Consider the following 115343-nt stretch of genomic DNA (forward strand, 5'->3'; position numbering starts at 1 on the left):
AGTGTGGGGATTCCCCATGTGAGAGTAGCACATCGCCAGACTCCTAATCTAGACACAAGCCCCAGCCCATGCTGGGGCTTTGTTGTTTTTGTAAAATGAAAAATTCACAATCGCACCACGAACAAACGCCAATTAAATCCTCTATATACCCACCCTATTCAATGAAGATTTTACCGGTAAGGTAAATTCTTAGATTCTTTCCAAGTACTTCGAATATTGATAAGCTTCTCTTTTTTACTCATAAAAAGTAAAAGTGTCAGAAATTAAATCAATTATAGCTAGGCTTTCAGGACAAGCTGCATTTGAGAAGGGGCAAGCCTTATTTAATAAGGGTGCTGTTACTGAGTATTTCTTTCAAAATAATGAAATAAGGGCAAAAGTACAAGGTGGCTATCTTTATGATGTTGCCCTAAGTGTTATAGGAAATAGTTTCGACGGTGGCTGTACTTGCCCAGCATCTGAGGGTTTTGATGTCTGTAAGCATTGTGTGGCGGTATTGCTACATTATGAGCAACAAACAACTGAATTTGCCAAGGCATCGGACAAAGCACCGTTAGAAAGAATTAAGGCGTACATCACTCAATTGCCAACTGACCAGGTTCGTGAAAACTTATTCTCTTTTATCTGTAGCAATCAAGATACCATTGAACAGTGGACCATGCTTGCAGATATCGCCTTTGACCAATTCGATAAAAAAGCATTTAAAAAAGAAATTACTAAGACCTTACCCATAAAAGATATCTGGAAACATGATCAAGTTCGCGATTACTTTACAAAAGCGAGAACGCGGCTAACCATGCAGCTCGAAATCATTAACAGCTTAGATCCCAGTGCAGCCATTGAGTTACTCATTTATTACATCGAGCGTTATGACAAGGTCAATAGTCGTATTGACGATACGGCAGGATTTAGGCTGAGCGTTTATTACCTCTTGGAAAAGGCTTTACTTAAAGCTTTTGCGACGGTGACTTGGTCAGACGATCAAAAGGTACTATTTTTGTTGTCACTAACTGAAACAGAGTATTTAAGCGTTGATTTTGGCGACGTCGGTAAGCGATTTATACAGTTGAACGACGATAAACTAAAAGCAGCCTATTACAATTCTCTAGCAGACCTAGTTGATCAAGATCTAAGGAAAAAGTTGCTAGGTGCAAGAGAATTTAATAAATCAAAATTTGAAAGCAGGCTAAACTCACTCGTCACTTATTACCTTGATACGAAAAAATTAACTAAGGCATTGGAACTGAAAAGTTCGATTGCTTCTTCTGTAGATGATTTTAAGCAAATTATCACAGAGTGTTTCGAAATAAAAAACTATGAATTGGCCAAAGCCTGTATATCAAGTGCACACAAGTATGCTAAACACACCCATGAAAAGGGATTGCTGGACAAATTTACACTTCAACTTGCTGTGGCCGAAGGAGACCAAGAAAAAGCCATTAAAGTTGCATGGGCATTATATAAAAGCAGCTACAACATAGATGATTTTATTGCATTAAGGTCTTTATATACAAAGGCGTCTATGCCTATCAGCGATTTGGTTACTCGAGCTGAACAAATGCTACTAAAGCAAACTAATGATAGTAAGCCGAGTAGAGCATCAAAAGATATTGAGTCTTTGGTGGCACTTTATATTGAGACAAAACAGCTTGAAAAGGCCTTTGATATCGCTCAGAACGTCGAGTTACGAGAAAACCTACTGCATACTATTTGTTTGCAATGTATAAGCTCTGAACTACCGGAGCAAGCCTTAGTATTGTATAAAAAACTTATCCATCATCATGCAGCGAAAGGGCGTAACCACGGTTACCAGCGCTGTATTGATTTGATGTTAGAGTTGGAAGAAAAGCGAGATATGCTCCCACGAGGCGCAGAAGAGGTACAAAGAATATATCAAGAGTTGATGAGCTTATACGGTAGCAAGTTGAACTTTATACAGCTATTACAATTGAATTTCGGTGAACTTTAACTCTGATCTGCTAGCTTCATGTCTGCATGAGGTAACATAAATTGGGGCTTTGCTCCTTAGGTTAATCTAGAAAACCCCGTAACACACTGAAAAGAAACGCATATTTTGAATTGGCATGAGAAATGTAAATAGGAAATCACAAAACTAATTCAGGTTTTGTACTAACTGCTAAAGGAGATAGTTATGTCTATACTTACCAAAAAAATGATAATGGGTACTTTGCTGACTTTTTCATGCGTCATGTGCTTTGCTTCAAGTGACTTATTTGAATCTCTTGATATAGACGATAGTGGAACCATATCAGTGACTGAAGCAAGCGTGCACAGCGTGTTAAATGAAATGTTCACCACGCTGGATGAAAACGCTGACGGTGAACTGAGTTTTGAAGAATTCTCAAAAGCCGGTCTCGAACAATAAAGCGTTTAGGGTTTATGTTGGTGGTTCTTTGATTTTTGCAAATTCCACCAACATATTAATGGCCACAGCCCAAAAGATCTGCTTTAAAATTATCTTAAATTTTATCTACTAAGTAAACACTTACATATACTTGATCGACATAATTCGGCTCCGAAAAAAGAACGACTTACATTCGAATTATGTTAGTTCCTTGGAGCAAAAAAGGGTTTATTTTCAGGAAGTCAGCAGCAATTTTTCTGTCGAATAATTTAAAGCGCAGCGATGTAGTTTTAATCTTCTTGATACAAAAATATCACGCATAAAATTTGATTAAGCCATAGTACCAAGTTATCTTTTTGGTCACGACAAACGTGCGTGACTAAACGTGAAGATTATGTGATTTACTCTCTTTATGCATTAAAGCGTTGATCAGAAATATATTGACTAGATTTCTCTTGCGCGCACCAGTCGTTGCGAGTCATACTAAATAGCGCTACATTAAATGCGCTGTTTTAGCATAATGAAATACTCGCTTTATAACAGTAAATTCGCAAGCAGTTATTTTTGGTTTTTTGTAAGCAATCTAATTTAGTATTCGATATATGTTACTGAATATCATAATATAAATAGCGCATTCACAAAAAATCACAGTACGTAATCCGATAGTAAATGGCCTATCGGTAAAGGCAAAATATTCTATGGAAACAAGTGCCGAGTTAGCAAAAAATAAAATAGCATCCTTTGGTCAATTTCGTTTAAATTGCAATTCTGGTATCTTGTCTGACGACGCTAAAAACTATCATTTAGAACCCAAAATATTTCAGTTCCTCTTACTGCTCATTGCTCATCAAGGCGAGCTTGTTACGAAAGCAAATATCGTTGATTCATTGTGGAATAGCAAAAATACCTCGGATGAAGCAATACGTGCCTTAGTTAAAAAAACGCGTGAGTCGCTAAAGGATGACGCGAAAGCGCCTAGCTTTATCAAAACAATTCCTACCAAAGGGTATCTGTTTATACCGCCTGTTAAATTTTCCGATGTCCGTCCTGCGAAGGATCAAAATAAAGCAAAAAGTTATGTATTTATAGCTTCGTTATGCGTAACCGTGATATGTTTGGTCGTCGTATTTTTTTCTACAAGCTCTAAGCAAGAGAGCCTACCCCCACCAATATCCTCCATTGATAAGCATGTAATTCAATCAAATATTAGTAAAAATGTGAATGCTTACTTTCGACATAGCAACCAATATATATTGTTAGAAACAATTTTTGACGATAATGGTCAACACATAAAAATAAGCGCCAACCCCAGCGATATTAGTCATTTTTTATCGTTTCCTAAAGGTAAAATATCGCGCTTTGGAATTTCAGCAGATAAGCAAGCGTTTTACGCATTGTTTGTTCATGACGAGAAGCAATTTATCAATTATTGGCGGCTCGATAGTGAGTTGGCGCTTATAGATAACCAAAAGTTTGAAGTTGCTATTGATATAAATAACTTTGTCGCTTTTCACTATGACGAAAATGTAATTATCTCTTCAGGCTTTGTAGAGAAAGAAAATGCTTTTGTACTAACCTTTTACGGTTTAATCAATGCAAACGAAAGTACAATAAGATTTGAGTCACCTATTGATGTTGGCAATGATAGTATTCTGGAGATATCTCCTGATCATAAGTATCTATCACTTATTGTCCCTCAAATTGGGCATAGTGAGATGTTTATTTACAATATAACTAGTGGTCAAATTTCTGCTAGCAAAACTCTGCCCGTGACAGTTGTGCAGGCACTGTGGAAAGACGATGCTAGCCAGTTGGTGTTTCGTGGTGAACAAGGCGCATTGTTATCGTATCAGCTAGCTAGCGACACGCTAACAACTTGGAATGAACGTTTAATTGATTCAGCCGAATTATTCGGAATTTGTGGGGACAATTGTTTTGTGAGCCGCAGTCAGTATATTAAAACGGGGCTGGCTAAATATACTTGGATTGAAGCGTCGATGTTGGCTGATGGTACGGTTATTGAATTTGATGGTAATCTTCGGTATCCAGTAAATGCTAAAAACGATTTGTTTTTCATTCACCATAGCAGTAAAGAAAGTAGCTTAGTGAGTCATTCTTTGTCCACCAATCAATCCGAGACATTGTATACCCTTCAGGGGCCAAACGACATGTCGCAATTAACCGTCAATCAGAGTGGAAGTGCACTGGCTGGCATTTTGAATGGTCGAGTATTTGTGTTTGATATTGAAGCTTCTACACTAAGAATACTCAATGTCCCGATGGTAGGAATGCGGTTTCCTAAATTTCTGCTAAACCAAGATGATGTCTTATATTTTACTGCCTCTGACCCGCTAAATGGTGATGCTGTATTTTCTTATGACTTATCACGCGATACATATGAACGTATAGACGTCGGTGTATTAGTTGATTTTCCTTTGGATAAGGTGCATACACTGAAAATTCATCAATCTGGCTTGCTCCAAGTGTTAAAAAACAGTGATGACAATACATCATCGCCTGTTTTTGAGAGCCTTGTTTCAAACCCTAGTAGTTGGCAATTAATTGATAGGACTCTACTCGTATTGAGTCATGAATCTCAAGGGGAGCTGCAGCGCTACGATTTGTCTACAGGCGAAGTAGGGAGTATGCCTTTGCCTGTGCAACCGGTGTTTCCAGAGTTTTTATACGTACCCAATCAAGCACTCTTTGTTTTGCCAATCGTTACGGATGCCAATGAACAAATAGTGAAATATCAGGGCTTAACGAAAGCCTATTGAACTTGAGTGATTCTACTGAACCTTATCTAAATTCTCGGCTTTTAGTATTAAGGTCATTAAGTAAATGGCTAAGGTCAATCAGTTTCCCTGCAATAACATGCTCTACACCGCCATCTCCTCTTTCTAAAATACCTTTAACCTGGAGTATTTTAGCTTTTAGGTATGCTTGCTTTTGTGCCCTTGCCGAAGCTTGCCAAACTATTACGTTGGTATTACTCGTGTGATCTTCTAGCGTAATAAAAGTGACGCCGGCGGCTGTGCCTGGGCTCTGCTTACAAGAGACGACACCAATAACAGAGATATAAGATTTATGTGGTACCTGATTCAAGTGTTTAGCCAAAGTGAACTTGGGCAGTAGGTCAAAATCTTTGAGTAAGGCAATAGGGTGTTGCGTTACTGACAAGCCTAGGCTCGCATAATCTTCGAGTAGCTCATCAAATAAGCTGGGTTGGCGTAAATAGTTTTCCGACGTTGTGTTAATCAAGGTGTTTTTGTTAGTGCCTTGACTTAACAAAGGTAAACTTTCAATTTCATCGAGTAATTGCCAACGTGCTTGGTATCGATTTTTATTTAACTTATTGAACGCATCTGCACCTGCTAATGCCTGCAAACACGTGTTAGGTAAGTGTAAACTTTTAAGTTCTTGAATGTGGTTTATTTGATTTTTTTGCCTATAGCGAATAAGTTTTTGCGCTGATGTGAGTTTGAGCCCTTTCACTAAGCGAAAGCCCAGTTGTAGTGCGTAATTACCATCAATGAGACAAAGCGTATGTTCATAACTTGATGCCAAAACACACACGGGTAATACTCGTACCTTATGCTGCTTGGCATCTTGTATAATTTGACTGGGAGTATAAAAACCCATGGGTAAACTGTTCAGTAAACCTACGTAAAAAACAGCGGGATAATAATGTTTTAGCCACGATGAAACGTAAGCTAAGACAGCAAAAGACGCTGAGTGGGACTCTGGAAAACCATACTCGCCGAAGCCAGTGATTTGCTCAAAAATTTGCTCGGCAAAGGTTTGCTTGTAACCGCGTTCGGTCATGCCATTGATGAGCTTATTGCGAAACCTTTCTAACTCGCCCGTTTTTTTCCAAGATGCCATGGCTCGGCGCAGCTGGTCGGCTTCACCACCAGTGAAACCTGCAGCCACCATTGCCAACTGGATAACCTGTTCTTGAAAAATAGGAACACCGTTTGTGCGTGAAAGGACATGTTTAACTTCATCAGAAGGGTATTCGATTTTTTCTTTACCATCACGTCTTCGTAGGTAAGGGTGAACCATATCACCTTGTATAGGCCCTGGCCGCACAATGGCGATTTGTACAACTAAATCATAGTAGCAAGTCGGTTTTAATCTCGGCAGCATCGACATTTGCGCACGAGATTCAATTTGAAACACACCTACAGTATCCGCGTTTTGAATACGAGCATACACCTGTTTGTCGTCACCCAGTTTGGTGATCATAGGAATGGAACAAGTTTGTTCGTATTCATTTTGCAACAAGTCAAAACACTTTCGAATTGCGGTGAGCATACCTAAAGCAAGAACATCTACTTTCAGTAGTTTCAAACTTTCTAAGTCGTCCTTATCCCACTGTATTACCGTGCGCTCAGGCATTGCTGCATTTTCAATTGGCACCAACTCATATAAGGGATCATTTGATATAACAAACCCTCCAACATGTTGCGATAAATGCCGAGGAAAACCGATTAGTTGCTCGACTAATGCGACAAAGGTTTTAGCCTGATGAGAATCGCAAGGTAAACCTAAGTCGGATAATTGATCTTGCCAACTCAGTGCTCTGTCTCGGCGATTAATGTTTTTTATGAAAAAATCTAAGTCGACGGTATTTAAGCCCAGTGCTTTACCAACTTCTCGCAAGGCACTCTTAAAGCGATAACAAATTACGGTGGCCGCTAAGGCTGTGCGTTGACGACCATACTTTTGATAAATATGCTGAATGACCTCTTCTCGGCGTTCGTGCTCAAAATCAACATCAATATCAGGGGGCTCATTTCTTTCTTTTGAGATAAAACGTTCAAATAAAACCTCAATTTGTGAAGGATCAACGGCGGTAATTTCCAAGCAGTAGCACACCACAGAATTAGCCGCAGAGCCTCGTCCTTGATACAAAATATGTTGAGATTTGGCAAATTGTACAATTTCGTAAATAGTTAAAAAGAAATGCTCATAGTGCAATTCTTCAATGAGAGTTAATTCTTTTTCGATGATTTTGCGAATGCGAGCACATAAGCCTTCAGGAAATCGCAGCTGAATACCTTGCTCGACTAGCTTGCGCAGATACTGTGAAGCGGTGTAGCCTTTAGGGACTATTTCGGACGGGTAGTTATACGCTAACTCTGATAATTCAAAATAGCAGGCATTGGCGAGTAAACAAGCATTTTCTAACCATTCATAGGGATACAGTGCGTTGAGTTTAGGAATAGGACGTAAACATGCTTCAGCATTGGATTGCGTGTTTCTCCCTAGGTTGTTAATTGTCTGGCCTGTTTTTATAGCGTGTACGCAGTGTAGCAGCGGTAGCCTACTAGGATCGTGTATTAGAGCACATGAACTGGCAATAATATCCAGTGATAGTGCATCGGCAATTTTTTGTCCGTCAATAATTTCACTTTCTTCGTTTGCGTTAAGCCAACGTTTTACTACCAAGAACAAACGTTCTTGAAAATTGTCGCGAAGCCAGCGCCCCCACGTCATGTTTTCTTGCAGATTGTTTGCTGCTGGCAGCCAGAGACAAAAGCAATGCTTGATTGTTTTTAAGTCCCACTCAGCAAGGCTATATTCGCCTTTAGGCGCACGTCTTCGTGCATTAGTAATCACACGGCAACACTCACTATATGCTTGTCGTGTAGGGCACAGTAGTACCAAGGTTTGGCCTTTATAAGAAAATTTACTGCCAACAATGAGTTTGATTGGAAGGTGATTGTGCTTAATTTCGGTATATGCTCTCACCACGCCAGCCATTGAACATTCATCAGTAATAGCAATGGCTTGATAACCCAAAAAATAAGCTTGTCTGACTAGCTCTTCTGGGTGTGATGCGGCCTCTAAAAATGAAAAGTTTGACTGACAAACTAGTTCTGCAAAGCTGTGACAATAGTGACTGTTAGCAAAAGAGGCCATGTAAATACCATTCGTTATCAGGCGTTTTGTATATCCACATACGCTGGCCATGCTGGCTTTCACCAATGTAATAATCTCTAGTGATATCCTCCCCCTCCCACCAAGCTGTGTTAAGGCGTTCAGGTCCTTTTATAATAGTAACTTGCTGGGTCAGTATAGCCGGCGTTAGCAAAATACTGGGTCGATCGAACTGGATCTGCTCTTTTGACCGTTTTGATGTAGAGGTAAAGGGGATGTATTGACTGGAAGACTCGGGTCGGTAATCGTTGATATAGGTGATCCCTTTTACTTTTTCTTCTCCTAGTTTACTGATTAAACGAGAGATCAAAGATAAACCTGCAATTTGATTTGAACGCTTAAGAAATAAGTCGTCACTGCTTATTTGTGTTGTTTCGTATTGATCACAATGCAAGGACAAAGCAATCACCGGTGCTTCAAGCCTTATTCTTTCAAATTTTAAGCTAACGATTTCTAGCCAATCGCGACTCTTATAAATAGGTAAAGCACTCTCAAAGTGTAAGCAACGACTTGTCGTATCTCTTTGCTTTAACTCGATCTTTATTTGTAAACAGCGCGCGTTACGCACACACAAAAATTGCGATAAATTTTGTAAACACTGTTCAATGAGAGGTAATAGCTTATCGATGTTTTCAACTTCGTAAAGCAACTCTACTTGCGAGTGAAATTGTGTTGACGGTTGATAGAACTTTACTTTAGATGCGGCTAAACCTAAAAGCTCGTTAATGGTATTCATGCTGTGGCGATTTACACGACTGGCAAGCTCTGCTGTGGGTACTTGCTTGAGGGCTTGTACATCTTTTATACCGACTCGGGCAAGTTTGTTCAGATCTTTAGCATCTATGCTGGTGTATGCCAAGGAACAGCCATCAAGTAGCTGATTGAGTTTTTGTTTATCTTCGATGATCAGATTTTTTTTAGCATGCAAGGCAATCAGTTTTGCTGCTGGTACCGAGTAGCCAGATGCCGCGACAAACTCATAAGATGTTTTATTTATACAATACTGAATGACTTGCCAGTACGTGTGTAGATTGCCATAGAGTTTAAGCATGTTTTGCGCGCGTAAAATAAGCCCATTCGGTTTATCTATGACAATATCAGCACTGACTAAGTAAAGTTGTTGAGCGAGTTGCTCAAGGGCGTTTTCTTCGAGCTGTGGTTTGTATTCATGTATGCGTAAATCCTTGTGCATGAGGCTAGCTTTAGCTAAGCCCATTCCACATTGAAGACCTTGTCGTTCGGCAGCTTGATTGATTTGAATCAGTTGATTGTGACTACTGTGGTAAACCGCTTGAGCTAGCGCTTTATTTAATTGAGGAAGGGTTGATTGCTCTTTACTTATTGTATTGGCGCATGAGTGTTGCGCTTCAATTATATTTAATTGAAGCCTAGGAAAGTGGACATATAGCCAGATAGATTTTGTATCAAACTGCATGGTGTAAGCCTATTGCTTGCCAGCCTAAATAGAGCATGAACAAAGCATTATCGCGGGTGCAAGTTCACTACCTTGGCTTTGGCGAGCCTCGGCTTATGTGCAGAAAGTTTGATTGAAGATTGGCACTTAAAGGGACGATTTAGCTTGATTGTTTGTCGTGACCAACCCGTTTTTTGTTTATTGATTTTGAGGATAATGTCATCACCTTTCCTAGCAAGAGAGAGGGATAAACTTAATGGCAAGTTACTTTGAAGCTGTTGATTGTCGTTAAACCAGCAGCAATAGCATTGACCGCGTAATGAAGCTAGTTCTAATTTCTTAACATGTAGATGATTGATGTGTTTTTGCCACAAAAACACACCGGCACAAGCACCACTTTTGGCACATTGTTCGGCACTCCATAGCGCTTCTTCAAATGATGTTTCGTTAAGGATCAGTAATTGCGTTAAATCGATATTGTGAGATAAAAAATACTCTGCATTTGGCATACCTGGTGGGCAAATAAAAGCCCAGAAACGGTGCTTATCCATCTGATTTTTGGCCTTTTCCTGCTCTCTCAATATATCAATGAATAATCCTAATTCACCACAAGCTAAGTACGTTTGAATGTGGATCATACCCGCGGTAGGGAAGCCACTATTTAGTGCTTGTTCGAGCGCGGTGAAATCAGAGGATAATCGCTGTTGCGCGTGTTGTTTCACACTTGTTGCGGACCACAGCCATTGCTTGCGTGCGAGTTCATGCAAAATCGGGTTCATGAATAACACCAAATGTATACTGTATATATGTACAGTATACATTTGTTTGGTTCATTCCATCAAGTGCTAGACTCTATTGCGGGTAAAGTCTTATATGATGACGTTTGCTTACAAAGCATTGTGACTATTTGCTTGAGTGAGCTTAGGTATTACTTGCTTGAATCGTTGGAACAACCAGCCAATAACAACTAGGGAAAGCCCTAAGCCAATGAAAGACAAGGCGCGATAAATGCCATCCAAATGGTTCATATCGACTAAAAAGGCTTTTAACAGTACTAGAGCTAAAATCGAAAAGCCCACTCTATTTAGTATCACATTGGACTGTTTTTGTGCCTTGCGTTGACAATACCAAGGGGCGGGCAATGTAAAGCACTACTGGTGGCCTTTCTTCAAAAAAACACTTAATCTTCCCCACTAAAAGCTCAAACCTATCTCCAAAGACCCCTGTACGCATGGGTAGTGTATAGTGTTAATTTGTCTTATACTCAAATAATTACCTTCTACGCTGAAAATGCAATAAACCACCAAGTAGCAAATGAGCCAGTCCTTGGCAAAACTGCAATACATGAAATTTTTCGTCAAGAGTTTGCAAATGCGGATATGGTTTGTCTCGTTGAAAATATTTTTGAAGATGAAGACTGGGCTATTTTAGAATGGAAAGATCCCATCGGTTTGCGAGGCTATGGCTTTTTTAAGTTTGAAGATCAATTGATTGTTTTACAAAGAGGGTATTGGGATAAGCTAAGTTTTCTTAAAGCTCATGACTTGCCAATACCCGAATAATTCAAAGCTACGAACATTTCTTAGTTTTGTTTTTTGCTACCAACGTCGACTTATAAAAAATGCAGCTAAGCTGCCTACAATGAACATAGCGCCGAGCGGTTTAGTTAACACATGCGCTTTTTTGGTAATTTTTGTAGAATTTTCATAATGATATCTACGATCACCTAAGTCGTAAAATGGTCCGTGATATTGCGGTGTAGTTTGATGTTGGTAGTCGAGTCTTGCGAACAACGGAGATGATTTCCACTCTGGATTGCGAGCAAGTCTATGCTTAAAGCTATGATAATTGGGGAAATCAGCATATAGATACCGAGGCTCATTTTCTTTGAGTTGCCCTCTCGATTCGTAAAGGTAATGAGTTTCTTCCACACCATCAATTGAGTATCCGTAGGTAAGCATAGCTGAGCCAAGCATGATGGCTAACAATCCTCCCACCAACCAAGCTCTTAGGCTTTTTTCTTGTTGCTTTTTATGAGTGATGATGAAGTCTTTAACAGCGACGATATCCTTTAACTTTTCAAATTCAGAATCGTTGAGCGTTTTTCCGAGATCTGTAATTGTGAAGTGATAGGCATCGATGAGTTTTTCAAATACTTCGGGGGAGGGAATTGCCTTGTCGTTTTCGAGTTTCGATAAATATGACTGCTCGATGCCAATGTTCTCCGCAGCTTCTGGTTGACGCCACTCTTTACTTTCACGTTGTTGTTTTAAAAAAGATCCAAATTTCATGTCGAACTCCGATGTAGTGAAGGTTCGTGTTTAGTTGCCAACTTCTATTTTTCGCTCTTGGTTAAGTAAACTGAACCGTTTGAATATGTTGGAAATTCTTTTTTATTCCTGTCAGGAACGCGAGAAGAATATTTAAGAATAGTAATGAATTTTAATGGGCGTGCAGCGCAATTTGCAATATTTTGGCGGCGAGATTCGTAATTGTTATATTACAACCACAATCAACTGCCTTTGAGCTGCATGCAGTTTAGTGCTATTGCTATTTGATACCACGCTGCGTTTGAAGGTAAGTGGCAAAGCTGCCCAACCAATGACTTCCTATATAGTGCATGTCTTCTAGAACGGTGTTTAATCCTGCTTTTCGGTGTGACTCAACAACTTTTTGTAAGGGATCTCTGGATTGTAGCTTTCAGTTTCACTGATAAGGCAAGGCGTTATAGAAAACAAGTTTCTTGGTGCGTCAATTCGTCGAGAGCCCACTGACATTTTGTATACACCACTCTCATCTCGCCTAGCAGTCAATTCAATAGAGACTATTGCTTCATTCACCTCATGAAAGATCAACGAGCCAGTATTAGCGCTTGTATTTAGAACTTGATTGTCTAACTGCTTGTGATAAGACCTTCCAAGGTAACTACCTCGAAAAACACCGTTAATGAGCGGGCCAGAAAAACGAGAATCGAGCAAATTGTTTGCATAAGTCTGTAAAAGCTCTTTTAATAAAGCCTGTACTTCTTGTTCCAACGCGTCACCGTCAATGTATTGCCCATCCAACGCAATTGCATGAACACCACCGACAGTAACAGTGTGTGTAACTATGTCATGGCAATCTTTCTTCGCGTTCTTATCAGGTTTTTGCAAACTGAGGCGACAACTATCCTGACAGCTGACTCTTATACACAATTAAATTAAATTCAAAATGAACTTTGTTAAGAGTGTTTGATCAGATCGGCAATCAAGAAAATAGCGAGCGTAATCTTTGTGCTGATAAAAAATACTAAGTAATGGGCAAATCGCCTTTTCAAACATGCGGAACTTGGTGACGAACGACGTACAAAAAGGCTGACTAAAATAAGTCATCAAATGGCTAGCAATACGGGAAGTTCTATCGTTGAGGCTTCTGGTTCACAGGCCAATATTGAAGGCGCATATCGTTTTCTCCGCAATGATAAGATTCAGGCTAATGATATTGCTAGCGCCGGTTTATCATCAATTTTACCTGAGCTAGAGAAGTCAAATATGATACTGGCATTAGAGGATACATCGACATAATGTCACCAAGGAGCTTGGACATACTGGCGTCTATAAACAAAGCTCATCTAAGGGAATATTAGCGCATACTGTCCTTATGGTTGATGCAGAAACAGAGTGATCTGCTGTAATTAAACAGGACACTTTAATAATGGAATATAATCCAATTGTTGAGGTGTTAAATGACAAAACGAAAAAACAGAAGTTATACAACAGAATACAAACAAGAAACCGTGGCACTTGTCACCGAGCAAGGTTACAGCGTCGCTAGAGCCGCGGCGTCTTTAGGCATCACAGATAAGCTGCTTTATAACTGGAAAGCTAAGTTTGAAGCAGAGCAATCAGGTGCGAGTTTAAGTGCGGATGAACGAGCGGAGTTGGTAAGGCTGCGCAAGGAAAACAAAGAGCTAAGGATGGAAAAAGACATCCTAAAAAAAGCCAGTGCCCTCCTGCTAAAGGAAACCAAGTAACGTTTGAAACGATTAAGCAACTCTCAGCGACGTATCCAATCGCTAAGCTTTGCAAAGTAATGAAGGTGAGTCGAAGTGCTTATTACGCTTGGCTCAAACGACCCGCTAAAATCATTACCGAAGAAGAGTTGGACTTATATCGTCAGGCCAAGTAAAGTCAACAAGTTGCGAACAATATTTCAGCGCTCTTGAATGGAAAATATTATGGGCAAAGACAGAAAATAAAAAGGTACCAACAAGGCCTCCTTCACTTCATTGGGCGTATTATGCGTTTGCCAAACTAGGTGGATGGTACGATAGCAAACGAACCGGAATTGTTGCCTTATACAAGGGTTGGTTTTCGTTAACCCAAATGCTTGATGGGGCTGTTTTTATGCAATCTCAACTAAATGAGATGTGATCAAGAGACAGATCCTGACAGAGGGGGCTTGAGACCAATGAAGTTTGCCGGTTATTTTTGCCATTTTTGCGCGATTCTACTTCTTACTTCATCTTGCGTAAGCGTCTCGCCGTTTTCTACCGCTGCTTGACCACGCTTTATTTTTTCAAGCACATAAAGCCGGTAATGTAAGTCTTCGATATCGCATTCATCGGGCATATTATTGAGTATGTGCTGCACTTCAGATTTGGCCACGTTCATTGTCGTCATCTCGTTTGTTTTTTCATTCATTGTGACAGTATACCTTGCTCGTAAATAAGTGGATATAGTTTCATGGTTCAGGTGTTCGGGCTACCGTAAGTTGACCGATAGGTATAATGCGCTGAACAGTCGGCCACTAAGCCTAACATATCCAGTAATCGACACATATTTGCCCTAGCAAAGAGAGACACAGTTGCAAAGGATGTGGCACCAATATACCGAGAAGCACCGAATTATCCCGCACAAGCGTTGAAAGACCAACTTGAGGGCTGGGTACAACTAGCGTTTAGTATCGATAAAAGCCTGTATCTGTTTTTCAAGCACAAAAAGCGGGACGGAGCCATTGGCGAGTATTGCATCGTGAAATGCGCGAAGATCGAAGTTTTTCCCTAAGGCTTGCTCTGCCTGATTACGTAAAGATTTAATTTTGATCTCACCGATTTTGTAAGAAAGCGCTTGTGCTGGCCACGAAATATACCTATCAATCTCAGTCCTCACGTTGTGCTCACTCAAAGCTGTATTTTCCAGCATGTAGTTGAGTGCCTCTTCTCTAGTCCAGCCAAATACATGCATACCAGTATCAACGACTAAGCGACATGCTCGCCACATTTCGTAGCTCAAGCGACCAAAATTATCGTAAGGATCCTCATACATGCCTACTTCTAGCCCTAAAAATTCGGCATACAAGCCCCATCCTTCACCGAAAGCGGATATGTAAGTTGAGCGTCTTACATTTGGTAAGTCATCCATTTCGGCAGCTAAAGAAATTTGAAAATGATGCCCAGGTACTGCTTCGTGTAAGGTTAAGGCGGGTAAGGCGTATTTAGGCCGCTTGTCCAGTGCATATGTATTTACCCAGTAATATCCGGGTTGATCGTCTCGCCGAGGAGAGATATAACGTCCAGTCGTATATTTAGGAGCAATACTATCCGGTACAGGGGCTACGCCGTAGGGTGTACGCGGCATTTTGTAAAACAGTTGAGGCAGTTTTGCATCCATTTGTTTCGCTATGTATGAGGCCGTCACAATAAGTTCTTTGGGTGTACTCGCATAAAAACGTGAATCGGTGCGTAAAAAACGAATAAAGTCTGAGATATCGCCATCAAAGTTGAGCCCCTCTACAATACTTTTCATCTCGCTACGAATTCTGCTGACTTCCTCTATGCCAATTTTATGTATCTCTTTTGCGGATAAGTCGCTCGTCGTGTAATAGCGAATACGATTTTCGTAATACGCTTTACCAGCAGGCCAAGACGTGGCAGCAATATTATTTTTAGCATTAGGTCGGTATTCGTTGACGAAAAAATCATAGAAGTCTTCGTATGCCTTCGCTGCGCTTTTTATAGCTTGTACAATTGCGTCTAACTCTTGGTGGGTTAATTTCTTTTCACCATAACTAATTATAGGATTTAAGAATGGATGTTCTTTATAATTTTCTTGTGTATAAGGGGAAATGCTCTCTTCATATGCTTGCAGTACTGCTTTTGGTTGTACGTGGCCGGTGGCTAAGCCTGCCTTCATATATGCAATGTTTTGCGAAAAATAAGCGGGTATCGCTTGTAAAAATGCAACATAATCTCTGATATCTTGTGGCGTTGAAACTTGAAAGTTGCTGGCGGTAGATGCCACACTGCTATGAAAGCCATACTCAGAAGTGAGCGGAACTCTAAATGCTTTGTAAGTGATTTCGTCAAGGTAATTTTGCAAGCGATAGCGTTGCATATACAAGCTGATTTTTTCTGAATCGTTTAATGTGCTCTCAGTAAGTTCATTGAGCTGTGTTAAATAGTCTGTGAAGTTTTTCTCCCGAAGTCGAATCGCCTCAGGTGAAATGTCAATGATTGGAGCGCTTGGACGCAAGTTTTGGCTACGAGCTAAACTGGGAAACTCAGTCAATTCATATTCCCATATCTCGTCGAGTAGTTGAGAAAATGCCTCATTTTTTGTAAATGATGTGTGTGTATTTGGCGATGCATAAGCCGTGCACACAACCAATACAATGCCAGTAAAAAATGAAATTAGGACTTTAAGCCAATAGCCCCAGCTCACCCGCTGATATGTGCACATAACCTTCCCTTTATTCTTTTAGTTGCCTATTACTACTGGCACGGATTGGCGTTTCTGCAAGGAGTAGAAAAGCGTCCGTTATTTTTTTGGCGTATAGATAGGTGTATTTAAGGCCGTAACTTTATCCGACAATTGCGTGATTTTGGCACTGCCTTGTTTTTCTACTTGGTCAATACGAAGCACATGATGCATGGGGACGTAAGTTCGCTCGACATCAGCAAATTCGTCTTTTAGTTTTTCATGGCTAGGATCGAGTACTAACTCAGTGTGGTTATCCCAAACAAAATCGCCAATTTCTATAAAGCCAAAAATACTGCTTGTGACTAGCTCTCGAACGTATAATTCGTAGCGTTCCCCATTGCTGATAAACTGAATGCGATATATTGGGGATTTGTTGCTCATGCGTCTGGTTTACCTATATTAGTTTTGTTTCGAAAAGAAATAATGTGTTTGCGTTACGTCAGCCAAGGGAAACATAACGATTAACGGCATATCATTACTTTCTATATTGTAAAGTGCTAGGCAGATTAAGCAAAGCCTTAAGTCGAGAATAAAGCATCCACCACGGTTTTTATATCCTCTTTTCCTTGCTCTAGGGCTGTCGAAACGGCAAAGCCTTGTGTTAAAAAGCTCAATTGCAAGGCTTCGCGCTCAATATCTACCGAGGTGGCGAGCTGACCGTGCTCTTTTGCTCGCTCGAGTACGCTGATAAACAGCTGTTGTAAGCGGTCGTAATGTTGCCTTCCCGCATGTTGAATCGCTTTACTCTGCTTTCCCATTTCTAGCAATAGATTGATGAGTAAACACCCTTTGTTAACAATGAGTTTTTCGTATGCCAAAAAATAGTTAGAGATATCTGAATGTGCATGCTCGCTTTGTTGCAAATGTGTCTCTAAGGGCTGTAAATATTGAGTGATATAATGTTTGGTTAAGGCTTCATAAAATCCTTGCTTGTTACCAAATTCTAAATAAAAAGCACGTCGATTGAAGCCCGTTTTTGTGAGCAAGTCTTGCATACTGCATCCGCGATACCCGTGTTTGAGTGCTACAGGTATTGCATATTCAAAAACTAAATCGAGTCTATACTTCGGTTTTCTGGGCATCAGCCGCCTTATATTTATATTACTGGCAGAATCTAAAGTTAAGCCTAAGTTTAGTCGGACGGCAAGCACAATTGTGGTATAAATAAACACGAGAGCATATACATTCTTATTCACATAAGCTCTTGCCTCACCGAAACACCTTAACGATAGAGATTTCAAATTGAATTTTATAAATAAAAAATCATTAAAAATTGCGGTGGTCAGCAGTGTGCTGAGTACACTGCTTGCTTGCAGCGCGACTGACAATCAGCCCGACAGCACAATACACAGCCCATCACTTGTACCGAGTATTGCAAATATCAAAGGTCATATGAGCTTTTTAGCCGACGACTTGTTGGAAGGGCGAGATACAGGTTCAAACGGTCATGAGCTGGCTTCATTGTATATCGCCACCGAATTTAAAAAGTATGGTTTACAAGCCGGTGGAAAAGAGCAGAGCTATTTTCAGCGGATTAAGTTTCGCAAAAGTTTGCTCGTTCAAGAATCACCGAGTTTATCTTTTGTTGGAGAAAATGGCTTTTCTTTGGACTACCCTAAAGACTTTTTAGTGGGGCCAAATTCTGTGTATACAGATGCGGCGGTAAGCGCGCCACTCGTGTTTGTTGGCTATGGTATTGTGTCTGAAGAACTTAATCACGATGACTACAAAGATATAGATGTGGAAGGAAAGGTCGTTGTGATGTTGAGTGGTAAGCCTGCTTCTTTCCCCTCTGAAGAAGGCGCGCATATCGCGTCTACTACACAAAAACGTAAATATGCGGTTGCAAGAGGAGCGGTGGGTATTATTTCCTTGCAAACACCGTCAAACGAAGAAGTGCGTCCTTATCAACGCTCACTATCTTATATTCACGTGCCCAGTATGCGCTGGCTTGGCGAAGATGGCGTGCCCGGAAACGTGTGGCCAGAACTCAAAGCGGGGGCGTATTTGAACTTGGCATCGGGCAAGCGCTTATTTAAAGATGCGCCTAGAAGCTTAGAAGATATTTTTGCCGAGTTAGAGGAAGATAAATCGCCTAAGGGCTTTGATTTACCTCTGTCTGTAGATTTATCTTACCAGTCTACGCACGATGACTTAAGTAGCCCAAATGTGGCAGGTATTCTTGAAGGCAGTGATCCGATTTTAAAAGACGAATTTATCGTATTTACCGCACACTCAGATCATATTGGTATCGCCAAATCAGTAAAAAAAGACCGCATTAATAATGGTGCTATGGATAATGCAGGTGGGGTATCGGTAATGCTAGAAACCGCACGCTTGTTTGCCAATTTACCAGAAAGGCCTAAGCGTTCGATCTTGTTCCTCGCTGTCACCGGAGAGGAAAAAGGCTTGCTAGGCGCGGACTACTTTGCACAAAACCCAACGATAAACGGAGAGATGGTCGCCAACGTAAATTTGGATATGCCGTTGTTAACTTACGAATTCGCTGATGTGATTGCCTTCGGCGCGTCGCACAGCACCATGGGTGAGTCGGTAAACAATGCAACGCAAAATGCTGGAATCAAATTGACCCCAGATCCCTGGCCGAAGCTTAATTTATTTACGCGCTCTGATCACTACTCTTTTGTTAAACAAGGTGTACCGGCGATCTTTTTAGTCACAGGTATTGAGTCCAAAACGCCCGATATTGATGGTAGCCAAGTACTCAATAACTTCCTTGCGACAAATTATCACAAGCCCTCTGATGATATGAGTCAAGCTTTTGTGTGGAAAGCAGCGGATACATTTACACGCGTCAACTTCGAAATAGGCTTAGAGCTAGCCAACCAAGATGCAAAACCCGCTTGGTATCGCGATAGCTTCTTTGGTAAAACCTTTGGTAAGCATCTGACGGATCGTTAAAAGAGATGGCCACTTTATTTGTAGATAAGGTGGCGTGTGTTTCTTAAAAGAAGTTGTTTTTGATGGCGGACCAATGTTCGCCAAATTGGTATGTGGGTTTGCGATCAAATTTACTGCGGATAAACTGATTAATTCGACCGTCCACAAAGCAGACGAGTATGTTTGCCAACACACTTTCGTCTATAACAGATGCTTTGCCTTCTCTCAGTTTTTTCTCGCGCAAAATTTGTTTGAGTTGCACTTCTATGCGATCAAACAACTGGGCAATGCGCTCGCGCAAGCGTTCTTGCTCACCGGTCAATGCATCGCCATTGAGAATACGAGTAATGCCTGGGTTTTTTTCCGCAAAACCCAAGAGGAGGTGCAGAATTAACTGACAGCGGTTGGCTGCATCTTTTTCTTCGGCCACAATTTTATTAATTCTTGAAAAAAGCGTTTCTTCGATGAATTCGATGAGGCCTTCAAACATACGCGCCTTTGAAGGAAAGTGCCGATAAAGGGCGGCTTCTGATACACCTACGTTTTCCGCTAATTTTGCGGTGGTAATGCGTTGCCCATTGTTTGTTTCTAACATACCTGCAAGGGCTTGGAGTATTTGAGCCTTTCTGTTGGGTTTTTTGGTTGCAGGCATAGTGTATTTATCTCGACTTCTGTGTTGCTTTGTATTCTTGTTCTACTAGTTTTAATAGACTGAGTGCAAGTGAGTCTTTACTAGCTTGAACAAGATCGAATTTTGTATTGGGCGTAATGACTATAAGCGCATTTTTATCAGAGTTAAAGCCTAATCCTGGTTTTGATACATCATTTGCAGCAATCATGTTCAGTTTTTTTCTTTCTAACTTACTTTTTGCATACTGCACAACATCCTGTGTTTCTGCTGCGAAACCGACGGTAAACGGCGCATTTTCAAGTGCTGCGACAGACTTTAAGATATCTGGATTTTGTGTGAAGGAAAGTGTCAGACCTTGATCCTTGTTTTTCTTCATTTTTTGATCACTTGCGTTGTCTACGCGATAGTCGGCTACAGCCGCGCAAGCAATAAAAATATCCTGTGAAGCGATATCACCCATCACAGCATCATACATCTCTTGTGCGCTTACAACAGATTCTACCTCTACCTGCTCGGGAGGAGGGATATTAACGGGACCACTCACCAAGGTTACCTTAGCGCCAAGTTGCGATGCGGCGTATGCTATTGCATAGCCCATCTTCCCTGAACTGTGGTTGCTGATGTATCGAACGGGATCAATGGCTTCTCGTGTCGGGCCTGCGGTAATCATAATGTTCATACCAGAGAAGAACTTGTTGGCGTTTTCTTCACCCATTATAGTTTGAGTATCTGCCATATTAATTGAGGCAAAACTGTCCAATGCGGCGACAATTTCCTCTGGCTCAAGCATTCTGCCGTAACCTACATCCCCACACGCTTGTTCCCCTGCAGCAGGGCCAAGCATTACCGCGCCGCGATCGGTGAGTGTCGCAATGTTATCGACGGTTGCTTTTGCTGCCCACATTTGTTGATTCATGGCAGGTGCAACCAACAACGGTGCTGTGGTTGCTAGCGCAAGTGTAGTGAGTAAATCATCTGCAATACCATGTGTTAATTTTGCAATGGTATTGGCGGTGGCAGGTGCAACAAGAAAAATATCCGCCCAACGTGCTAGCTCTATGTGCCCCATACCTAACTCTGCGTCTTCATCAAGCAAGTGAGTGCTCACTTTTTCACCAGAGACAGCTTGTAAAGCCAAAGTACTCACAAAATGTGAGGCGGATTCGGTCAGCATTACGCGTACATTAGCGCCTTGTGCTTTTATTTTGCGAACCAAATCTGGCGTTTTATAAGCGGCAATTCCGCCACTAATACCTAATAAAACGTTCTTTTGTTCAAGTTGCATATTGTTCTTTTAGGGTAGACACTACCGCTCTATTTAACAGTGGGCATAATTAAACCATTGTTTACCAAGGATGGAAACATGAAAATTACACATTGGCCTATCCAAGAAAGGCCGCGCGAAAAATTGTTGCACCATGGTGCTGATAAACTGAGTGACGCCGAGCTATTGGCGATATTTATCAATACAGGCACTAAAGATATGGATGCGGTGTCGCTGGCAAGGCAAGCGCTTGAGGACTTTGGCTCACTAAGAAACATTATGACAGCTTCAAAAAAGCGTTTGCTAGCGACTAAAGGTGTGGGTCTAGCGCGTTACGTATTGTTGCAGGCTAGCCTTGAGCTTCATCGTAGAAGTATGACCGAAATGATGATTAGGGAACAAAGCTTCACAAAGGCTGAACAGGCTTCACAATACCTTATCTCTCAACTTAGGGATAAGTCTCGAGAAGTTTTCGTGGTGCTCATGCTTGATAGTCAGCATCAATTAATTGCATACCGAGAGATGTTTTCAGGCACGATTGACAGTGCCGCCGTGTACCCACGCGAAATAGTTAAACAAGCCCTTGAGGACAATGCGGCGGCCGTCATTCTCGCTCATAACCACCCCAGCGGACACACGGAGCCTAGTCAAGCAGATAAATACATCACGGAAAAAATTGTGCAAGCCTTGGCCTTGGTTGATATTATTGTGCTTGATCATTTTGTCGTGGGTGATAGTCAAGCGACATCATTTGCTCAGCGGGGTCTGTTGTAATTTTTATTGGTAATTGCGTTTCTTGTGGTCGCATTTAGGCTCACTTTGGCCAATTTAAGCAAACTAATTCAAATTTAGATTGTATTTTGGCCTAAGATGCTGTATAAAATGCGCCCTCTTAATTAACCGCGTTTAACGGCAAAGTATGTTTGCCGAACTTAAACGGCAAACTAGTTGTTATGGAGACAAAAATGTCTAGAGTATGTGCAGTTACTGGAAAGCGTCCAGCTGTTGGTAACAACCGCTCGCACGCAAGAAACGCGACTCGTCGTCGTTTTCTACCAAATTTACAGACCCATCGTTTTTGGGTTGAAAGCGAAAATCGCTTCGTTAAACTTCGTATATCTACTAAAGGTATGCGTATCATCGATAAAAAGGGCATTGATTCAGTGTTATCTGACATGCGTGCTCGTGGTGAGAAAATCTAAGGAATACTATCATGCGTGATAAAATTAAATTAGTTTCGTCTGCTGGTACTGGTTTTTACTACACCACAGATAAGAACAAACGGAATATGCCGGGCAAAATGGAGATTAAAAAATATGATCCTAAAGTCCGTAAGCACGTGATGTTTAAGGAAGCAAAAATCAAGTAAGTTTTTGCTTGCACTCACATCGTGAGTGGCTTTGTCTCCAATAAAAACCCAGCTTGTTGCTGGGTTTTTTAATGCCTTTAATCTGATGTAATGGTAGATTATCGAATTCGATATTTAGATATTGTGGATGGTTTGTGATGCGTCGTCTGTCTCAAAAAGCTTGGAATAACGTTTTAATATTCTCAATGCTAATATTGATTGCGGTGTTAAATTGGGACAAATTTTTTGGCGAGGGCGAATTAGCGGTGATGCCTGTATTGCCAGAGGGCGCAGTCGTTTTAAGTATTCAAATTGATCAAATTAGATTTGAGAGAGTTGGTACAGGGTGGCGGGTTGTAGCAAACGCAGCAGATTTAACGGACTCACTCAGTAGTGAGCATGTTGGAGAAATTGTAAGTGCTTGGGAAAATGCCTTAATGCGTCTCCCTTTCGAGCAGCTAAATGCTGAGGATTTTTATCCATCGGATCATATTGTCAGTGTATGGGTGGCAGGGCAGAAAAATGGCTTAGTATTTAGCATAAAAACGATTCAAGAATACACATACATTGTGCATGAATCTAAGTACTATGTTTTAGACTTTCCCACTGTCGCACAATTACTTCCCTAGATCCGAATACAATTTCGAACAAGCAATCATAACGCGAAGACTAACAGAACGGATAAAATGCCAGAATTACCCGAAGTAGAAGTAACCAGACTTGGAATTTCGCCTCACATCGAGGGGCAAAAAATCGCTCAGATATTGGTTCATCAACCAAAGCTTAGATGGCCAGTACCAAGTGACATTCAGCGCGCTGAAGGCCTAGCAATCGAAAAGGTGTCCAGGCGCGCAAAATATTTGTTCTTACATACTTCTGCGGGCAACATTATGCTGCATTTAGGTATGTCTGGAAAAATGCGAGTCGTCGATACCGTGCTACCTCGACAAAAACATGACCATATAGAGATATGCCTTAGTTCGGGTAAAAAATTGGTATTGAATGACGCTAGACGGTTTGGCAGTTGTCTTTGGCAAGGAACAAATGAGCCTCCTTCACCTTTATTACAAAACCTTGGCCCAGAGCCTCTAACAGAAGACTTTTCTGGTGAACGCCTATTTAGTTTATCAAGGTCGAAACAAAGTCCAGTAAAATCTTTTATCATGGACAATGCTGTCGTTGTTGGAGTCGGCAACATATATGCAAATGAATCCCTGTTTTTGTCGGGTATTGATCCAAGACGTGCAGCCGGTCGAATTAGTCGCAAACGTTATCAAGTGTTAGCAGAAAATATTAAACAAGTTTTAGTAAAGGCAATTGAACAGGGAGGCACAACCTTAAAAGACTTTGCTCAAGCGGATGGGAAGCCAGGGTACTTTGCTCAGCATTTAAATGTTTACGGAAGAGCGGGGGAGCCTTGTGAAGTATGTGAAAGCACCATTAAATCTAAAACCATTGGTCAACGAAATACGTTTTTTTGTGCACATTGTCAAAGATAAGCGTTAGAAAAGAAGAAAATAGACTGTCTGTATGAATCAAGAATTACAAATATTTCTAATCAATTTAGATGCTTCTGAAGCTCGTTTACAGTCATCTAGCAATCAACTTGCGTCGATGGGTTTAGGCTTTGAGAGAATTTCTGCGGTAAATGGCGGCGCTTTGTCTGAAGCCGAACTCAATGAGTATTACTCATGCGAAAAAAACTTAAGAGAATACTACAAGCCTTTGACACCCGGAGAAATCGGTTGCTACTTGAGTCATCGGAAAGCTTGGCAGAGTATCGTTGACAGACGTCTTCCCTATGCATTGATTCTTGAGGATGATTTTAACATCCAGACTGATTTAAGCGTGGTCGACCATTTTCTGAGTCTAGACTGTTCGTTTGACTATATTAAGTTGTCAAACTACCAAAATAGAGAGAGGAAGGTAAAAATTGTTAAGTCTATTGGTAAGGGTTGTGTGGTAAGATTTAGCAAGATTCCAGCAGGGACTTGTGCTCAAATTGTCAGTTACGAAGGCGCAAAAAAGTTACTGGAAAGCTCACAGAGTTTCGGTCGTCCAGTAGATGTAGATATTCAATATTGGTGGGAACGGAATATAGAAGTTATTGGGCTAGTGCCTTTTCCCTTTTCGCCAAAAACCGATATTGCAAGCGATATTACGCAAGTACAAAATCGAAAACATGTGAAAAAAAGGCGTTTCAGACGGTTGTTACATCAGTTCACCTTCAAGTATAAAAACTACCTAAAAAGCAGAGCGTACTCTCGATGAATAATGATCATCCCAAGTTCAGGGCAATTACTTAGATTTTGGTAACTTATTGAGTAAAGCCTTCATCACAACAGGGGCGCAAAATTCATCCACGCGGCCTCGGTGTAAGGCTACTTCTTTGACTAGAGTGGAAGAGATAAATGAATTTTCTTCTGAAGGCGTTAAAAATACACTTTCCAAATCAGGATTTAGACGGCGATTCATGTTAGCCAACTGAAATTCATATTCAAAATCCGATACGGCGCGTAAGCCCCTTATTAACACATTCGCTTGTTCTTGTTTGGCTAAGTCTGCCAATAAACCCGTGAAGCCTTTTACGGTGACATTGGGCAAATGACTCACTACGCTTGTGACTAATTCTACGCGCTCTTCCAATGAAAACAGTGGCTTTTTATTGGGGTTGTACGCAACTGCCACCAAAACATCGGCAAACATTTTTGAAGCCCGTTCGATTAAGTCGGCATGACCATTTGTAATAGGATCGAACGTACCGGGGTAAATTGCTTTGTTCTGTGCCATTGCGCTTTCCTGTTTGCTTGTCTAGATATTTGGCAATGATCCACATAAAAACACTGCTGAAAACAATGTTTTGATATATGATCGCGCATGTTATACATGATTTTTATGAAAGGATGCAATGCTGATTCGGTTTTTTGCTTACTTTGTTGCTATTAGTTTGTTGATTTTGTCACGAGCCCTTGTGGCTTCTCCTTGGGTAGGGACAATCGACAAACAGTTACATTACGATCTACAAACCTTGGTTGAATGGGGCTATTTAGATGCCACGGCAAATACATATCCGATCCCTTGGCGTGGTATATCTGCACAACTCGAGGCACTATCGACAGAAGGCTTACCATATCGCCCTACACAAGCATTGCTTCGTTTACAGCACTATCTTTCGCTACAAAAACAAGCTAAAACTCGTCAGTATTTAAGCTTTCAGGCGGCCTCTGAAATCCCTCGCTTTCGCAGTCTAGACGACGGAGTGGACAATACCGCTAAAGCCAGCATAACGACTGAGCTATATGCTGGCGCTTGGTCTGCGCAGGTCAATGTAAATTATGCAAAGGGCGGGGAGCGAAATCTGGACAACAGCTTTATTGCCTATCAACTAGGTGATTGGAATTTTCGCCTAGGATCGATTGATCAATTTTGGGGACCCGCACAATCGAGCAGCTTGATTTTGTCTAACAATGCACGTCCTATTAAATCCTTGGCTTTTTCACGCTCAACCACCGCGGCATCAACGCATCCTTGGTTATCTTGGCTTGGACCTTGGTATTTAAGCTCGCAATTCGGGCAGTTAGAAAAAAACAGGGCAGTACCCAAGGCTAAAATTCTATTAAATCGTTTTACCGCTCGTCCAATTAAGGGCTTAGAACTTGGTGCATCGTGGGCATTGATGTGGGGAGGAGAAGGGCAAGATGAAAGCTTGGATTCGTTTATTGAAGCGGTGACTTTTCAAAGTGTGTGTATTCGGGAGTCGGGTATTTGCACAGACGCGCAGTTAACAAAGCGAGGGAATCATTTAGCGGGTTTTGACTTGAGTTATACAACGCATTTGTTTGCTCGCCCTGTGTCGTTTTATATTCAGCGCATAGGCGAAGACTCGGTTGACACTTATCGCATTACAGACAATGCCAATTTGTTTGGTATCTCAAGCTACCTTTATGGTGTAAAACTGTTTGTCGAAACCAGCGATACTCAGGTTAATTGTGACGGTAACGTAACAACAAACCTGAATTGCTATTATGAAAATGGTACATATCAGTCGGGTTACCGCGCGTACAGTCGAGCAATAGGCAGTACCTTTGATAGTGATGCAAAGCAAATAACATTTGGCGCCAATTTTAGATTTGATAACGGTGCCGTGGCGGAGTTACTGCTTAGAGATGTCCAGTTGAACAACGATGGCACTCGGCCATCCCCAGTACTCACTGACAGCAATAAAGAAGCACTTGTTGAGCTTTCGGGTTTTTACCAGCAACCCTTTGGTAAATGGCTTGTAAAGGCAGGTGCTAGCCTCGCTAAGCGAGATTTGCCAGAAGACTCACAAACCGACTCTTTGATTTATATAAAAGCACAATATGCATACTAATAATAAACAAGCGAGTTTTTTTTCGCCACTAAACACTTATTTTGACGCGATATTTGTGATCACTATGGAGCAAGCTGAAGCCCGTCAAAATAGCATCAAAAAACATATGGAGGGTCTAAACTATGCGTTTTGGCCGGCCACGGACAAAAACAAACTTGATCCTTCTATTCTGTCTGATACGCGATACTACGATGACGAGAAGCACCGCAACATAAAACGCACTCATCGCTCAATGACCTTAGCAGAGTATGCTTGTGCGTCTTCTCATCGAAGCATATATGAGCATATGTTGGCAAAAAACTTATCTCGCGTATTAATATTTGAAGATGATGCAATACCTAATGTTGACGTGCTCAAGCATTTTACCGAGCGCATGTCGACACTGTCGACTAACTGGGACGTGGTTTTGTTTGACTATTACGATTGTCACTACGAGAGTGTCACATCGTATTTAAAACAGGGCTTATACAAGTTGTATCACAAGTTGGGCATTTCTAACTGGCAAAAGGTACCGCTTAGCTTAATTAATAATATGCTTATGCAAGATTACAACACAGACTTCTATCGCGCGGGTCGTCTATCTGGCTCTCACGCGTACTGTCTTACGCTAAATGCGGCTAAACACTATGCGAATTTTCAATCGCCTGTTGTTTTGCAACCCGATCGCGTTTTCTACTATTACCAAGCTGAGCATCCGCTTAATGTCTTTGCCTGCAAGCAAGCCATGTTCTTGCGAGGTGAAGAGTCGAATACTTCTCAAATTCAGCAATAAAGAGCAGTCAATTTTATAGTGTTGCGTGGTAACCTTCGATAAAACTTGACCAGTGTAGCGGATCAAAATGGTAGTGTACGCCGAGTTTATTTTTGTGCTTATCCAGTGAGCGGCGAAAACGAGATAAATTATCTGTTTTCCAACTCTCCCCTTTGCGGATATAGCATTTATCAAAGTCGATTAAATACATCGACAGATGCTTGTCCACTAACACGTTTTTGACATTCAGGTCATCATGACATACACCCATTGAATGCATTTTTTTTACAATTTTGCCAAGCTCTTGCCACTTGTGACTGGGTAATGCTTGATACTGCAAATACATATGTAATTCTTCGGTATCCGCAATGGCCTGCGTAATGATGTCTGCGGTGTAAAACAAATGCTCTTGGACAACTCTGCCTGCAATTGGATGGGGAACGGGCAGCCCTTGTTCCTGTAAGTACATCAGTAGTTTGAGCTCTTGATACACTCTTGAGCTTTTTATATCGCTGCCAAAAAACTTGTCTTGCGATATCTTGGCAGCCAACCCTCCGCGTCGGTAGTGCCTAAGCACCACTTGGGTATCGTCAATCGGGAAAAAGTAGACTGATCCCCGCCCGGAGCGAGTGTTTTGCACTAACTTGTTCGCCCGCAGGTAGCAAGGGTCAAAATGTTGGGCGTTTACGGCAATATCTAGTGCTAGTTTACTGCGAACAATGAATTCCTGCCGTCCGTTGCATTTAGATCTTTCTATCTGTAAGGTCATGCCAAATATGCGTTAAATTGAGTGTGCATCACCATACCAGAGCTGTACAAATAAATGAAAAAAATTGCCATTATTATTGACTCCTTAACGGGCGGTGGTGCGGAAAAAGTTATGCTAAACTTGGCAGAGAGCTTTATAGCCCAAGGCCATATCGTCAGTATTTTTGCACTCAAGAAACATGTGGCTTACTCACTGCCAGAGGGCTTGAGTATTGTGTTTCCTTTTCAAGACTACAAAAAGCCTATTCGCGGATGGTTTAACCGAAAAACCTTAGTGAAATACTTGAAGCACGCTGTTATTGAACAAGAAAAAACGCATGCTTTTGATTTGTTCTTGGTCAACTTGTACGAATCCTATCGCCTTGCGCAAGCCTGTGATTTTAAAAATTGCCACTATGTTATTCATAACGATTTTAATAGCGAGTTGGCTAGAGAGATAAAAATGGGGCCAATAAAGTATGTTTACATGCGCAGAATACTCAAAGGTCTCACTGGAAAACATTTGGTTGCTGTATCTAAGGGGCTTGCGCAGGCTCTGGAACGAACGTCGCTATTTACACCGAAATCAGTCAAGCAAATTTATAATCCCGTCGATGTGTCTCAGATACAAGACCTCGCTAATGCGCCCAAACCGAAAGAGATGCCGAGTCGCTACATTTTGCATGTGGGGCGTGCTGCAAAGGCGAAGCGGCATGATGTGCTTTTTCAGGCAATGAAACATGTGGATGGAGATATTCCTTTGGTTTGTTTGAGTGCGTCTACTAAAAAACTACAAAAGCTTGGCCGCAAATTTCAGATAGATGCTCAGCTCGTGCTACCGGGCTTTGCGACAAACCCCTATGTGTGGATGAAGCATGCAAGTGCACTTGTGATTGCGTCCGACTATGAAGGTTTTCCTTTGGTGTTACTCGAGGCCTTGGCATGCGGAACACAAGTGATCTCGACGGATTGTGACTATGGCCCTCGAGAAGTGTTAACCGGCGCTCTATCGACAAACTTGGTTGCAAAAGATAACCCACTTGCCCTAGCAAGTAAAATTAATGACATTCTTGCGAGTAACCCAACAAGCGACTTACCCCCCATTTTTGCCCAGTTACATCAGGATAAAATAGCGGGGGCCTATTTAGACTTGCTTCCAAATTAGACCGCTTAACTAAGGATGGGTGCTACCTAAGATTTACACTTTATTTTTTATGCACTTACGTTAATATGGCGGGCAAAAGTAAAATCCTACGACTGTGCAATACTGTGTTAACAGTCGATAGGCAGAAACAGAGACTTGTGAGTGGGTACACCTTTAAAGCTATGTATACTGAGACTATCGGCAATTGGTGATGTTTGTCATGCTGCTGCCATGGTTCATGCAATCCAACGGCATCGGCCTGACATAGAAATCACTTGGATTGTTGGCAAAGTCGAACACAGTCTATTGTCTGGTATGGCAGGTGTACGTTTTATTGTGTACGACAAAAACGGTGGCTCTCAAGCTAAGCAGGCTCTTCAGGCCGCGCTCGGCGATACACTTTTTGATGTTCTATTTATTATGCAGGTAGCACTGCGTGCGAACATACTCTCGCGGCTAATAAAAGCGAAAGAACGTGTTGGGTTTGATTGGCATCGCAGTAAAGAAGGCCACTGGCTGTTTGCTAATCGTCGAATTGCTCCTCGAAAATACGCCCATGTGTTGGAAGGGTTTATGGGATTTGCTGAATCACTCGGGGTACCCCCCTTAGAAAAACCGCAATGGCAAATACCTGTACCACCAGACGATATAACTTGGATGCAAACACAAATCGCTCCTTTGGGCGAGTATGCCGTAATAAGTCCCGCCGCGTCCAAGGCAGAGCGAAATTGGTTACCTGAGCGATACGCAGCGATTGTTGATTATCTACATCAACAAGGCTTGGCAGTGGTAATGTGCGGTGGTCCCGGAAAAGTAGACAAGGAAATCAGTCAAGCAATTGAAGCGCATAGCGCGCATCTGAGTGTGAACTTGGTAGGCAAAACGAGTTTAAAACAAATGCTTGCGGTGCTTTCAAAAGCCAGAATGGTGATTGCGCCCGATACAGGTCCTGCGCATATGGCAACAACTCAGGGGGTGCCGGTGATCGGATTATACGCGCATAGTAATCCTAGGCGCACGGGACCGTATTTGTCTCAGAATACGACGGTTTCGGTATACGACGAAGTGATAAAATCGCAAACAGGAAAAGACTGGCGCAAACTACCTTGGGGCAAGAGAGCGAAAGGTAGCGATTTAATGGAAAAAATTACGGTGCAAGCTGTAAAGTCTCAAATACAGCGCATATTGCACAATATGTAGTTGAACATGCTACTTGGCTCGCTAAAACCTACAATATAGAGTCACCTAAATATTTCCTAGTGCCTTGGATTGGCCTAGCTTAGTAAAATTTAACAAAAGGGCTTCTACATGGAACAATTTGAACGTATCTCGCCAGAGCAAACCAAGCAACGCCTAGATAAGGGGGAGATTAAAATCGTAGATATCAGAGATGAACAGTCCTTTGAGCTTGGTCATATACCCGGTTCATTTCACCTAACTAACGGTAGTTTGGTGAATTTTATGAACGAAAACGAGTTCGATACACCCGTGGTTGTATGCTGTTATCACGGTATTAGTAGCCAACAAGCCGCACAATACTTAATTCATCAGGGTTTTGAAGAGGTATACAGTATGGATGGTGGCTTTGAAGCATGGCGCAGTCACTATCCTTTTAGCTCAGGGCTTGAATCTAAGGATTAACCAGTATTAATACGATGAAACAGTGGGAAACCGTTCTGCAGTTTACTCAAAGCGGTGCAGCTAATACATTCAATGTTTTCCTGAACAAGCAAGGTGTCGTGTCTCGTGTTATTGAGAGCAGGGAGAGCCTTGCAAGCGCGTATTTGATCCAAATTCAAGGCCAGCAAGACCGAGAAAAAATACTGGCTTGGGCGCAAGAGTTTCAAGCCAACCCCAGAGCTGACAAATTTTCACAAGCCACGTGGGAAGCAGGAGAGGTTTATAAAGGTATAAAACTGCCAAAGCCAAATTTTCAACTTAGGCAGGTTATTGACAAGCCCTTTACTTCATTAATATTTGTATTGTGTGTGGTCGTTTTTGCTACAAGCCAAATTGGATTCCTCGATTTTTGGTTCCAAAATTTGCATATTCAGCCCTTCAGTAATTTGGTAGAAAACCAACAGTGGTGGCGTTTACTTGGACCTAATTTTCTACATTTTTCCTTTGTACATGTGGCTTTCAATTTATTGTGGTGGTGGTTGTTGGGAGGCAAACTTGAACAGACTTTTGGCACCTTAGGCTTGCTCTTGATATTTATTGCCGCAAGTTTGAGCGCAAATTTGGGGCAATTGTTTTTTTCTGGGCCAAATTTTGGTGGCATGTCCGGCGTCGTTTACGCTCTATTTGGTTTTATCTGGTGGATTGGTTGGTTGCGCCCTGCTTGGGGCATTGCCATGCCAAAGGCTTACATTGGATTTTTACTTTTTTGGATAGCACTCGGTTATTTGAATGTGCTACCGGTAAATATGGCAAATGAAGCGCATTTGTTTGGTTTGATCGCTGGATGTGTCATGGCTGCTCTAGTGCATATTGGTAGTAAAAAAGGCGCTAGCTAGGGTCAATAGACCCTAGCCACCCTGACGTAAAAATTTAGTAAAAATCACATCGCGTACTGACTCGTCGCCTGTTTCTCGCAACATGATGTCTTTAAAGCTTTTAGCCATGTTTCGGCGAATTTCTTCTCGCCCAGTAAGTGATTTAACTTTTTGCTCTGACTGCGCCCCGATAATTTCAATAGCCGTTGCGCGCAAGAGTGGCATGTGATGTTCGATATCTGGGATATAGTCAGGGTCGTCTAACATCACTTCAACAGTGATACGCAAATACCCAAGGCGTTTGGAGTTATCACCAGTATAGTTGGTAATAATATCAGGCTCTAAGGCGATATATGCGTAATTGGGCGAGCTGCTTCCGCTTTCGTCCTGCGCCTTGGCGTCAAACATAAGCAACGTTGCGAGTACCAACATATAGGTGGCGCTCCAACGACGTGTCGCGAGCCAGATAGATTTGTTTTGTAGCATTTTTTTACCCATTACCTTTGAAGAAAGCGTTGTTAACAAAGATATTCCTTGAAAACTCACTCTGTATCTTTGCGGTGTATGTTAGACTTACTTTATATCGGTTAATTAAAGAAATTCTTCACATTTGTTGTTAAACACTCTATTTCCCTTTGGTATGTCAGTCGGCTGGTTAAAAGCATCAAATTTCCAATTTGATAATGAGCAGCTCAAACACTGGATTTTACATACTGGTAGCCTTACAGAGCGTCTGGAGGCATTAACCAGTGCATTCTCCGTCGAACTATTGGGGCAAGGGCATGCCCCTCTCGATAGCTCTGAGCAAAAAATATTGAAGTTGGAACTGTGTAATAGTGAACAATGGCAGGTAAGAGAAGTCATATTACATGGTGACGGTCAGCCATGGGTGTTCGCTCGCTCAGTGATCCCATCTTTGCTATGTGACACCTCATTGGCAAACTTAGGCAATAACCCACTCGGTAAGCGAATATTTAACGATGAAAAATTTAAACGGAGTGATTTTGAAGTGGGCAGTGTGAACACTCATCCTTTCACAAAGCGTCAAATGGAAGCAAATACACTCTTGGCCAGACGTTCGTTGTTTGGTTTTGAGGGGCAATCTGTATTGGTCGCTGAGGCTTTCTTGCCTGATTGCCCTTGCTATCTGCGTGATAAAGATTAAGTGATTAAGAATCAATTGGATTTTTCAAAACTAAGGATCTATGGGCAGTTAATGCGCCTAGACCGACCTATTGGTATCTACCTTTTACTCTGGCCGACCTTATGGTCAATTTTAGTCGCAAGTTATAGTGCCACGGGCGAAGGTCTACCGTCTTTATCAATTACTATCATTTTTGTTGTCGGTGTGGTGCTGATGCGCAGTGCAGGTTGTGTGATTAATGATTTTGCAGATCGACATGTAGATGGGCATGTCCTGCGAACTCAATCTCGACCGCTAGCAACGGGTAAGGTTAAGCCACAAGAAGCACTACAACTTTTTGCCCTATTAGTAAGCATGAGTTTTATGCTTGTTCTGCTATTAAATTGGCAAACGGTTTTGCTCTCTGTTGTCGCGCTTGTGTTAGCCAGTTTATATCCTTTTATGAAACGCTACACTCACTTTCCTCAGGTGGTGTTGGGAGCCGCTTATAGCTGGTCGATTCCGATGGCCGCCATGGCTATATTGGGGACAATTCCAAACTGGGTGTGGTATATGTATGCCGCAAACTTGTGTTGGACAATTGCGTACGACACCCTTTATGCAATGGTCGATCGCAATGACGATTTAAAAATTGGCGTAAAATCGACAGCGATATTTTTTGGCCGTTTTGATTTAGGCGCAGTCGCCTCTTTGCAAGCTATCGCGATTATTTTACTTTCCTATACTTATTACCTATGTGGTTTAGCATGGCCAGCTTACGCAGGTTTAGTAGCTGCGTTTCTACTTTTTCTCAAGCAATGGTCAAGTACCAAAAATCGTGATAGAGACGCTTGCTTCCAAGCTTTTTTGGATAATCACTGGGTAGGTATGGTTATCGCTGCTAGCTTGGCCGCAGCGATTTTCATTCAGTGGTATTAACTTTCTGAAGACGCCTGAGCTTCAAGCTCGGCTAACCTCTTTTCTAGTGATTCGAGTTTTTCTCTGGTTCTGATAAGCACTTGGCTTTGAATATCAAACTCTTCTCTGCTGACAAAATCAAGTTTAGTCAGCTGAGACTGCAATACTTGTTTTATCTTACCTTCTGCTTCTTCCGCGGCATTTTTAACACCAGATGGAATGGCTGCAGATATATTTTTTGCGATTTCTTCTAGTTTTTTAGGATCTATCATAACTGGCTCTTAGTACTATGAATACTTAGCTAGTGTCTATTAAAATGAGACGATACACTCTGACAAAATTTGTTTTTCACGGATGATAAACTAAAGCGTATATGGAAATACTTGCAGCGTTTTTGTCAGAGTGTATCGTCTCGTTTTAATAGACACTAGCTGAATATTTTGTTGTTTAACTCCTGTTTTAACAATAGTGTAGTCTTTGTGGATGAATAAATCAGCTGCAAAACCTGTTTTTTTGCTATAATTCTTAGCCTTTTTCGCAGCATAAAACACCCTATGAAGTTAAATTCTGCCCAGCAAACCGCCGTTGAATATGTATCTGGCCCTTGCCTCGTGCTTGCAGGAGCAGGCAGTGGCAAAACGCGGGTTATTACAAACAAGATAGCGTATTTGGTCAATGAATGCGGATATAAACCGAGTAATATCGCAGCGGTCACATTTACCAATAAAGCGGCTCGAGAGATGAAAGAGAGAGTCGGGCAGACTTTGGGTAAAAAAGCCTCACGAGGCTTGAAAGTTTCGACTTTTCATACAATGGGATTAAATATACTAAAAAAGCACGCGGCTGATGTGGGGTATAAACCCGGCTTTTCTCTTTTTGATGACAAGGACACATTCGCATTGTTGAATGATCTCAGCGAAGCGGACTATGCGGGCGATAAGGAAGCCTTGCAACAGCTACAACATCGCATTTCAACTTGGAAAAATGAACTCGTACTGCCTCAACAAGCAATAGAACACGCACGCGATGAATATGAAAAAGAATTGGCGCAATACTATGCAGAATACCAGCGTCATTTAAAAGCCTACAATGCCCTAGACTTTGATGATCTTATTTTGTTGCCCACCTTGTTGTTACAACACAAGGAGCAGGTTAGGGAATTGTGGCAGCGCAAGTTAAGGTATTTGCTGGTAGACGAGTATCAAGATACCAATAGTAGTCAGTATACCTTGGTAAAACTGCTGGTAGGCGAACGCGCTAGATTTACCGTGGTAGGAGACGATGATCAATCGATCTACTCCTGGCGCGGCGCGCAGCCAAAAAACCTAGTTTTGCTGCAAAAAGACTTTCCGCAGCTAAAGCTGATTAAGTTAGAACAAAACTATCGCTCATCAGGCCGCATACTGCACAGCGCGAATATCCTTATTCAGAATAATCCTCATGTTTTTGAGAAGCGCTTATTCTCTGAATTGGGCTATGGTGATGTGATTAAGGTGTTGGTTGCCAAAAATGAAGAACATGAAGCAGAAAAAGTCGTAGCAGAAATTTTGGCTCATCGCTTTATGAATGCGACGCAATACAAAGAGTACTCTATTTTATATCGCGGCAATCATCAGAGCCGTGTGTTCGAAAAGCTACTAATGAAAAACCGGATCCCCTACAAAATAAGTGGAGGCATGTCTTTTTTTGGTCGAGCCGAAATCAAAGACATGATGGCGTATTTACGTGTTTTGACTAATCAAGAAGATGACAACGCATTGTTACGGATTATTAATACCCCGAGTCGAGGCATCGGTAGAGCCACCTTAGCAAAAATAGGTGAATATGCAAATACCAATGGTTTAGGTTTGTTTGACGGTATGTGCCATACCGGTCTGGCATCCGTTTTAGGTGCGTCTAGTTATAGTAAATTAGAAGACTTCGTACGTTTAATTGTTGAAACAGCTGATAACTGCCGCCGTGGTGACACGATTGCTGTGCTGCGCGACTTTATTAAGAAAATTGGCATTGAAGAATGGATATTCTCGCAAAATAAAACGCCAAAAGCGGCGGAAATGGCAATGGCAAATGTCTCCACTTTGTTTTCTTGGATCCAAGATATGTTAAAGGGGGATGAGCTTCAGGCTGCGATGAGTTTGCCCGAAGTTGTGCAGCGTTTGACGCTCAGGGACATGATGGAACGAGGAGAAGACGACGATGACGCAGATCAAGTTCAATTGATGACATTGCATGCCTCTAAAGGGCTGGAGTTTCCGTATGTATTTTTGGTGGGAATGGAAGAGGGTTTACTACCTCATCAAAGTAGCATTGACGAGGATAATGTTGAGGAAGAGCGGCGCTTAGCTTATGTGGGAATTACCCGCGCGCAAACGCAGCTATTTTTTACTATTGCTAGGGAGCGCAGACAAATGGGCGAAATATACGAACCAGAGCCCAGTCGTTTTTTATATGAACTGCCACAAGATGATGTTGAATGGGAATGGCAAAAGCGCAAACCAGACAAACAAGAGCAAAAAGCGAAAGCCGAAAAAGGTATTGCTAATTTGCGGAATATTTTTGGTACAGATTAGGGTCTGTTGACACTAAAGGCCAACAGACCCTAGGAATTATAACTCGATTTGTTCAGCTGGCGAGGCCACAGGGCCTTGTAAATAGTGGCAATCGACAAGTAATAGTTCTTGCTGGGTGGCTTCGTCTAATACGCCGTCTGCAATGACCTGGATACCCATGTTGTTTGCCACCAATATTATTGACTCGACAAGCTTATGGTACTTGTAAGACATACTAAATGTATTGACCAAAGCCGCGTTAAGTTTAATAAAATCAAAGTCGTACTTGAGTAAATGAGTCAATGAACCCGATTCATTACCAAAGTTGTCCAATACTAAAGTAACGCCTAGAGCATGCAGTTTGTTTAATACCGAAGGCAAGTATTTAGGGAACTTGGTGATGGCACTTTCTGAAAGTTCAATAACCAAAAGACTGCTATCTATTTCTGACCACTCCAACTGCTGTATTAATGCTTCGTATGAGGCTTTGTGTAAAAGGTGTTCTACAGAGAGTGTTAACCCCAACTTGTTTTCAGCCGTTGCCTTGTTCTTTTTCCACTTTTTGAGTTGAACAAAAGCCATTTCTATTAAAAAACGATTAATGGAATGCGTTAGCCCGGTTTTATTTGCAAGCTCCCAAAATTCTGAGCGCATGAGCAGTTTGCCGGGCTCATAATGCCAAGCTATGGTAAATTCGTGGTATAAAATATCGTCATCTACTGCACTAACAATCGCCTGTATAAAATAAGAAAAATCGTGTTGGCTGAACGCTTTTCTAAAATTGTTTTCTAAATCTACTTCTTTAATCAGCTGGTTGCGCATGCTGATATCAAAAAATACGAACCGATTTCTACCCAAGCTCTTGGCTTGATACATCGCAGCATCAGCGTCCCGTAAAACTTGATCGGCCGTTTCGTACTCTAGGCTAATTTCCGCAATACCAATACTTGCACCCGAGTACACTTCTTTTCCTTCAATAAAAAAAGGAGCGCTAATCGAATCTACAATACGTTGGGCTATTTGCTCGACATCTTTGAGGCTTAAAAAGCTGTCTAGCAACACAACAAATTCATCACCGCCCAAGCGAGCGAGCAAATCATGGCTGCGTTTACATTCAGTGATACGTTTGGCGACTTCAATTAAGAACTCATCACCGGCGTGGTGGCCTAGGGTATCGTTGATGTTCTTAAAGCGATCCAAATCAATAAAAAGTAGGGCAAAATTATAATCGGTATGTCTGGATTTACTAGCAATGGCTAAATCTACGCGACTGTTAAACATCACGCGATTAGGTAAACCCGTTAGACTGTCGTGATGCGCCTCGTAAATGAGCTTGAGTTCGACTTCTTTGCGTTGTTCTATTTGTTTTTTGAGAGACTGATTGGAGTGATTGAGTTCAGCAGTTCGCTCTTTGACCATATCGCTTAATTGCTGGTTATATCTCAATAAATTTTGTGACGCTTGTCGCCGCTCTATAGCGACAGCGATATGCTGAGACACGAAGCGCAGTATATTTTGATCCCCTTCGTTGTATTCAGCGCCGCTGCCATAAGTTTGCACTGCTATCACGCCCTGAACCTTGCCATTAATTAATAAAGGCGCGCCCAACCATGAATTGCCCGTTTCAATCATTTTATCTGCGGTAAATGCATCAACCTCTTGCTTGTCTTTTAAGACTGCTATTTTTGACGGATTGAGTAAAACCGTCGTTTTTTTCTTGATAACGTATTCAGTCAAGCCTAGTTTGAGTTGACGCGGTACATTGTTGTCGTTGTTTGAGCCGACAAAATAAGGAAAAGTGAGGATTTCGTTTTTTTCGTCCAGCTCGGCAATATAGCAATTTGGCGCAACGAGGAGGCGCATCAATATATTGTGGATCTTCTGATAAAACACAACGATGTCCTCATCGGAAGAAGAGGATTGCTCGCTAATTTCGAACAGTGCTTGTTGTAGCGATTCAACGCGTTTTCGTTCGCTTATTTCCTCAGTTAGGCGAGCATTGGTCCGCTGAAGTTCACGAGTCCGTTTGTGAATGGTGTCTTCAATAATTTCCCTATTTTTAACGCGATCGACAGTCGTGACAATGTGCTGAGAAATAAACACCAATATTTCGTGATCGTCTTGGTTGTAACGCACCGATTGATTATAGCTTTGTACAACCATAGCTCCGATGACTTTGTCGCCTTTGGTGATTGGGACACCTATAAGATCTACTGGGGGACTGCCAAGTATTTCAAAGCCTTTTTGTCGGCAAATATCTAAGTAGTTTTCTTGAGTGAGAATGAGTGGTTCGTTAGACTTGAGTATGTAAGCTGTCACACCGTTTTTGATCTGATCATAGGACAATGAAGAGACGACTTCTTCATCATATTCGTCAACAAAGTACGCGAAAGTAATTTGTTCGTGGTCTTGATCATTAAATGCGACAAAGAAATTGTCTGCTTCCATAAAATTTTGCACTATTTTATGGATTTCTTCATACAAAGATTCAAGGCTCAGGACTGAGCTGGAAAGCTCGCTGATGGCAAATAGCGCTTTTTGGATGTTTTCTGCGCGTTTATATCGCTCTGTAAGTTGTTGGAGTTGCGGGACTAGGGCTCGCAACTCCGATTCTGATAACTCACCAATTACTTCTTGTTCAGCCATTTACAAGCTACCCATGCTTGACATCTTTTTGGCGGCTATTGGCTTAGCTTAGATGCCTTCTATCATATATTCGATTGCTGCTTTGATATCGTCTTCGGTACAATCACCACATGTTCCCATTGGGGGCATGGCATTAATACCGTTCACAGCGTTTTTCCACACTTGATCAAATCCTTTCTCGTCGAGGCGTGGTTGCCAATCTGCTGCGATCTGTAATTTTGGCGCGCCAAGTACACCTGCACCATGACATGCAACACATGCGCCATTGTATATATCTTTACCCGACTTAGGGCCAGCCGCTGCCGCGCTTGCTTCAACCGCACCCGCTACTTTAACTTTACCTACTGGTTTGATTCGCTCGGCAATTTCTTCTTCGGTCATTTCTTGCGCAATTACGGTGGTCACGCCTAAACAGGCAATAAGTGCAGCGATACTTAGTTTAGTTTTCACTCAGTTCTCCCCGGGTACCGGATTCAAAAAATTAACTGCGTAATTATAACCACATCCAATGCAAGCACAACCGTTAGAGGTGGTTTATCTGACAATAAGCTTGAGAGCGCGATTGTAATTGGCATTGCTTGGCTTGGCTTAGTTATGTGAAACTCGGACAAACAGCCGCGCTCCTCAGTGTTTGCCCAAGCGCGAAGGGATAGCATAATCAAGGCGGTTGTAAGTTTATCAATACACGCGAAGATTTTTCATTTTTTGAAAGCAAACTTGATTTACATCAGCTTTTAAAAAATCCACTGGCATCCAAAGCTCGATAATGTAAAATACGCGGCGCTTAACCATTCCTACATTAGCACCCGTAGCTCAGCTGGATAGAGCGTTGGCCTCCGGAGCCAAAGGTCGCGCGTTCGAATCGCGCCGGGTGCGCCATTCTTTTTATGTTTGCCGAGTAATTCTGCTTGTTTGGCTATTTCCCTGTTTTATCCCAAGACTTCAATCTAGTAAATCCACCACATACGCTGCGCCGGAACCCTTGCCATTGTCACCGCGATGTGGTGTCGCAATGAGCGCGGTGTTATTCGAAGCGGCGAGGTTCCAGCCAAACCTGTCTCCCGGCATGCCGTCATTCGCGAGTATCTTCTTTGCAAAGTGCCATTTATCTTTACGTTTTTTGAAGACGTAAAGCGCACCAGCGTTGTCGCCTTTTGCATCGTGATGCATGGCGGTGACTAAGGCCATATTTTGGTTAAGTGCAACACCGCGAGCAAATCTGTCATCGGCTCTGGCATCGGGCGCTATTAGTTTTTGTGTTTGTTGCCATTGTGTGCCGCTACGTTCGAAAACATAGGCTGAACCGGCATCGACACCCACGCCTTCTATGTCATCTCGTCTGGCGGAAATGAGTGCTGTATTGCCATTTAATGCGACCCTCACACCAAAAATGTCGGTATCTCCTCCATCTTCTGCCATGAGCTTTGCTTGTTGCTTCCAGTGACGCCCATTAAATGCGTATACGTAAACTGCGCCAGCATTTTCTGCTTTCTCGTCGTTTAAGTCCGCACCTACTAAAATAGTGTTACCGTCAATTGCCACACTAATACCAAATAAATCTCCCTTTACAGCGTCGTCTGCTACTAACTTACTGTGAAATTGCCAAGTATTGTCGTTCCTTATGAACACATATGCCGAACCAGAATCTTGCTCGGGGGAGTCACTGCGTGGAGCGCCAATCACCATAAAGCGATTTGTCAGAGCAATGCTTTGCCCAAATGCGTCACCGGTTTTGGTGTCGGGTGCGGTTATCATTTGTTTTTGTGACCAAGTGTTTGCTTCTTTCTCAAAGGCAAACACGGCGCCTGAATCTTCGCCTTTATCGTCCCGTCTTATTGCACCTAACATAGCGATATGATCATTAAGTGCGACATTACCCCCTAAGGTATCATTAGCATATGCTGGTGCGGCGATGAGTTTTGCTTCTTGTCGCCAACCTTTATCGCTAAGGGCATATATGTATGCTGCCCCCGTATCTTTGATATTATTTGTATCCGCTTTGTGAGCGCCGATTAAAGCAGTTGTGCCATCTATTGCCACACTGAAAGCAAATTGATCTTCGGTTTTACCGTCATTGGCTAGCAGTTTTACTTGCGCAGCTTTTACTGAGAAGTTGAAAGCTGTCACTAATAAACATGTGATTGTGTAAACTAATTTCATGTGATTTTAGTTGCTTATGTTCTCCCATGACAGTGGTCATGCGGGTACATAGCCTTTTTGTATTCGATATCAAGTTAAGGCTATGCTAGTTGATTAATCAGTGCTCAACAAGCCCGTCATTTACTTTAGAGTGTACAAGTTATGGTGTGTTGATCTAAGCTCTGAGCGTTCCAGTAATTTATCTAAGCTCGACTGAATATAAGAAGAGGTAACAACATAGGTATGATGGGTAAGCAGCAAACGACAAAATTATCGCAGAAGATAACAAACATCAACGAGCTGGCAACCTTGGTTGATTATTCTTTAATGGATACACTTGTTTGCGACCCTGATGCTACACAAAACGGCGATGACTATGCGCCGAGACAAGTTTTCTCAGGGCACTATGTACCGGTTAAACCGACTGCTATTGCTAATCACCAATACATTGCTCACAGTAAAGCGCTTTTTAATGATTTGGGTTTTGACGACGACTTAGCTATTGATGAAGATTTTGGGCGCTTGTTTTCGGGTGATTTGTCAAACTTACCAGAGCCGATCAGGCCATTTGGCTGGGCAACAGGGTATGCGCTCTCAATTTATGGCACCGAGTACGTGCAACAATGCCCTTTTCAAACAGGTAATGCTTATGGGGATGGGCGAGCTATTTCTGTTTTAGAGGTGCTTGCTAAGGGTAAACGTTGGGAAATGCAGTTAAAAGGTGGTGGTCGCACACCCTATTGTCGTGGTGGCGATGGCAGAGCCGTACTGCGTTCGAGCGTTCGTGAGTTTTTAGCACAAGAACACATGCATGCTTTGGGGGTGCCGACCTCTCGTTCATTGTGCTTATTTTTGTCTGCCACTGAAAAAGTGAATCGCCCTTGGTACTCCGAGGGTTCAAAAACACGCGATCCAGACATTCTAGTGGCCAATCCGGTGGCGATTTCAACACGAGTTGCGCCATCTTTTTTGCGTGTCGGTCAATTAGAGCTTTTTGCCCGTAGAGCACGAAATAACGCTCATGCCAATGCATTAAACGAGCTCAAAAAAATCGTTCTACACCTTATTGAGCGAGAGTATCGAGATGAGATAGACGACAAGCTTGGTTTCGAAGAGCAGGTAGTGCTTCTCGCTACGGCATTTCGCAAACGGCTTATTGCACTTGTCGCGCATTGGATGCGGGTTGGCTATTGTCAGGGGAACTTCAATAGTGATAACTGTGCGTGTGGGGGGTATACCCTTGATTACGGGCCTTTCGGATTTGTTGAGCGTTTTGATCCTTTTTATCAACCTTGGACGGGAGGCGGACGCCATTTTTCTTTTTTTAATCAGAGTGCCGCGGCAAAAGAAAATTTTGGTATGTTCTGTCGGTCACTTTTACCTTTGCTCACAGACTATCCTGAGGCAGCTAAGTGCATTGAAGTGATTCTTGCTGGTTTCTCGTCTGATATGCAAATTGCCTTAGAAAACATGTGGGCAGCGAAGCTAGGTATGCAGAACTATGACGAAGCCCTGTTTCATAAACTGCTGAGTCTAATGGTTTCCAGTGGCGCTGATTACACGATGTTCTTTTGCGAACTTTCAAAAATGCCTGATAAGATCGCAAGCTTGAGTCATAGTTTTTATCAAGCGTTGAGTGCACCGCTGCTTGAGCAGTGGGAGAGTTGGCTAGATGATTGGCGAGCGTCTTTTACTAGCGACGCAGAGCTTGTTCAAGCTAGCGAACTGATGAAGCAAGTGAATCCGAAATATACATGGCGAGAATGGTTAGTGGTGCCTGCTTATGAGGAGGCGACTAACGGCGACTATAAAAGGGTGCATGACTTGCAGTGGGTGTTAACTCAGCCCTACGGTGAATTATCGAAAGATATCGACGGTGTTCACTATCAATTGCGACCGGCAAAATACGATGCGCTTGGCGGCGTCAACCACTATAGTTGTTCGTCTTGACTAAAATTACATGTCTTGTTTTGTCATTGTGAATGAGTGACTTGTGACACATATTCCGCCATACTTCACTAAAAATATAGTGTGAAAGGAGCTTTAAAAAATATGGCCTTAACCGAATCTACAATGCTTGCTTTATCCAGTCCTGCCCCTGATTTTTGTTTACCCAATACTTCGGGTGGTATTACGTCTTTATCCGATTTTGAGGAAGATAAACTACTGGTAGTTTTATTTATTTGTAATCATTGTCCTTATGTTATCCATATTGCGCCTGCGCTCGCAGAATTGGCAAAAAAATATCAGGATAAAGGTGTAGGGTTTGTCGCAATAAACAGCAACGATACCGATACTTATCCCGCAGATAATTTTGATGCAATGAAAAAAGAGCGTGAGCACCGAGCTTATACTTTTCCTTATTTATTTGACGATACACAGGAAGTGGCAAAAGCTTTTAGTGCAGCTTGTACACCAGATATCTACGTGTTTGATTCGGAGAGAAAATTAGCTTATCGCGGACAATTTGATACTACGCGACCGCACCGTATTTCTTCAGGAAACTATGACTCTTCAAAAGCACAAGCCACAGGCGAATCGCTTGCTTGTGCTTTAGATGCTTTGTTGAAAAATGATACATTGCCTGAACCACAAATACCGTCAGTGGGTTGCAATATTAAGTGGAAAGATGGGAATGCGCCTGCTTACTACGGATAAAGTTATGTGTTGCGCTCATCGCTCAGTCTATTTCGATACTCTTGGAGCTTGCGTTTTATCATAGGACCGGATGGCTTGTATTCTAGTGCTTTTGCCATTAGGTCTTGCGCTGTTTTTAAATCAATTTTTTCCATAGATATTGCTAACTCCCTGAGAGTGTTGGCGATATCGAGCTTTTTTTCTTTTACTACAGCTTGCATAAATACGTTCTTTGCATCCAATACCTCTGGAAGGGTAACGTTTTTGGTGATGCGTTCAATTAAAGCAAGATTATCCGTTGGACTAGTCTTAATATTAGTCAAGCTGGCGTGAAAGCGTTTACGAATGAAAGTTCGGGCATCTTGAAGAGGAACTGTCAAGTTGTATTCGGAAACAAATGCAGCAAGGGCGTGTTTATATTCTAAGCATTGCTGGTCTTTATAAACTATCGTCTGTTGAGAAGTCTTAGTGAAACAATACCCACTTCTGTTTGTTTTAAAACGACTCATACCCTTTTGATTTTGCCTTGCTGCTCCGCGAGACAATAGGGAGACATATTCCATTTGGCTGCGGTTCATTCTATGTAAAATAAAGGTTTCTTTGACATTACAGCTTTGCAAAGGCTCAGGTAAATACCCAACAGGCCCTTGTGATTGTTCCCAGTTCCAAATTGAACCATCGCCCAGCGTATAGCTTTTTTGTGCCGTTTTAACGTTATGAATTTCTATGTGTTTTACCTTAACTTGGGTGGAAAATATTGTTTTGACCCATGCTGATGTTACGCCATGCTGTTGAGTATCATAAATGTCGCTAAAATCAGACTCATTGTGTTTATTAAACCAGTTTAAGCAGAGTACAGATGGGTAGTTTAGCTGTGCTAATCGATCCTTTACTGAGACGAAGTCCCCTTTATTGAACCAAAATTCATCGATATCCAAAAACATGAGATAGTCAAATTTCTTATTGTCGATGGTTTTGTATGCGTGTTGGTAAACGGTGTTTTGAGGATTCTTGTTGCCTTCATAAAAAAATTCATCGCCATCAATAAATCGAACCCGAGTTTCTCTTTGCAAGCACTGAGCAATTTCCCAAGTGTTGTCAGAAGTGTGGTTGACGTATATATCTATTGAATCAAAACCGCTTTGTAAATGGTGAAATATCCATTCGGGTAGATAGGCGGCCTCATCTTTGGCAATGGCTACCAATTTAATGGTAAGCGCTTTATTTTTCTTTAAATTAAACAACATATATTATTCTATTGGTATGAGCTTGACCCAGTGAATACAAATTTGCAAAAAAATCATTGTTTATCGACACATCTGTCTTCTTGTTATTTCTCTGAATGAAACAAGTGCCATGATCCAAAAGAGGAACAAGACAATATATTGTGGTGCCATCGTTCCACCAGAGCATGGTTCTTTGATTGCTACTGTTACTGAAGTTGATGCATCTTGATTTCCATCACTGACTGAAAATGTCAATGAAAGTTCGCTTGCTGATGTGTCACTCGGGATTGGGATGCTGTATGTTCCTCGCAAAGGTGCTTCTTTTAAATCTAAGTTTCGCAGGCTAGCGGATACTGACAGCTTGAGCAACTCTTGATTTAGATCCTGTGCGTCAACTTGTAAGACCAAGGTGTCCCCTTTTGCGATTTCTTGGGTTTCGGGGAGTACTTGAATAGTAGGTGCAATTTCCACTGGCGAGATTTTTGTATAGTGGCGAACGGGGTTCATATCGCTGTCAGAGGAAATGGCAATACCGATGTAAGTCTCGACATACACTTCAGGAGCAGTAAACTTTAAGGTATCAAAACTGGTTTGCTCCATGGTAATTTCTGGCCCTAAAAACTGTTCAAAATGAATGTGAGATAGGTCGCTAGCATTTCCGGAGTGTAAATTTATGTACACGTCTTCATTGCTCGTTGCTGTTGACGAATACTTGGATAAAGACAGGCTAGATACTTTCCTCTCGGACACAAGAGAAAACTGCTCAGAAGGCAGGCCAATTTGCGTGTAATCAAAACTGCCCTCTATATAATTCTCATTCTGTCTGGGCAGAACGGCAAAACTGTCGATTAGGTGTTGCTCTATAAGCCTATCTAACTCTTGGACTTTATCCGGCAACACATCTGCGAGATTTGTCATTTCTCCAAAGTCGGTGTTTAAATCGAATAAATGAAATAAATCACCAGAAGGCTGTCCATAGTGAAATGTTTTGATGAGTTTCCAACCGTTAAGAATGACACTTGCCGATGGAGGAAGCCAACCTGGTACACTAGGTTCTGCTGGAAAATAGGTGAACACAGGGCTTTCATCCAGAATATCGCCTGCGATCAGGGGGCGAATGTCGCGACCATCTATGACATGCGATGACGGCCATGAAATCGCAAGACCATTCAACAGCGTTGGAAAGAAGTCGACAGATTGAATAGGCGTGTCGACTGTGTGGGGCTGATTATGCAGATTTGGCCAGTAAATAACGGTAGGAACACGAATTCCCCCCTCATAGTTGGACGCTTTGCCATAGCTTAGCGGTAAGTTGCTTGTTGGTCGAAGACCGTCTACTTTGCCATAGTGGTTTCCACCATTATCAGAGGTAAATACTATGATAGTAGAATCAAGCAAGTTTTCCTTTTCAAGGGTATCTAAGAGTATGCCAATACTGTCGTCAAAATGTTTGACCATCGCCGCGTAAACTGCGCTTTGCTGGCTGTTAACGCTTGTTTGCTTCTTTTCGAATTCGCGAACCAATTCAGCTTGAGCATTGAATGGTGAATGGACAGAAAATGTCCAAAAATTAAGGTAAAACGGTCCGTCATTGTGGACGCTTTTTATCCAATCACTGGCCTCTTTTGCTAAGCGAATATCAATATGCTCTCCTTTTTCTTTCATCGCTAAGTTGGGTGCAAAACGCCAAGGAGCTAGATATCCACCCGATGGACCTGAACCCTCATAGTGAGGAATATCAACATCGAAACCGTGTTCTAGAGGACTATAAGGCTCGGCACCCAAGTGCCACTTCCCAAAATGTGCTGTTTGATAATCGCGCTCCTTTAAAAGGCGAGAGAGGGTTGGAATATTTGTATTGAGGCGCGTGACTGTTAAGGGTTTAACAGACTTTCTGAAAGACGCCGCTGTGCGATTAACTGAGGGCGTCAGTCTGACTGTTTCTGAACCGTGCGCGGGTTCTGTTGAACCGTGCCTTGCGGGAGTCTGACCCGTCAATATAGAGGCGCGTGTCGGTGAGCAAAGCGGACTATTTGTATATGATCGGGTAAATTTCACGCCAATTTCGGCTAATCGTTGGATATTTGGCGTTTCATAAAACCGATTTTCATTGTATAAACTGGTGTCATTCCAACCGAGATCATCTGCCAACATGAATACAATGTTAGGCATTTCGTGTTTTATTTCTGCAAAGCCAATTGCGCATTTAGCAATCAAAAGTATACATGCTATTGATTTCATTATTTTTTTATGCTTCATCTGTATCCATTTCTGCAAAGCTGAACCAGCCCTAATATAAAACAAATTCTTCACGTAGTAACTAGGGACTGTTTACCCCTGATGTGTAATTGTGCAACGAGGAGACATACACCCTAAGACTTGTCTATTTTTCTCATGTATACTCCGCAAATTATTTTCATTTTGCTAGTACTTTTACATATGAGAAAAAGTACCGCTGCCAGTAGAGGATTTGCATCTGAAAGCTAATTTTGCAGATATAGACGTGGTGGTTCATATTGGATTACCGAAAACCGGTTCTTCAGCTATTCAAAAGTTATGTGTGAATTATAATAAGGTACTCGCAAATTGCGGTTGGTACTACCCTCGGCATGCTCTAGACAAAAACGGTGTGTCAGGTGGGCACTCAAACCTGTATAAAATTTTACGAGACGAGGGAGTTAGCAAATTTCGGGAGCGAATCGATGAGTACATTGTCAAAGCGCGCGCTCGCAGGCAAACCTTATTGATTTCAAGTGAAGGTTTATCCCAGCATCCGAATGATTTGTATGAGTCTCTATCGGGTCTAAATGTGCGTGTTGTCTCTTTTTTTCGTCATCCCGTTGAGGCATTTTTCTCCGCTTACAATCAAATGATTAAGCGGCATTTTTTCACTAGAAAGATAGACGATTATGCAGAACGAGCCATTAACAACGTTCAGCCTGTGCTTTCTGGGCGTCACCTTTTCGAGTGGAAAGAACGATTTGACGAGGCGTTTGCAGTGTTGCCATATTCGAGCAACGCAAAAACGACTGCTTCGGTAGTACGCATGTTTTTTGATTATCTTGGGATTCCAAAAGAGCACTTCCCTTCCGGTGCATTGGACGAGCAGGTAAACAGTGGATACTGTTTACCTGCGCTAAAGCTAAAACGCCTAACAAACTTAGTATTAACGAATGAGGATACAAGGCTAAACAATAAGCTGGATTTGTTTTTTCAAGCGGCATCTGACACGAAGCAATATGACAGTGCAGGCGCTGATACAATGATCAGTGAGGACACCTACAAGCGCCTTGTCGAAAAGTTTGAAAAAGATGTGATTGCCATTGAGTCTGGTTTCAGTATTACTGTGCCGTTGAATACAGAACACTGCAATAAAAGCGTATCGTCGCTAAAAATTATTGCAGAGATGATAGAAATAATGCAGACCTTCGTTCAACAAGAAAAATCGACTTACCAACGCATAAGAAAAAGAATTTTAGTTGGGGACTGGTACAGTGATGACCCTGATCATCGTCAACTTTGTGAACTATTTGATTGTCACTTTTTGTTACAAGTACGGGAGAAAGATTTTTTCTTCCCGGACAAAATTCTGCAAAAAATGTGTCGATATGACAAAGTTGATTTTCTGAGAGAAACCGCCAAGGTATTACTTGCAAGAGCAGATTACGAGCACGCCTATTTGCTTATTAGCGAGGCTAAACGTATACGCGGAAATGGGCCAGTGATTAAGCGTTTGTATGAACAAATAAAAAAGCTGAATAGTGATTAAGAAAACTGTTTGCGATAATGTCCCGGTGCGATACTGACGGATTTTTTAAACCGCTTTGAAAAATTGAAGACATCACTGTAACCTACTTGTTCGCCTATTTGTTCGATTGACCAATTCGATTGTGTGAGTAAATATTTAGCTCGCTCCATTCGCAAATGAATCAAGTACTGCAGTGGACTTTTGCCAAAATGTTGCTGGAATAGGCGATGTAAATGCGGCGGCGAATAGTTGGCGATTTCTGACATCGATTCTACCGTCCAATTATAGTGCAAGCGCTGTTCCAGTGCTTGTTGTAGCTGCCAAATTCGTTGCGATTCTTGTGAGCGTGTTTGGTGTACCTGCAAGCTTTTGGCGATGTAGTTGTCGAGTTGGGTAAAAGCGGGTATCTGTAGACTTGTATCAGGCTCATAATAAATCATACTGAGCAAGTGATAGATTTGTTGGTTATATTCACAAAACTCGGCATCAGGCCGCCCTTTGACAGAGTCATTCCACTTTTCGCTGACATCTAGGTGAAACCAGACCATATCCAAGTGAGTCGCTTTCAGCTCCATGACAAAGGGTTGATAAGCGGGTAAGCATACTAAATGGCTTTTTGTGATATTGTGATGGGCTGAGCGAGTGCGCAAATTCAGTTCTCCATCAATGATATAAATCAAAGCATGCCACTGCGGATTCGCTCGCGCAACTTTGTAATTTCCCTTCAAATTTGAAATGCCAGATAATGCGCTATTAAGTCTTTCAAGCGCCGGCGTTTTTGCGCAATCTACAAACCTTTCATCACATTCAGATCCAATCTCTAGGGCGTCAAACCAGTTACTTTCTGTTGGCATGAAAATCAATCAATGATAGTTATGGATAAAAATTATGATAGCTTAAAACATTACCAAAATACAAACTTGAGCGTAGACTTGCCGCAACTTTTACCAATGAACCAAAATCTGGTTTTACGCTAAAAGTATCGTATTAACACTCAGCATTAACGAGGTAACTATTATGACGACTATTGAAATACTTGGATTTACATCAGCATTTTTGACGACATTCTCGTTTTTACCTCAGGTGATTCAGGTTTTTAAAACACGTGATACCGCGTCATTGTCTCTTGCGATGTATAGTATATTCACTGTTGGTGTTGCGGGCTGGTTGGTTTATGGGATTTTTAAGCAAGACAGTGCGGTGATAGTTGCGAACATGGTAACATTGTTGTTGTCGGCATGTATATTGTCGATGAAGTTGTATAACGATTTTGCAACAAAACGCAGTAAAAAATTACACGAAGGCGATCATTTAGAAGAGTGTGTAAACTAGGGATTTGCGAATGATGAGTTGTAAACTCAAAACAAGCATCGCCTAAAGTAACTCACGTTCCAATATTATTTGCTCACTTACCTGGACGGCTTAGCGGTTTATACTTGGAATTCCCCCTTTTTGTCGCAAAACCGCTGCGAGTATATCCATATACGCTTTGATTTTTCATACTTGAAAAATAAATTTTGCGACAAAAGGGGGGAATTCCAAGTATAAACCGCTGAGCCCTTGCAGCATGGGTGGCAACCAAATCAGGCTGCAGCAGACACACATAAACACCTAGCAAAACCTTCCCCCGCAATACATTTGTGATCAAATTGTTACTTTTTGTCGCGTAGTTGAAGCTGACAACGCAATCGTTGTCCTGTTACTATGTAACCAAGTTGTTCGTCCTTACCCACAATCAATTTGAAGTGACTTACCACAAAACCTTTATATGTCCGCCAGAGAAGTAAACCAATCATGAAAAAAATCAAAAATATTTTGTTGTCAGCCTTAGTTATAGGCTCAAGTGGATTGCATAGCTATACTAATGCGACTGAAGTACAAATCCAAACGGTGTTGGGCAATATTAATGTCGCGCTATTTGACGAAGCGACGCCAGAAACGGTCGATAACTTTTTGCTGTATGTAAATTCCGGCACATACGCTAATACTGTTTTTCACCGTTCAGTACCTAGCTTTATTGTTCAGTCTGGTGGTTTTGCGTTTAATGGCACTGTGCCTCCTGACCCGATACCCACCAATCCACCCGTGATCAACGAGCCAGAGTTTTCTAATGTGAGGGGGACAATCGCCATGGCCAAATTAGGTGGCGATCCAAACAGTGCGACCTCTCAATGGTTTATTAACTTAAACGACAACAGTGCAAATTTAGATGTACAAAACGGTGGGTTTACTGTGTTTGGGCAAGTTATTGGCGATGGGATGGAGGTGGTCGATGCTATTGCGGCCTTACCTATATTTTCGCAAGGGGGAGTATTCAGTGAATTACCTGTCCGTAACTTCACGCAGGCAGATGCAAATAACGGTGTAGCGGTAGGCGGCGACAATTTAGTCATCGTTACCGACATTGTTATTGTGAATGACGTTGTTGATTCCAACCCCGATATTACGCCGATTGAGAATACAAGAATCAATCCACCTAGCCCGCCGCCCACAACGGGCAATGACGGTGGCGGATCGTCTGGTGGCAGTATCCCTTTATTTGCGGTAAGCAGTTTGTTTTTTGCCGCAGTTCTAAGACGATTTAAAGTACTTTAATTAAGCTAACTATAAATCTTCTATGGCGTTTGGTTTATTTCAGACGCCAACACGCGTATTTGTTCACGCATTTGTTTGACGGCATTGGCATAGCCTGCTTCACGTAATTGCGATTTGTTATAAAAGTGACGAATAGAGCTAACACCGTTTGGCTGCGTGACTGCTAGATAACCCGACAACAAAAGTAGACCTTCTTCGCTAGGATAGAAGTGTTCTATGTACACACTAAGCTGCTTGCAGTTTTCACAACTGTTTACGGCAAAGTATTTGCCCTCTAATTGATTAATATCATTGATTAAAGCACGCTTAATCGCTGCGTGTAGATTGTCTGCCCAACTGTGATAATTGGCTTTAATGAAGCGATGATCCTTTGCTTGCATGACAAGTTGGTCACCATTTAAATATCGCGGCAGTTTAACTGAGCGTATTTCAATAACGTTAGCATTGTCAGGAATGCGATTCACTTGAGGCAAAGGGTTGGCGTCAAACACATAATAGTGTTGTTGTAAATCAGACGAGGGTGCTGAAGAGCAGGCGGCCAAACCACAAAAAATTGTTGCCAGTAGAATCAGTGACGGAAGTAAGGAGGCGTTTGTGGGCTTGTTCATGCTTATTGTTTTCCTTCTTCCGCAGCAGCGTTTGAGAAACTATGAGGCTCTTTGTCTTTAACTGTAGGCTTACCAAAAATAAGAGAGTTAGGTTGGTTTGTGACTTCCTTAACCAAGGGGCGTACGTCATTTAGTGTGGCTTCTAGTTGAGTAATTGCTCCCTGTAAAGACAAGTATATGTCTGAATTAGGTTGCACACCTTTTAAGCTTTTTTGCAATTCACTTAGTGTTTGCTCTAAGGATATTAAAGTACTATCGGCGCGTTTAATTGTAGTCTCGGCGGTGATGATCGCTTGCCCTGCAGATTGAATGGTTTGATCCGTGCTATCAATCAGGGTATTTACATTGTCTACGGTTTCTTTAAACGGCAGAGTATTTAAGGTTGCTAAAATACTTTCCAGCTGCTGCGTGATGCTTTCAAAACCGCCAATCGAAGCGGGAATAACAGGGAACCTACCAAAATACTCAAGTTCAGACTTTGTTTCCTCACCGGGTGCCAATCCTATTTTTAGGCTTCCCGTAACAAGGTTTGCACTTTCCACGAAGGCGGTTAGGCCGCCTTTAATCCAGTTATCAAATACTTGTTGAAAGTCTTGTAGAGAGCCGAGTTCTTTTCCAAGTAGTCTTTCGGGCTCAATTTTTACCACAACAGGAATGCGTTCTTCTTCACCGTAGCCACTGATTTCGGCGATTTCCAAGAACTTCATATAAGGTTGGCTAACCGTTCCAACCCGAATGCCGCGATACTCAACAGGTGCGCCTTTATACAAGCCACTGACCGAATCTTCTACCAATATTACATATTCGATGAACGCATAGTCTTTTTGTTCTTCTATGCTTTCTAAGCTGTCATAAATGGTGAATAAGTAATTTTGTGGAACGCCTTTTCCCGGTTTTTCGCCATCGGGTAAGCCAAACTCCACACCGCCATTAAATAGTGCATCTAAGGATGCGACATCAAAGCTAACGCCTTCTGCGGTCATTGATAGTTGAAAACCACTCACATTCCAAAACGCCGTGTTTTCCGTCACTAGGTTGTGGTAAGGCGCGTTAATAAAGATATCGTAATGCGCTTCTTCTTCCAGATCATCGTAGGATTTTGATTCGACTGCGCCCACTTCAAAACCGCGATACAAAACAGGGTTGCCTATGTTCAGCGTTTCACTGCCTTGCGATACCAAACGTAAATGAATGCCATCGGCATTACTTGGGGTTACGGGGGGATTTTCTAATCCGACAAACTCATACTGTTCGACAGTCGATTTGCCGGGGGATACTTCGATATAAGCACCTGATAGCAGAGTACTGATCCCAGTAATGCCTCTCGCGCCTATTCTAGGCCTAACAACCCAAAACTGACTGTCCTCAACGATAAAAGCAGCCATGTCTTTTTGTACTTCAATATCTACTAAAATATGCGCTTTATCGTGATTGAAACCGACGCGTTTGACTCGACCGATTTCTACATTTCGACTTTTCAGTACCGTTTTACCAGACTCCAGTCCCTCGGCTGTTTCAAACATCACTTGTATCATCACACCGCGATTTTGCCAGTCGTTGTATACCATGCCAATACCGATGATCACGGCAATCAGCGGCAACAACCAAATTTTAGAAATGCTTGTTTTAGCATGAACCTCGGGATTTGCACCGCCGATGGGTGTTGAATCGTTTTGCTCTGTCATTTATGTATCGCTTTATCCCATAATATACGCGTGTCGAACTTCAAAGCGCTTAACATAGTAAGTAACACTACACCAGCAAAGGCAGACGCCGCAATACCTACTTGAATTGACATGAGTCCGCTGAGTTGAATCAATGCCACCAATATCGCCACTACAAACACATCGACCATCGACCATTTACCAATAAACTCGGTTATTCGGTAAAGGCGCGTGAGTTCATATCTATCGATTTCGTGCCGACAAGTGGCGGCGTAACAGAGCCAAGCAAGTGCAAACATTTTTGCCAATGGCACGATGATGCTAGCAACAAATATTACTGCAGCAATAAAATAAGAACCATGCGATAAAAACAAAACCACGCCACCAATAATTGTGCTAGGTTCAGCGTCTCCAAGTAGGGTAGTTGTCATAATTGGATACAGATTGGCAGGTATGTACAACAAAAAACTGGTCACCAATAGACTCAGTGTAATTTGCACACTGTTTTTTACTCTTGGAGTAATTTGCGCGTTGCAGTATTGACAATGATCTTCAGTGCATGCGGTCAAATGATGGCATATACGGCAGTTGATCAGGCCTGATTCAGCCGCGCTTCCTTTTGCGTAACACGTATGGGTTTCTTGTTTCACCAATTGTCTCCTTGTGCTACCCACTGCCACAGTCTATGGTTGTCAACAATCGATACCACATAAGTAAACAGCGTAGCAAAAACAACATAAGCCCAAAATGAAACATTGAGACTGATTTCTGCCATCGAAACAATTTTAATTAAGGCGACAAGTACACTGATTAAAAACACTTCTGTCATTGCCCAAGGCAGAATACTACTGGCAATTCTGCCGAGTAAATGCGTCGATAAAAAACTCAAATTGTACTGTGTATTTAGAATAATAATTGAGAGGCAGCATAGGTAAAGCACAGGTAAAATCACGATGAATGCAAGTACAATTGCCGCAACGAAATAGTACTCTTGAAAAAAGAGTTCGGAAGATGCTTGTAATAAATAAATGTCGCGATTTTGTCCATTTGCGGAAAAAGAAATAAACGAGAAGCTCAGCGCAATAATCATGACAACAATTGCCGTAATCGATACAGCCACAACGTGGTGTTTGGGATTGCGGTGACCCACCGCGAGTGTGTGCTTACATCTAGGGCAGCTTAACACGGTACGATGCGGAATGTGCCTTGGCATTTTTATGAGCAAGTCGCACTCGGCACAAGCGTAGTTGTACTGGCATGATTTATGTTGATTTTTGCTTGTCATTTTTTGGTTATTGTATCAATGCCTTTTTGTATAACTTTTTGAATATAGTACAGCAGTACAATATGTCAGCTACAGAGGCACATTGCAGAGAATGCGCTTTGCATCCATCACAATAAAGTTGATGCTGGTATTTTGCAAGCATATCACGAATAAAGCACGGCAGGACTGGACGTGGAAGCTCACCCTCCTTTGTCGCAAAACCGCTGCGAGTATATCCATATACGCTTTGATTTTTCTTCCGTGAAAAATAAATTTTGCGGCAATGGAGGGTGAATTTACACGTTTAATTCCAAAGTGAGGAATAAAGGGTATTTTCCAAAAAAAGATGTTTTCATCGTTTGTGGAGGTATAACATAAAGATACTCGCATGTTTGTTTGTTCGATCCACTTAAAAAGGAAAAAACCATGTTTGAAGATGTTGAACAATATTCAGAGCTTATGATCCAATATATCGTTGAATACGGTGGTCAGGCGTTAATGGCGATTTTTGTATTAATCGTTGGGCTATGGCTTATCGCTCGCATTAGTCGTTTGGCTGGCGCTGCTTTGGCGAGAGGTTTAAACGACGATACCTTGACTACCTTTTTGACGGGTGCAATCGAAGTACTCTTGAAAGTCTTATTGGTGATTAGTGTGGCCTCGATGGTCGGCATAGAAACTACCTCCTTTATTGCCGTATTAGGTGCGGCTGGCCTAGCTGTAGGTATGGCTTTGCAAGGCAGCCTATCTAATTTTGCAGGTGGGGTGATGTTGTTAATATTTCGCCCAATTCGCGTGGGTGATTACGTTGAGGCACAAGGTGAGAGTGGTACGGTTATAGAAATGGGTATTTTTGTGACGGTGTTAGAGACCTTCGACAAGCGTATCATAGTCATCCCCAATGGCCCATTGTCCAATGGCAACTTAACCAATTATTCAAAAAGCCCAACCCGCGCCGTTGAAGTGACCTTTGGCATTAGTTACGACGATGATATGAAAAGCGCACGCGACGCCTTAACTACGCTGATGAACAGTGATGAACGTGTAATCAAGGAAGAGGCAAATGTGGTGGCGGTTTCTGAACTAGGAGATAGTTCGGTCAATATATTCTATCGCGCGTTTGTAAAAACGGAAGATTACTGGGCGTATTACTTTGACATTCATGAGCAGGGTAAGCTAGCACTGGAACAAGCTGGGTGCACGATCCCCTTTCCACAAAGAGATGTACATTTATACTCTCAGCAAGCTTAAGTGCAACTGTGGCTGTGTTTTCCCATATTTTTTGGTTACACAGCCAATGGTTAAATGTGCTACGAAACTATATGGTGATTGTTTATGCCCAATTCACATATCGAAGCCTTGCTTGCTAGATTAGCCACGACCAGCGACATGGACGTCACCACTTATAGAGCTATTTCTGAATTGCTAGACAAGGCACGCCCAAAGGCAAAGGAGACGAGCCAACAAGTACCCTATGAGATTGCATTTTTTGACGCAAAACCATATGACAAAAAAGCCTTTGAAAGCCAGAATGACGGCAGATTTGTATTCCGATACATTGATGCGCAATTGAACAAGCACACCGCGGCTTTGGCGCGGGGCTGCACTGCGGTATGTGTGTTTGTTAATGATGAATGTGATCAAGCGGTAATTGGCGAGCTTGCTCGATTGGGGGTTCAATGTGTCGCTTTGCGTTGTGCAGGCTTTAACAATGTTGATCTAGTTGCATGCAAAGCCCTCGATATCCAGGTAGTAAGAGTACCAGCCTATTCTCCTCATGCTGTAGCCGAGCACACAGTGGCGCTCATGCTCATGCTAAACCGTCAACTTCATCGAGCGTATATGCGCAATCGTTCAGGTCAGTTTTTACTCGATGGCCTTGTTGGTTTTGATATGTTCAACAAAAAAGTAGGGGTGGTTGGTACCGGTAAAATAGGCCGATGTGTAATCGAAATTTTACTCGGTTTTGGCTGCAAGATATTAGCCTTTGACCCCAAGCCATCCGAGCAATTCAGAAACCAAGCAAGTGTGCAGTATACCTCATTTGAAAGTGTGATTGCTGAATCGGATATTCTTACACTCCATTCTCCTCTCACACCAGAAACCCAGCATCTGATTGATGATGTGAGTATTGCGAAAATGAAACAGGGTGTGATGATCATCAATACCAGCAGGGGCGGGCTTGTTGATAGTAAAGCCTTGATTAAGGGATTAAAAACCGGTCACATCGCATTTGCAGGTTTGGATGTGTATGAAGAGGAAGGCGGCATTTTTTTTAATGATATGTCTAATCAAATTATGGATGACGATGTACTGGCACGTTTGATGACTTTTAATAACGTCGTGATAACCTCGCACCAAGCCTTTCTCACGCATGAAGCACTCGCAAACATTGCATCTACGACTTTACTAAATTTAGATGAATTTTTTCTAGGGAAGCGTGGTCTACATTTAACTAACGTCGTCTCATAAGCACTAATGTTAAAATTTTGTTTCATCAGCATATCTTATATTAATTTATAATTTTTATTTATAGTGATGGCGGCGTATAGTTATTTTCGAAGTGAATTAGACAAGTTTTCGTATTTGTTGAAGATCATTTCTCCCTACTTATATAGGCCAGTTTTAGTGTCTATTTTCGCCTCTATTCTTTGAAATAGAGGCTTTTTTATGCCTATCATGTAGTTCCTGTGTAAGGTCTACGCCTAGAGTGGATCAAAATAAACAATCGTATATGTCAAATACTCACTACCCCATTGGTCAAGCCGGTATAGCTTGGCAAAGTGCTGAAAGAAAAGCGTGGCTAGCGCAACAGAAAATAAAACGCTCGTATTTTGAGGAAGTAATGTGTCGGTTTGATGACGTACCGCCACAATTTAAGAAAATTAATTATGGCAATTTGCCTTATGATAAAGAGTTTGCTCAGCCACATGCTTACCCTTTGTTTGCGTTTGTGCCACAAAGCATCGACGGTAACAAGCCTTCGGTATTGATAAGTGGTGGCGTGCATGGTTACGAGACAAGCGGTGTTCAAGGCGCTTGTGAGTTTTTGATTCACCATGCTTCGCAATTTTTGGATGCGTTTAATGTTGTCGTTGCGCCATGCATCAGTCCTTGGGCTTATGAGACCATCAATCGCTGGAATCCTATGGCCTTAGATCCCAACCGTTCCTTTTATGCAAATAGTCCGGTACCGGAATGTTCGCAACTTATGGATTTTCTTAATGGTTTGGGACTTTCTTTTTTGGCACATATTGATTTGCATGAAACCACCGATACAGATGATTCAGAGTTTAGACCGGCCTTGGCTGCCCGAGATGGCATTACGCTCTCGAACTGGGGGATTCCAGACGGCTTTTATTTAGTTGCCGACAGTCGACAAGCTCAACCTGATTTTCAAGCGGCAATTATTGATGCCGTTTCGTCGGTGACTCACATTGCGCCAGCCGACGAAAAAGGCCAACTTATTGGTTCAGATGCGCACCAGCATGGCGTAATTTGTTATGACAAAAAAGGGTTGAATTTATGCGGTGGTATTACTGATGCTTCTTTTGTGACGACAACGGAAGTGTATCCAGATAGCCTAAATGCCACCCCCGAAATTTGCATTGCAGCACAAGTCGCGGCGCTAGATGGCGCGTTAAATTATCTAATGAAAGTGTAGCTAGCCTAGCTATTTTTTCTTTTCAGTTTCCAGCGCCTTTAAGGCTTGTTCAGCTTCGTTTAATATCGATTGCCCAACCCCGATGTTTTTGGCTGAGCCCTCTATTGCTGCTAGTGCGCCTTCTTCGATAATACCAAGTCGTTCGACAATTTCTTCAACTTCGATAATTTGCATACGGGCTTTTTCTTGAATGTCATCAACATGGGCTTCAAAGTCTTCGATTGTTTGTTGCAGCGTTTTCGTGACTGCCTCTAGCCCTTTTTCACTTTCACTGGTTTCATTCAGTGTCGATTGCAAGTTATGGGAAAATTTTTCTGCCTCGTCTCTAATGTGGCTTTCCATTTTTGCTAAGTTACTGACTTGTTGACTAATCGCTGCGGCGTTTACACCTGATTCAATGGCGAGCTTTTTTACTTCGTCGGCGACAACAGAAAATCCTCGCCCCATTTCCCCTGCTCGAGCAGACTCGATTGCCGCATTTAAAGCCAGTAAGTTAGTGCTCGCTGATATATCCGAAATTGTGTCTGTCATTGCAGATATTTTACTAAATTCGGTGTTAAATTGTTGCGTGGTTTCGGACATTGAGCGTGTCCACGCTTCAGCCTGATAAACGATTGCAATTAACTTACTTACCCTTTCACTTAACGCCTGATATGAGGTATCGAGAGTCGATACGTGTTGACTACTTGAGCGATTCATTGCGTCAATTTCGTTGGCATTGTCTTTAATACTTTGTGCTTTGGATTTTGACTCTGACACCATGTGCGCGCGTTCTTTTGAGGCTTTATTTACATTTTTTGCAACGCTCGATACCGTTGTACCCAAGTCAGTCAAGGCTTCGAGATGCGCGGATAGCTGATGCTGTATTTGCGAATACAACTCAGCTTGTGCGGCGGCTTTTGTATGAGCTGCTTGGGCTTGCTTTTTTGCGTTTTTCAATCGCCCGTATTGATATACACAGAAGGGCACTAAATAGGTGAGTAATAATGAGATAAGGTTTATCGGCGAATCGCCAACTATTCCATTCCATTGATTTATGAGAGTAAGGATTGAACCAATAACAAGTGCGGTTTTTAAACCGCCCCACCAATCTATCTTTTGCAAAGTTGATTCCTTTTGACTGCGCTCGTAATCTAGACAAAAGTCTACAGCATCCACAAATCATACCGTAGGCACTGGATAAGCTCTAGCGGTTTTAATAGATAAGACCGTTTTTATCTCTGTAGGATTATATTGGGAAAGTCGCCCTCTGTTGTCGCAAAACCACAGCGAGTATATCCATATACGCTTTCATTTTTCATCCGTGAAAAATAAATTTTGCGACAACAGAGGGCAACTTTCCCAGTACAATCCCACCGTGCGTTTTTATTTGCCCGGCAATACTCGACTGGTGAGTGAGGTAATGAGCATGGGGCCAAACCAACCGCCAACGAAGCCATACAAAACACCGTTAATGATGTTCCAGTCTGAAGCGGTAAATGGCAAAACAGAATACTGAATATAAGTGGATACAAAGGCGACAGCTAATCCGGTTACACCGCCCTCAAACAATAGCTCCAAGCGATAGGCCCAAGTCATTTTAGTTATTTTTTGCTTCATAAACACGGCTAAAAATGCCGCGCACAGACAAATCAGATAGAACGGTGAAAAACTGACTTTGTATTCGGCAAATTTGGGAAAGCTAGCGGTAGTGGAATAAACTTCGTAGTTACCGGGGGTATAGACATGAAAAGTGACTTCTTGCTTTTGGCCATCTTTTGTATTGAGTATACGCCGTTGTTGCACCGTTTTATTGCCTTTACGCAGCTGAATATCGACAGTATTGTTCTCTAGGCCATGTGCTATGAACGTAGTTTTAATCGGGGATTCCAGATAATTGAATTCTGTTTCGCTGTTGTAAAACTCTATCCACGCTAAATTTTCTTTGTCATTCGCCAGCGATGCAAAGCTGGCGGCGATGCCATATATCGGGAATTCGAAGACATCAGACATGTTACCATCGTTGAAACTCACCATTTTTGGAGGTTGCAGGGAATTGAACTCACCTATTTCGAGTTGCTGACGAATTTGTTCGCGTAAATTACCTAAATCACCAAGCGAGTCGGTGTTATCTATTGCGCGTCGTAGTGCTTCTGGAACAATAAATCGAGCAGCTTGATACGTCGTTGGAAATAGTGACTTTTCTAAATTTTTGGCTTGTTCTTGCAAACGTTCTAATTCGGGTTTTAAGCGGCTATTTTGTGACAAATCAAACTGCATTTCTCCGACAGTGACAAGAGAAGGCGGGCTATGGCGGAGCAATTCAAACGATGAACCAACTGTATATATGCTGTGTGCCAGCGGGTGCTCAGCGGCAATACTGGTAATTTCCTTAATTGCTCTTATCACCCGATCGCTTGTGCCCAAAATAAAAAAGTTGTGGTGTACATCATTGTTTAAGAGTGCTTCTCGCAGAGCGGGGGACAAGACTTTTTGACTTGAGTCACTACTGATATTAAGGGTTTCCAATTCTACGGCGCCATTTACCATTTCCCGTAGGTCTTCTACTAAGCCTAAGCCATATTTGGAATCGCCGTGCAATACAAACCAGCGATAGTTCTGGTTTGCGACGGTTTGGCGATCGACATAGTGCCAGAGTTTTTGAATACGAATGCGATCATAACCGTTTGCACGAAAAAACCATGGACTTCGCTCATCGTTCAATGAGGTCGCTGATGCGAGAGTAGCGATAATGGGCACTTCTACACCGCCTTTGAGCACGGACTTTACGCAACCGCTAGAGACGGGACCAATAATCGCGACGACATTGTCTTGATCAACTAATTCTTTGGCTTGTTCATGGCAATATTCGTCGCTCTCCCTTGACTCGGTATCTTTCATGACTAAGTTGATTTCGTAAATGCCTTTGTTGGTCACGAGTTTTTGTTGCGTGCTCAGCGCGGTGCGTATCCATAGCTCATGCGCTTCGCCTGCGTCTCGGGAGCCACCCAGTATGGGTGACATTACGCCGATGTTAATCGTGTTGACGGTTTGAGAATAAGCTTTACCGACTAAGAAGAAATAGAAGCAAAAAACCAGAAGGTATCTGCTGATTATTTTTTTACTGGCAATGTGGTTACTCACAGTAGCCCCCTATTGATTTGTGTCCTAAATACAACAAAGGCCAACATGCAAGTTAATAAACCTAACATGATACCTGTTTACTTTCTAGACACTTTTTATTGCACATCAACATGTAGTGGGAACATGGCGACAAAAAGTGTCCGCATAGGACACTTTTATGTCCGCGGACACTTTTCGTGTAGGCATGAAATGAGATTAATTAATAATATCAATGGCTTATGTGTGGCATGGTTTTGGCTTTGTTAGAGTAGTGACTTATCGTAGTGATTTACCGCTCTCACATAGCAGTATGTAGACATTGAGAATATTTTGCCAAGGCTGATTGACATGATTAAAGATACCAGTGCACAAGATGTGGAAATACCCAGCCAAGGTATATCCAAGCGAAAACTAGGCATCGGCTTTGCCGTTCTGCTTGTCGTCGCGTTTGCGGCGAATGCAATTATTACGCAACCGAAGGCAAATATGTCGGTGGATCGTTTGACTGTGCAAATAGCCGCGTTGGAACGCGGTGAACTTATCCGTGATGTGAGTGCTAACGGTCGAATAGTGGCTGCAAATGCGCCGCAAGTTTATGCCCCTGAACAGGGTTTTGTAAATTTGTTAGTTAAAGCAGGCGATCAAGTGCAAAAAGGGCAATCCGTGGCTGTGGTGGACAGTCCAGAACTTGAAAACCAGCTAAAGCAACAACGTTCCGAGTTAAATCGACTACAAGGTGAACTAGCACGTCAAGAGCTAGATGCCAGACGACAAACCTTGCAATTGACCAAACAAATGGACTTAGCCTCAGTCGACTTAGATGCAGCAGAACGAGAGAACCGCCGTGCACAGGCGAGCATTGTGGACAACTTAATTAGTCAGATAGATTTAGAAAAAGCGGTCGACGACCTTGCGCGTGCAAAACTCAATTTCAAGCACGCTAAACAAGAAGTAGAGTTGGCCAAAGATACCTTGGCTTTCGAATTAGAGAGTGCGAGAAGTACGGTTTCTACCCAAGCACTAGTGGTAGAAGAGTTAGAGCGAAAAATTAATGAGCTAACGATACTGGCTTCGGTTGATGGCGTGGTTGGGAATTTGCTGGTACAGCCTCGTGCACTTGTGACCAAAAATGCTGCATTAATGACTTTGGTTGATTTAAGTGCCTATGAGGCTGAACTTGATGTTGCTGAAAGCTACGCGAACGAGTTGAGTGTAGGGTTGCCTGTCGAGATCAGAATAGGCAACGAACGCATCATAGGGCGCTTAGCGTCCATCTCTCCTGAAGTGACGAATAGAGAAGTGACTACTCGCGTGCGTTTTGAGCAGGAGGATGTGCCCAATATTCGGCAAAACCAACAAATCACGGGTCGCGTGTTACTTGAAAACAAAGGTAATGTGCTCAAAGTGCGAAGAGGAAGCTTTATGCAAACGGGTGGACACGTTGCCTACAAAATTGAAGACAATATCGCCAGTCGCGTCGAAATAAGCTTGGGTGCTTCGAGCATGAGAGAGGTTGAAGTCCTCAGTGGCCTCAACGAAAACGACCAAATCATCATATCCAATTACGAACAATTTGAAGAAGCAGATACTGTTTTGCTCAGAGACTAATTAAGCCATTTACGAATCAATAAGGACAAGAAGCTATGTTGACGATGAATAACATAAGTAAAGTTTACCAAACAGAAAAAGTACAAACTCATGCGTTAAGAGATTTTAACTTGGAGGTCAATGAAGGCGAGTTTATTGCAGTTACCGGTCCATCGGGTTCTGGAAAAACTACATTCTTGAACATTGCCGGTATGCTAGAGCCCTTTAGTAGTGGTGAATTTATTCTAGACGGTGTCAATGTTGGCAAGCTCAACGACAATCAACGAGCGGATTTAAGAAATCAAAAAATTGGTTTTATTTTTCAGGGTTTTAATCTTATTCCAGATCTAAATTTATTCGAAAACGTCGAAGTGCCTTTGCGATATCGCGGAGTGAAGGCATCTGAGCGCAAGCGACGGATCGAAGCGTGTTTAGAAAAAGTGGGCCTAGCCAGCCGAGCCAAACATTTACCCCAACAGCTCTCTGGCGGGCAGCAACAGCGGGTGGCGATTGCAAGAGCGCTCGCCGGTGAACCCAGCTTTTTGTTAGCGGACGAACCCACCGGTAACCTTGATAGCTTAATGGCGCGCCAAGTCATGGAATTACTTGAAGAAATAAATCGCAATGGTTCTACAATCATCATGGTCACGCACGACCCTGAGCTGGCTCGTCGCGCCCCTCGAAATATTCAAGTCGTCGACGGTCAAATTGCCGACTTCACACTTTATCAACACAAAGCCCCTCAGCGCTTTGAACAAGAAAGCCCGACAACCACGGCCGACGCATCAGGCATGGAGGTGTAAACATGTTTCTTCACTACCTTGATTTAAGCTGGCGTAGCTTCAAGCGCACACCCATGGTGACTATCTTGATGGTATTGGCGATTGCCACTGGAATCGGGATCACCATGACGAGTTTATCTGTTTATCACATGATGGCGATGGATCCGATGCCGCACAAAAGTAGCAAGTTGTTTCACCCACAGTTAAACACCAGCGATGAAGGCCCACAGTGGTGGACAGAAGACAACTTGCCTCATCAAATGACCTACAAAGACGCGATGAATCTCTACCGCGCTGAAATACCTAGGATTAAGACACCTTCCATGAGAACGGGTTTTTCTGTGAATTTAAATTCACCCGAGGTTAAGCCATTTATTGAAAGCGTGAGAATGACGGGACGCGTATTTTTCAACATGTTTGAATTTTCATTTATTCACGGTTCTAGTTGGAGTGCAGATCAAGAAGACAGGGCTGCTTATGTGACCGTTATAAGTCGCTCAATGAGTGAGCGCCTATATGGCACGAGCGACTCAGTTGGTAGGGACGTATATTTTGATGACCATGTATTTAAGATTGTGGGCGTCTACGAAGATTTTGACTATCACGTAAAATTTTATGATTTGACCAATGGTGCGTTTAATCGAGCAGAAAATGCCGTGATCCCTATCACCTTAATCCCTGTGCTTAAAGCCCAGACTTGGGGAAACTCAAATGGTTGGAAGTATGAGGAGATTAACTCATTTGAAGACGAGCTGAATTCAGAATTGGTGTGGTTACAATTTTGGGCGCAATTAGATACGCCCGAAGAAGAGGCTGAATATCGTGCGTTTTTAACTGACTACTTAAGGGAGCAGGGCACCCTCGGGCGCTTTGAGCGGGAGGAAGTCAAATTTGCTCTCAGAAATCTAACTGAATGGATGGAATACAATAAGGTGGTCACCGAGGACAACCGTATTTTAGTCAGTGCCAGCTTTATGTTTTTGGTGGTCTGTTTGGCCAATATTTTGGGTTTGCTATTAGGCAAATTTTTGCGTCGTGTGCCTGAAGTAGGAGTGCGTAGGGCTCTAGGCGCAAGCAAGCGACAGGTTTTTTTCCAGCACTTGGTTGAGGTGGGTTTATTAGGCTTCATCGGTGGTGTGATTGGAATAGGTATTGCGCAGCTGGGTTTGTGGGGGGTGAGGGCGACTTATAGTTATTACAGTGCTCTAGCCACGATGGATGTTTCGATGTTGTTGGCGGCACCGTCTATTGCTATTGGGGCTTGCCTTATTGCAGGTATGTACCCTGCTTGGCTAGTGTGCCGAACGAATCCCGCCATTTGCTTAAAAACACAATAGGAGAGCCTTCATATGTACAGCGCTATATCGGAAATAAAGCCTATTTTAAGTGCACTTAGACGCGCTAAGGTAGGGGCAATACTATTAATGATCCAAATTACCATTACCACCGCTATTATCAGCAACGCCGCTTTTATCATTTATGATCGCGCCACGTATCTCAATCAAGAAACTGGGTACGCTGAAGAGGAGGTTTTCTCTTTTGCCATTACTACCTTTGGTAAGGACATTGATTTGTCTACCTTGTTTGAAGAGACAGAGGACATGATTCGCGCTATTCCGGGTGTGGTCGATGCCGCCATTATGGCTGCTGTGCCTTTGTCTGGAAGTGGTTCTGCAGGCGGTTTCAATACCTTGCCGCAGGAAGCTCAGCAAGATTCGACGGAAAATCGCAATGTCAGAGCGGCTTATACAACGGGGGACGAGCACGTTTTCAATACCTTGGGTATCGATGTGTCGGAAGGACGAGTTTTTCGCCCAGAAGACGTTATCGTAACAAATGACCCACAAAACTTGGCGTCGGTTGCTGTCGTCAGTCGCACGTTTGCGGAAGAATTATTCCCCGATGAAAGTGCGATTGGCAAAGTGTTTTATTCTGGTAATACGGGTGTTGAAATTATCGGCATTGTTGACAAAATGAAAGGTCCTTGGTTACGAGATACACGTCCAGACAACCTTGTTATTTTTCCTCGTGTGGAAGCTCGTGCGTATCAAAAAGTAGCAGTCAGAACCGCAGTTGGCGATAGAGCGGCGGTAATGAAATCAATCGAAGATGCGATATTGGCACAATATGACAAGCGCGTGGTGATCAATATGCTTGGTATGGATGAATCGAAAGCACAATACAATGCTTCTGATTTACTGATGTTAAGGATGTTACTTGTACTGATTGTGGTGTTGGTGCTCATTACCGCTTTAGGCATTTTTGGTATGACCGTATTCAATATCAATAAACGTACCCGTCAAATTGGTACTCGTCGCGCACTGGGTGCGCGTAAATCGGCAATTGTTAAGTACTTTTTAGTCGAAAACGGTATCATTTGCAGTCTCGGGTTGGTGTTTGGCGCGACGGGAGCCTATTACTTGGGGTGGGTGTTGTTTAGTGAATATTCATTGCCAGAGCTGAATAATCTGTATATCTTGGTGACTGCAGTTGCGGTCTTGCTAGTCAGTCTTCTGTCTGTCGTGTTACCTGCAAAACGCGCAGCCAATTTATCGCCAAGTATTGCGACAAGATCAATATAATTGTTGTAACAAAAAGTGCAGTATGGACAAAATTTTAATCGTCGATGATACCCCCGCAGTGCTTCAAGCCTTGTCTTTAGTCTTAGAGATCCATGGCTATGAAGTGATTACAACGCATTCGCCGGAACAAGCTGTGTCGTTAGTCAATCAACTGCGGGTTGCACTGGTTATTCAAGATATGAATTTTACCAAAGACACCACTTCGGGCGAGGAAGGACGGAGTCTTTTTTATCAATTGCGCGACTTAAATCGCCACCTCCCGATTATATTAATTACCGCTTGGACAGACCTCGCGCAAGCAGTGGAACTAGTGAAAGCAGGGGCGGTTGACTACATTGAAAAGCCTTGGAATGACCAAAAGCTTATCAATACCGTGTCAAACTTGATTGACCTAGGCAAAGCCAAGACGGAGTCAGAGCGCTACAAGCGCCATAGTGAGAATCTCAAGGATAGTAAAGAGGTGGCGAGCAGTGTCGGCTTAGTCTATGCGAGCAGCGCCATGCAGAGAATTGTAGACATGTCTATCCAACTTGCAAAATCCGACGTATCTGTGTTGATCACCGGACCCAATGGCGCGGGTAAAGAGAAAATTGCCGAGTTGATCCATGCGCAATCTGCACTTGCCAATCAAGCCTTCATTAAACTCAATTGTGCTGCCCTGCCTGCTGACTTGATTGAAGCAGAGTTATTTGGTGCCGAAGCTGGAGCATACACAGGGGCAAATAAGACGCGTATTGGACGCTTTGAAGCAGCCAATGGCGGTACACTTTTTTTGGATGAAATTGGCAATCTTTCATACGAAGGGCAGACCAAGTTACTCCGTGTGTTACAAACCGGCGAATTTGAGCGCCTTGGTTCGGTCAATACGCAAAAAACCCAAGTAAGAGTCATCAGTGCAACAAACGCAAACCTGATGGCTGATATTGCCGAGGGTAAGTTTAGAGAAGACTTGTATTACAGGCTCAATGTGATTGAGTTACCGATCCCACCCTTGTCCGAGCGTCAGGATGACATCATTCCTTTGGTGATGCATTTTTTACCACAACGCACACTCAGCTTCGACGCAGAAAAACGCTTAATATCCCATAGTTGGCCCGGCAATGTGCGTGAGTTAGAAAACGCTTGCAAACGGGTGAGCGTATTTAAGCCCGAGGGTATTATCGAAGCCAGTGATTTTGCACTAAACGATAAAACCAGTGTGACCGCTATGTCATCAGAAGCGTCCGTGAATATCACTAAAACTGCGGTTGAACCCAGTCGAGCCGACATTGAAAGTGCGATGCGCGAACACAGCGGGGTGATTGCAAGAGTCGCTAGGCAGTTTGGTATGAGTCGCCAAGCCTTGTACAGACGCCTGAATAAATTGGGCATTGAATACTAATGCGATTGAGCATGCTGCATCGATTGTATCTTTGTGTGGTTTTGATTGCTCTGTGTGCGGCTATCCCGCTGTTTTGGTTCGCAAATCTGTCTCTTCACCATATTGCTTTAGTGGGTTTTGCCATTGTCTTGGGGAGTTTGATTGTAGCGCGTTACTTGTTGGCAGATTTTAGAACAGGGATTGAAGCCTTAGAATTAGGTATGTTGAATATGAAGGATGGTGAGTTTTCTACAAGTCTTTCTTATCACAAAAATGATGAATTTGGTAAGCTTTGTGAGTTATACAACGAAACGGTAGAGCATCTTCGCACTGAAAAGCACTGGTTATACCAAAGAGAGTTGTTATTAGATAAAGTGACGCAAAGTTCGCCAGATGTGCTGTTTCTGACTGATAGCCAAGGCATTTTGGTATTCAGTAATATTGCGGCACGCGATTTTTTTGCTAGCAAAGTGAGTTTAGAAGGTAGTCGACTCGATGACTTAGTGGACGGTGCGCCTTTGGGTTTTGAGAGTATAGTGGACAAGGGTACGGAAGGATTATTTACACTGACCCCAAAACAACAAGAAAGCCAAACTTGGCATATTTCCAAAGGAAATTTTTCGCTAAATAACCACCCCCACACGCTTTTCATACTGAAACAAATGACGCGCGAGCTTAGCCGTCAGGAAGTGGCGGTGTGGAAGAAAGTGATACGAGTGATAAGCCATGAGCTGAACAATTCGTTGGGCCCTATTTCCTCCATGATCCACAGCGGTAAACTGCTCACAGAGCATGTAGACGATACTCGTTTAGAACGTGTGTTTTCGACAATAGATGAGCGCATTAAACATCTTAGCGAATTTGTACAGGGCTATGGAAAGTTCGCCAAACTACCCGAACCAAATATTAGAAAATTGGATTGGCAATCATTTGTTCAACAGCTTGCTGAGCAATGGTACTTCAGATTTGATACTGCCTTTAACACTGATGTTCAAGCCGATCCAATACAATTGGAACAGCTGCTAATAAATTTGCTTAAAAATGCACATGAATCAGGTGGAGACGACAAAGAAGTAAGTATTCACTGTCATAAAAACAATAAACAAACAGTTATTGAAGTGTCTGATCGGGGAAAGGGGATGTCGGAAGAAGTACTGAGCAGTGCCTTGATACCTTTTTATTCAACCAAATCATCTGGAACAGGACTGGGACTCGCCTTGTGTCGCGAAATTATGGACGCGCATCATGGGCACATTGCGCTTCAAAATCGCGCAAACGGCGGTTTAACCGTGCGTTTGGTGTTCCCCGATTTTTAATGGGACTAGGCTTCGGTTTCTTCTGACTGCGCGCGAAATTCGACTGGGGTTTTACCAAAATGTTTTTTAAATACCGCGTACATGTATTGTACCGAAGGGTAACCGGCGGTTTCTGCAATGACATTTGCACCCATCGTTGAATTCTTTAGTAGGTTGACCGCTTTTTCCAATTTCAGCGTGTGTAGCTCGTGGTGAATGCTGTGCCCAACGGAAGACTTGAACCTGTTTTCTAAATTTGAACGGGATATGCCAACAAAATCAACCACTTGTTCAACCTTTATACCCCTGAATACATTTTGTTTAATAAAGTGCATGGCAAGCATCACGTTAGGATCTTTTAAACTTTGAAAATTTGAAGACTCGCGCTCTTCAATCCCAATTGGCGGCATCATAATGCGCTTGGGAGGAAGGTGAGGGTTTTCTAGGCGTCGGTGGAGTAACTTGGCGGCTTCTATCCCCATATTAAAACTTCCCTGTTTTACCGAACTAAGACCCGTGCGACACAAATGGCGGGTAACTTCATCGTCGTCAATACCCACTATTGCGACCTGATGTGGTACGAGTTTTTCTAGTTGTTCACAGGCTTGGAATAAGTGACGTGCACGTGAATCTGAAACCGAAATAATTCCCACCGGATTGGCCAAACTAGACAACCAATCCGTCAATCGGTTCATCGTGTACTGCCACGTGTCGGCGCGGGTCAAGTGACCCTGATACAAGGAGTATGCATAACCGTCCCGCTTGCACAATTGTATAAAGGCGTTTTCTCGCTCTTTTGCCCAACGGAAGTTCGGATCTTCGGGTAAACCATAAAAAGCAAAATTTTCTATACCTTTGCTCTTAAGATGCTCATAGGCTTGGTTTACTAGAGCTTGATTGTCTGTCGCTACATAGCAAACGTTTGGGTAGTCATCACTATTCTGATATGACCCACCCACACCGATGACTGGCACGTCTATATGGGTAAGTGCAGCCTCAATTTTCGGATCATCAAAGTCAGCAATAATACCGTTTCCACGCCATTGCGAAATAGAAGGAAGACGCGTCAAAAAGTCTTCTTCTAAATACAAATCCCAGTTGACTTGTGTGGATTGTAAGTAGTGGCCGACACCTTCAATAATTTGGCGGTCATACACTTTATTTGCATTAAACAATAAGGTAATTGAATGACGATCTTTAAACATAAGTCTAACTTACTATATTTATTAATGTATACATAATGTAACAAAAAAAAATAACGATGACATCATCAAATTTTAAAAATATGTTACAAAAATTCATAATTGTTGTTTATTAACAATTAATCAAGGATTAAAAAAAGACTTTTATCAGAGCAAGATACATGTACGTTGGATTGGACTTAGGCACCTCAGGTTTAAAGGCCGTGCTAATGAACGAGGAAGGCGACATCTTATCATCCAAAGACTATGCCTATCCAGTGCAACAGCCAAAACCCTTGTGGTCCGAACAAGTGCCAGAAGATTGGTGGAATGCCTGCCAATTAGCATTTGATGATTTATATGAAGCGCAGTTGTTAAAAAACGTAAAGGGCATTGGCATTGGTGGCCAAATGCATGGTGCTGTGCTCCTCGGTGAAGAAGGCGATGTTTTAAGGCCGGCTATTTTATGGAACGACGGGCGAAGCTGGAAAGCCTGTGAAGCACTTGAACAGCAGGTAAAAAATAGTCGAGATATCACGGGGAATCTGATGATGCCAGGGTTTACAGCGCCCAAACTGCTGTGGATCCAAGAAAACGAACCCGAAATATTTTCGAAAATACACAAAGTTTTACTGCCTAAAGATTACTTACGATACAAGCTAAGTGGGTCGTACTTTTCTGAAATGTCTGATGCTGCGGGCACCATGTGGCTCGATACGAAGAACCGAGCTTGGCATAAGGGCTTATTAAACGCGTGTGGCTTAACGCTGTCTCATATGCCTGAGCTAGTCGAAGGCTCGGATGTTGCAGGTCAGCTACTGCCAGGCTTAGCGGAGCGTTGGGAAATAAATAGAGTCCCTTTGGCTGGTGGCGCGGGCGACAATGCTTGCGCTGCAGTGGGAATGGGTATAGTTGAAGCTGGGCAATCGATGCTGTCTCTAGGTACCTCGGGCGTAATATTTTCAGTCAGTCCTGCATTTCAACAAAACTGTGAAGAGGCTCTGCATAGTTTTTGTCATGCCTTACCTGATAAGTGGCATTTAATGTCCGTTCATCTGAGTGCGGCAAGCTGTGTACAGTGGTTTGCTGATGCGGTTGCTCACACTAAGGTCAGTGATATTTTTGATGAAACTGGGCTATCTAAGGTGGATGTTAGTCGTGCACCGGTATTTTTGCCCTATTTGAGCGGAGAGCGAACACCTTTAAACAATGCATTTGCCGTGGGTAATTTTTTTGGTTTAACCGTAAATACTCGTCAGATTGACATGCTCTATGCAATTTTAGAGGGGGTGGCCTTTGCGTTTAAAGATGGCCTTGCAGCGATGCAAAATGCCGGTCATCCAGTAAGAGAACTCGATGTGCTTGGTGGAGGAGCAAGGAGTCCATTTTGGCGAGATTTACTCGCTTCGGTATTGGATTGCAATGTCTTGTATCGCGCCGGAGCCGAGGTCGCTGCAGGCTTAGGTGCTGCGCGCTTGGCGAAATTGGCGGTTGAGGAAAACGCATGCCTGTCCGAAGTGTGCCGTAGCGCTGAATTAATTTCGACACACCAACCCAATAGCGAGCGTCAGGCGCTTTTAATGAATAGGTATAGCAAATTTACTGCGCTTAAAACCGCTTTATTGCCTTTTTTTAAAGAATAAAACAATTTTTGTGCCGAAAGTGGTTCTTTATTTCGGCCTACATGATTCAACAAATATTTTTCAAGGAGCACACAATGACAGCCTACTTTCCCAATGTGAAAAAGGTGCAGTACGAAGGAGCGTCAAGCCTTAATCCTTTGGCTTTTCGCCACTACAACGCTGAGCAACAAATACTCGGCAAATCAATGGCAGAACATTTGCGTTTTGCCGCTTGCTACTGGCATAACTTCTGCTGGGATGGTGCAGACATATTCGGCCAGCCGACCTTTAGTCGCCCTTGGTTGGCAGGTGAAAATGACATGCAGTCAGCAAAGGCAAAAGCAGACGTTGCCTTTGAGTTTTTTGAAAAGCTGAGTGTGCCGTATTATTGCTTTCACGATACCGATGTTGCGCCTCAAGGCAACAGTATCAGTGAATATATCAGCAATTTTAGCGAAATGGTTGATGTGCTAGAAGCCAAACAAGAAGCAACGGGTGTGAAGCTATTGTGGGGAACCGCGAACTTGTTTAGTCATCCGCGTTATGCAGCGGGGGCAGCAACCAGTCCCGATCCAGAAATATTCAGTTATGGTGCCACCCAAGTTTATCATGCAATGAATGCAACTAAGCATTTGGGTGGAGAAAACTACGTTTTGTGGGGCGGTCGAGAAGGCTATGAAACCTTATTAAATACTGATCTTCGTCAAGAGCGCAAACAGTTTGGCCGTTTTATGCAAATGGTTGTTGAGCACAAGTACAAAATCGGTTTTAAAGGGACGCTGTTGATTGAACCCAAACCGCAAGAGCCTACAAAACACCAGTACGACTATGATTCTGCAACAGTGTACGGTTTTTTGAAGCAGTTCGGCTTGGAAAATGAATTTAAAGTAAATATTGAAGCGAATCACGCAACACTTGCTGGTCATTCATTCCATCACGAAATTGCGACTGCGGTGTCACTTGGTATTTTTGGTAGTGTGGATGCCAATAGAGGTGATGCCCAAAATGGCTGGGATACCGACCAGTTTCCAATGGATGTCAGTGAGCTGACATTGATCATGTACGAAATACTTAAATCGGGAGGCTTTACAAGCGGTGGTTTCAATTTTGACACCAAGCTTCGTAGACAAAGTACCGCACCAGACGATATGTTGTTGGCCCACATCGGTGGTATGGACGCCTTGGCTTTGGCCTTGAAAAAAGCCGCGAAATTAATTGAAAACGACTTTTTAGCGGAAAAAACCAAACAACGTTATCGCGGTTGGAACACGGATCTAGGTAAACAAATAAAAGGTGGTCAATTTACACTAGAAGGCCTAGCTGACCACGCCACATTGGAAAACTTTTCACCCAAAATAGAGTCTGGTCAGCAAGAGTATTTAGAAAACCAATTGAATGGTGTTTTATTTGATTAAAATAGTAAAGGTGCGCACGGGCACCTTTGCTATCGTTTTTAAGCCTATAAATCTACACTGACCTTGTCGCATACTCCTTGTGCCATTTCGATGGCTCGGTCAGTGTTTTCCGCCCTAGCTAAACACACTCCCATTCTGCGTCGCCCGCTAACGAGCGGTTTTCCAAACAGACGAATATCAGTATTGGCTAGCTGCAAAGCTACATGCAGATTACCAAACGTAGCTTGTGTTGATTCGCCTTCAACCAGTAAAGCAACCGATGCAGAAGCGCCATGAAAATGGATATTTGGTACTGGCAACCCTAAGAATGCGCGGGCGTGCAAAGCAAACTCAGAGAGATCTTGAGAGATTAAAGTGACCATACCCGTGTCGTGTGGCCTTGGTGATACTTCACTGAAATATACCTCGTCACCTTTGATGAACAGTTCTACGCCAAATAGCCCCATACCACCCAGCGCTTGCGTTACTTTATGGGCGACGTCCTTCGCTCGTTTGATTGCTAGCTCACTCATGGCTTGCGGTTGCCAAGATTCGCGATAATCGCCGTCTTCTTGTCGATGCCCGATGGGTTCACAAAAGCTTGTCCCATTAATATGCCTAATGGTTAGTAAGGTAATTTCGTACTCGAACGGGATAAATGATTCGATGATTACTTTACCCGCACCCGCACGGCCACCTTCTTGCGCATATTGCCAAGCGTATTCCATGTCACTTGCTGATTTCAGCATGGATTGGCCTTTTCCAGAAGAGCTCATGATGGGTTTTACAATGCAAGGAAAACCAATTTTTTCAATACCGGCAGAAAACGCTTCAAAAGTATCGGCAAATACGTAGTCAGATGTCGGTAGTTTTAACTCTTCTGCCACTAAGCGACGAATACCTTCGCGATTCATCGTCAAGTGGGCGGCTTTTGCGGTAGGTACGACCGTATAACCTTGTTGCTCTAATTCTAATAGTTTTGATGTGGCGATGGCTTCTATTTCGGGCACGATAAAATCGGGTTTTTCTGCCTCGATAATTTTGGTAAGTGCCTCACCGTCAAGCATAGAAAGCGTGTAACTGCGATCAGCAACTTGCATCGCGGGAGCACAATCGTATCTGTCTAAGGCGACAACTTCGCAGCCCAATCGTTTGAGTTCAATTGCAACTTCTTTACCTAGCTCACCCGAGCCGAGCAAAACGACCTTTGTTGCAGAACTAGAAAAAGGTGTACCTAAAGATGACATGTAATTTCCTTTGAGTGGCTGCCATTGAAAATTGGCGAATGGCACGCGTATTTTTGCCGCTAAAAATAGACCATTACCTGCTTAAAATCAAAGGCTAATGCTTGAGAACATGTTTCATATACTCAGATTATTTAACTTTAAGTGAGAGAAAGGTCTAAGTAAGGGCACTTAACATCCATGAACACTCCTTATTACTACTGCGTGATATTTGTCGCATGAACAAGTCTGAACTGATAGCGGTAATTGCAATAGGCTGTTGCAACACTAATATCGAAAACACTTCGTATGAACCAATTGTAGAGCCCATGCACGCAAAGCATATAGTGCAAACTACCCAAACTGAAAAAAAAGCCCTTATGCCCACGTTGCTGGCGCCAGATGGCGTTAGTTATGTGAAAAACCAAGCAAGGACTGAAACGCTAGCTTTGCAGTCAACTACAATTTTCTATTTTTCAGACGGACAAAAAGCTCGTCACGCACAGCAAGAAAATCGTACCTCTCACACCCTGAATACATCGATTGAATAACAAACACGATTGGGTTCTATTTTAAAACCTGCTCTATTGTTGTCATAAAACCGCCGCTGAATAACAAGTTATACCCATTATTGCCATTTGCGCTGAACAAACTAATTTATTAGAGTTTAAGGTCTGTCGATCGAAGGTGTGCAATAGGCTCTAATGACTGTATATGCACGAGCAAACTTGACAGTACAAAACGACACGACAATAAAAAAATAGCAATAATAAATTTACGGCGGGAATATACCGCACTGATAATAAATAGAAGCTTGGGACAAAATTCATTCAAATTTTGTGCGAGTAAATACAGGCAGAAACCATCATGAAAACCAAACAAGGTATTTCGATATCTCTATTAACCATTTCTTTAATTGGACTATCTTCTCTCAGCGCTTGTCACAAACAGACAGCGGAACAAGCTGAGAAAGTCACGCAGGCGACGATGAGCAAAACAAATATTATTTACCCTCCCACCGCAAAAGGCACAGTAGTCGATACGTATTTTGGCACCGATGTTGCCGATCCATATCGCTGGTTAGAAGATGACCGTAGCTCGGAAACAGAAGCTTGGGTCAAAATACAAAATGAAGTAACTCAGCGCTTTCTGAAAACTATTCCTTATCGAGATCAGATTGCAAAAAAGATAAAGAACATTATCAACTATGAGCGAGTTTCTGCGCCTTTTAAAGAGGGCGAGTACACGTATTTCTATAAAAATGATGGCTTACAGAATCAAAGTGTCGTGTACCGACAAAAAGACGCGGGTGAAGCGGAAGTTTTTATCGACCCGAACAAATTTAGCGAAGATGGCACGGTATCGTTAGCGGGTATGTCTTTTAGTGAAGATGGCAGTAAAGTTGCCTACATGACTTCTACAGGTGGAAGTGACTGGCGAGAAGTCTTTGTCATGGATACGACGAGTTTTGAATTCCTAAGTGAAACACTCGTAGATGTTAAATTTAGTGGCTTGTCATGGTACAAAAATGAAGGGTTTTACTATTCGAGCTATGACAAACCTGATGGCTCTGAACTAAGTGAGAAAACCGATCAACATAAGTTGTATTACCATCAAGTAGGCACGCCACAATCAACCGATATCAAAGTATTTGGTCACAGTGATGCGGAAAAGCATCGATACATCGGCGCTCAAGTTAGTGAAGACAACCGATACTTGTTTGTGTCTGCGGCAAATTCGACGTCGGGCAATAGAGCGTATATAAAAGATCTATCCGCAAGTGAAGCTGAGTGGATAACGGTAAAAGAAAGTATTGAATCTGACGTTTATATGCTCAGTAGCATGGGTGATGATATTTTTCTCGTCACGAATGAAAACGCGCCCAACTCAAAGATAGTCAAAGCAAACATAGCCAAGCCCGACGTGAGTGAATGGCAAGATCTAATTCCCGAAACTGACAATGTGCTAAGCCCTAGTACAGCAGGCGGGTATATTTTTGCAGAATATATGGTTGATGCAGTATCAAAGGTATATCAGTACTCACTTACTGGAGAAAAGATCAGAGAGATCGCGCTCCCCGGCGTCGGCGCTGCAGGTTCGTTTGGTGGTAAAACAAATGAGTCGACAACCTACTATACCTTTGCAAATTATGTGACGCCTACAAGCATTTATAAATTGGATATTGCCTCGGGCGAAACCCTTCTTTTCAATCAACCTGAGATAGATTTTGATGGCACTGAATACCTGTCTAAACAAGTGTTTTACACCTCAAAAGACGGCACCAAAGTACCGATGATCATTACCTATCACAAAGACACACAGTTAGATGGACAGAATCCCACCATTCTCTATGGTTATGGCGGTTTTAATATTAGTTTAACGCCTCGTTTTAGCTCAGTCACAGCCGCTTGGTTGCAGCTTGGAGGGATATACGCGGTGCCCAATATACGCGGGGGCGGTGAATATGGTAAAGCATGGCACAAAGCAGGGACGCAGTTGCAAAAACAAAATGTATTTGATGACTTTATCGCCGCTGCAGAATACTTAATTGACAACAAGTATACGAGTAGTGATTTTCTTGCTCTGCAAGGCGGATCAAATGGCGGTTTGTTAGTGGGTGCCGTCATGACTCAAAGACCCGACTTGGCTAAAGTTGCCTTACCTGCGGTGGGGGTTTTGGATATGCTGCGTTACCATACATTTACTGCTGGTGCGGGATGGGCGTATGACTATGGCACCTCTGAGCAAAGTGAAGAAATGTTTAAGTATTTACGAAACTATTCTCCTGTTCATGCTGTAAAACCAGGCGTCGCGTATCCCGCGACTTTAATTACGACTGCTGATCACGACGATCGTGTTGTACCTGCCCATTCGTTTAAGTTTGCAGCAACCTTGCAATCCGCTCAAGCGGGCGAGTTACCAACTTTGATTCGCATCGAAACCGATGCCGGTCATGGCGCAGGCACACCTATCAGTAAAACAATTGAGCAATATGCGGATATCTATGGTTTTACATTGTTTAACATGGGTGTGACGAAAATAGCGAACTAAATCGAGAAAAGTACCGTGTATGCAGGCAGCGATTCCATTAGGCCGCGACCTACCAAGTAGACTAAAAACCGCTGCAAGTATGTCCATATACGCTTTGGTTTCTCATTCATGAAAAACAAATTTTGATTCTACTTGGTAGGTCGCGGCTCGGTAGAATCATATCCTGCGCTATCAACAGCACCTTTGTGGTGCTTCCGATAAATGTAACATTGGCAGCTAAGATTGCTCTATTACAACTACTTCACTCGGGACATGTGCCTTTACTTGTGGCTGAACATCACTACCGAAGTCGAACACTACCGCACCCACAAGTACGATAGCTGCCGCTAAGGATAACTTGAGCATCAGCGGGAAACAAAACTTAAACCATAAGTGATAGGGTACACCTGCCATACCAATAATGCCCATTAATACCGCATTGGTGGGAACGATCATGTTAGAAAACCCATCACCAAATTGATACGCCAAAACCGCAATTTGTCTATTTACACCAATAATATCGCCTACCGGCACCATTAAAGGCATCGTGACGTAAGCTTGACCACTTCCAGATGGGATGAATAAATTTAACAAAGTCTGCATGATAAACATGCCAACCGCGGCGGCTTCCGCCCCTAAGTAAGACAAGGGAATCGACATGCCGTGAACCAAACTGTGTAGGATCTGCCCATCTTCCATAATCAATGCAATGCCTCTGGCGATACCGATAAGAATAGCGGTGGTCGCGAGATCTTGTACGCCTTCAATGAATTTGTTGGCGGCAACATTTGCACTTAGCTGACCGACGATTACGGTAAATATTCCCCAAATAATGAATACTGCGCCCAATTGATATAGGTACCAACCGTGTTGAGATATCCCCCATACTGCAATACCGATAGCGAATACCAAACCAAATAAAATCAATTTGTGGCGAGAGTTCAAGCTTGGGTAATCAGCGTTATTGCTGTTGTCTAAGGGACAGGGTAAACCTTTTGTATAAGAGCGACCGGGATCGAGTTGTACCATTTTTGCGTAACGCCACACATGATGAAAACCAATCAATACAAAAGGTAAGATTAAAGCTATTCTTAATTCAATCCCTGAATAGAGAGGTAAGTCAGCAATTTGCTGCGCTATCATGACAGTAAAAGGATTAAAGGCGGATACACCGTAACCAATACCATAGCCTACAACCACCATACCAACGGCGGTCATTGCATCTAAACGCATAGCTTTGCACAAACCCACTAATATCAATACGAAAGGGATGTACTCACCGGCTGTACCGATGGCACCTGATGCCAGAGCAAAACAAAAAATGACCATAAAGACCAGCATATAAGGGCGTGTGCCAAAGCGTTCGAGTAAATTGCCAATCAGCGCATCAACCGTACCGGTTGCCCTTGCGATAGCGAGTACACCACCAACAATGAAGACAAAAAAGATCACATCTTGCGCCGCCGCTAATGCTCTAGGGATGGCGACAAAAAAGTCCATAGGCGTGAGGCGAATTTGTGTTTCTGCGGTTGTATAAGTGTTTGGCACCACCGCTTGTCTACCGTTTTCTAGGGTGACGGTTTCGAAAAAACCTTGTGGAACGAGCCAAGTAGCCACATAGGCCAACAACATCATGGCAAGGAGTAATACGAGTGTGTGAGGAACCTTAAATTTTTCTGTCATGTTTTTATTTTTATGCGTTAAGAAACTTCTACCGCCAGTCTACTAAATCTTGTAGAAGGTAAGCAATGAATAAAGCCAGATGAGGGTATCTTGAGTGAAAACGACGTCGATAGTACTGCTGTTTCTGTCAACGTCGCCAACGGGATAGTTCCGCCGGAATAGATTTTTAAGCTTTGCGTCTCACTGCAATGCCCGCAATAGCTAAAGCAAATAGAGCTATTGCACTTGGTGCAGAGACTTCAGCCGTGATTTCTTCAATCGTGATTGTGGCAACATCAAATGCATCTGGGTTAGATAAAAAGTCAATTAAGCTTGCATCCAATACACGGCCGTTTGCCAAGGTTAAGCCGGCAAACGCGGCGAGAGATTCTGCTGCTCGAATACTTGTCGAGGTGTCAGCCGGGCTATCTGTCGCTGTATTGCCTGGGATAAAGGGTGCAGCGTCAACATCTAATGCCTCTGTACCTGCATCCCATAAATCGGCACCCGTCACCGCAATCACTCTGTCACCTAGGTAATTGCCCGCGGCGTCAAATAGCTGAATAGCGTCATCACGACCAAAAAACGTGTCATTTGATGGCAAGATCATAGACAAAAAAGTAAAGAACATATTACTTGCTGGGTCGGTGATATTAATATCTAACGAGCCTGATTCGCCACCAAATAACGGTCGCATACCCGCGTCAGGAAAGATGACACCGCCAAGTGAGCTCGGATCTACAGTTAGTCTCTCACCCGCAATTGGCATGGCTTGTCCAAGCTCTGCTAAAGCTTCTAGGCCAGCAGAAGCTGTACCGCCAACATCAAATGCGTCAAAAGATGCGCCGTGAAACGCCGTGTATAAAGGTGTAAAAGCCAAGCCATTAGCTTGTGCGTTATTGGTTACCGTTACTCTGAGCATCGTTGCATTGGCGAATGTGCTTATGCTAAATAATACAGCGATAACTAAGCCGCTCAACACAGACCGCGAACGGACTCGTGATGTTAAAACGTTCATTTCCTTTTCCTTGTAATAATAGTCAAAATTCAATGGGTAGGGGGAGTTTGACTGTTATGCGTCAAACTTCATCATGGTAGTTGAAATTTTCGGAAAGGTTATCACAGCGCTTTTTCTAAGCTTAGAAAAAGCGCTACATTAACGGTAAAAAGTCATAAAAATCATAAGGATGATTAAAAGTTAACAAATTTGTAACTTTTTTATCACGGCGATTGCCTTGTTCACTCCGCACGTAAGTTGTGTACTGGCGTAGACATAGCGGCATGTGCTGCATGTAAAGCTATGATAAGCCAAGCGAGTAGGAGTGGCATCAGTCCAGCCACTATAAATATGCCAAGATTCAAGTCTATTCGCTGGGAAAATTGCTGTAACCAATGTTCCATTGAAATATAGGCCAAGGGCCAAGCAAATAGGTTTGCTATTAGCACCAATATAGAGAATTCACGAGTCAATAGCGTAATGATATTGAGCACGGATGCGCCCATTACTTTGCGAATGCCAATTTCTTTTCGTCTGCGTTCGGTCGTAAACGCGGCAAGGCCAAATAATCCCATTGAGGCCACAGTAATTGCCAAGCCACTAAAAAACAAAAAGACAGTGGCTTGTTTTTCTTCCTGCCTGTACATGTCGTCAAAGTTTTCATCAAGTGAGCTTCGGTTGTTTATTCTATTTGGCATCAGCTCAGAAAATATCTTATCAATATGAAATAAAGCGGCATCGCGTTGATCAGGTGCGTATCGAATGCTCAGTTGGCGCTCTTCATATTTCACCAAGTGATAAATTTGCGATTGGCTATCTTCGCGCACCGAACCAAAGTGAATATCTTCTACGACGCCAACGATCTTATAGTTCGTGTAACCAGGCGCAAATGGAATTTTGATAAATTTGCCAACAGCTTGCTCTGGCGAATAACCTAAATCGTTGGCGGCACTTCGACTAACAATGGCAAACCCGCTTCCGACCAAGTTATCTTGCGTCGGGATTTGAACAAAAGTATCACCTAGTTCTTCCGAAAAATATCTCCCAGCAATGAGTTTGATTTTGTAGTGGGGATGAAAGTGATAGCTAACATTGAGAGTCGGAATACTAACCATGTTTTCCGCAACGATATTCTGGTCTTCTCTGACATAAGACCAAATATCTTGCAAAGGCGAAGTGAGCAATTGCTGCGCACCGGCAACAGAAGTGATGGCGGGATGACTAAGTAATTGTTCGCGAAACGTATTGTATAAAATATGTCGATTAGGGTAAGCCTGCGTTTGGAACAAAGGGATCGTTATATTGTTCGCTCTGTCATAACCGGGATCGGCATTGCGAGCAAAATCGACTTGCTTAATCACCACAATAGTGGCGACGATTAGGGTAATGGATATTGCAAATTGTAAAACCACGAGTACTTTTCGAATATTTGTGGTGCCTTTGCCCTGAATAGCTAAACCTTTCAGCACCTGCTGTGGCTTAAAATGGGTGAGGTAAAATGCAGGGTAACTCCCAGCAAAAATGCCCACAATAAGCGTTGCTACTAATATACCGGAGAGACTTTCATAGCTGTACAAATTTACGTCGCTCATGTTCCGTTCGATAAAATGTGCAAAGTAGGGCAAGCTGATTTCTACAATGGCATTTGCGATCAGCATGGCGATGGCGGTAATGAGTGTGGATTCAACCAAGAACTGAACTGAGAGTTGTGAACGGCTCGCACCGAGTGCTTTGCGCACACCTACTTCTTTCGCCCGTTGCGTGCCTCTGGCCGTACTCAAGTTCATGAAGTTAATGCAGGCAATGAGCAAAATTACGATGGCTATTAGCGAAAAACTGTAAACGATTATATAGCTTCCGTTTGTTCCAATTTCGTAGGATAAGTTTGAATGGAGGTGGATGTCGGTCACGGCTTGCAATCGAATAGATTGATCTTCTGTCACGTTTTCACCAAACGAATCCATCAGCGCAGGAAATTTTGACTGTAACAACGCCGGATCGGTGCCCGCTTTTAGGCGCAAGTACAGATACGAATAGTTGACATCCCAATTTTTAAATTCGTCGGGCACCCAGTTTCGCATTGTTTCGTAGGCGATCAGTAGACTAAACTGCATATGCGTATTATGCGGCTGGTCAGCAAGCACCGCGGTCACCTCAAATGGCGTCTGGCCGAACAAATATAAGTATTGTCCAATGGGGTTTTCGCTGCCAAATAGGGTGTTGGCGAGTGATTTACTTAGTACTAAGGTATTCGCTCGATCAAGTGCGCCCTCTCTTGCTCCAGATATAACTTCAAAATTAAAGGTATCAAAAATATCACTGTCGGCCATCAGCATGTCCGTCACTTCTACGACCTTATCGTCTCGACCGAGGGTCATGTCAAAACCTGAACCCATGAGCGAGATTGATTCGATATACTGACTGAATTCTGCCTCAATTGCGTCTTTAAATGGAGGCGCAATAAGCGCTATGTGTAAGTCTTCATTGTCATAGTGTCGGGTCACACGGTAGATATTTTCGGCATCATCATAATATTTGTCGAAGGTATTCTCGTGACGTACAAACAGTAAAATCAAAAAGCAAATAGACAAACCCAGCGCCAAGCCAAGTATGTTGATGATGCTAAACAACTTGTTGACAAGGATATTCTGTATAGCAATTTGTAGGTAACTTTTAAACATGTGCGAGACCCACCTTGCTTGAATCTTGTGAGACCACTTGTCCATCGAACAGGTGAATGATTCTGTCGGCGTATTCAGCGTGATAAGGAGAGTGTGTTACCATCATAATTGTGGTGCCAGCTTTGTTCAGTTCGCTAAGCAATTGCATGACATCATCCCCGTTTTTAGAATCTAAGTTTCCGGTTGGTTCATCTGCCATTATCACTTTTGGTGAGGTACTAATCGCTCTCGCAATGGCTACACGCTGTTGCTGACCACCTGAGAGTTGTTGAGGCATATGTGTGGCGCGATGGCTAATGTTTAGTTGTTCCAACACTTCTTCAACGCGATCTTTGCGGTTTTTGGCACTTAAGCCTTGATACAAAAGCGGCAATTCAACATTGTCTGCGACTGACAATTCATCAATAAGATTGAAGCTTTGAAAAATGAATCCCACTTTTCCTTTTCGTTGTTGAGCAAGCTGACGTTCAGACATGCCGTGAATAGCTTCTCCATTAAAGTAGTATTCTCCAGAGCTGGGTGAATCTAACATGCCAAGTGTATTTAAGAGCGTAGACTTACCACAGCCTGAAGGCCCCATAATCGAAATAAACTCACCCTCATCGATATGAATATTGATATTGTTTAAGGCTTTGGTTTCGATATCTTTGGTGCAGTAAATTTTATTGATATTCTGTAGTCGGATCATAATTTGCCTTTATTCGTCTTTGATTTGTAAGTTGTCTGCGTCTGGATAGTTTTTATAGTTGGATACGATGACGCGTTCGTTGACCTTTAATCCAGCCAAAATTTCAACTTGGCTGGGGGTTTGGCGGCCAATTTTTATGGCTCTTCGCACAGCTGTGTTGCTGCCATCTTCAATAACATATATCCACTTTCCTCCGGTTTGTTGCATAAAAGCGCCATTGTCGATGAGCAAGGTTTCGCTTGACTCACTGAGCGCTAACTTTGGTGTCAGTGTTTGTCCACGGCGGATGTTGTCTGGTGAGGTACCTACAAACACCAAGTCTACCTCGAATTCGCGATTGATAATCTTTGGGTAAATCTTGCTTAGAGACAGTGTGTACTGATGACCATTGAGTTCAGCTATGGCTTGTTGTCCTAGGGCTAGACGGTGTAGGTAGAACTCGCTGACAAACCCAGAGGCTTTGAAGTTAGTGATATCATCAATTTGACCCAAACGTTCTCCACGAGCGCGACTTTCGCCTAGTTCAATATCAAAAGATGTGAGTTGACCTGAACGCGGGGCTTTAACTAATAAATTTTCCAGATTGGCTCGCGCTATATCGAGGTTCTGCTCAAGCTGTTTGACACTTGTTTGAAGCTGCGTAATTTGTTCTTGTCGCAGCTGCTCCTCTTGCCCCTGACTTTCTATAATCAGTGCTTTTCGAGCATGTAAATAGTCAATTTCGTCTTGTAGCCTTTGCAAGGCTTCCTCGCTGAGGACGTCTTGCATATTTTTTCGTCGAGCCAGTTTCTTCGCTGCCAAAGTTATCTGGTAGTCTACGTCCATCAATTCTCGTTTTATCGTCAAGCGATAACGCTCAATGGCAAGTTTGGTATTGCGCAAGTTATTCAGTTGCTCGCTGACTTGGGCTTCACGTGATATGAGATCCAATTGTAAGGCTGTATTGCTCAATTTTAGTAAGGCTTGTCCTTGTTCAACATACGCCCCTTCTTCCACAAAAATGGCCTCAACACGACCGCCTTCAATCGCATCTAAGAACACGGTTTTTAAGGGCTCTATGCTGACTCTGAGTGGGATATAGTCCTCAAATTTTGCTATCTTAGCTTTTGAAGTGATCAGGCTCGAGGCTAGTATAGTGTGTGAACCTGTTTTTTGGGGTAAAAATAGCCATGCAAGGTATATGAGCAAAGCGATGACCAACACCGTGACTAAGTGCCGAGCAGAAAAACGCCTTGTCTTCTCTATTTTCTTATCCATTCTTGGTGTGTTTTTTGAATCAATTGAGTTAATAAGATATGTTGATAGCAGCCAATAACGTGCCATCAAGATATTTGTATATAAAACAAGTAATTAAATGTAGACTGGCTGATTTAAAGTGTACGGAATTAATATAGTAAGTGTTCGAAAACGTACACTTTTTATGGAAATGAAGTAGAGTAATACAGCTATCATTTGTTTAAGTGAGCATAGCCAATGCAAGCAAAAATACAGTGAGAGAAAATGAGTAAAGAAGAGGCGAACATTCTTGTTGTAGATGACGATGCAGATATTTTGTTTACCGCAGAGATGTTTTTGAAGCGTCATTTTGGCAAAATTTATACGCTAGATGACCCCAACAATATTGAAAATCTTCTCCTTACTTCGTCAATAGACCTCATACTGTTAGATATGAACTTTGCGCTAGGTTTGAACACGGGCGCCGAGGGATTGCATTGGCTTAAACGTATATTGTCAATCTCGCCTGATATGGTCGTGATCATGATGACCGCCTACGGTGACATTGGTTTGTCGGTAGAAGCAATAAAAGAGGGAGCCACGGACTTTGTATTAAAGCCATGGAAAAACGAAAAGTTACTCGCCAGTATTCATTCTGCCCTACTACTCAGTAAATCAAGGCAACAACTTGCTAGTCTACAAGTTAGCCAACAAGCCCTGCAAACACAAACCACATCACCGGAGATTATAGGTCAATCCGCTTCCCTTAAACGCTTGCTTAGACAGGTAGACAAAGTCGCTATAACCGAGGCCAACATACTAATTTTGGGAGAAAACGGTGTCGGAAAAGAGCTCATTGCACAGCAAATATACCGTCAATCTTCGCGCGCAAATCGCGTGATGTTGAGTGTCGATTTAGGTGCTGTGCCAGAGTCGCTGTTTGAGAGTGAGTTATTTGGTCACGTTAAAGGTGCTTTTACTGACGCACACTCTGATCGTCCCGGCCGATTTTTAGCAGCGTCTGGCGGTACTTTGTTTTTAGATGAAATAGGCAATTTACCTCTCCATTTGCAAGCCAAACTGTTACGGGCACTAGAGCAAAAATCCATATCACCTGTTGGCTCCGATCGAATGATACCCGTCGATGTGCGTTTAATTTGTGCGACAAATGCAAATTTAAAAGCTTTAGTAGAACAAGGCGATTTCCGCGCCGATTTGTATTACCGTATCAACACGGTTGAACTTGTCGTACCGCCATTGAGAGAACGAATTGACGACATTCGTTTGTTAATCGAACATTACATCCGACGCCATTGCAAAAAATACAAACTCGGCAGTAAGTCTATTGATACTGACGCATTTCAAGCGCTTTTAACATATCACTGGCCCGGAAATGTGAGAGAGTTAGCGCATACTATTGAACGCGCCTTAATAATGAGTGACAACGACGTTTTATTGGTAGACGATTTTGTATTGCCATCAAATACAAGTGCGAAACCGAGTAAAATACCGAGTGAATTATTATCTAATTGCAATTTATTAGAGCTAGAAGCCTTGGCGGTAAAACAAGTGCTAGACAAGTATCATGGCAATATTACGCAAAGTGCAAAAGAACTCGGGATCACCCGAGCAGCCTTGTATCGCCGAATGAAAAAGTTTGGTTTTTAAATATGTCTTTTCGTTGGCGTTACAGAAGTACTCTAATCGCTTTGTTAACTGTTTTTGCTGGGCTCGTTTGGGCTATTGCCTATGTCACGACACAAACTCAGTACTTCTTTACCTCAATTGTACTCGTTCTTGTGACTGTAGTTTTGGTCGTTTCACTCATTTACTTGTGGGAGCGGCAATTGCGAATTCTGAGCAATTTTTTCGAATCCGCGAAACAAGGAGACTTTACTCAAGGTTTTACCGAGAGTGGATTGGGACGTGAATTGGCAAATGAATTAAACAATTTGTCGCTTCACTTCCAACAGTCTGCCAGTGCACAGCGAGCAGAAATATCCTTGTTAACCAGCATCATTCGTCAAGCGCCAATTGCGATTATTACCTTTGACAATAAAGGACGAGTTCATATTTTTAATCAAGCAGCCTCAGTACTGCTCAATATCAAGGCTCCTTCTTCAGTAAATGAAATATTGATTGACGGACACACATTACTTGAAATTCTAAACCAAGACGTACTAGAGCAAAATACGATTAAGATCAGCCAAGATGGTATTGTGTTAAATCTGAAATTTTCGGTCTCTAGCGTGTTTTTGCTGGACTCAGAACAGAAAGTTGTCACCGTCGAAAATATTGGCAAACAAATTAACCAAGCCGAGTATGAAGCGTGGAGGAGCCTGATTGGTGTGCTCACTCATGAAATGATGAATTCAATCACGCCAATCGTGTCTCTTGCGGATAACTGCAAAGACATACTCAATCATAGTTCGTTGTTTGAAGCGTTAGACAATACTCTCCAGCGAGATTTAGAAGATGTGCAGCGAGCTGTTGCCACCATATCAAATCGCAGTCAGGGTATTATGAGTTTTGTTGATGGTTATAGACGACTGAGCAAAGTACCTCAACCTAAGAAAGAAAGCGTAGGTTTACAAGGTCTTATCCAAAGTGTTGTGGCTCTCTGTGGTGATGCAATGAGCAACAAGAACATTCGATATTGTAGTGAGGTTTTACCCACAGATTTAAAAATATTTGCGGATCATCAACTTGTAGAGCAAATCTTAATAAATTTACTCAACAATGCCATTGACGCCTGTGAAAAAAACGGTCAAATAAAGCTGAGGGGAAAGCTTCAAAAGAGCAATGTGATCGTAGAGATAATCGACGATGGTTGTGGCATGGATAGCCATGTGCTTACTCAAGTGTTTACACCATTTTATACCACTAAACGCACAGGCACAGGAATTGGTATGAGTTTGGTGCGTCAGATTATGTATGCGCATGGAGGACAAGTGACCCTGTCATCTGAGCGGAATAGAGGCACTAAAGTCAGTTTAGTTTTTCAATAAGTTTAGTGCGCACTTTGTAGTATAATTTCAACCGATCCTAATAGTTTTGTAATTGAATTCTGGATAGCGAATTCCTCGTTGCGAACGTCGTGCAAACTAAGCTTCGTGATGTTTGTTACCCCGAATTTAATTTATATATGGGTCAACTAATGAGTAAACAGATTGTAATTGTTGGAGGCGGCGCAGGTGGCTTAGAACTTGCCACTACTTTAGGACATAAATTCAAGAACACAGCATCGGTAGATGTATTATTAATTGATAAGTCTCCTTATCATATTTGGAAGCCACTTTTTCATGAAGTCGCAACCGGTTCGCTGGATGTGGACATGGATGGTGTAGACTATCGTGCGCATGCGGCAAACCATCATTTTGAGTTTCAACTGGGCGAGCTGTGTGGTTTAGTGCGAGAGCAAAAGTCTATCCAGATAAAGCCAATACAAAGTGATAATGGTGAGGAGCTAGTACCCGCACGAGAGGTGTCTTACGATATTTTGGTGCTGTCGATTGGCTCTATTACGAACGATTTTTCGACTCCTGGTGTAAAAGCCCACTGTTTAACCATCGATACCACTAGTCAGGCAGAAAATTTTCACAAGAAAATTTTGAATGAGTTTTTGAAAATTAAAGCATCGTCTGAACACAAACCACTGAAAATCAATATTATTGGGGGAGGGGCGACCGGTGTTGAGCTTTCAGCTGAGTTATTTAAGCTCACCGATTTAATTAAAACATACGGTTTTACCAAAATCAGCCGCCATTCCATAGAAGTCAATTTAATTGAGGCTTCCAGTCGTATTTTGCAAGCACTACCTGAGCGCATCTCAGATTCAGCTGCAAAAGTATTGGCTCAACTTGGTGTCAATGTACATGTTAACACCCAAGTAGAAGAAGTTACCGCAGGTGGTGTGATTATCAAAGATGGCAGCATAATTGAGTCGGATATTAACGTGTGGTGTGCCGGCGTAAAAGTATCTGAGCACTTTGCCTCTTTGGGCGGTTTGCAAACAAACAGGATCAATCAATTTGATGTTTTACCCACTTTGCAGTCGGTTTCTGACGACAGCGTGTTTGCGATCGGCGACTGTGCAAGCTTAAAGCAAGAAAACGGGCAATTTGTGCCCCCGCGAGCGCAATCCGCGCACCAAATGGCTGCAACCGCAGCAAAAAACATATGTAATTTAATTAATGGCAAAGCACTACAAAGTTTTGTTTACAAAGACAAAGGCTCACTGGTTTCATTTGCTGATTACACATCGATCGGTTTTCTGTCGAGTTTGGCGCATAAGCAAGTCTTTGTTGAGGGTTGGGTTGCACGAAATTTATATGTTTCGTTGTACCGGCTGCACCAAGCATCACTGCACGGCTACATCAAAATGTTGTTGCTCATGTTAGTAGGACGAATTAATCGTCGTTTAAGACCCAGAATGAAGCTGCATTGATTGTATCGCGCATTTGAGTCGTAAATTATGAGCGCAACGTGGTTTATTGTGCTCAATTTATCTTAACTACTTCATCTCAATGAGTATAATTATTGACATGATGGTTTGTATTTCTTTGTCGCGGATGCGGTTGTATTGACTAAATTAATGAAGCTAGTTAGGGAGGTGGTAAGCACTCGCTATCTATTTAATAATAAAAAAACAAGCGTAGCCAATATGCTACTGTTATCAATGTGCTTCGTCGCTAACCAAGGAATGACAACAGAAAAACAAGTGGCTAGCCAGCCACTGACCGTCGCTGTTGCAAGCAATTTCTATGCGCCTCTAAAATCTTTATTAGCCAAGGCTTCGGTATCAGAAACATTTGAAACAAAGCTCGTCGTGGGGTCGAGCGGAGCCTTATTTGCACAAGCTATCCATGGTGCGCCATTCGATATTTTTTTGGGAGCGGACAAAGCTAGACCGAGTCGTTTGGCTGAGACATTAGCGACGCATCATCGGCCGTTTACTTATGCATACGGGCATTTGGTTATTTATCCTGCTGACGATGACATTCAGCCAAGTGTACTCAATCAGGCAAGACGCGTTGCGATTGCCAACCCAAAACTCGCGCCATACGGACAGGCTGCCTTACATTTTATTGAGGCTCAAAAAATCAATATGCCAATACGTGTATTTGGCAATAACGTTTCTCAAGTTTTTCAATTTGCCGATACTGGCAATGTGGATTTTGCTATTACGGCGGAGTCTCTGCTAATACAGGCTTACAACTTGTCACAAGATAACAAATACAAACGATACTTTCGCTTACCTGACAATGCCTATCCAGTAATTGAGCAGCAAGGGCTTATTTTAGTATCGATTGAAGACAAAGAAAAACTGCGTGAGGCTGAGCGCTTGGTTCAATTCTTATTGTCTGATAAGGCGCAGATGTTTTTTTCCACACAGGGATACAGGCGAGTAGAAAATTCGCATGAATGACTATTCAGCACTGGGCTTAACCTTCACTTTAGCGAGTTTTACGGTAATTATTTTATTGCTAATGGGCTTGCCGCTTGCGTGGAGCTTAAGCCGGTATAAAGGTAAGTTTAAACCACTAATTGAAGCTACTATTGCCTTACCCTTAGTGCTGCCACCTACAGTATTGGGGTTTTATTTACTGCTTGCCTTCTCGCCTGACACATTTATAGGAGCTCTTTGGCTCAGCGTTACTGGTGAGCAATTTGTATTTAGTTTTGCTGGCATATTGGTGGGCTCGATTATTTACTCTATGCCTTTTGTATTTCAACCTTTAGTAGCCGCGTTTGAGCAACATGCGGAGACTACCATACAACGTGCAAGTACATTGGGTATTAGCCGCAGTAAAGCGGTAACCTTACTGCTGTTACCACAAATTAAACCCGCAATTGTTACTGCCATCACACTTGGTTTTGCACACACACTCGGCGAGTTCGGTTTGATTTTAATGATTGGGGGTAATATTCCTGGTGAAACCCAAGTGGTATCCATTGCTTTGTTCAACCATGTTGAAACCCTCAATTATACTAGTGCTCACAACTTGGCGATGGTATTGCTGGGCTTGAGTTTTATCATGTTGGCTCTGCTCTATCGTTTTAACCGCAATCAACCTAAATTGTTTGTTCGTCGCCAAAATAAAGACAAAGATTCGTCTACAGACAAGGGTTATCACTGATGTCAGTTTCGCTAAACTTCAGTGTTCGCGCTAGAGTGGGGCAGATGGATCTTGAGGCAACTACATCCATCGACTTGTCAGCCGGTGTAGTCGGCTTGATTGGCGAATCTGCTGCTGGTAAATCTTCCTTACTCAAAGTGCTTGCGGGTTTAAAACATACGGCACAAATGCGTGCAAGCTTTGAGGGTTGGACTTGGACGGCAACTAGCAAAGAAGCAGCGCCTTGTGTATACGTATCGAATACTTATACTTTGTTTGAGCATCTAACAGTCAGTGAGAACCTGCGTTTTATAGAAAAGCACTCAGTATATGCTCACTACTGTCGTATCCCGCTGGAGGGTTTGATTTCTCAGTTGCATTTGTCTTCTTTACTTAAAAAAATGCCGAGTGACCTGTCTGGTGGCGAAACGCAGCGCGTGTTGATTGCCCGTGCGCTACTATCTGGAAAGCCAATATTATTTTTAGACGAAGTATTCTCGGCACTGGACTGGCGTACTCGTCAGTACCTCATGCATTTGCTATCCATTTGGCACAAGGAATACAAGCGACACTTTGTTGTAGTGAGTCATTCTATGCAAGACCTAGCTTTTTGCTGCAGCAGTGCTGTGCTTATGCAAAAAGGGACACTAGGTAAGCAGACGGGTATCAATAGCGCCATACGCGAATACATCAATAAAGACTATGAAGGTTTATTTGCAAAGCTAGCGGTGAAATATCACAACACGAATACGGTGCACGGCGTACACGAATATCAAGTTGTCGAAAGCCAACAAAGCGTATTTCAAAAATGTGACGAACGCAGTCAAATTTTGCCCGAAAGTCTTCAATATATTCTTGTTGACGCCAACAAGGTCAGCTTGCGCTTTCCTCCGAGAGCCTTGAGCTCTATGCTAAATAGCTTGCAGGTAACAGTGAGTGATATCGAGCCACATAAGAACGGAGCCGTTATTCACTTGGACGTCGACGGACAAACTCTCTTTGCCGTTATCTCAAAAAAATCACTTGATTTAATGGCTGTCAAAGTGGGAGATGTATTGTTGGCAGAGTTTAAGGCTTAGGGTTAAACGCAAGAAATGGCTTGAAACTTGGCCAAAATTTGTCTGTGAAATACCCAGTAAGGTATAAACGTTAATTTAACCCCTAAAGGGTATAAATAATAGTGACATCATTTTCAGGTCTCAGGTACAGTTACCTACAGAGCTGACTATCATTATCATTCCTTCCATATTTAATCGGTAAGTAGTTCCGCACAAAGGGCATTGTGGACGAAGGAGTGTCAGTCATGCAAATGAGCAATGGATTGTTTCGCGAGAATGCGGTCAAGCATCAATCCGCAAAACTCGATGGTGAAGTTAACATTGCCCAACCATTGAGTAGTCAAATCTTATTGCTAAGTCTATTGATTGTTGTGGTGTTACTGGCGTTCTTCTTATTTAATGCTGATTTTAATCGCAAAGAGACGGTACAGGGCTATTTAAAGCCACAAAGTGGTTTAACCAAAGTATTGAGCCCTAGAGCAGGGATCATAAAGCAAATATTGGTAGAAAATGGGCAGGATGTCGAAAAGGGACAGGCCTTAATGCTACTGCAATCGACAACTTTGCTTGCTGATGGCCGCAGTTTATCTCAATTGCTTCATGTTGAAGTTGTGGAGCAAATAAATTCGGTGGCGGCTCGTAAACTCGAGCTAGCAGAGCAACAAAATATCCGGCGTGACAGCTATGAAAAACAGATTGCTTTTCATAAACAAGAAGTGGTCGAAAACGACAAGCAGCAGCAGATTTTAACGACGCGCTTTTCGCTACAACAGAGTCAATTGTCGCGTTTGCGAGTTCTGGCCCAAAATGGTGCAGTCACAAGAAGCGAGATACAAGCACAAGAAGACGCAGTGTTGAGTTTGCAGCAGCAGCTTTCTGCTTTGTCGTCTCAGCGGCAGCAGTTACTTCAACAAATCAACCAAGTTAGCAGTCAATTAGAACAACTCCCATCTGAAAACTTACAACAACTCGCCTTGTTAGATGCAGAGCATTCCCGCTTATTGCAACGCCAGTCTGAAGTGGCGTCCAGTGATGAACTGCTTATTGTGGCAACGAATGCAGGACGAATAACTAATTTAAGGCATTCGATAGGTCAAAGCATATCTGCACAAGTGCCTGTGGCGACGATATTGCCAAAAGACATGCCTTTAAAAGCGGTGTTGCTGGTACCGACCCGTGCTTTCGGATTTGTTGAAAAGGGTCAACAAACGCGATTGCGCTTCGATGCTTTTCCTCATCAGAGGTTTGGACTATTCGGTGGACAAATTGTTGAGGTAGCCAGACATATCGTGTTGCCGGGAGAGCTTGTATTGCCTGTAAACATACAAGAGCCCGTCTATCCAGTTGAAGTAGCGCTTTCAACGCAAGCTGTAAAGGCATATGGAAAGAGCATGAATTTGCAATCTGGCATGTTATTAAACGCAGATATCGTGCTTGAACAAAGGAGTTTGATTAGTTGGTTGTTTGAGCCTATTACGAGTTTAAAAGGGCGACTCTAAAACTCGTATATATCGTCAAAATGTTAGCAAGACAATGCTTTGTTTATAAAAAATTAACGAATCACGGAGAACGAAATGAACACAAATGGAAAGAAAGAAAATCAGTCTAACACCCCTGAGCTACAAGAGGTTTATCTTCAAGACGACCTGCAACAGGTTTGTGGTGGATTGACCTTAAAAGAAATTTCACATTTTGCTTTTGACGAGTTTGCGAAAACGGGTTTGTTTGACACTCAATCGTGGCAGAACTTCTTCTATGGCTATGGTCATTCTTTTGGCCCGTTGGCAACCACCATATTAATTGACCAAAAATTTTTAGCACAACAGTTCCCTGATACTTTTGCTTTTTTGATCCAACACTAAGGCTCTGTGGAGTATTGTTATGATTTATCAATCCGAAGCGGCGGAGTGTGGGTTGGCCTGTATGGCCATGCTTGCCGCTCACTACGGCCATAAGACCGATTTAAATACACTACGAAATCAATACAGCGTATCGTTTAAAGGGGCGAACTTGCAGCAGCTCATGCAACTAGCTGAGCAACTGAATATGTCTAGTAGAGCCCTTAAGCTTGATATCGATGAGCTAAAACATCTGAAGACACCGTGTATTTTACACTGGGATATGAATCATTTTGTTGTACTCAAGCGCGTGAAACGCAATAGCATTGTCTTACTTGATCCAGCTATGGGTGAGCGCGTAGTGCCGATGCAAGACGTTGATAAATCATTTACGGGTGTTGCGTTAGAAGTCACTCCCAGCAGCGAATTTACCAAAAAAGATGAACGGGTAAGATTGGGCTTACGATCATTTTGGAGCAAGGTAGAGGGGCTGATCCCTTCGTTGACAAAGTTGTTTGTCTTGTCTTTGCTGATGCAAATATTCATGATCGCCGCTCCATACTATACTCAACTTGTTGTGGATGAGGTCTTGATCAGCCATGACACCTCGCTACTGATTGTGCTTGCTTTAGGTTTTGGTTTTTTGATGCTTATACAGGCGCTAACGCAAACCTTTCGAAGTTGGGTTGTCCTGCATTTGAGTTCGACAATGAGTGTGCAAATGTCCACTAATCTAATGCGGCATTTGGTACATTTACCTCTGAGCTATTTTGACAAGCGTCACATTGGAGATGTGGTCTCTCGTTTTGGTTCCCTAGGTGCGATTCGTGACTTGCTCACCAACAAGCTCGTGGAGGGTGTAATCGACGGCTTAATGTCAATCGCCGTATTAACAATGATGTTCTTTTACGATGCTACGCTTGCCTTTGTGGTTATCGGTGTTGTACTTGTATACGGCTTACTGCGTTTTGCCTTGTATAAGCCTCTTCACCAACTGACCGAAACCAGCATCATGGCCTCTGCAAAAGAACAGAGCAATTTTATGGAAACCGTGCGCGGTATGCAGAGTATTAAGCTGTTTGGTCAACAGACTCAGCGCTTGAACTTGTGGCAAAACCGATACGCCGAGGCCGTAAATCAAGAATATAAGTTGGGCAAGTGGGGCATTTCCTATGAAACTATCAATACCTTGTTGTTTGGTGCAGAAAACATATTGATCGTTTACCTAGCGGCAAAAGCAGTCATAGCCGGTGACATCAGTGTAGGTATGCTATTCGCATTTATGGCTTACAAAAATCAGTTTACAAGCAGGATGTCAGCATTGATTGGCAATGTGATTGACATCAAAATGACGAGCTTACATTTACATCGTGTTGCAGATATTGCGCTAACTGAAAAAGAAAGTGAGGGGGCGAATGTACAGTTCAGAGACGTATCTGGTCAGCTAAGTATAAATAAGCTTAAGTTTAGATATGCGGATAATGAGCCTCTTCTATTCGATGACTTGTCGATTGATATTGAAGCGGGTAGTCATATTGCCATTATAGGCCCGTCGGGAACCGGTAAAACGACCTTAATGAAGCTCATGCTAGGTTTGCTTTCACCCGAGAGTGGAAAAGTAATGGCAGATAGTATTGATATTAATAGTTTGGGGCTTAAGCACTATCGTTCTCAAGTGGGAGCGGTGATGCAAGAAGATCAATTGATGACCGGTACATTAGCAGAAAACATCAGTTTTTTTGACCCAAACATGGACTTGCAGCGTGTAGTTGAAGCAGCGCAATTAGCTGGGATTCATCAGGATATTTCGGCCATGAATATGGCGTATAACTCACTAGTTGGTGACATGGGCAGTGCATTATCTGGGGGGCAAAAACAGCGTTTGATGTTAGCTCGTGCCCTATATAGGCAGCCCAAACTCTTGCTGTTGGACGAAGCAACGAGTCACCTCGACCCCGGTTTGGAGTACTACGTTAACCAAGCACTCCAAACTCTTAAAATGACGCGAATTGTGATTGCACATCGAACCGAGACTATCTTAAATGCTGATATCATTTACCAACTTAGCGAAGGAAAGTTGGTTGATATCACCGAACAGTATCGTAGCGCTTATCAAGTAAAAGCGGCCAGTTAACCCTGCTAAATTTCATTGCTGAAAGACGCACAATCTATCTTTTAGCAATTGGGTATAACCCTATTACCAACGTTTAGCCGCTTGCGTATCTTTAGCATTGGCTGTGACCCAGCGTTGCCCTGAATGAGTAAGCTCTTTTTTCCAAAAAGGCGCTTGTGTTTTTAGGTAGTCCATAATGAATTGCGCCGCTTCAAAGGCTTGCTCCCTATGGGGCGAGCTAACACCAACAAAGACGATTTGATCGTTCACCAGCAGCTCGCCGATACGGTGTATCACTTTTACTTTCCCCAGTTGCCACCGCTGGTGAGCAGTTGTCACGATATCGAGTAAGGCGCGCTCAGTCATGCCTGCATAGTGTTCAAGGCTGAGCCCCCTAATTTTGTGGCCTTGATTAAAATCTCTAACCAAGCCAGTGAACATAACAACCGCGCCGTCTGCTGTGTTGTCCTGAACAAGTGCTTGATATTCTAGACCTACATCAAAGTCTTTTACTTGTACCTTAATGAGCGAATTTGTCACCTTAACCACCTGTGACCGGTGGAAAAAATGCAATTTCGTCGCTATTGCGAATAAGCGTATCTTTGCCACAAACCGTTTGATTCACGGCAATAAGTACGTCATTCGCTTGAATGGCAGCGTGCCAATTTGGATTTTTGTTGGAAAGGAGTGTGATCAAGTCCTCAACACTCGCGTTCTCCGGTAAGTCTATTTCGATTTCTGCGCAATCTAGCGTTTCTCTTAAAGAGGCAAAAAATTTTACAACCGCCATAGTTTACACGTCACTTGATGGCTCTGAGATAAGGGTATCTGGATGCTGCCATTCACCTGTTTTACCTCCAGTTTTTCTTAATACGCGAATGCCCTCAATGCGCATAGCAGGATCAGAAGCTTTACACATATCAAACAGTGTGAGTAAAGCGACATTGACGGCAGTCAGCGCTTCCATTTCTACGCCAGTTTTGCCAGACAATTTGCATAGAGACTGCACGCGCAAACGCGCATTTTTTTCGTCTATCTCTATCGTTACATCGACTTTTGATAGCATCAAAGGATGGCACAAAGGAATAAGATTGCTGCATTGTTTGGCAGCCATGATGCCCGCAATTTTTGCCGTAGTAAGTACATCACCTTTTTTGTTCTGTTGTTGGACAATTTCCTGCATGGTCACCAAATTAATATAGATGTAACCTTCGGCGACCGCTTCTCTACTGGTGATAGCCTTATCACCCACATCGACCATGTTGGCCTTACCATGTTGATCAATATGCGAGAGTTTACTCACTTTTGACCTCGGGATAATAGATGCCCAACAAAGTTGCAAGGCTTATGAGTGCTGTCGAGTTGTGGCGCAATCAATGCCCATCCAGTTTTACAGGCGCCAGTAGAGCCAGGTAAACAAAATATCGCAGTATAATTAGACAAGCCAGCAAACGCTCTACTTTGAATTGTCGATGTGCCAATTTCTTCGTAGCTTTTGGCTCGAAACAACTCACCAAAACCGTCTACTGTTTTATCGAATAGTGGGCTGATAGCTTCTGGCGTAGAATCTCTAGCGGTAAAGCCCGTACCTCCGGTAGTCACAATCGCGGTAATCGTTGGATCAGCGATCCATTTTGAAATCACCGCTCGCATTTGATAAATGTCATCTTTTACGATTGCCTTGACTGACACAAGGTGACCATCTTTTTCAATGGCTTCAACAAGGTATTTTCCACTTGTATCGGTTTCTTCATTGCGCGTATCAGAAACAGTCAATACGCCAATATTTAGTGCGGTTTTTTCACTCACTTTGTTTCCTTGTTACTTTGTTGTGCTTTTGCCCGTGCATAGTCGCTCGGCCTGTTAATGTTAATCCATTCTGAAGAAGAATTATCTAGTTTTTCTGCGCGAATAGCGCGGAATAACTCGCGTAACGACGGGCCTCTGCTATTTGGGTCACTGAGTACCTCGTCTAGCCACTGTTTTGCAGTGCTTGTATCGTATATTAGCGTAGGCAAGTACAGATTTTGATAGTAAACACTGGTTTGATACCGAAGGCCATAAACAATGAGTGCATCTAACGCTTGTTGGGGAATAAATGGGGTATCGACCGCACTCACAAGAAGGGGGGCCGAGGAGAGATCAAATTTCTCATGAGATAGCGCAGCATGAATACCTGCAGTTGGGCCTTTTTCAGAATAAATATCTTTGATGCTATTCGAAAACTTGGGATGATTAACCAATACATGTGTGCAACCACAAGTGGTAAGCAATTGCTGACTAAGGGTGATTAGGGTCTTGCCGTTAATGCTTAATAGGGCTTTGTCTTCTCCCATGCGACTGGACTTTCCGCCAGCTAAAATCAAGCCGTTCATTAACCACCAAGCATCGCCAAGTGACTGGTAGCGCCAGTAAATCTATCGTGCAATTCATGTGATAGTTTTTTAATACCCATAGCGTTTTTAAGCGCATCTTTTGTACCCTTAACATCACCTGAAATAAGATGTTGACGCAGTGAGATGCCTTTTTCTGCGAACAGGCACAAATGCAGCTTGCCTAGAGCTGAAACGCGTAAGCGATTGCAAGTGCTGCAAAAGTCTTTTGAATAGGGCATGATAAGGCCTATGCTGCCTTTGTAATCGGGGTGTTCATACACTTTTGCCGGCCCTGCGAGTGTATCGCGTGACTTTTCTGTCCACCCTCTCGAAAAAAGTTGCGTTTGAATATATGCACCTGACAAGTGATTTTGCTCGAAGTACGCGGCGTTATCGCCCGTTTCCATCAATTCGATGAAACGAATAGAGATGTCTCGGTTTTTTACATACTTATAAAACGCGTCTAGTTGGGTAGGTGTATAATGCTTTAGTAACACTGCATTCAACTTGACTTCTTTTAAGCCAAGCTCTACCGCTTTATCGATTCCCTCAAGAATACTTTGTAGTTGCTTGGAGCCGGTAATACTCTCGAAGGCACGAGGATCTAAACTATCAATGCTTACATTTAAATGGCTTAAACCGGCGTCAAACCATTGCTGAATATCTCGTCGAAGCTTGTAGCCGTTGGTAGTTAGCGCAACGCGCTCGATGCCTTGTGTATTGGCACAGTATTCGATGATTTCGGGCAAGTCTTTTCTTAAACTTGGTTCGCCACCAGTGATGCGGATCTTTTTTGTGCCTAATTCTGCAAAGGCTTGAACCAAGGTTTTGATTTCAAGCATGGAGAGAAAATCTCGAGAGGAGCCACACTGGTAGCCATCGGGTAAACAATAGTCGCACCGAAAGTTACACACATCAGTAATGGACAAGCGCAAATACTCGAATTTACGCCCAAAATTATCGCTTAACATCTAATCTCCATAAACCACCCCACGTTTCAATATTAATGAAAATCAATGTTAAAACAACACCGCGAAAACTAAGGTTATTTGAAACATAAAGCAGACTTCGCATTGGAGCCACTATTCGATACAAAATTTGTTTTTCAAGGATGAAAAACCAAAGCGTATATGGAAATACTTGCCGCGATTTTGTATTGAATAGTGGCTCCAATGCGATGCCTACTCGATGCTCGACTGCCAAAGTCAAAAAGCGCAAAGATGTTACCACATTCGAGCATTATCAGCATCATCGGCAAGCTAACTTATCCTGAGCCGAATTAACTAACTTGAAAACCTCAAATAAAATTAAGCATGCCAGTTGGGAAGTTCTGCAAATTGGGAAATGTCTTTTCGATTTCGTCGGCACTCAAGCCAAACCAGCGTCCCAAAGGTGCGGCAAATTGTTCAATCGAGGTACTTGGAATTAAACGACCGTTCCCCGCATCCTGCTCATGTTCAAAGGTTGGGGGAGGAATTTCACCAAATATTTGCTGCCCAATTACCGCGTCACCAATCACAAAATGATGGCCTCCCCAGCCGTGATCCGTGCCATCTCCATTGACTGTCAGCGTTCTGCCAAAATCTGAGGCAGTGAACAAAGTCACTTGAGAGCCTAGCCCCATTTCTTGTATAGACCGGTAGAAAGCATCGATGCTTTCGTCCACTTGATTTAGCAATGAAGGCAAGCTTGTTGCTTGGTCAGAATGCGTATCAAAATTGCCAATACCAACAAAAAATACCTGCCGTTTGACCTCCAGTTGGTCGCGTATGGCGATACTTTCGGCAATTACCCTGAGTTGCTGCCCCAATGGAGAAGTGGGGAAGGGAGTGATGAGGCCGTCTGCATTGAGTTTTGAGCGATTATACTGCTCGTTGGTGAGCAAAGAGTTTTGCATTAAGCGCAAAACATCTTGTCTGATTAAATGTTCACTGCTGCCAACTTCCCCTGCGAAGTGTTGGCGTAAGCTATTATATAAGCCCTGCCCAACGTTGTCTTGCGCGTTGGCAAATTGTTGTAGCAGTTGATTGCTAGCGGCACCTTGTGTGCTGATTTGATAAGGTTGGGCTCGTTTTCCGGTCAAAAACAAGGCGTCCGCGCTACTACTTATAGTTGAAAAATCAACACTTTGGCTTGGGTTTCTCGTGATGGCTGCGTCGGCAAACAAACCACCCCAACCAAATTGCGCACCCTCGGGGGCGCTTGCTTGCCAAACAGACTGCTGATCATTGTGTGAGAATAAACGCGGCGGCAATAATACACTACTTTCCATAAAGCTCTGACGGTTTGTTGGCGCAATAAGTGGCCCTACATTCCCGATAATCGCCGCGCTACCTGTATCAAAAAGTTGTTTGATTCTGCCGAGTTCCGGTGGCAGCGCAAAGCGTCTCTCGCCAAACGAAGCTTGGTTAATCGGGTTGAGTGGTAATAAATTTTCCCGCGCGCGCTGAGTGCCTTGAGCTGTCAAAAGGCTTTGTCTTATAGAAGCATATTGCTGCCAACTTGCTTGATCATATGGTAATACAACCTCGTGATTGTCTATACCACCAAATAAAAATACGCAGACTAGGGCTTTATAGTCGTCATTCGTTTGGGCATGTGCGCTAAATGAGCGCAAAGATTGTGACACAGCACCCAGACTAGCAATTGATAGTGCGCTGGCACTGGTGGCCTTTATAAAATCACGTCGATTTAATTTCCGCATAATTTGTCCTATGTTTGCACTATGTAGTCGGGTGAGGTCAAGGTCATAATGATTGCAAACATGACTCTAAGTTCTGCGCCATCATTCTCAATAGGAAGCAAAGATACAGTATCGATGATATGTTGTTTGGTTTCGGCTGACATTTGATTATTCGTAAGTACCAGATCTAATCGTTCTAACAAGGCAGGTAAATCCTCAGCGAGTGCTATTTCGTCAGTGTAGTCGGCAACAAAGCTGTCTAGCGCATTTCGCGCATCTAGGTCAACTTGGTCTTGGTCGTATTCTTGTTGTATTTCAGCCAATTCGTCGTCATCCAAATCTGCGTGCCCACCTGTGACGAACCAAGCCATAAAGTTACTAAAGCCTGGGATGGTTGAGGCGTTCATTATCTGCAACTCCGGCACCGTTAATGCTTGGTCGCCGGTAATACTATTTGGTGCAATGTAGCCAGGTCGATAAAAGTTGAATACAGAGCGAGGCCGAATTGGATGTTGCCCCAGTGCTCCCGATCCACTGGTGTACCACAAGGGGATGGTAAATTCAGGTGTTACATTTTCGACCTTAAACGCCCTTGCCCAATGAGCAAAGCGGATAACTGGCTCTCGTATTTTTCCAAAGCTATTGGCTGTAGCTGTTGGTAAGTTTTCATCGCGTGCATTGGGATCAAACAAAATTGCGGCGATAGTGGCTTTTAAATCGCCCTTGCGTCGTTCGCCCACTGTACGACCATCGGGTAAGGTAAACTGACCTTGCTCAAATGCCCTTGCCACGCGCTCGACATATTCTGGTTGTGGGTGGCTAGTGGTAAAGCGTTGGATCAATTGGCGGCTAATAAAAGGTGCGACGCTCGCTTGCGACATAATGTGATCCAAGGCCATATCAATACTGCGAGTGACATCTGTATTAGGCGGAATATTCAGGCCTAAGAAAGATTTTTCTGATGTCGAATGGTTTTCTGGGTATGTTGCCAAGGGGATACTATACAACTTAGCTCGTTGAGTAAAAAAGTCGTCTTGTCTATTTGCGCGAGCAAAATCAAGGTGTAAACCGGTAAATACTTTCGCTAGGCCTGTAATATCCTCATTGTCGTATAATTCAATGACTTGATTGTCACTGTTAGTCGCTAGGGTACCGTCCATTTCTAAGGCTAAAAGTCCAATGCTAAAAAGCTGGAGCAATTCACGCGCGTAGTTTTCGTCCGGCACACGTCCAGTGGTAGGGTCCCCTTTTTCGTTTCCTAAGTAAGTGAGGTAATTTGCCATTGCAGGGGAATAGCTAATGGCTTCAAGGAGATCGCGGTAGTTACCAAAAGCATGCTCATTCAGGATGTCTAAGTAGTAACCGACGGCTTCTGGTACATCGTGTAACACATCGCCGCCATTGCTCGACACCACGAGTAGTTGTGATAAGGCAAATACCATACGTTGACGTAGTTGATCCTCACCTTCTATCGCACTTTTCCAAAAGGTAAATGTAGTGGTGGCGGATGAAAAGCGGTTTTGTTCGTTGTTTGCTACGCGCGTTTTGTAATCGGCGATTCTCGGCAAGTGAGGTTCGATGGGCAGCTCAAATTGCCTGATTATCCAATCGGAGGCAGAGCTGTCTGTCAACTCAATAATTTCTTCATACTTTGGGCCAAAGCTTGCCTGACTCAAAAAGCGCGCCGTTTTTGTCGTGCTTGAAAATGTCGTATCGACAATTGGCTCAGGTGCGGGCGGCGCAGGTGGCGGGCTAACCGGTGGCGTTGGAGCATCACTCCCACCGCCCCCACAGGCGAGCAAGGTAAAAATTAAACCGAGTAACCCTAAAAGTCGCAGCGCAGGTTTACTTTTATTTAGCTGATGCATCTGAGTCATTTCCAGAAACATTTTAACAATGTCTCATTTAGGACAAGTAAATTTACAATAGATTTCATTTTTTGTTGATGATGTTGTGCACGGTCAATATTGTGAACTTCAATGCATTAAACGTACCAAATATTTTGAAATATTTTCTTAACTAAATAGTCATTTATTTGAAAAAAATACGTAAAAAATCATTCATTTAAACGTCACCGAAAATTCATCCTCCTTCTCTAATGTGTGCGCCAAATATTTGAGTACGCTTCTTAGGGAACAATAACATGAATAGTAAAAAAACGTATTTGGCTTTAGTTGTCGCCACGGTGTTTTCTCAGCACGCTTATGCAGAATCGAGTGAGGCAGGTGAAGCAGAAGTTGAACAAATCTCAGTTGTTGGCAAAAGCACAACATTCGCAAACAGTGCTGCTAACCAGTCAATGATTGATCAGCAGTCTAATATTTCTAGCGTGTTGGCGGTTATTGATAACCTACCTGGTGTATTAATTAACGAAGGTGATACATTTGGTGCGGATGATTGGTCAACATCCATATCAATTCGCGGATTCCAAGTGGACTTGAGCCAACAACAAATAGGTATCACTATTGATGGTATCGCTAATGGGAATTCAAACTATGGCGGTGGCGCAAAGGCCAATCGCTATATTGATACTGAAAATCTAGGTTCAGTCGAAGTAGCGCAAGGTACAGCGGATATATCTTCTCGTTCCAATGAGGCACTTGGCGGCACGATTGATTTCACTACCTATGATCCATCTGATACAGAGCAAGTCTTAACCAGCTTAAGCATTGGTGATTTTGGTGCGCAAAAGTATTTTGTCAGGTATGAAACGGGTGAAATTTTCAAAGATACTTACGCTTGGGTCAGTGTGTCGTCCCGTGAAAGTACGGATTGGATGGACGGGGTAGCTGAAAATCAGGGTGATCATTTAGCAGCAAAACTGATATCTATGACAGACAGTGGTGAAATTACGGCATACTTGTCATATGACGATGTGCACGAAGATAACTATCAAAGGATCTACGGGCTAGAACAATATGCACAAAATCCTGAATGGGATCAGCTAACCAGTGACTGGTCAGGTATTCCTTATGTCGATCAGGCTTATCGTCGCGGCTGGTCTACCTTACGAGAGAATTTATTTGGCTATTTACAAGGTGAGTGGGACTTAGAATCACTCAGTGTCAAAGCCAATGTTTATTTCCACCAAAATGAAGGGCGAGGAGATTGGGTACCGCCATATATCGTGGATGTGGTAGACGATGGAGCAGCCGGTCATTCAGAGCTTATTGGTGGCAATGTTGTCAACGGTGGCGCGCCACTCGGACAAATTTATTTTGTTGATGCAAATGGCAATGCTTTAGGCCCTCTTGAAGCTTGTGAAAGCTCTTTAACCTTCCCCTACGGCGGTGGCGGTCCACAGTTTGATCCAGCATGTCATGAAGACAATGCGATACCTGTTGGCTCATACAGGCATACGCACTACCAAAAAGATCGCTATGGCTTTAACGCCGACTTTATTTGGGAAACGCAGATCGGTGAGTTTAATAACACACTTCGTGGCGGCTTTTGGTATGAGGATTACAATCGCGAAGAATTCCGCGACTGGCATAAAATCATCGATTCAACGTCGTCTTTCCGTTTTGACCATCGACCTTACTGGGTACAGTATGACCGCGAGTTTCCTGTAGAAACTATCATGTACTACCTGCAAAACGAAATTGACTTTGACTTTGCTAAAGTGTCGTTCGGCCTTAAGCAATTCAACGTGGATGTAAAGAAGAACGACAATTTCAATGCCGCTAACAACTTGTCTGTTTCATCTGACTCTGACGCTTTGTTGTCCTTGGGTATCGTTGCGCCGATTTCGGATAGCATAGAAGTATTCGCTGGCTATCAAGAAAACTTTGCCGCTATCAAAGATGCGGTACTTGAGCGTGATGATGCAGATGTCAGCTTAGTTGAGCCTGAGACAGCAGAGAACATTGATTTAGGTTTGCGCTATGTGGGTGATAACTTAAACGCTAGCCTGACTTACTACAGCATCGAATTTGACAACCGCATTCGTTTTGTAAGCAATGAAACCGTTGATGGCATTGACTTTTTAGAGTCGGCTGCAGGTGGATTCATCAATGACGGTGGTGTGGAGTCGACAGGTATCGAAGCGTCGTTAAACTACCGAATTACTGATAACTGGTCTTTCTACACCTCATTTACTTTGAACGATTCGGAATATACAGATGCTGAAATTGCAGGTAACACCGTGCTTGGCTCAGCAGAAGAGCTGTATGTTTTTAGCTTTGACTGGGCAAAAGAAGACTACTTTGCTGGCTTGAGCACGAAATACGTTGGCGACCGTTTCTTGAACCAAGAGAATACTGTAGAAATCGACGGTTACACGCTGAGCGATTTATACATCGGTGCTAACGTGGATTTGTCTGAAGGTATGAAAAACATCAATGTTCGCCTTACTGTCAACAACTTGTTCGATGAAAACTATCTCGGCACTGTTGCCTCAAATGCTGCTTGGTTGGGTGCACCAAGAACGGCTGTTATCAATATTCAAATGGCATTTTAGTTTGAAACTTACTTCCCTCAACGAGTTAGACGGCGTTGAGGGGAGTCGACACCTATCACTTCGAATTTAGGGAACTTGCAAGCGTGAAAACGACAACCTTGTTAGCATTTATTACGGTACTAGCCAATGCATATATTTTGCTTGCGGGCGCAGCGTTGGCTGAGGAGCGAACACTGATCGCATTTGGTAGTTGCTCACATCAAGATAAACCATTGGATATCTTAGGGACGATTGCGAAAGAGCGTCCTCATGCCATGCTTTTCTTGGGTGACAATATTTATGGCGACACTGAAGACTTTGATGAGCTTGTTCAAAAGTATCGAAAACTGGGCAATAATCCAAATTTTCAAGATTTAAAGCAAGTAACTCCCTTACATGCGATATGGGATGACCATGATTTTGGTTTGAATGATGGCGGCAAAGACTTTGCCTTTAAATCCCAAGCGAAAACAGCATTTTTAGATTTTTGGCAGGTGCCGGATAGCGACCCACGCCACAAGCAGGAAGATGGCATATATCACAGTAAATGGTTAAGAGCTAAAAATGGCCGAGCGGTTCATGTTATTTTCCCTGACCTGCGATGGAATAGAGAGAACATTGAAAGTGTAGGTCGAGCGGGTTATTTTGAAGAGCGTGAACCAAAAAACATGGGACCATATAATCCAGATCTTAGTGAAAAGCGAACCATGCTTGGTGAGCAACAATGGACGTGGCTTGAAGCAGAGTTAGCCAAGCCCGCTGACATAAAAATATTGGCCTCTAGTTTACAGATCCTAGCTGATTTTACTGGCTGGGAAGCATGGAATAATTTTCCCTACGATTTTAATCGACTGACCCGAAACATTGAAAACAAAAATGTCAACCACCTACTGTTGATAAGTGGAGATACGCACTGGGCGGAAATCTCTAAGCAAACATTGTCCAGCGGCCATGAACTCTGGGAAGTGACCTCTTCAGGTTTAAGTGAAGAATGGAAAGCCATCAGTCCCAACAAGCACCGAGTGAGTGAACCCTATTATAAAAACAACTATGGCGTTATCGATATCGTGTGGAAGGAAACTAGCGCAGAAGTTGTGTTTGGTTTTAAGGACAGTGACGGTAAATTTGTCGCCAAAACTCAATTGAGCATCGATTTGTAGTGATATTTTTGGGGGATGGGCGAGACGGTTGAAATGCCTCTATTCACATCTTTTGTTTAATTCGCCGACATCCCCGTATATAGCCGCTTGTGCATGTATTTAAAAGCATTCAAAACATGACGTCATGCTACAGCGCTCAATGTACTAGCCAAAGACTAGGAATGGATTTACAGATTCAATGCGGATAAATGGTACCATTGCGAACAATGATTTCGAGCCAGTTTTCAGATGTATTTAAAGCCATATCTAGTTCTTTAGGCGTCAATTTGTCATGGAGTTTTTGATTTAACCAAGAGTGTTGACTATATAATTCGCTATCCTCAGTTATTTCAAGAATTAAGTGATTCATGGCGTAAGCTTTCACTAGGCCATTGCTGCCGTATTTTTGAGAGCTATACATACGAGAAAGACGCTTTAGCGCTCTAACACTTCCGTTTTTTGCGGCCTCCTCAAGGAAACTAAGTTTTTTCTGCTCAAAATCATCCCGAATACGAATAAATTCTTCCCTTTCGAGTTTATCGAACCCCTGCGAGGCCATAAAAAATTCTGGACTCATTTTTCCCAATTCTTCTTGCGCTTGGACATAGCCGTTCTTAGCAGGTTGTAAAAGATAGTGATGAAATTCATGCGTCGATGACGCTTCAATTCCTAAACAATACTCATATTTGTCTTGAATACTTTGCATGGCGAGCTCAGCATCCGAGTATTGAGATGCCTCAGTTAATTTGGAGTCAAGAGAATCTTCATCAAAAGCTGCGCTGTAACAATACCTTAAATTCATCGAGAGAATGAAGCTTGCTTCGTTATCCCCATTGTCTGCCTTAGATTGCAACAGTGAAAAATGAGCCAGTAATCCATCGTCAAAATACCAATCAACTCTCTTAATCTGCTTGAACAGAAATGAGATCGCGTCGGTTTTATCGGGGTATGAACTCAATGGAGAAATGGATTGAGATTCGATGTTTTCTTTTGATTTAGTTTTCGTCTTTACTAAATCAGTATTGCTACTAATTTTCGTCGATTCGACAGCTGATGGGGAATCATTCTGAAAATAAATTAATGTACCTACAATACACGCGATGCAAATAAAGACAAGCTGATGTACTTTTGTTTTCAGTTTCATGGATTGAATCCTCATCCCTGTCTGTCCTTAGCTGAGCACATTTCTAACTATGAAATTCAATGGCATTTGTAACAGTATGGTGCATTGAACAGTCTTGCAACGCAAATATATGTATAGATACCAATATAATTGAACCACAAACATCCTCAAAAGTAATTTAAGCTTTTTAATCAAAAAAAACGTATCATGTGCACATATTATCTATTCAACTCATACATCGCTCAAATCTGTTTTTTCGAGCGATTCGCGAAGTAATTATTCGACGTAAATAATGATACTAGAAACTCTCACTATTACAGTTTATACCTTGTCTGTGTTGCTGATTTTTGCTTTTAGTCTTTGCCAACTAAATTTACTTTTCAATTATTTAAGCGCATCGAAGCGTAGCTATGAGCGTGAAGATTTAGAATTCGACGAGGCATCGCCGCTTCCCACGGTTACCATTCAACTGCCTATTTACAATGAAAAGTATGTTGTTCAACGTTTGTTGGACAACATAGCCAGTTTGGATTATCCGCGAGATAAGCTTGAAGTGCAGGTGTTGGACGATTCTACCGACAGTTCTATCGAATCAACGCGATTGCATATTGCGCAGTTGCAAAAAACAGGATTGGACATTCAGCATCACACACGATGTAACCGAGAAGGCTTTAAAGCGGGCGCCTTAAAAGAGGGTCTAAAAAGCGCCAAAGGCGAGTTTATTGCTATTTTTGATGCTGACTTTTTGCCCGCAGCGAATTGGTTGAAGCTTACCTTGCCCTATTTTAAAGACCCCAAAATAGGGGTTGTGCAAACGCGGTGGGCACACTTAAATAAAGATTATTCCTTACTGACAAAAGTACAAGCTTTTGCGCTTGATGCCCATTTTACATTGGAGCAAGTCGGGCGAAATAGCAAAGGACATTTTATTAACTTTAATGGTACGGCTGGGGTATGGCGCAAGCAGTGCATTGAAGATGCAGGAAATTGGGAAGGGGATACCCTTACTGAAGACTTGGATTTGAGTTATCGAGCGCAACTAAAACAATGGAAATTCAAATATTTGGAGCAAGTGGAGACACCTGCAGAGTTGCCTGTTGCTATTAGCGCGGCACGATCACAGCAGTTCCGTTGGAATAAAGGTGGTGCAGAAAACTTTCAAAAAATGCGGGATAAACTGTTTGCTGCTGAGCACTTGCCTTTGCGAACCAAATGGCACGGCTTGTTTCATTTGTTGAGTAGTTCCATGTTTTTGAATGTGCTGATTGTCGCATTACTGAGTGTGCCAATGTTGTACATGAAAAATGAATATGCACATTTGCACGTATATTTTTATGTCATGTCATTTTTTGTGATTAGTACAGTGATATTTTTTGTTTGCTATTGGTACATGTTTAAACAAATGTACGGTGGGGGAATACGAAAGTTTTGCCAGTACATTGGGATGTTTTTTACTTTCTTTAGTATAGCGATGGGGTTTTCACTTCACAATTCTATTGCCGTGATCCAAGGGCATTTAGGCAAACGCAGCGAGTTTATACGGACGCCCAAATTTAATGTTAGTGAGTTAAAAGAAGCATGGAAAGACAACGTGTATCTAAAAAGCAGTTTATCCAAGACGGTGATAGCGGAGGGTCTGCTCATGCTATATTTCGCCTTTGGTTTGTACTCAGCCTTTGTTGTTGGTGATGCAGGGGGAGACTTCGGGCTGTTTCCGTTTCACCTAATGCTCTTCTGTGGTTTTGGCTTTGTATTCTTTAAGTCGATTTTTAGTAGGGGCTAGGGGCTGTTTTCCTGTCTTTTTCACTGCGAATAAGACGATTCATAGTTGTCACCTTATTCAATAGCGTTTATTCTTCTTGCTTTCCTCGTTTTTTCTATATTTCTCGGGGTGCTTTGAGCCTGCACCGTCTTGGTTACGCAGCTCATCTATTTTTTAATGCGCATTGGGCGCGACTTATCTAACTAGGAACAAGTAATGGCAGCGTTTGGTACAGTATTTATGCCGCAAATGGCAATCACCAAATTTGAAAACGGCAATTGGACAGATACTACAACTGTCTCCTCTGATAGTATTTCCATCCACCCCGGCGCACATGTCTTACACTATTCGAGTACTTGTTTTGAAGGTTTGAAAGCGTTTAAACACGATGATGGCGGTGTGTATATTTTTCGCATGGATCAGAATATTAAGCGTTTTCAGCAAAGTAGTGAGCTACTCAAACTGCCTTCTTTTGATCCTCAACAAGTTGAAGAGATGATCCTTGAGCTTGTTAAACAATATGCTGACGAAGTACCTGCTCCGCCAGGATCAATGTATATTCGCCCCACGCATGTTGGAACAGAAGCCTCTATCGGCAAAGCAGCCAACCCCTCACTAAGCTCGTTGTTGTATATATTGCTTTCGCCGGTTGGTGACTACTTTGCCGGTGGAGCTAAACCCTTGCGTCTGTTACTTGATGAGACTGGCATGCGCTGTGCCCCACATATGGGAATGATTAAAAGCGGGGGTAACTACGCCAGTGCGCTCGGGCCGATTTTAGCGGCAAAAGACGAGGTGCAAGCTGACCAAATTCTGTTTTGTCCAAATGGCGATGTGCAAGAAACTGGCGCAGCAAATTTTATTTTGATCGATGGCAACGAAATTATTACTAAAGGCTTAGATTCAAGCTTTTTGCATGGTGTTACGCGAGCATCTATCCTCACTCTTGCCAAAGACCTTGGTATGACCGTGAGTGAGAGAGATATTACGGTAAGTGAACTACTTGAGCGCTCTGCAAAGCCAGGTGTTGAAGCCGCCTTATCGGGCACGGCAGCAGTGTTAACCCCAGTTGGTACATTTATTCACAATGATAAAGAATACACTGTTGGATCAGGGCAAGCGGGTGAGACGACCATGAAGCTTAGGCAAGCGTTGAACGACATTCAATGGGGTAAAGCAGAAGACAAACACAATTGGTTGGTTAAAGTATTATAAAAAAGACAAACCAATACTTATGGTGACAATAATGGTCTCAAGCGCTACCGTGGTCAAACAATCGTAATGACCACGGGTATCAATTTTAAGACAAAGTTTTTAACCGAGCGCGCATTACAGAGTGCCAGCCGTGGGCAAGCAGCATCTATTTCAGCTTTGGAAACTGCTTATGAAAGTGACCGCGGCAGAATTTTAAATTCAGTGGCTATTCGTCGCTTACAACAAAAAACGCAAGTTTTCCCTTTAGAGCGGAATGCAGCGGTTCGCAGTCGCTTAACTCACTCAATGGAAGTGATGCAAGTGGGGCGATACATTACGCGCAAAGTATTTTCCAGTTTGTCCGACAATCAAAAAAAACAATTTGGATTAGATGGTCTAGAGCGTGTTTTTGAAACAGTGGTCGAAATGGCTTGTTTGCTCCACGATGTGGGCAATCCGCCGTATGGTCATTTTGGTGAAGATACCATTGTCAATTGGTTTAAGCGCCATATCGATCAATTAACAGAACTGTCGGGTAACAGCCTCGACCAGCATCAGCGGCAAGATCTCATTAGTTTTGAGGGTAACGCACAGGCCATAAGAATAGTGCACAGTTTGCAAGCCTTGAACCTAAGCTATACGCAAATTGCTAGCATACTCAAATACACGCGTTGTGCCGCTGAGCCCAAACCCATCGATAACTATTTAAAGAAGAAACCCGGTTATTATTTATCTGAAAAGGGCATTGTGTCAGATGTCCTTAATGCGCTCAATATTGAAGCAGGATGTCGACATCCTGTGGCCTATATCATGGAAGCAGCTGATGATATTGCCTATTGTATAGCTGATCTAGAAGATGCGGTAGAGAAGGGGATTATGTCTACTGAAACCTTGTCTACGCGGCTTGTCGAACGCTATCAAGAGATCGCGAAAGACTTTGGTATTTCGGATGAAAAAGACATTGGAAAATTAGCAGACATTGTCGCGCGCGCCAGCAAAAAGGCAGCTGATAATCATGTGGTCAGCAACAGTGAGTATTTTGTTAGTTTACGGGTGAGTTCGCAGCATATTATGGTTCAACATGCGGCAACACGTTTTATCACGCACATTGAAGCGTGCTATCACGGCTCGTTCAATGCGTCTTTACTCGAAGACAAGTCACCAGCCCATGCAATATCGGCAAGCTTTAAAGCAGTGGCTTTTGACTATGCTTTTAGTCACCACGAAGTAGAACAAAGTGAGTTGCAAGGGTATCAAATTATTTCTGGGCTATTGGACAAATATGGTCAGTTGTTGGCTTTGACTGAAAGTGAGTTTTCTAGCTTATTTAGCAAAAAATGCAAGTTTCCACTCGAAAAGCGCTTGTTGAAAAAGCTAGCTGATAAACACGTTAATGCCTACAAGCTAGCGGTGGCAAATGAGCCTCAATCAGAGTTTTATTTCCGGTGTCGAATGGTGCAAGACAACATTAGTGGTATGACTGATCATTTTGCCTATGATGACTACAGAACCTTGTTTGTGTGCGAGTGAGTTAGGGTAGCTTTAAGCGTTCTCTGACCTTGATGGAATACCAAATTGAGGGAACAATTACGGCTATAGACATGAGCAGCAAAATCCACGAGTAGTGTTGAGCAAATACGTTGATGTTGGTCAGTTCTGCCGCCAGTTCACTGTTAACATGCTTTGCTTGTGAAATGGGTCCAATTGCGGCTTCGTTGGCGATTGAAAACGCATTGCTAAATGCACTTTGCCAGCCCAAGGCCGATAAGGATGCGTAGGCTTTATAGGCGATGGCCGAAGCACCAAAACCTATCAGCCCCAAAGTGATCGTCCCCAAACTCAGTAAACCTATGCTTACTGCGCCAATACTGATCACGCCTAATGAGACTATTCCTACACTGATAGGGGCAACTGCAACCCCTCCCCACGCGATGAGTCGCCCAAAAGCAAGTTCTCCGCCCGCTATCCAAGCATTTACAGGCGTATCACCTTCCTCTGGCATGCCAAAGCGAATATGAATGAGAGGAATACCGGCCAGTCGTATGACACTTTTGTATTCTCGCTTCTTTTGAAAGTTCTCGTCGTCTGTTTGAGTAAAAGCGTGAGCGTTATTTTGTCTCTCGAAGGCTCTCAGTTTGCGGGTACCCGTCACCATTTTGAAAGTCAAAACTAAATAAGAAATTAAAAAGCTGAAGGTTAAGATTTGTGACAGTACTAATGCCACGTGTGTGTATTCTGGCCATGACATTGCAAGGTGTTTGAGTACGAAAATAATACTTACATAGACGCCTGCAAATAAAAAGAAAAGTACAGTAAATAAGATTACGCGCTTGCGCTCATTGCGCGTGCGAGCTTGATCTAATCCTGCTCGTAAGCCAAAAAACGCACTGATAAATCCAGAAAATATAGCTAACACTGGCGCTAAGCTCATCCACTTTGCTGTTGAGGCTGCTTTAACTGAGCCAGCGCCAATCATTGCAGCTTTAGCGGGGGGAGAGCTCATGTTTATAGATGCCAAAACAGCAAGTGTAAAGGCCGTACCTGAGCGAGTATGTTTAAGGGAGCGCTCTACCATCGATTGCACCGCTTTTTGTAGCAATTTGCGGCCACGCGAGAGTCTTTGTTTCGCGGCTTCTTCTGATAAATCGAGTTTTAATGCGACGGCTTGTACCGAGTTATGCTCACGATAAAATAAAACGAGGGGCTCGCGATAGGTCTCAGGTATATGTGCTAATGCTTGCCACAGTATTGCCTGTTCTTGTGCGCTTATTGCGGCATCTTCCAGCTTTGCTTCATTGCTTACTCGCTTGAGCTCTGTCGTCAATTCGTCGGCGTCGTTGACTATTTGCTTGGCTTCTTTTCTTAGAAAGTGATTGATTTTAAAGCGTAGTATTCCGCACAACCATGATTTGAGTTTTTCTGGTTCACGTAAGTTATCGAGTTTTCGCCATGCTTCGACAAAGGCCTCTTGTGCAAGATCTTCACTGTGCTTTATGTCGCCAATAGCCGCGTATGCGATAGTACAAAGTAAGGTTTGATAGCGCACCACTATGCTGGTGAACGCGTCGCGATTGCCACCAAGGCAGGCGAGAACAAGTGCGGTATCAGTTTGCTCTTTGTTACGGGTTAATTTTCCAATGAGATGAAACATCACTGCTCGTCTTTTCCAATTTATCCATTCAATGAATAGTAAGTGTCGTTTTTGTTCAAGAAGGTGACACCTTATTTCAATGTTTTTTCGTCACCTTTTATTTCCCATCGGCACTTATTAAGGAATCGCATGTTTTTCTGAATCAGTAACGCAGAAAAGTATTGCTCGCAAAACCAAGAGATTGCGGTCTTGTTTTGTCAATTTTAATACAAGCAATAAGGATACTTATGAACACTAACAAATTTGAATCGCCTATTCTATATTACCTCTGTTTTGCTCTTAACTTGGTTTTACTGCTTAGCATCGGTGTCCCGAGTAGTGCTGGTGCATCCGATCAAAACCCTGCCCGAGTTCCAGTTATAGTGGATGACTTTAGTCACGAGACACAAAATAGTTGGGGTTACCCACGATACTATGTCGATGATACCAGTGCAGGGGGAAGCACTAACGTTAAGCATAGTATCGTTGATGGCCATTTGCGTATGGTGGGTGATATTGTGCCGCCACGGGGTCAACCCGGCTGGACAAGTGTGGCTCTATTGCTTGATCAGACCGGTGGTGCGACAGACCTCAGCCACTTTACGGGAGTAGAAGTACGGATAAAAGTCGATGCCGGTAATGTTTCGATCTCCGCAAATAGCACTGAAGTGAATAACTTTGATTACCACATAGCACCTGTGCAAGTGAAGAGTGATGGGCAATTTTACACCGTTAAGCTGCCATTTACGTCCATGAACAGAACATGGTCTGAGCAAACACCACTAAATACCCAAAGTATTGGGAGTCTATCCATTGTCGCTTATGGCCTAGAGCCTTCAACAGTGCGGCTTGCTATTGATACGATTGGTTTTTACTAGCGCCAGCGTATGAAAATAACCAACCTGTAGGCGTTTTAAATTTTAAATTTTTCCACTAGTGCGGCCACCTGTTGGCTTAAGCGAACAATGGCCTCGTTATTCGATGAGCTTTTTCGCGCAATTTCTAGGGTTCTGTCGTTGGCTGTTCTAATAAACGCGATGTCGGATTCGATGGATGTCAAAGTTTGACTCT

General features: G+C 42.8%; 100 protein-coding genes, 1 tRNA gene and 2 pseudogenes (1 of these 103 running past the window's edge). 56 read left to right on the plus strand and 47 right to left on the minus strand.

Going from position 1 to position 115343, the window contains the following annotated elements:
* Window positions 1–253: 253 nt before the first annotated feature.
* The 3 genes from ACFOHL_RS15655 (at window position 254) to ACFOHL_RS15665 (ending at window position 5142) form a co-directional block, all read left to right on the plus strand.
* A complete protein-coding gene (locus ACFOHL_RS15655; protein ID WP_376921181.1) occupies window positions 254–1969 on the plus strand; it encodes an SWIM zinc finger family protein in 1716 nt (571 codons plus the stop codon).
* A 183-nt stretch (window positions 1970–2152) separates the two neighbouring features.
* On the plus strand, window positions 2153–2386 hold the full coding sequence (locus ACFOHL_RS15660; RefSeq protein ID WP_376921182.1) for an EF-hand domain-containing protein: 234 nt from the start codon (window positions 2153–2155) through the stop codon (window positions 2384–2386).
* Between the two features lie 677 nt (window positions 2387–3063).
* Window positions 3064–5142, plus strand: a complete 2079-nt coding sequence (locus tag ACFOHL_RS15665) for a winged helix-turn-helix domain-containing protein (protein WP_376921183.1) — start codon at window positions 3064–3066, stop codon at window positions 5140–5142.
* 22 nt (window positions 5143–5164) lie between these two features.
* On the opposite strand, the gene ACFOHL_RS15670 is transcribed toward ACFOHL_RS15665, so the two are convergent.
* From ACFOHL_RS15670 to ACFOHL_RS15685, 4 genes are all read right to left on the minus strand, one after another.
* The gene (locus ACFOHL_RS15670) at window positions 5165–8293 is read right to left on the minus strand and encodes an error-prone DNA polymerase (protein WP_376921184.1); all 3129 of its coding nucleotides are present in this window, start codon (window positions 8291–8293) and stop codon (window positions 5165–5167) included.
* Complete coding sequence (locus ACFOHL_RS15675) at window positions 8277–9746, minus strand: Y-family DNA polymerase (protein WP_376921185.1); 1470 nt, start codon at window positions 9744–9746, stop codon at window positions 8277–8279. The genes ACFOHL_RS15670 and ACFOHL_RS15675 overlap by 17 nt, the downstream gene beginning before the upstream one ends.
* 47 nt (window positions 9747–9793) lie before the next feature.
* Window positions 9794–10504 carry a recombinase A gene (locus ACFOHL_RS15680; RefSeq protein ID WP_376921186.1) on the minus strand — a complete coding sequence of 237 codons (711 nt, stop codon included), beginning with the start codon at window positions 10502–10504 and terminating at the stop codon, window positions 9794–9796.
* A 108-nt stretch (window positions 10505–10612) separates the two neighbouring features.
* Window positions 10613–10819, minus strand: a complete 207-nt coding sequence (locus ACFOHL_RS15685) for a DUF2339 domain-containing protein (RefSeq protein WP_376921187.1) — start codon at window positions 10817–10819, stop codon at window positions 10613–10615.
* 159 nt (window positions 10820–10978) lie between these two features.
* Between ACFOHL_RS15685 and ACFOHL_RS15690 the strand changes: the two genes are divergently transcribed.
* A complete protein-coding gene (locus ACFOHL_RS15690; protein WP_376921188.1) occupies window positions 10979–11287 on the plus strand; it encodes a nuclear transport factor 2 family protein in 309 nt (102 codons plus the stop codon).
* Between the two features lie 36 nt (window positions 11288–11323).
* On the opposite strand, the gene ACFOHL_RS15695 is transcribed toward ACFOHL_RS15690, so the two are convergent.
* The 3 genes and pseudogenes from ACFOHL_RS15695 to ACFOHL_RS15705 form a co-directional block, all read right to left on the minus strand.
* Window positions 11324–12016 (minus strand): helix-turn-helix domain-containing protein, encoded by a 693-nt coding sequence (locus ACFOHL_RS15695; RefSeq protein WP_376921189.1) that lies wholly within the window; start codon window positions 12014–12016, stop codon window positions 11324–11326.
* 259 nt (window positions 12017–12275) lie between these two features.
* Window positions 12276–12383: pseudogene (locus ACFOHL_RS15700) on the minus strand (hypothetical protein); the annotation flags it as partial.
* Entirely contained in the window at window positions 12365–12877 is a 513-nt protein-coding gene (locus tag ACFOHL_RS15705) for a hypothetical protein (RefSeq protein WP_376921190.1), read from the minus strand. The pseudogene ACFOHL_RS15700 and the gene ACFOHL_RS15705, both read right to left, overlap by 19 nt.
* A 156-nt stretch (window positions 12878–13033) precedes the next feature.
* Here ACFOHL_RS15705 and ACFOHL_RS15710 point away from each other — a divergent pair.
* Both ACFOHL_RS15710 and ACFOHL_RS15715 read left to right on the plus strand, forming a co-directional pair.
* A pseudogene (locus ACFOHL_RS15710) lies at window positions 13034–13288 on the plus strand (IS4/Tn5 family transposase DNA-binding protein); the annotation flags it as partial.
* 161 nt (window positions 13289–13449) lie between these two features.
* The gene (locus tag ACFOHL_RS15715; protein WP_376921191.1) at window positions 13450–13737 is read left to right on the plus strand and encodes a transposase; all 288 of its coding nucleotides are present in this window, start codon (window positions 13450–13452) and stop codon (window positions 13735–13737) included.
* A 451-nt stretch (window positions 13738–14188) separates the two neighbouring features.
* Here ACFOHL_RS15715 and ACFOHL_RS15720 read toward each other — a convergent pair whose 3' ends face one another.
* From ACFOHL_RS15720 to ACFOHL_RS15735, 4 genes are all read right to left on the minus strand, one after another.
* Window positions 14189–14407 carry a hypothetical protein gene (locus ACFOHL_RS15720; RefSeq protein WP_376921192.1) on the minus strand — a complete coding sequence of 73 codons (219 nt, stop codon included), beginning with the start codon at window positions 14405–14407 and terminating at the stop codon, window positions 14189–14191.
* Window positions 14408–14656: 249 nt separating this feature from the next.
* Window positions 14657–16444 (minus strand): DUF885 domain-containing protein, encoded by a 1788-nt coding sequence (locus ACFOHL_RS15725; protein WP_376921193.1) that lies wholly within the window; start codon window positions 16442–16444, stop codon window positions 14657–14659.
* Window positions 16445–16522: 78 nt separating this feature from the next.
* Window positions 16523–16846, minus strand: a complete 324-nt coding sequence (locus ACFOHL_RS15730; protein WP_376921194.1) for a DUF1820 family protein — start codon at window positions 16844–16846, stop codon at window positions 16523–16525.
* A 137-nt stretch (window positions 16847–16983) separates the two neighbouring features.
* Window positions 16984–17661 carry a TetR/AcrR family transcriptional regulator gene (locus tag ACFOHL_RS15735; protein WP_376921195.1) on the minus strand — a complete coding sequence of 226 codons (678 nt, stop codon included), beginning with the start codon at window positions 17659–17661 and terminating at the stop codon, window positions 16984–16986.
* 46 nt (window positions 17662–17707) lie between these two features.
* Here ACFOHL_RS15735 and ACFOHL_RS15740 point away from each other — a divergent pair, with 46 nt between their 5' ends.
* On the plus strand, window positions 17708–19387 hold the full coding sequence (locus ACFOHL_RS15740; RefSeq protein WP_376921196.1) for a M28 family metallopeptidase: 1680 nt from the start codon (window positions 17708–17710) through the stop codon (window positions 19385–19387).
* A gap of 43 nt (window positions 19388–19430) precedes the next feature.
* On the opposite strand, the gene slmA is transcribed toward ACFOHL_RS15740, so the two are convergent.
* Together slmA and coaBC are read right to left on the minus strand one after the other, a co-directional pair.
* Window positions 19431–20018 carry a nucleoid occlusion factor SlmA gene (gene slmA, locus ACFOHL_RS15745; protein ID WP_376921197.1) on the minus strand — a complete coding sequence of 196 codons (588 nt, stop codon included), beginning with the start codon at window positions 20016–20018 and terminating at the stop codon, window positions 19431–19433.
* 7 nt (window positions 20019–20025) lie between these two features.
* Complete coding sequence (gene coaBC / locus ACFOHL_RS15750; RefSeq protein WP_376921198.1) at window positions 20026–21282, minus strand: bifunctional phosphopantothenoylcysteine decarboxylase/phosphopantothenate--cysteine ligase CoaBC; 1257 nt, start codon at window positions 21280–21282, stop codon at window positions 20026–20028.
* 78 nt (window positions 21283–21360) lie between these two features.
* Between coaBC and radC the strand changes: the two genes are divergently transcribed.
* The 6 genes from radC (at window position 21361) to ACFOHL_RS15780 (ending at window position 24880) form a co-directional block, all read left to right on the plus strand.
* Window positions 21361–22035 carry a RadC family protein gene (radC, locus tag ACFOHL_RS15755; RefSeq protein ID WP_376921199.1) on the plus strand — a complete coding sequence of 225 codons (675 nt, stop codon included), beginning with the start codon at window positions 21361–21363 and terminating at the stop codon, window positions 22033–22035.
* Window positions 22036–22226: 191 nt separating this feature from the next.
* The gene (gene rpmB, locus ACFOHL_RS15760; protein ID WP_376921200.1) at window positions 22227–22463 is read left to right on the plus strand and encodes a 50S ribosomal protein L28; all 237 of its coding nucleotides are present in this window, start codon (window positions 22227–22229) and stop codon (window positions 22461–22463) included.
* Between the two features lie 11 nt (window positions 22464–22474).
* Window positions 22475–22630, plus strand: a complete 156-nt coding sequence (gene rpmG, locus ACFOHL_RS15765; protein ID WP_136252789.1) for a 50S ribosomal protein L33 — start codon at window positions 22475–22477, stop codon at window positions 22628–22630.
* 137 nt (window positions 22631–22767) lie between these two features.
* Window positions 22768–23238, plus strand: a complete 471-nt coding sequence (locus ACFOHL_RS15770) for a hypothetical protein (RefSeq protein WP_376921201.1) — start codon at window positions 22768–22770, stop codon at window positions 23236–23238.
* 57 nt (window positions 23239–23295) lie between these two features.
* Window positions 23296–24108, plus strand: a complete 813-nt coding sequence (gene mutM, locus ACFOHL_RS15775) for a bifunctional DNA-formamidopyrimidine glycosylase/DNA-(apurinic or apyrimidinic site) lyase (RefSeq protein WP_376921202.1) — start codon at window positions 23296–23298, stop codon at window positions 24106–24108.
* 31 nt (window positions 24109–24139) lie between these two features.
* Window positions 24140–24880, plus strand: a complete 741-nt coding sequence (locus ACFOHL_RS15780; protein WP_376921203.1) for a glycosyltransferase family 25 protein — start codon at window positions 24140–24142, stop codon at window positions 24878–24880.
* Between the two features lie 27 nt (window positions 24881–24907).
* Here ACFOHL_RS15780 and coaD read toward each other — a convergent pair whose 3' ends face one another.
* Entirely contained in the window at window positions 24908–25399 is a 492-nt protein-coding gene (coaD, locus tag ACFOHL_RS15785) for a pantetheine-phosphate adenylyltransferase (protein WP_376921204.1), read from the minus strand.
* 118 nt (window positions 25400–25517) lie between these two features.
* On the opposite strand from coaD, the gene ACFOHL_RS15790 reads away from it, so the two are divergent.
* Window positions 25518–26981 carry a capsule assembly Wzi family protein gene (locus ACFOHL_RS15790; RefSeq protein WP_376921205.1) on the plus strand — a complete coding sequence of 488 codons (1464 nt, stop codon included), beginning with the start codon at window positions 25518–25520 and terminating at the stop codon, window positions 26979–26981.
* Entirely contained in the window at window positions 26971–27753 is a 783-nt protein-coding gene (locus tag ACFOHL_RS15795) for a glycosyltransferase family 25 protein (RefSeq protein ID WP_376921206.1), read from the plus strand. Before ACFOHL_RS15790 ends, ACFOHL_RS15795 begins: the two co-directional genes overlap by 11 nt.
* Window positions 27754–27766: 13 nt before the next feature.
* Here the strand turns inward: ACFOHL_RS15795 and ACFOHL_RS15800 are convergent, their stop codons facing one another.
* Window positions 27767–28501, minus strand: coding sequence for a 3-deoxy-D-manno-octulosonic acid kinase (locus ACFOHL_RS15800; RefSeq protein ID WP_376921207.1), 735 nt, complete (start codon window positions 28499–28501; stop codon window positions 27767–27769).
* 54 nt (window positions 28502–28555) lie between these two features.
* On the opposite strand from ACFOHL_RS15800, the gene ACFOHL_RS15805 reads away from it, so the two are divergent.
* The 4 genes from ACFOHL_RS15805 to glpG all read left to right on the plus strand — a co-directional run bounded on the left by ACFOHL_RS15805 (window position 28556) and on the right by glpG (window position 32139).
* The gene (locus tag ACFOHL_RS15805) at window positions 28556–29644 is read left to right on the plus strand and encodes a glycosyltransferase (protein WP_376921208.1); all 1089 of its coding nucleotides are present in this window, start codon (window positions 28556–28558) and stop codon (window positions 29642–29644) included.
* Between the two features lie 141 nt (window positions 29645–29785).
* A complete protein-coding gene (locus ACFOHL_RS15810) occupies window positions 29786–30823 on the plus strand; it encodes a glycosyltransferase family 9 protein (protein ID WP_376921209.1) in 1038 nt (345 codons plus the stop codon).
* 108 nt (window positions 30824–30931) lie between these two features.
* Window positions 30932–31264, plus strand: a complete 333-nt coding sequence (glpE, locus tag ACFOHL_RS15815; protein WP_376921210.1) for a thiosulfate sulfurtransferase GlpE — start codon at window positions 30932–30934, stop codon at window positions 31262–31264.
* Between the two features lie 14 nt (window positions 31265–31278).
* Window positions 31279–32139, plus strand: coding sequence for a rhomboid family intramembrane serine protease GlpG (glpG, locus tag ACFOHL_RS15820; RefSeq protein WP_376921211.1), 861 nt, complete (start codon window positions 31279–31281; stop codon window positions 32137–32139).
* A gap of 12 nt (window positions 32140–32151) precedes the next feature.
* Here glpG and ACFOHL_RS15825 read toward each other — a convergent pair whose 3' ends face one another.
* On the minus strand, window positions 32152–32643 hold the full coding sequence (locus tag ACFOHL_RS15825) for a flagellar basal body-associated protein FliL (protein ID WP_376921212.1): 492 nt from the start codon (window positions 32641–32643) through the stop codon (window positions 32152–32154).
* An 85-nt stretch (window positions 32644–32728) separates the two neighbouring features.
* On the opposite strand from ACFOHL_RS15825, the gene ACFOHL_RS15830 reads away from it, so the two are divergent.
* Complete coding sequence (locus tag ACFOHL_RS15830; RefSeq protein WP_376921213.1) at window positions 32729–33283, plus strand: chorismate--pyruvate lyase family protein; 555 nt, start codon at window positions 32729–32731, stop codon at window positions 33281–33283.
* A gap of 3 nt (window positions 33284–33286) precedes the next feature.
* Window positions 33287–34180: a 4-hydroxybenzoate octaprenyltransferase gene (gene ubiA, locus ACFOHL_RS15835; RefSeq protein WP_376921374.1), complete on the plus strand. Its 894-nt coding sequence runs from the start codon at window positions 33287–33289 to the stop codon at window positions 34178–34180.
* Here the strand turns inward: ubiA and ubiK are convergent.
* On the minus strand, window positions 34177–34431 hold the full coding sequence (gene ubiK, locus ACFOHL_RS15840) for a ubiquinone biosynthesis accessory factor UbiK (RefSeq protein WP_376921214.1): 255 nt from the start codon (window positions 34429–34431) through the stop codon (window positions 34177–34179). The genes ubiA and ubiK overlap by 4 nt on opposite strands.
* A gap of 282 nt (window positions 34432–34713) precedes the next feature.
* On the opposite strand from ubiK, the gene rep reads away from it, so the two are divergent.
* Window positions 34714–36729, plus strand: coding sequence for a DNA helicase Rep (rep, locus tag ACFOHL_RS15845; protein WP_376921215.1), 2016 nt, complete (start codon window positions 34714–34716; stop codon window positions 36727–36729).
* 36 nt (window positions 36730–36765) lie between these two features.
* Here the strand turns inward: rep and ACFOHL_RS15850 are convergent, their stop codons facing one another.
* Together ACFOHL_RS15850 and ACFOHL_RS15855 are read right to left on the minus strand one after the other, a co-directional pair.
* Window positions 36766–39354, minus strand: a complete 2589-nt coding sequence (locus tag ACFOHL_RS15850; RefSeq protein ID WP_376921216.1) for a bifunctional diguanylate cyclase/phosphodiesterase — start codon at window positions 39352–39354, stop codon at window positions 36766–36768.
* 48 nt (window positions 39355–39402) lie between these two features.
* The gene (locus ACFOHL_RS15855) at window positions 39403–39735 is read right to left on the minus strand and encodes a c-type cytochrome (RefSeq protein WP_376921375.1); all 333 of its coding nucleotides are present in this window, start codon (window positions 39733–39735) and stop codon (window positions 39403–39405) included.
* Window positions 39736–40156: 421 nt separating this feature from the next.
* Between ACFOHL_RS15855 and ACFOHL_RS15860 the strand changes: the two genes are divergently transcribed.
* Window positions 40157–40233, plus strand: a tRNA-Arg gene (locus tag ACFOHL_RS15860).
* Between the two features lie 63 nt (window positions 40234–40296).
* On the opposite strand, the gene ACFOHL_RS15865 is transcribed toward ACFOHL_RS15860, so the two are convergent.
* The gene (locus ACFOHL_RS15865; RefSeq protein WP_376921217.1) at window positions 40297–41514 is read right to left on the minus strand and encodes an FG-GAP repeat protein; all 1218 of its coding nucleotides are present in this window, start codon (window positions 41512–41514) and stop codon (window positions 40297–40299) included.
* 225 nt (window positions 41515–41739) lie between these two features.
* Here ACFOHL_RS15865 and ACFOHL_RS15870 point away from each other — a divergent pair, with 225 nt between their 5' ends.
* Window positions 41740–43443: a protein adenylyltransferase SelO family protein gene (locus ACFOHL_RS15870; RefSeq protein WP_376921376.1), complete on the plus strand. Its 1704-nt coding sequence runs from the start codon at window positions 41740–41742 to the stop codon at window positions 43441–43443.
* A gap of 102 nt (window positions 43444–43545) precedes the next feature.
* Window positions 43546–44151 (plus strand): thioredoxin family protein, encoded by a 606-nt coding sequence (locus tag ACFOHL_RS15875; RefSeq protein ID WP_376921218.1) that lies wholly within the window; start codon window positions 43546–43548, stop codon window positions 44149–44151.
* Window positions 44152–44153: 2 nt separating this feature from the next.
* Here the strand turns inward: ACFOHL_RS15875 and ACFOHL_RS15880 are convergent, their stop codons facing one another.
* A complete protein-coding gene (locus ACFOHL_RS15880; RefSeq protein ID WP_376921219.1) occupies window positions 44154–45377 on the minus strand; it encodes a glycosyltransferase family 2 protein in 1224 nt (407 codons plus the stop codon).
* Between the two features lie 60 nt (window positions 45378–45437).
* Entirely contained in the window at window positions 45438–47615 is a 2178-nt protein-coding gene (locus ACFOHL_RS15885; protein ID WP_376921220.1) for a sulfatase, read from the minus strand.
* Between the two features lie 301 nt (window positions 47616–47916).
* On the opposite strand from ACFOHL_RS15885, the gene ACFOHL_RS15890 reads away from it, so the two are divergent.
* Window positions 47917–49125: a hypothetical protein gene (locus tag ACFOHL_RS15890; protein WP_376921221.1), complete on the plus strand. Its 1209-nt coding sequence runs from the start codon at window positions 47917–47919 to the stop codon at window positions 49123–49125.
* Here the strand turns inward: ACFOHL_RS15890 and ACFOHL_RS15895 are convergent.
* Window positions 49122–49958 (minus strand): helix-turn-helix domain-containing protein, encoded by an 837-nt coding sequence (locus tag ACFOHL_RS15895; RefSeq protein WP_376921222.1) that lies wholly within the window; start codon window positions 49956–49958, stop codon window positions 49122–49124. The two genes, ACFOHL_RS15890 and ACFOHL_RS15895, sit on opposite strands and share 4 nt — an antisense overlap.
* Before the next feature lie 163 nt (window positions 49959–50121).
* Between ACFOHL_RS15895 and ACFOHL_RS15900 the strand changes: the two genes are divergently transcribed.
* Both ACFOHL_RS15900 and ACFOHL_RS15905 read left to right on the plus strand, forming a co-directional pair.
* Window positions 50122–50436, plus strand: a complete 315-nt coding sequence (locus tag ACFOHL_RS15900) for a SemiSWEET family sugar transporter (protein ID WP_376921223.1) — start codon at window positions 50122–50124, stop codon at window positions 50434–50436.
* A gap of 462 nt (window positions 50437–50898) precedes the next feature.
* Window positions 50899–51699 carry a peptidylprolyl isomerase gene (locus tag ACFOHL_RS15905; protein ID WP_376921224.1) on the plus strand — a complete coding sequence of 267 codons (801 nt, stop codon included), beginning with the start codon at window positions 50899–50901 and terminating at the stop codon, window positions 51697–51699.
* A 20-nt stretch (window positions 51700–51719) separates the two neighbouring features.
* Here ACFOHL_RS15905 and ACFOHL_RS15910 read toward each other — a convergent pair whose 3' ends face one another.
* From ACFOHL_RS15910 to ACFOHL_RS15925, 4 genes are read right to left on the minus strand one after another with little or no spacing between them, the layout of a single operon-like run.
* A complete protein-coding gene (locus ACFOHL_RS15910; protein ID WP_376921225.1) occupies window positions 51720–52307 on the minus strand; it encodes a PqiC family protein in 588 nt (195 codons plus the stop codon).
* Between the two features lie 2 nt (window positions 52308–52309).
* A complete protein-coding gene (pqiB, locus tag ACFOHL_RS15915) occupies window positions 52310–53992 on the minus strand; it encodes an intermembrane transport protein PqiB (protein WP_376921226.1) in 1683 nt (560 codons plus the stop codon).
* The gene (locus tag ACFOHL_RS15920; RefSeq protein WP_376921227.1) at window positions 53989–54621 is read right to left on the minus strand and encodes a paraquat-inducible protein A; all 633 of its coding nucleotides are present in this window, start codon (window positions 54619–54621) and stop codon (window positions 53989–53991) included. Before ACFOHL_RS15920 ends, pqiB begins: the two co-directional genes overlap by 4 nt.
* Entirely contained in the window at window positions 54618–55184 is a 567-nt protein-coding gene (locus tag ACFOHL_RS15925) for a paraquat-inducible protein A (RefSeq protein WP_376921228.1), read from the minus strand. Before ACFOHL_RS15925 ends, ACFOHL_RS15920 begins: the two co-directional genes overlap by 4 nt.
* A 477-nt stretch (window positions 55185–55661) precedes the next feature.
* Here ACFOHL_RS15925 and ACFOHL_RS15930 point away from each other — a divergent pair, with 477 nt between their 5' ends.
* The 3 genes from ACFOHL_RS15930 (at window position 55662) to ACFOHL_RS15940 (ending at window position 58899) form a co-directional block, all read left to right on the plus strand.
* Window positions 55662–56486, plus strand: coding sequence for a mechanosensitive ion channel family protein (locus ACFOHL_RS15930; RefSeq protein WP_376921229.1), 825 nt, complete (start codon window positions 55662–55664; stop codon window positions 56484–56486).
* Window positions 56487–56570: 84 nt separating this feature from the next.
* Window positions 56571–57707, plus strand: a complete 1137-nt coding sequence (locus ACFOHL_RS15935) for a 2-hydroxyacid dehydrogenase (protein ID WP_376921230.1) — start codon at window positions 56571–56573, stop codon at window positions 57705–57707.
* A 262-nt stretch (window positions 57708–57969) separates the two neighbouring features.
* Window positions 57970–58899 carry a M14 family metallopeptidase gene (locus ACFOHL_RS15940; protein WP_376921377.1) on the plus strand — a complete coding sequence of 310 codons (930 nt, stop codon included), beginning with the start codon at window positions 57970–57972 and terminating at the stop codon, window positions 58897–58899.
* Between the two features lie 9 nt (window positions 58900–58908).
* Here the strand turns inward: ACFOHL_RS15940 and nrtS are convergent, their stop codons facing one another.
* Window positions 58909–60003 carry a nitrate/nitrite transporter NrtS gene (gene nrtS / locus ACFOHL_RS15945; protein ID WP_376921231.1) on the minus strand — a complete coding sequence of 365 codons (1095 nt, stop codon included), beginning with the start codon at window positions 60001–60003 and terminating at the stop codon, window positions 58909–58911.
* A gap of 261 nt (window positions 60004–60264) precedes the next feature.
* On the minus strand, window positions 60265–62022 hold the full coding sequence (locus ACFOHL_RS15950; RefSeq protein WP_376921232.1) for an ABC transporter substrate-binding protein: 1758 nt from the start codon (window positions 62020–62022) through the stop codon (window positions 60265–60267).
* 327 nt (window positions 62023–62349) lie between these two features.
* Here ACFOHL_RS15950 and ACFOHL_RS15955 point away from each other — a divergent pair, with 327 nt between their 5' ends.
* Genes ACFOHL_RS15955 through ACFOHL_RS15980 form a run of 6 tightly spaced genes read left to right on the plus strand, consistent with a single transcriptional unit; the run spans window position 62350 to window position 69628 of the window.
* Window positions 62350–63609: an efflux RND transporter periplasmic adaptor subunit gene (locus ACFOHL_RS15955; protein WP_376921233.1), complete on the plus strand. Its 1260-nt coding sequence runs from the start codon at window positions 62350–62352 to the stop codon at window positions 63607–63609.
* A gap of 35 nt (window positions 63610–63644) precedes the next feature.
* Window positions 63645–64391, plus strand: coding sequence for an ABC transporter ATP-binding protein (locus tag ACFOHL_RS15960; protein ID WP_376921234.1), 747 nt, complete (start codon window positions 63645–63647; stop codon window positions 64389–64391).
* Window positions 64392–64393: 2 nt separating this feature from the next.
* Window positions 64394–65707, plus strand: coding sequence for an ABC transporter permease (locus ACFOHL_RS15965; RefSeq protein ID WP_376921235.1), 1314 nt, complete (start codon window positions 64394–64396; stop codon window positions 65705–65707).
* 24 nt (window positions 65708–65731) lie between these two features.
* The gene (locus tag ACFOHL_RS15970; protein ID WP_376921378.1) at window positions 65732–66952 is read left to right on the plus strand and encodes an FtsX-like permease family protein; all 1221 of its coding nucleotides are present in this window, start codon (window positions 65732–65734) and stop codon (window positions 66950–66952) included.
* Window positions 66953–66974: 22 nt separating this feature from the next.
* Window positions 66975–68333: a sigma-54-dependent transcriptional regulator gene (locus tag ACFOHL_RS15975; protein WP_376921236.1), complete on the plus strand. Its 1359-nt coding sequence runs from the start codon at window positions 66975–66977 to the stop codon at window positions 68331–68333.
* 11 nt (window positions 68334–68344) lie between these two features.
* The gene (locus ACFOHL_RS15980; protein ID WP_376921237.1) at window positions 68345–69628 is read left to right on the plus strand and encodes a sensor histidine kinase; all 1284 of its coding nucleotides are present in this window, start codon (window positions 68345–68347) and stop codon (window positions 69626–69628) included.
* 5 nt (window positions 69629–69633) lie between these two features.
* Here the strand turns inward: ACFOHL_RS15980 and ACFOHL_RS15985 are convergent, their stop codons facing one another.
* Complete coding sequence (locus ACFOHL_RS15985; RefSeq protein ID WP_376921238.1) at window positions 69634–70812, minus strand: XylR family transcriptional regulator; 1179 nt, start codon at window positions 70810–70812, stop codon at window positions 69634–69636.
* Between the two features lie 158 nt (window positions 70813–70970).
* Between ACFOHL_RS15985 and xylB the strand changes: the two genes are divergently transcribed.
* Window positions 70971–72431: a xylulokinase gene (xylB, locus tag ACFOHL_RS15990; RefSeq protein ID WP_376921239.1), complete on the plus strand. Its 1461-nt coding sequence runs from the start codon at window positions 70971–70973 to the stop codon at window positions 72429–72431.
* Window positions 72432–72505: 74 nt separating this feature from the next.
* Window positions 72506–73825, plus strand: a complete 1320-nt coding sequence (gene xylA / locus ACFOHL_RS15995) for a xylose isomerase (protein ID WP_376921240.1) — start codon at window positions 72506–72508, stop codon at window positions 73823–73825.
* Window positions 73826–73869: 44 nt separating this feature from the next.
* Here the strand turns inward: xylA and purT are convergent, their stop codons facing one another.
* Window positions 73870–75051 (minus strand): formate-dependent phosphoribosylglycinamide formyltransferase, encoded by a 1182-nt coding sequence (purT, locus tag ACFOHL_RS16000; protein WP_376921241.1) that lies wholly within the window; start codon window positions 75049–75051, stop codon window positions 73870–73872.
* A gap of 215 nt (window positions 75052–75266) precedes the next feature.
* Between purT and ACFOHL_RS16005 the strand changes: the two genes are divergently transcribed.
* Both ACFOHL_RS16005 and ACFOHL_RS16010 read left to right on the plus strand, forming a co-directional pair.
* Window positions 75267–75578, plus strand: a complete 312-nt coding sequence (locus tag ACFOHL_RS16005) for a hypothetical protein (protein WP_376921242.1) — start codon at window positions 75267–75269, stop codon at window positions 75576–75578.
* Window positions 75579–75894: 316 nt separating this feature from the next.
* Window positions 75895–78078 (plus strand): prolyl oligopeptidase family serine peptidase, encoded by a 2184-nt coding sequence (locus tag ACFOHL_RS16010; protein WP_376921243.1) that lies wholly within the window; start codon window positions 75895–75897, stop codon window positions 78076–78078.
* 216 nt (window positions 78079–78294) lie between these two features.
* On the opposite strand, the gene ACFOHL_RS16015 is transcribed toward ACFOHL_RS16010, so the two are convergent.
* From ACFOHL_RS16015 to ACFOHL_RS16035, 5 genes are all read right to left on the minus strand, one after another.
* On the minus strand, window positions 78295–79740 hold the full coding sequence (locus tag ACFOHL_RS16015) for a YfcC family protein (RefSeq protein ID WP_376921244.1): 1446 nt from the start codon (window positions 79738–79740) through the stop codon (window positions 78295–78297).
* Between the two features lie 166 nt (window positions 79741–79906).
* Complete coding sequence (locus ACFOHL_RS16020) at window positions 79907–80737, minus strand: spondin domain-containing protein (protein WP_376921245.1); 831 nt, start codon at window positions 80735–80737, stop codon at window positions 79907–79909.
* 221 nt (window positions 80738–80958) lie between these two features.
* Window positions 80959–83397, minus strand: a complete 2439-nt coding sequence (locus tag ACFOHL_RS16025) for an ABC transporter permease (RefSeq protein WP_376921246.1) — start codon at window positions 83395–83397, stop codon at window positions 80959–80961.
* Complete coding sequence (locus ACFOHL_RS16030; RefSeq protein ID WP_376921247.1) at window positions 83390–84085, minus strand: ABC transporter ATP-binding protein; 696 nt, start codon at window positions 84083–84085, stop codon at window positions 83390–83392. The genes ACFOHL_RS16025 and ACFOHL_RS16030 overlap by 8 nt, the downstream gene beginning before the upstream one ends.
* Before the next feature lie 9 nt (window positions 84086–84094).
* Entirely contained in the window at window positions 84095–85342 is a 1248-nt protein-coding gene (locus ACFOHL_RS16035; RefSeq protein WP_376921248.1) for an efflux RND transporter periplasmic adaptor subunit, read from the minus strand.
* A 243-nt stretch (window positions 85343–85585) separates the two neighbouring features.
* Between ACFOHL_RS16035 and ACFOHL_RS16040 the strand changes: the two genes are divergently transcribed.
* The 9 genes from ACFOHL_RS16040 (at window position 85586) to ACFOHL_RS16080 (ending at window position 96449) form a co-directional block, all read left to right on the plus strand.
* Window positions 85586–86968 (plus strand): sigma-54-dependent transcriptional regulator, encoded by a 1383-nt coding sequence (locus ACFOHL_RS16040; RefSeq protein ID WP_376921249.1) that lies wholly within the window; start codon window positions 85586–85588, stop codon window positions 86966–86968.
* A gap of 2 nt (window positions 86969–86970) precedes the next feature.
* Entirely contained in the window at window positions 86971–88308 is a 1338-nt protein-coding gene (locus tag ACFOHL_RS16045; protein WP_376921250.1) for a sensor histidine kinase, read from the plus strand.
* Window positions 88309–88457: 149 nt separating this feature from the next.
* Window positions 88458–89747, plus strand: coding sequence for an NAD(P)/FAD-dependent oxidoreductase (locus ACFOHL_RS16050; RefSeq protein ID WP_376921251.1), 1290 nt, complete (start codon window positions 88458–88460; stop codon window positions 89745–89747).
* A gap of 216 nt (window positions 89748–89963) precedes the next feature.
* Window positions 89964–90728: a molybdate ABC transporter substrate-binding protein gene (gene modA, locus ACFOHL_RS16055; RefSeq protein WP_376921252.1), complete on the plus strand. Its 765-nt coding sequence runs from the start codon at window positions 89964–89966 to the stop codon at window positions 90726–90728.
* The gene (gene modB, locus ACFOHL_RS16060) at window positions 90715–91440 is read left to right on the plus strand and encodes a molybdate ABC transporter permease subunit (protein WP_376921379.1); all 726 of its coding nucleotides are present in this window, start codon (window positions 90715–90717) and stop codon (window positions 91438–91440) included. The genes modA and modB overlap by 14 nt, the downstream gene beginning before the upstream one ends.
* Window positions 91440–92498, plus strand: a complete 1059-nt coding sequence (locus tag ACFOHL_RS16065; protein WP_376921253.1) for an ATP-binding cassette domain-containing protein — start codon at window positions 91440–91442, stop codon at window positions 92496–92498. Before modB ends, ACFOHL_RS16065 begins: the two co-directional genes overlap by 1 nt.
* A gap of 224 nt (window positions 92499–92722) precedes the next feature.
* Window positions 92723–93976: an HlyD family efflux transporter periplasmic adaptor subunit gene (locus ACFOHL_RS16070; protein WP_376921254.1), complete on the plus strand. Its 1254-nt coding sequence runs from the start codon at window positions 92723–92725 to the stop codon at window positions 93974–93976.
* Window positions 93977–94051: 75 nt separating this feature from the next.
* Complete coding sequence (locus ACFOHL_RS16075) at window positions 94052–94339, plus strand: hypothetical protein (RefSeq protein ID WP_376921255.1); 288 nt, start codon at window positions 94052–94054, stop codon at window positions 94337–94339.
* 19 nt (window positions 94340–94358) lie between these two features.
* Window positions 94359–96449 (plus strand): peptidase domain-containing ABC transporter, encoded by a 2091-nt coding sequence (locus tag ACFOHL_RS16080; protein WP_376921256.1) that lies wholly within the window; start codon window positions 94359–94361, stop codon window positions 96447–96449.
* 63 nt (window positions 96450–96512) lie between these two features.
* Here ACFOHL_RS16080 and moaE read toward each other — a convergent pair whose 3' ends face one another.
* From moaE to ACFOHL_RS16120, 8 genes are all read right to left on the minus strand, one after another.
* A complete protein-coding gene (gene moaE / locus ACFOHL_RS16085; RefSeq protein ID WP_376921257.1) occupies window positions 96513–96968 on the minus strand; it encodes a molybdopterin synthase catalytic subunit MoaE in 456 nt (151 codons plus the stop codon).
* Window position 96969: 1 nt separating this feature from the next.
* On the minus strand, window positions 96970–97218 hold the full coding sequence (moaD, locus tag ACFOHL_RS16090) for a molybdopterin converting factor subunit 1 (RefSeq protein ID WP_376921258.1): 249 nt from the start codon (window positions 97216–97218) through the stop codon (window positions 96970–96972).
* A gap of 3 nt (window positions 97219–97221) precedes the next feature.
* A complete protein-coding gene (gene moaC / locus ACFOHL_RS16095; protein ID WP_376921259.1) occupies window positions 97222–97731 on the minus strand; it encodes a cyclic pyranopterin monophosphate synthase MoaC in 510 nt (169 codons plus the stop codon).
* The gene (gene moaB / locus ACFOHL_RS16100) at window positions 97728–98237 is read right to left on the minus strand and encodes a molybdenum cofactor biosynthesis protein B (RefSeq protein WP_376921260.1); all 510 of its coding nucleotides are present in this window, start codon (window positions 98235–98237) and stop codon (window positions 97728–97730) included. The genes moaC and moaB overlap by 4 nt, the downstream gene beginning before the upstream one ends.
* Window positions 98234–98803 (minus strand): molybdenum cofactor guanylyltransferase, encoded by a 570-nt coding sequence (gene mobA, locus ACFOHL_RS16105; protein WP_376921261.1) that lies wholly within the window; start codon window positions 98801–98803, stop codon window positions 98234–98236. The genes moaB and mobA overlap by 4 nt, the downstream gene beginning before the upstream one ends.
* A complete protein-coding gene (moaA, locus tag ACFOHL_RS16110) occupies window positions 98803–99774 on the minus strand; it encodes a GTP 3',8-cyclase MoaA (RefSeq protein ID WP_376921262.1) in 972 nt (323 codons plus the stop codon). The genes mobA and moaA overlap by 1 nt, the downstream gene beginning before the upstream one ends.
* 326 nt (window positions 99775–100100) lie before the next feature.
* The gene (locus ACFOHL_RS16115; RefSeq protein ID WP_376921263.1) at window positions 100101–101507 is read right to left on the minus strand and encodes a DUF1501 domain-containing protein; all 1407 of its coding nucleotides are present in this window, start codon (window positions 101505–101507) and stop codon (window positions 100101–100103) included.
* An 8-nt stretch (window positions 101508–101515) separates the two neighbouring features.
* The gene (locus ACFOHL_RS16120) at window positions 101516–103354 is read right to left on the minus strand and encodes a DUF1800 domain-containing protein (RefSeq protein ID WP_376921264.1); all 1839 of its coding nucleotides are present in this window, start codon (window positions 103352–103354) and stop codon (window positions 101516–101518) included.
* A 275-nt stretch (window positions 103355–103629) separates the two neighbouring features.
* Between ACFOHL_RS16120 and ACFOHL_RS16125 the strand changes: the two genes are divergently transcribed.
* Together ACFOHL_RS16125 and ACFOHL_RS16130 are read left to right on the plus strand one after the other, a co-directional pair.
* Entirely contained in the window at window positions 103630–105945 is a 2316-nt protein-coding gene (locus ACFOHL_RS16125; RefSeq protein ID WP_376921265.1) for a TonB-dependent receptor domain-containing protein, read from the plus strand.
* Window positions 105946–106028: 83 nt separating this feature from the next.
* A complete protein-coding gene (locus ACFOHL_RS16130; protein WP_376921266.1) occupies window positions 106029–107084 on the plus strand; it encodes an alkaline phosphatase D family protein in 1056 nt (351 codons plus the stop codon).
* A 175-nt stretch (window positions 107085–107259) separates the two neighbouring features.
* On the opposite strand, the gene ACFOHL_RS16135 is transcribed toward ACFOHL_RS16130, so the two are convergent.
* Window positions 107260–108207 carry a hypothetical protein gene (locus ACFOHL_RS16135; protein WP_376921267.1) on the minus strand — a complete coding sequence of 316 codons (948 nt, stop codon included), beginning with the start codon at window positions 108205–108207 and terminating at the stop codon, window positions 107260–107262.
* Between the two features lie 271 nt (window positions 108208–108478).
* Between ACFOHL_RS16135 and ACFOHL_RS16140 the strand changes: the two genes are divergently transcribed.
* The 3 genes from ACFOHL_RS16140 to dgt all read left to right on the plus strand — a co-directional run bounded on the left by ACFOHL_RS16140 (window position 108479) and on the right by dgt (window position 112672).
* Window positions 108479–109969, plus strand: a complete 1491-nt coding sequence (locus ACFOHL_RS16140; protein ID WP_376921268.1) for a cellulose synthase family protein — start codon at window positions 108479–108481, stop codon at window positions 109967–109969.
* A 195-nt stretch (window positions 109970–110164) separates the two neighbouring features.
* Window positions 110165–111163 carry a branched-chain amino acid aminotransferase gene (locus tag ACFOHL_RS16145; RefSeq protein WP_376921269.1) on the plus strand — a complete coding sequence of 333 codons (999 nt, stop codon included), beginning with the start codon at window positions 110165–110167 and terminating at the stop codon, window positions 111161–111163.
* 66 nt (window positions 111164–111229) lie between these two features.
* Entirely contained in the window at window positions 111230–112672 is a 1443-nt protein-coding gene (gene dgt / locus ACFOHL_RS16150; RefSeq protein ID WP_376921270.1) for a dGTPase, read from the plus strand.
* A gap of 1 nt (window position 112673) precedes the next feature.
* On the opposite strand, the gene ACFOHL_RS16155 is transcribed toward dgt, so the two are convergent.
* On the minus strand, window positions 112674–114293 hold the full coding sequence (locus ACFOHL_RS16155) for a sigma-70 family RNA polymerase sigma factor (protein WP_376921271.1): 1620 nt from the start codon (window positions 114291–114293) through the stop codon (window positions 112674–112676).
* Window positions 114294–114520: 227 nt separating this feature from the next.
* Between ACFOHL_RS16155 and ACFOHL_RS16160 the strand changes: the two genes are divergently transcribed.
* Window positions 114521–115150 (plus strand): CIA30 family protein, encoded by a 630-nt coding sequence (locus ACFOHL_RS16160; RefSeq protein WP_376921272.1) that lies wholly within the window; start codon window positions 114521–114523, stop codon window positions 115148–115150.
* Between the two features lie 35 nt (window positions 115151–115185).
* On the opposite strand, the gene ACFOHL_RS16165 is transcribed toward ACFOHL_RS16160, so the two are convergent.
* Window positions 115186–115343 carry the 3' end of a methyl-accepting chemotaxis protein gene (locus ACFOHL_RS16165; protein ID WP_376921273.1) on the minus strand. 1363 nt of this gene lie beyond the right edge of the window, so the window shows 158 of its 1521 coding nt (coding positions 1364–1521); its start codon lies off the right edge, out of view; it ends in the stop codon at window positions 115186–115188.

The organism is Agaribacter flavus (assembly GCF_042646125.1).
Lineage (GTDB): Bacteria > Pseudomonadota > Gammaproteobacteria > Enterobacterales > Alteromonadaceae > Glaciecola > Glaciecola flavus.

Coding starts and splice junctions, on each gene's coding strand:
- ACFOHL_RS15660 (WP_376921182.1), top strand. CDS start 2,153: ATGTCTATACTTACCAAAAAAATGATAATGGGTACTTTGCTGACTTTT.
- ACFOHL_RS15665 (WP_376921183.1), top strand. CDS start 3,064: ATGGAAACAAGTGCCGAGTTAGCAAAAAATAAAATAGCATCCTTTGGT.
- ACFOHL_RS15670 (WP_376921184.1), bottom strand. CDS start 8,293: ATGGCCTCTTTTGCTAACAGTCACTATTGTCACAGCTTTGCAGAACTA.
- ACFOHL_RS15675 (WP_376921185.1), bottom strand. CDS start 9,746: ATGCAGTTTGATACAAAATCTATCTGGCTATATGTCCACTTTCCTAGG.
- ACFOHL_RS15680 (WP_376921186.1), bottom strand. CDS start 10,504: ATGAACCCGATTTTGCATGAACTCGCACGCAAGCAATGGCTGTGGTCC.
- ACFOHL_RS15695 (WP_376921189.1), bottom strand. CDS start 12,016: ATGAAATTTGGATCTTTTTTAAAACAACAACGTGAAAGTAAAGAGTGG.
- ACFOHL_RS15715 (WP_376921191.1), top strand. CDS start 13,450: ATGACAAAACGAAAAAACAGAAGTTATACAACAGAATACAAACAAGAA.
- ACFOHL_RS15720 (WP_376921192.1), bottom strand. CDS start 14,407: ATGAATGAAAAAACAAACGAGATGACGACAATGAACGTGGCCAAATCT.
- ACFOHL_RS15725 (WP_376921193.1), bottom strand. CDS start 16,444: ATGTGCACATATCAGCGGGTGAGCTGGGGCTATTGGCTTAAAGTCCTA.
- ACFOHL_RS15730 (WP_376921194.1), bottom strand. CDS start 16,846: ATGAGCAACAAATCCCCAATATATCGCATTCAGTTTATCAGCAATGGG.
- slmA (WP_376921197.1), bottom strand. CDS start 20,018: ATGCCTGCAACCAAAAAACCCAACAGAAAGGCTCAAATACTCCAAGCC.
- coaBC (WP_376921198.1), bottom strand. CDS start 21,282: ATGCAACTTGAACAAAAGAACGTTTTATTAGGTATTAGTGGCGGAATT.
- radC (WP_376921199.1), top strand. CDS start 21,361: ATGAAAATTACACATTGGCCTATCCAAGAAAGGCCGCGCGAAAAATTG.
- rpmB (WP_376921200.1), top strand. CDS start 22,227: ATGTCTAGAGTATGTGCAGTTACTGGAAAGCGTCCAGCTGTTGGTAAC.
- rpmG (WP_136252789.1), top strand. CDS start 22,475: ATGCGTGATAAAATTAAATTAGTTTCGTCTGCTGGTACTGGTTTTTAC.
- ACFOHL_RS15770 (WP_376921201.1), top strand. CDS start 22,768: ATGCGTCGTCTGTCTCAAAAAGCTTGGAATAACGTTTTAATATTCTCA.
- mutM (WP_376921202.1), top strand. CDS start 23,296: ATGCCAGAATTACCCGAAGTAGAAGTAACCAGACTTGGAATTTCGCCT.
- ACFOHL_RS15780 (WP_376921203.1), top strand. CDS start 24,140: ATGAATCAAGAATTACAAATATTTCTAATCAATTTAGATGCTTCTGAA.
- coaD (WP_376921204.1), bottom strand. CDS start 25,399: ATGGCACAGAACAAAGCAATTTACCCCGGTACGTTCGATCCTATTACA.
- ACFOHL_RS15790 (WP_376921205.1), top strand. CDS start 25,518: ATGCTGATTCGGTTTTTTGCTTACTTTGTTGCTATTAGTTTGTTGATT.
- ACFOHL_RS15795 (WP_376921206.1), top strand. CDS start 26,971: ATGCATACTAATAATAAACAAGCGAGTTTTTTTTCGCCACTAAACACT.
- ACFOHL_RS15800 (WP_376921207.1), bottom strand. CDS start 28,501: ATGACCTTACAGATAGAAAGATCTAAATGCAACGGACGGCAGGAATTC.
- ACFOHL_RS15805 (WP_376921208.1), top strand. CDS start 28,556: ATGAAAAAAATTGCCATTATTATTGACTCCTTAACGGGCGGTGGTGCG.
- glpE (WP_376921210.1), top strand. CDS start 30,932: ATGGAACAATTTGAACGTATCTCGCCAGAGCAAACCAAGCAACGCCTA.
- glpG (WP_376921211.1), top strand. CDS start 31,279: ATGAAACAGTGGGAAACCGTTCTGCAGTTTACTCAAAGCGGTGCAGCT.
- ubiK (WP_376921214.1), bottom strand. CDS start 34,431: ATGATAGATCCTAAAAAACTAGAAGAAATCGCAAAAAATATATCTGCA.
- rep (WP_376921215.1), top strand. CDS start 34,714: ATGAAGTTAAATTCTGCCCAGCAAACCGCCGTTGAATATGTATCTGGC.
- ACFOHL_RS15850 (WP_376921216.1), bottom strand. CDS start 39,354: ATGGCTGAACAAGAAGTAATTGGTGAGTTATCAGAATCGGAGTTGCGA.
- ACFOHL_RS15855 (WP_376921375.1), bottom strand. CDS start 39,735: ATGACCGAAGAAGAAATTGCCGAGCGAATCAAACCAGTAGGTAAAGTT.
- ACFOHL_RS15865 (WP_376921217.1), bottom strand. CDS start 41,514: ATGAAATTAGTTTACACAATCACATGTTTATTAGTGACAGCTTTCAAC.
- ACFOHL_RS15870 (WP_376921376.1), top strand. CDS start 41,740: ATGGGTAAGCAGCAAACGACAAAATTATCGCAGAAGATAACAAACATC.
- ACFOHL_RS15875 (WP_376921218.1), top strand. CDS start 43,546: ATGGCCTTAACCGAATCTACAATGCTTGCTTTATCCAGTCCTGCCCCT.
- ACFOHL_RS15880 (WP_376921219.1), bottom strand. CDS start 45,377: ATGTTGTTTAATTTAAAGAAAAATAAAGCGCTTACCATTAAATTGGTA.
- ACFOHL_RS15885 (WP_376921220.1), bottom strand. CDS start 47,615: ATGAAGCATAAAAAAATAATGAAATCAATAGCATGTATACTTTTGATT.
- ACFOHL_RS15895 (WP_376921222.1), bottom strand. CDS start 49,958: ATGCCAACAGAAAGTAACTGGTTTGACGCCCTAGAGATTGGATCTGAA.
- ACFOHL_RS15900 (WP_376921223.1), top strand. CDS start 50,122: ATGACGACTATTGAAATACTTGGATTTACATCAGCATTTTTGACGACA.
- ACFOHL_RS15905 (WP_376921224.1), top strand. CDS start 50,899: ATGAAAAAAATCAAAAATATTTTGTTGTCAGCCTTAGTTATAGGCTCA.
- ACFOHL_RS15910 (WP_376921225.1), bottom strand. CDS start 52,307: ATGAACAAGCCCACAAACGCCTCCTTACTTCCGTCACTGATTCTACTG.
- pqiB (WP_376921226.1), bottom strand. CDS start 53,992: ATGACAGAGCAAAACGATTCAACACCCATCGGCGGTGCAAATCCCGAG.
- ACFOHL_RS15925 (WP_376921228.1), bottom strand. CDS start 55,184: ATGCCAAGGCACATTCCGCATCGTACCGTGTTAAGCTGCCCTAGATGT.
- ACFOHL_RS15930 (WP_376921229.1), top strand. CDS start 55,662: ATGTTTGAAGATGTTGAACAATATTCAGAGCTTATGATCCAATATATC.
- ACFOHL_RS15935 (WP_376921230.1), top strand. CDS start 56,571: ATGCCCAATTCACATATCGAAGCCTTGCTTGCTAGATTAGCCACGACC.
- ACFOHL_RS15940 (WP_376921377.1), top strand. CDS start 57,970: ATGTCAAATACTCACTACCCCATTGGTCAAGCCGGTATAGCTTGGCAA.
- ACFOHL_RS15955 (WP_376921233.1), top strand. CDS start 62,350: ATGATTAAAGATACCAGTGCACAAGATGTGGAAATACCCAGCCAAGGT.
- ACFOHL_RS15960 (WP_376921234.1), top strand. CDS start 63,645: ATGTTGACGATGAATAACATAAGTAAAGTTTACCAAACAGAAAAAGTA.
- ACFOHL_RS15965 (WP_376921235.1), top strand. CDS start 64,394: ATGTTTCTTCACTACCTTGATTTAAGCTGGCGTAGCTTCAAGCGCACA.
- ACFOHL_RS15975 (WP_376921236.1), top strand. CDS start 66,975: ATGGACAAAATTTTAATCGTCGATGATACCCCCGCAGTGCTTCAAGCC.
- ACFOHL_RS15980 (WP_376921237.1), top strand. CDS start 68,345: ATGCTGCATCGATTGTATCTTTGTGTGGTTTTGATTGCTCTGTGTGCG.
- ACFOHL_RS15985 (WP_376921238.1), bottom strand. CDS start 70,812: ATGTTTAAAGATCGTCATTCAATTACCTTATTGTTTAATGCAAATAAA.
- xylB (WP_376921239.1), top strand. CDS start 70,971: ATGTACGTTGGATTGGACTTAGGCACCTCAGGTTTAAAGGCCGTGCTA.
- xylA (WP_376921240.1), top strand. CDS start 72,506: ATGACAGCCTACTTTCCCAATGTGAAAAAGGTGCAGTACGAAGGAGCG.
- purT (WP_376921241.1), bottom strand. CDS start 75,051: ATGTCATCTTTAGGTACACCTTTTTCTAGTTCTGCAACAAAGGTCGTT.
- ACFOHL_RS16005 (WP_376921242.1), top strand. CDS start 75,267: ATGAACAAGTCTGAACTGATAGCGGTAATTGCAATAGGCTGTTGCAAC.
- ACFOHL_RS16010 (WP_376921243.1), top strand. CDS start 75,895: ATGAAAACCAAACAAGGTATTTCGATATCTCTATTAACCATTTCTTTA.
- ACFOHL_RS16015 (WP_376921244.1), bottom strand. CDS start 79,740: ATGACAGAAAAATTTAAGGTTCCTCACACACTCGTATTACTCCTTGCC.
- ACFOHL_RS16020 (WP_376921245.1), bottom strand. CDS start 80,737: ATGAACGTTTTAACATCACGAGTCCGTTCGCGGTCTGTGTTGAGCGGC.
- ACFOHL_RS16025 (WP_376921246.1), bottom strand. CDS start 83,397: ATGTTTAAAAGTTACCTACAAATTGCTATACAGAATATCCTTGTCAAC.
- ACFOHL_RS16030 (WP_376921247.1), bottom strand. CDS start 84,085: ATGATCCGACTACAGAATATCAATAAAATTTACTGCACCAAAGATATC.
- ACFOHL_RS16035 (WP_376921248.1), bottom strand. CDS start 85,342: ATGGATAAGAAAATAGAGAAGACAAGGCGTTTTTCTGCTCGGCACTTA.
- ACFOHL_RS16040 (WP_376921249.1), top strand. CDS start 85,586: ATGAGTAAAGAAGAGGCGAACATTCTTGTTGTAGATGACGATGCAGAT.
- ACFOHL_RS16045 (WP_376921250.1), top strand. CDS start 86,971: ATGTCTTTTCGTTGGCGTTACAGAAGTACTCTAATCGCTTTGTTAACT.
- ACFOHL_RS16050 (WP_376921251.1), top strand. CDS start 88,458: ATGAGTAAACAGATTGTAATTGTTGGAGGCGGCGCAGGTGGCTTAGAA.
- modA (WP_376921252.1), top strand. CDS start 89,964: ATGCTACTGTTATCAATGTGCTTCGTCGCTAACCAAGGAATGACAACA.
- ACFOHL_RS16065 (WP_376921253.1), top strand. CDS start 91,440: ATGTCAGTTTCGCTAAACTTCAGTGTTCGCGCTAGAGTGGGGCAGATG.
- ACFOHL_RS16070 (WP_376921254.1), top strand. CDS start 92,723: ATGCAAATGAGCAATGGATTGTTTCGCGAGAATGCGGTCAAGCATCAA.
- ACFOHL_RS16075 (WP_376921255.1), top strand. CDS start 94,052: ATGAACACAAATGGAAAGAAAGAAAATCAGTCTAACACCCCTGAGCTA.
- ACFOHL_RS16080 (WP_376921256.1), top strand. CDS start 94,359: ATGATTTATCAATCCGAAGCGGCGGAGTGTGGGTTGGCCTGTATGGCC.
- moaD (WP_376921258.1), bottom strand. CDS start 97,218: ATGGCGGTTGTAAAATTTTTTGCCTCTTTAAGAGAAACGCTAGATTGC.
- mobA (WP_376921261.1), bottom strand. CDS start 98,803: ATGAACGGCTTGATTTTAGCTGGCGGAAAGTCCAGTCGCATGGGAGAA.
- moaA (WP_376921262.1), bottom strand. CDS start 99,774: ATGTTAAGCGATAATTTTGGGCGTAAATTCGAGTATTTGCGCTTGTCC.
- ACFOHL_RS16115 (WP_376921263.1), bottom strand. CDS start 101,507: ATGCGGAAATTAAATCGACGTGATTTTATAAAGGCCACCAGTGCCAGC.
- ACFOHL_RS16120 (WP_376921264.1), bottom strand. CDS start 103,354: ATGCATCAGCTAAATAAAAGTAAACCTGCGCTGCGACTTTTAGGGTTA.
- ACFOHL_RS16125 (WP_376921265.1), top strand. CDS start 103,630: ATGAATAGTAAAAAAACGTATTTGGCTTTAGTTGTCGCCACGGTGTTT.
- ACFOHL_RS16135 (WP_376921267.1), bottom strand. CDS start 108,207: ATGAAACTGAAAACAAAAGTACATCAGCTTGTCTTTATTTGCATCGCG.
- ACFOHL_RS16140 (WP_376921268.1), top strand. CDS start 108,479: ATGATACTAGAAACTCTCACTATTACAGTTTATACCTTGTCTGTGTTG.
- ACFOHL_RS16145 (WP_376921269.1), top strand. CDS start 110,165: ATGGCAGCGTTTGGTACAGTATTTATGCCGCAAATGGCAATCACCAAA.
- dgt (WP_376921270.1), top strand. CDS start 111,230: ATGACCACGGGTATCAATTTTAAGACAAAGTTTTTAACCGAGCGCGCA.
- ACFOHL_RS16155 (WP_376921271.1), bottom strand. CDS start 114,293: ATGTTTCATCTCATTGGAAAATTAACCCGTAACAAAGAGCAAACTGAT.
- ACFOHL_RS16160 (WP_376921272.1), top strand. CDS start 114,521: ATGAACACTAACAAATTTGAATCGCCTATTCTATATTACCTCTGTTTT.